The organism is Hoeflea sp. BAL378, assembly GCF_000759435.1.
GTDB lineage: Bacteria > Pseudomonadota > Alphaproteobacteria > Rhizobiales > Rhizobiaceae > Hoeflea.
The window spans coordinates 1-104,661 of record NZ_JRJG01000138.1 but is presented as its reverse complement, the minus strand read 5'-3'; the positions used below and the strand labels follow the sequence as shown (position 1 = coordinate 104,661).

The following is a 104,661-nucleotide window of genomic DNA, read 5'->3' as shown; positions in this document are numbered from 1 at the left end:
CCGACCAGACCTTCGTCTTCGTCGGCGGCGCCGGCGGCACGCTCGATCTTCAGGGCGGCGGCGTCGACGGCTTCACGCTCGACGCCGGGCAGAACCTCGACGGCTTCAACGGCGGCAACGCCATCTCGCTGACCATCGCCAAACCCGCCAACATCGAAGGCGCATTCAACATTGCCGGCGTGACCTCGAACGATGTCACGACCGTCAACACCGCCGGCGGGGCCACCTCGGTGATCACCACCGCCGCGGGCGGCAACCACACGATCGCCAATGTCGCCATCTCGACCGGCGCCACCGGCGTGCTGATCAACGCCGCCACGGCCGCGGTGACGCTGCGCAATGTCGGCGTCACCGGCATCGGCGGGGCCGGCACCGGCCTGTCGATCCTGGGCGCGCAGGCCGGCATCACGCTCACCAATGTCGACATTTCCGGCACCGCCACCGGCATCGACAACCGGCTGGGCCTCGCCGCCGGCGACGTTACCGTCGACGCGGCGAGCTCGATCACCAACACCACCACGATCGCCGTCAATCTCCTCCAGAACGCCTCCGACTTCAGTTTCGCCGGGCCGATTTCGGAAACCGACGCGGCGGGCGCGGGCATCGTCGTCGACCAAATGAGCGGCGCGGCGGCGTTTTCGGGCGCGGTCGCGCTCAACACCGGCGCATCCGGCGGCGTCGCGGTCACCGCCAGCACCGGCAGCGTCGCCTTCACCGGCGGTTTGAACATCGACACCACCACCGGCACGGGTTTCTCGGCCTCCGGCGGCGGCACGGTCATGGTGGCGGCCACGGCGGGCGACGAGAGCGTCACCTCGACTTCGGGCCAGGCGGTCAACCTCAACGGCGTGGCGATTGGCGCCGGCGGGATCAGCTTCGACAGCCTGTCCTCGGCCGGCAGCGGCTCGACCGGCGTCACGCTTGCGGGCGTCAGCGGCGGCGCCTTCTCGGTCTCAGGCGCCACCACGGTCTCGGGCGCGGCCGACAATGCCATCCAGCTCACCGGCACCGGCGCCGCCATCAGCTTCGGCGCGACCGCCATCACGCTGGGCGCGAGCCCCGGCGCGGCGGGCATCGATTTTTCCGGCGTCGGCGGCGGCGCTGTGAGCTTCGGCGCCACCAGCATCGCCAATGTCGGCGCCGGGGCGGGCCAGAAGGGCATCGATTTCAGCGGCGCGACGCTGGGCGGGACCGTCAGCTTCCAGTCCGTGGCGATATCGGGCCCGAACACGTCGACCACCTCGGTCGGCGTCGACCTCACCGGCGTCACGGGCAACCGGACCGTCAATCTCGGCAGCCAGGCCGCGCCTGGTTCGGGACCGTCGAGTTCGATCACCGATCTGCACCGCGGCGTGGTGATCAATGCCACGGCCGCCGTCCAGTTCACCTTCGGCGACGGCGAAAGCGGCAGCGACCGGGGCTCGTCGATCAACGTCAATGCGCAGGCCGGGGCCTTCACGGTCGATGCCGGCGGCGGCACGCTGGGCGGCTCGAGCTTCGATTTCAACGATGTCGCCTTCGGCGCGGGCGATGCGGCGAATTTCCCCACCGGCGCCCCGCCGGTCTTCGTCTCGCTCACAGGCGGGCTGGTGGCGGCGGGCACCAACAATCTGAGCCAGAGCCTCGCCACCATCAGTGTCGCCGACGCCGAGGCGCTGGCCGACACCGACCAGACCTTCGTCTTCGTCGGCGGCGCCGGCGGCACGCTCGACCTTCAGGGGGGCGGCGTCGACGGCTTCACGCTCGATGCCGGGCAGAACCTCGACGGCTTCAACGGCGGCAACGTGATCTCGCTTGGCGTGCTGAAGCCCGCCAATGTCGAGGGCCTGTTCAACATTGCCGGCGTGACCTCGAACGATGTCACGGCCGTCAACACCGCCGGCGGGGCAACCTCGGTGATCACCACCGCCGCGGGCGGCAACCACACGATCGCCAATGTCGCCATCTCCACCGGCGCCACCGGCGTGCTGATCAACGCCGCTACGGCCGCGGTGACGCTGAGCAATGTCGGCATCTCCGGCGTCGGCGGGGCCGGCACCGGCGTGTCGATCCTGGGCGCACAGGCGGCGATCGCGCTCAACAACGTCGACATTTCCGACACCGCCACCGGCATCGACAACCGGCTGGGCCTTGCCGCCGGCGACGTCACGGTGGACGCCGCGAGCTCCATCTCCGCGACCACGGCATTCGCCGTCAATCTCCTCCAGAACGCTTCCGATTTCAGCTTCGCCGGATCGATCTCGGAAACCGACGGGACCGGCGCGGGCATCGTCATCGACCAGCTCGGCGGCGCGGCGACATTCTCGGGACTTGTGACCCTCAACACCGGCGCATCCGGCGGCGTCGCGTTCACCGCCAGCACCGGCAGCGTCGCCTTCACCGGCGGCCTGAACATCGACACCACCACCGGCACGGGCTTCGCTGCCTCCGGCGGCGGCACGGTCACGCTGGCAGCGACGGCGGGCGACGAGAGCGTCACCTCGACGGCCGGCCAGGCGGTCAACCTCAACGGCCTGGCGGTCGACCTCGCCTTCGACCAGCTCACCACCACCAACACCGACATGACCTCGGTGCTGCTGCAGAATCTCGGCGGCTCGTTCGCCGTCAATGGCGGCACGCTGGCGACCACCGTCAGCACCAGCCTGAACAGCTTCAACGTCATCCAGAACGACGGCGCCGCCACCCGGTCGCTTCGTCTTACGGTCGACAATCTGACCATCACCCACGACGCCACCGGCAGCACCATTGCGCAATCCGAACACGGCATCGTCGTGACCACCGGCGGCGACGACAGCGCCGTCGTGTCGATCTCCAACTCGACCTTCCAGACGGAAGACAGCGGCGTGCGGGTGATCGCCAACAACGGTCTGGCGACGGTCACCAATTTCGCCAACAACAGGCTTCTCGGCAGCACGGCCACCTTCGATCCGGCCTCGTTCGGCAATGGCGTCATGTTCCAGGGCGTCACCTTCGATGCCGACCTCGCCGCCGCCGGCATCCAGGCCGTCAACGGCGGCGCCTTCACCGCCGGCGCGCCGGGGCAGACGGTCATCCACGGCCTGTTCTTCGACAGCGCCGCCGGCGCCAACAGCGGTCGCATCGATTTCGGCAGTTACGCCGCCAATGCGGTGAATTTCGGCCTGTCGCTCGGCAGCGGCAATCCCGGCCTGACGGTCGGCATCGCCGATGGGGCCATCACCGCCGGCACCGTGCGCCTGGGCACGGGCGGAGGCGTGGTCAATGGCGAGATCACGCTGTCGAGCCTCACGCTGAGCGCCGGCCTGATCGCCAACCAGTACGCCGGATCCTTCGCCGTCACCGGCGCGACGACCATCACCGCGCCGGAAACGACGCAGGTTGCGGGGGCCTTTTTTGTCCGGACGACCGCCACAGCCCTGTCGGTCGCCAACTCCGCCGGAACCTTCACATTCGGCGACCTGACCATCGCCTCGGCGCCCGCCGCCAACAGGACGACCGGCGGCTCCACGGTCGGCGTCTCGCTCAACGCCAACAGCGGCGCCTTCACCGTCGGCGGCACGACGACGATCTCCAACACGGTCGAGGATTCGATCCGCATCACTTCCACCAGCGGGGCGATCTCCTTCGGCGCGACGGTGATCAACAACCCGAACGCAGCACCCCTCGTGGCGGGCACCTATATCGGCGCCATTCCCGCGAGCAGCGGCATCGACCTGTCCGGCACGATCACCGGCGCCGTGTCCTTCGCCGATCTCGACATCGCCCTCTCCAATGCCAATGCCACCGGCATCGACCTGTCCGGCGCCATCCTCAACGCCAATGTCACGGCCGGCGATGTCGATGTCACCAGCGCGAGTTCCACCGGCACGATCGGCGTCAACCTGGCCGGGACCACCGGAACCGGCACGGTGCAACTGGGCAACACCAACACCAATGGCGGCGAGAACGCCACCCTCGGCACGGCCGCCAACATGCTTGCCGTCGGCGTGCAGGTGAATGGCTCGACCGAGCTGTCCTTCATCCTCGGTGACGGCAACGGCACCAGCGGCGACCTGGTCGCCTCCGACATCCACGCCACCACCGCCATCAGCGGCGTGCTGCCGACGCTGGGCGCCTACAATTTCCGCGACATCGATTTCAACGCCAGCGGCGTCGCCAACATTTCCGGGGGCGCGTCCTACTTCGTCTTCGACGAGGAGGGGACGGCGGGCGCAGGCACCTTCGCCGATCCCGGCACCGCCGCGCAGGCCGCGGCCGCCAATGTCAATGTGCTGGTGGCGATCGACAATGCGGGCGTGGCCGGCTCGGTCATCGACCTCAGCGGAACGGTCAACACGCTCAGCATCGACGACAACCAGGCGCTGATCGGCCTCGTCAACGGCCAGTCGATCGACGTCAATCCGCTGGTCTCCGGCCTCACCTCCGGCGCGCCGGGAAGTTTCTCGTTCACCAATATCAACAACGGCACCGTCATCACCGGAGCCGGCGTCGCCGGCGCAGGGCTCGCGACCATCACCACCACCGGCGCCAGCCACACGGTCTCGCTGGCGGGCAAAGCCTCGATCCAGAGCGTCATTATCGCCAATGGCGGCGCCGGCGATGGCCTCAACGCCAGCTTCGGCGCGGGCGTCAACGTCATCGTCCGCTCCAGCAGCATCGGCGGCGGCGCCGGCGGCGACGCCATCGACTTCGCCACCACCGCGGGCGCCTCGACCTTCGATTTCTCCGACCTGACGCTCACGCGCGGCCTGCGCCTGAACGGCGCCGGCGGCGGCAGCCTCACCGGCACCGCGACGGGCACGAACACGATCGCCAATGCCGCGGGCATGGGGCTCGACCTTGCGTCGGTGGCGATCGGCGCGGGCGGCCTCACCATCGCCAATCTGAGCTCCAGCGGCGATGACGCCGGCATGAGGCTCGCTTCCGTCTCCGGCGCCGGCGGCATCCTGGTCCAGAGCGCGACGTTCAACCGGTCGGGCGCGACCACGACCGACGTGGTCTCGATCGCCGATCTGGGCATGGCCGGCGCGCTCACCATCTCCAACCTCGACATCAACTCCACCAACACCGCGGCCTTCGCCGGCCTCCGCGCCACCGGCACCACCACGTCGACGATCAATATCGGCACCGGCGCCAATGGCGTGAGCATCGACGACGCCCATTACGGCCTCCTGTTCGACGGGGCGCACGGCGCGGTCAACATCGGCACCGCCGGCGCCGGCCTCCAGCTCAATGTCCGCGGCATGGGCATAGGCTTCCTCGGCGACAGCACCGGCACGGTCGCGGTCGGCCACGCCGGCGCCACCTCTTCGATCCTGGTCAATGCCGGCGCGGCACTCGGGCGCGGCATCGAGTATTTCCGTTCCGACGCGACCGTCACCGCCACCAATATCGACATCAACGGCACCGGCGCGAATGCCGGTTCGGCCGGGGTGTATGTCGAGGACAATGACGGGCTCGGCTCGGTCACGCTCACCGGCACAAACACGATCGACAGCACCGGCGGCGAGGGCGTCTTCATCCAGAACGCGGCTGTCACGATCTCCGACCTGACGCTGGGCGCCGCGGCGACCGGCCTGGCCGACGACATCACCGGCGCGGGCATCCGCATCCTCAACACCGACGGCCTGTCGCGCACGGTGGCGTTGTCCAACATCGTCATGGGGTCGGGCGGCAATGGCGACACCGCCGACGTGGCCGGGATCGGCCTCGATATCGATTCCTCGGGCGCCGGCGTGCTCACGGTCACCATGATCGGCGCCAATTTCGTCCGCTCCACCGGCCAGGCGCTCGATGTCGACGAGACCGGCGCGGTGGCCGCCGACAGACTGCTGCTGAGCATCGACACCACCACCTTCGAACGTGGCTCCGCCGGCCAGACAGTCGAGATCACCGGCCAGAATGCCTCGGCCACCACCAGTTCCATCGGCATCCGCTCGTTCGTCGACAACACGGTGATCGGCAACAACATTGCCGGCGGGGTCACCTTCTCGTCGGTCGATGCGGACGGCAATGGCGCGGGCGCGCAACTGACAGCTGGCGCGTTGGTCATCGGCCAGGGCGCCGGCGCGCGCGTGAGCGGCAAGGGCCTGTCCCTGATCAACACGACCGGCAATCTCGGCTTCGCCACGCTCACCATCTTCAACACCGGCAACACCGGCCTCGAGGTCAACACCAAGGGCGCCGCCACCACCTTCCACCTGGACAATACGGGCGGCACGGTCGACACCACCGGCGGGACCGCGCTGTTCCTCGATCCGCTGACGATGAACCTGGCATTCGCCACGGTCACCGCCGCCGGCGGCACCAACGGTGTCTTCGTCGAGGCGGGCAATGCATCCGGCGGTGCGGGTGGCAACGCGCTGACGATCTCCACCTTCAGCGTCAACGGCTCGAGCGGCGCCGCCATCCGCATCATCGATTCGACCGGCACGTTCAGTTTCGGCGGGACCACCATCGACAACAGCGCCACGGCCGGCGGCGGCGTCGACCTGGATTTCTCCACCCCCAGCACGCTGACCCTCGATTTCACGCATGACCTCGCCATCGCCACAAGCTCCGGCACAGGTCTCGACGTCCAGGGCCTCGGCGGCTCGACGGTGACGCTCCAGGCCCTGGCTGCCGCCACCACGTCGATCACCACGACCACTGGCCGGCTGATCAATGTGGAAAACCTGCGGGCCGGCGCCGCCGGCATCAATTTCGACACGCTCACCGCATCCGGCCTGGTGTCCGGCCATGCCATTTCCCTTGACCTCGATGCGGGGGCCCTTTCGGGCGGCGCCGTGTCGGTCCTCGGCGGCGCCGGGGCGAACGCGATCCTTCTCGGCGGCACGGCCGGAACGATCGCCTTCGACAGCGCGACCATTGCCAATGTGGCAACCGGCGCAGCAATTGCCAGCCAGTTTGCCGGCGCCGTCACCTTCACGACGGTCAATATTTCCGCCAGCCAGAGCGGCATCTACACGGTTGGCAACGGAGCGGTGAACGTCAACGGCGGCACGGTCAACGTGTCGGGTGGCCGGGGCGTCTGGATCAATGGCGGCAACGGCGCGATCAGCATTGCCGCCAACATCACCAAGAGCGGTGTCGGCGAGGCCGTCTATGTGGCGTCGCGGACGGGCTCAACGGTCACCTTCTCCGGCGAAATCGCCTATACCGGGCTGGGCGCAACGGGCATCAATATCGAAAGCAACAGCGGCGGGACGACCACCTTCTCCGGCGCCGTCACGCTCAACACCGGCGGCGATACCGGTGTCCGGCTGCTCAACAACACCGGCGCCACCGTCAATTTCACCGGCAATCTCGACATTGACACCACGTCAGGCGCCGGCTTCACGGCGTCGGGCGGCGCGACGATCTCGGTCACCGGCGCCAACACCTCGATCAACACCACGACCGGCCAGATCCTGGGCTGGGCCGGCGTCAATATCGGCGCCGGCAATGTCGCCTTCGACACGCTCGCGGCCTCCGGGTCGGTGACCGGCGACGCGATCCGCCTCGACACCGTGGGCGGCGCAGGGGTCTTTTCGGCGACGGCCACCAGCATCAGCCGGGCCACCGGCAGCGGCATCTACATGTCGGGGTCCTCGGCGGCCGTCACGCTCGGCACGGTTGACGTCGGGGCCATCGGCGTCGCCGACAATGCGGCCTACGGCATAAGGCTCGACGGCAACTCGGCGTCCTTCACCGTCACCGGCAATGTCAACATCTTCAACCCGACGGCGGCCGGCGTCAGCATTGCCAACGCGACCTCGAGCTTCGCGGCCTCCTTCCAGGGCCAGACCGAGGTCCGCAACGGGGCGGCCGCCGGCGCCACGGTGGGCGACGGCTTCGTCTTCACCGGCAACCATGCCAGCTCGTCGATCACGCTCGCCAACCTGGTCTACAATGACGATCAGCGCGGGGCGGGCGCCGCCGGCGGGCAGGCGCTGGTCAGCAATGGCGGCACGCTGGCGATCACCACCGGCAGCCTGTTCACCAACAACGCCCTTGGCAACGACACCTATGCGGTCGACATCTCCGGCACGACGGCGGGTGCGGGCGGCATCAATTTCGGCAGCACCACCCTCGACCATGACGACGCGGGCGAGAGCGGCGGCGGCATCCGGCTCGTGACCAACACCGGCGCCTTCACCTTCGCCTCGGTCAGCCGCATAACCGCCAACAATGGCGCGGGCATCCTCGCCAGCAACGCCGGCACGCTCACCATCGGCACCACGACCGCGGGCAATATCGAGACCAACAATCGCGCCGTGTTCGACATCTCGCAGACCACGCTCAACCTCAACGCGACGATGACGCGGTCGACCGCCAGCACCGGAAGCGGCATGGTGTTCAACGGCGTCGGCGGCACGGTGAACCTGACCGGCGCCCTGTCGATCACCAGTTCCGCGGCGGCCGGCCTGTCGATCAGCAACAGCGTCGCCGGCGCCGCCTTCACCTTCTCCGGCGCCACCAAGGTGATCAGCACCGGCGCGCAGGCAGCCGTGCAGCTTTCCAGCAACAGCGGCTCGACGGTCAGTTTCACCAATGATGGGCTCGAGATCGACACCACCTCCGGCGCCGGGTTCACCGCCTCCGGCGGCGGCACCATCAACATCTCGAGCGCCGGCAACAGGATCAACACCACCACGGGCCAGATCCTCGGCTGGAACGGCGTCACGGTCGGCGCCGGAGGCGTCAACTTCACCACGCTGGCCTCGTCGGGTACGGTGGCGGCCGACGCCATCAGCCTGGTCAATGTCAACGGCGCCACGTTCAGTGGCGGCGCCGTGTCGGTCAACGGCACCTCGGGCGGCACGAGCGACGGCATCGAGATCTCCGGCGGATCGTCGGCGATCTTCAACTTCGGCCTGGCGACCATCGATGGGGCTGGCGGCTCGGGCATAAGGCTGGAATCCGTCACCGGCACGACGACCTTCACCTCAGTCGACATCGACGGCGGCGTCACCGGCCTGTTCATCGGCAGTTCGGGCATTGTGAACGTCAATGGCGGCGCTATCGGCGGGACCACGACCCAGACAGGCAACGGCATTCTGCTGAACGGCGGAAGCGGGACGATCTCGATCGCCGCCAATGTCGCCAATGCCAACGGCCTGCAGGCGGTGAGCGTCATCAATCGCAGCGGCGGATCCGCCACCCTGACCGGAACGGTCACAGCGACCGGGACGAGCGGCGGCATCGCGATCGGCAACAACACCGGCGGCACTGTCGATTTCCAGGGTAACCTGTCCCTGACCGGTTCGACGACGGATATCAGTGTCAGCAACACGAGCGGCGGCGCCTACACGTTCTCGGGCGCCACCAAGACCGTGAACACGTCGACGGGGACTGCCGCGGCCGTTCAGGTGGTCAACAGCGCGGGCGCCACCATCAACTTTACCGGTGGCGGGCTCGACATAGATACCTCGACCGGCGTCGGCTTCACCGCCGACAGCGGCACCATCAACGTCACGGGCGCCGGCAACACCATCAACACCGCCACCGGCAGGATTCTGGGCTGGACCGGCGTCACGGTCGGCTCGGGCGGCGTCAGCTTCCAGACGCTGGCATCTTCGGGGATCACGGTCGGCAATGCCATCGATCTCGACAATGTCGATGGTGCGGGCAATGTTTTCTCGGGCGGCAACGTGACGGTGGCGGGCAGCGCCGGTGCGGGCATCCAGATCTCCAACGGGTCCGCCGCCACCTTCACCTTCGCCAGCGCGGCGATCTCCGGCACGGCCCAATCCGGCATCTCGCTGACCGGCCAGAACGGCGCCGTGACCTTCGATCTCGTCACCATCAGCGGCGCGGGCGATGCGGGCATTCACATCGCGCCCGGCAGCAATACGGTTGCCATCAATGGCGCCGCCAGCACCATCGGCACGGCCACCGGGCCGGCTGTCCGGGTCAATGGCGGCAACGGGTCCATCACGATCGCCGCGGCCATCACCAACGCCACGGGGCTGGCGGTCGACGTGCAGAACCGCACCGGCGGCACCATCACGTTCTCGGACACGGTGTCGATGTCCGGGGGCAGCGGCATCAGCCTTGCCGCAAACTCGGGCGGAACGGTGACGTTCTCGGGCGGCGTCACCGCCACCGGCGGCACCAGCGGCATCGCCATCAGCGGCAACACCGGCGGCGCCATCCAGTTCACCGGCACGACGTCGCTGACCAACGTCACCGGCACCGCGATTTCGATCGCCGGCAATGCCGGCTCCGTCAATTTCAACGGCTCAACGACGATCACCAATCCCGGCGCGGTCGGCCTCGACATTTCAGGCGTCATTGGCGGCGCCATCTCGATCTCCGACCTCGACATCGCCCTGCAGGCCGCCTCCACCGGCGTGGACCTGTCCTCGGCGACGATCAACAGCACGGTGACGGTGACCGATTTCGACCTGACCAGCACGGTGGCGGCAGGCACCACCGGCATCAACCTGGTCGGCGCCGCCGGGGCCGCGGCGGTGCGCTTCGGCCAGCCCAGCTCCAATGTCAACGGCGCGACGATCGCCGGGGTGAACACCGGCGTGCTGATGTCCTCGGGCACCAGCCTCACCTTCACCTTCGGCGATGGCGATGGAACGCCGGCAAGCTCCTCGATCTCTGCGGTCACGCCGATCAACGACAACGGCACCGGCCTGCCGGCGGGCGGCACCTACGACTTCGACGATGTCAATTTTACCGGCAACACCTCCAATCTCGCCAGTTCGATCAGCGTCTATTATGTCGACCAGACCCAGAACGTCGCCAACAACGGCAGCAGCGTCGCCCAGGCCGGCTCGATGGCCAATGCCGCGCTGTCGAGCGCCCAGGTCATCATGCTGGTCGACACGACCCTCAACGGTTCGCAAAACACGATCGATCTCGCCGCCAGCTCGTTCGCGCTCGATTCCGGTCAGGTGCTGTTGTCCTTTGCCTCTGGCGATTCGGCGGTCGATGTCGCAGCCTTCGGCCTGACCGCATCCGGCACCCAGGGCAATTTCTCGTTCACCACGATCAGCGGCGGCTCGTCGGTGATTTCCGCGCCGGCGGGTATCGATTCGGTCCGGCCGCTCCTGTCCTCGAGCAATGCCGGCGGCACGGTGACGTTGACGGGCACCACGCTGGGCGGCATCGGCAATGTCATGCTCACCAACTCGGTGGGCAACGGCATCACCATGTCGAATGTCACCAATGTACGCGTGGCGGGCGCCACGGTGCAGAATGCCGGCGCCCACGGCATCGGCATCACCGGGCTGTTCGGCAGCTCCAACGTCTTCAGCGGCATCACGATCCAGAATTCCGCCAGCAACGGCATCACGCTCACCAATGCCACGGCGAGCGCGAATCCGGACACGCTGACGATCTCCAACAGCACGATCAACGATTTCGGTCTGGCCGGCATCTATGCCACGGCGTCGGGCACGGCCAATCTCAATCTCGTGCTCAACACATCCGTGGGCGTCAACACGATCTCCGACACGCCGGCGCTGTCGGGCACCCAGACCTATGGCGTCGCTCTGCTCGCCAATGGCGGCACCATCCACGGGTCGTTGACCGGCGCCACTGCGGTGGCGAGCGCGGTGACCGGCAACAACATAATCAGTGGCGTGGGCCTGGGCGTCGCGGCCAGCTCCACCGCGCTGGGCGGCACGATCGACCTGACGGTGGCGGGCAACCGTATCACGCCGAGCCAGGGCGGCAATTATTTCACGGCCCAGTTCGGCAATTCGGCCGCCATCGGCGTCCTCAACCGCCTCGCATCGACGCCCACCTTCACGGCCACGGCCGACATCACCGGCAATTACATTCGCTCGGGTCAGACGTCCCATGCCGTCATGGGGGTCCATGTCGAGGCGACCCAGGGCGGGGATTTCATCCTGAACATACAGAACAACAATATTCTTCTGTCCGAACCGACAAGCGGCAATCCCCGCGGCATATTCATCTGGGGTCAGGAGGGTGCGCTGCTCGATGGCACCATTCTCAACAATACCGTCGTCAACCAGGATACGACCGCCCTGGAAGCGGAGGCAATCTACATCCTGTTCCCGACGGCAAGCGGGGCGGCGTCGACCACCTGCTTCGACATCAGGAACAACTCCGTCGCAACCAGTGCTTCCGACGGCAATTACGGCCTGTTGGTTCTCAGCGCGTCCGGCAGCAACATGATGGGTATCGTCGGGATCGGAAACCCCAATCCGACGCCGGCCGACGTTGTGGCCTATCTCCAGGCCAACAACAGCTCCGCATCCGGAAGCCCATTGATTGCTGGCGCGTGGGATGCTGCGAACCCCCGCTACACCAGCGCCGTGGCGTGCAGGCTCGTCCCCTGATGGCGGGCGACATGACAGACGCTCCGCCGGGGAGGGCGGGCGAAACGCTGGCAAATAGGTGTAGTTATCCTAATTGTGCTTGAATAAGCATTTGTTTCTTTCGAGAAATGATGTATAAATTCGAAAAATAAAATCAAAATTAGACGTGAATTCGGCGTATTACTTGTATTATTGCGGTAAACTAGCGCGAGTGCTGCGACGTTGTCCGTTTGTATTTATGCATACACATGTCTGTTGAAGGGGAGAGGGGAATGGCAGAGCCGTATCTGGCCGAAGTAAGGATCTTCGGCTTCAATTTCCCGCCCAAGGGCTGGGCGCTGTGCAACGGTCAGATCCTGCCGATCCGCCAGAACCAGGGCCTGTTTTCCATTCTCGGGACCGTCTATGGCGGGGACGGCGTCACCACCTTCGCCTTGCCCGACCTGCGCGGACGCGCGCCGCTCCACATGGGCACGTCGAACATCGGCGGCAGCTTCAATCTGGGCCAGCGGGGCGGCGAGGAAACCCACACGCTCACCCCGTCGGAAATGGCCGCGCACACCCACGCGATGAATGCGTCGGCTGATGCCGCGACGGGGGCAAATCCCGCAAATTCGGTGTTTGCCGACAACGCGGCGCAGGTTCCCTATGCCGCGTTGGCGAACCCGGTGGCGATGGCGCCGCAGATGATCGCCGGCGCCGGAGGCCAGCAGGCGCATCCCAACCTCCAGCCCTTTCTCGCGTTGAATTTTTGCATCGCGCTGCAGGGCGTTTTCCCATCCCGCACCTAGGAGGCCGGCATGTCGGACCCTTATATTGGTGAAATCCGTATGTTCGCCGGGACATTCGCCCCGCTCAACTGGGCGTTCTGCAACGGCCAGTTGATGCCCATCGCCAACAACGATGCCCTGTATGCGCTGCTGGGCACGGTGTATGGCGGCGACGGCATCGTCACCTTCGCCCTGCCGGACCTCCGCGGGCGACTGCCGCTCCATGTCGGGCAGGGGCCGGGCCTTTCGCCGCGCCAGATCGGCCAGGTAGGGGGCTCCGAAGAGGAGACGCTGATCATCCCGCAACTGCCGAGCCACAATCACGGAGTGCTGGCGGAGAGCGGCGCAGGAGGCAAGTCTTCCCCCAAGGACGTGGCGCCCGCCACCGCCTCCTCCGCTCTCTACAGCCCGGTCGGATCGGTAACCGGACCGATGAGCGGTCAGGCGCTCGGCGCCGCCGGCGGCAGCCAGCCGCACGAGAACATGATGCCGTATCTGTGCGTGAATTTCATCATCTCGCTGTTCGGGATCTATCCGACACAGAGCTGATCACGGAACTGAAAATCTTCGTCCGACGCGCCAGGCGGCGCTCCCGGGCGGATCCTCCAGGAGGTCAAAATGTCGGAACCCTTCCTTGCCGAAATCCGCATCTTCGCCGGAAATTTCGCTCCCCACGGCTGGGCGCTGTGCGACGGGCAGATCATGCCGATCTCGCAGAACACGAGCCTGTTCTCCCTGATCGGAGTGATCTATGGCGGCGATGGCAGGGTCACCATGCAATTGCCCGATCTGCAGGGCAGGGCGCCGATGCATCCGGGGCAAGGGCCGGGACTGAGCCTTCACGATCTGGGCGAAAGCGCCGGCACGCCCTCCGTCACCCTGACAACGAGCCAGATCCCCATGCACACCCATGCGGTCACTGCCCAGCCCCAGGGCCGCACCACCATCGCCGCCGATGCGGCGCCGGCGGGCAACATTCCCGCCGCGCCCAGCCAGCAGGCCTATGGAACCGTCGTCAACACAAGTTTCGATCCCAGGGTGGTGCAGCCCGCCGGCGGCAACATGGCGCACAACAACATGCAGCCCTATCTGACGCTGGCCTTCATCATCGCGCTGCAGGGCATGTACCCATCGCGGGGCTGAGCGCCGGCGCGGCATCACACGGGGGAGCACAGGGATCATGAGGCAGGTGCACAGACGCAACCTCCGGCAGGCGCGGCGTTGCCCGGAACGGCCATGACCGTCGCCCGGCTTTCCGGCCCTTCCGACACGGAGGACCGGGCGGTCTCCCGGCCCGGCCTCCCGCACTATTCCCTTGCCGCGGCTGCGGGCCTCACCTTCCGCCCGGTGACTACGGAGGACATGGGCTTCCTGTTCCGCCTCTACGCCTCCACCCGCGCCGACGAACTGGCGCCGCTGCCCTGGAGCAGTGAGCAGAAGTCGGCGTTTCTCGCCATGCAGTTCGAGGCCCAGCACAGCCATTATCTCAAGCACTATCCGGACGCCCTGTGGCTGGTCATCGAACGGGATGGCGCGCCGCTGGGGCGGCTTTATCTCGAACACTGGACGAGCCAGCACCGCATCATCGACATCGCGCTGATGCCGGCGGCGCGCGGGCAGGGGCTGGGGTCAGCGCTGCTGCGCGACATCCTCGACGAGGCGGGCCGCCGCGCGCGGGCGGTCAGCATCCATGTCGAGAAGGAAAATCCGGCGATGCGGCTCTACAAGCGCCTGGGCTTCGAGACGGTCGAGGACAAGGGCGTCTACGACCTGCTCCAGTGGCATCCGCCGGCGGCGGCGACGCCCTGAGGGACGTCTCGCCAGCGCCCTTGCGGGGGATCAGGTGAACACCGCCTGGTACTGGATGCCCCCGTCGGCCCGCCCGACCGGCACGATGAACAGCTCGATCTCGCCCAGCGCATCATTGGAGATGGCATAGATGCCTTGCGGCAGGACGGCGCCGTCGCCGGACTGCCACAGCAGCGAGAACGCCCCGCCGGCCCGCTCGCCCTTGCCCGTGCGCTGCACCTCGATCAGCCGCAGCGACAGGGGCGGTTCCACTGAAGTCAGCGTGAAGGCCTGATCCCGAAGCGGCTCGAAATGCGCGGCGGTCAGCTCGGCGATCATGGTCACTGCTCCTGTTTGGGGACGCGGAAGATCCGCAAGGGTTTGAGAAAGCGAGCGGGGCCCTGCGCATCTGCGGCCTTCGGCTCGGGCGCGGCCTTCTGGCTGATCAGCGCGCCGCGGCGGATCTCGTGGAACGTCGCCTCGATCAGCCGGTCGAACCCGCCCTGATACATGCCCGACAGGAAGGCGATCGTGTTGGCCGCTTCGCCGCCGAACTGCCAGGTGCAATCGTCGAACCGGCATCCCGACATCGCCGGGATCTCGCCGCCGGAATAGATCATCGCGCATCTTGAAAACACGCAGTCCCGGAACGAGGATCCGTCCAGCGCGACGCTCTTGGCGAAGAAGCTCCGGTTCCTGAATTCGCCCCTGATCTCGTCGCTCATCGCTGTTAGCTGGCGGTCAGTTTTTCATAGGCGGTTGAAAAACCGGCCAGGCTGATAGGCACCGAGAAGCTCTGCCCGGAGACGGACTGGAAATTGAACGTGATCGTGGTGCCGGCCTTCAGCTCGGCCAGCAGCTCGTCGCTGATCGGCAGGTTCGAAAACGCCCCCTGCGGATTGCTGGTCTGGACCGGAACGGTGAACGCCTCCTTGTCGTCGACCGCCACTGCCACGCCCTTGAGAAAATCGACGCCGTGCGGCAAGGCCAGCGTCAGGGTGTGATTGGGGGAATCCTTTTGTGGGCGGATGACGACCGTCAGCAGCCTCTGGTTGGATTCCTGGACCACGACATTCTGCATCATCTGGCACACGAGCGGCGCCTCGGCGGTTTCGCCCGCGCCGCAATTGACCGCCCAGTTGCTTTTCGCCGCCTCGGCGGTGGCCGAGGGCCTGTCGGTGGTCTGCGCCAGGGCGCCTGGCGCCGGCAGGGCCAGGCCCGCAGCCAGGAGCGTTGCAAGAAACGCGGCGCGGCCACCGGTGACGATTTCTGCAAAGGTCAAAGTAAAACTCCATGGTCAATGATATTGCTAACGGTCTATGAAGGGATTTATCGCACCGCTGCCAGTATCTGGCAAGTCCATTGGTCCCGATGGCGCGGTGAAAAACCCGGCATGAGCCGCCCGTTGCAGGCGCGCGAAGACTGCGCTTGCCTGTGCTGGCCGGAGCTGCGGCCCCGCCTGTTTTCCGTGCGAAGCGGCCCAGGTCCGGACCTGGGCCCGATCCCGTCGACGCGGCAGCCCCGCGCGGGGAGGGCCGGCATCAGCCGCCGGTGCGCCGCAAGCTTCGGTTGAGCCTCAAAGGCTCCAGATCCGTCTGGCGTTGCCCGACAGCAGCTTCCGCTTCTCCTCGTCGCTTGCGCCTTCCAGAACCGCATGGGTGGCCGCCACCCAGGCTGACAGGCTGCCGCCCTGCGTGCAGACCGGCCAGTCGCTGCCCCAGACCACCCGGTCCCAGCCGAAGCAGGAAATCGTGTGCTCGATCCAGGGGCGCAGGGTCTCGGCGATCCAGCTCTCGGGATCGGCATAGGCGACGACGCCGGAAATCTTGGCGGTGACGTTGCCGCGTCTGGCGATCTCGCGCATGTGGCTCCGCCAGGGCTCCTGCGCGTCGCCCTTGATGTCGGGAACGCCGCAATGGTCGAGGATGAAATGCACATCCGGCGCCAGATCGACGAGCGCGATCGCCAGCGGCAACTGCCGCGCCAGCACGCACAGATCGAAGGTCAGGCAGGTGCCCGACAGGCGCTGGATGTTGTCGCGGAACAGCGGCCTCTCGGACAGATCGTCGGGCATGACGTGGAGCAGGCGGCGAAACCCCTTGACCAGCGGATTGTCCCGCTGCCGCTCGAGATAGGCGGGAAAACCCGGGTCCTCGGGGCGGCAGGCGGCGATCGCCCCGACAATCAGGCTGCCCGGCAGGCGGGCCAGGCCGCCGACATAGACGGTCTCGTCCTCGATCAGCTCCGTCGCGACATCGACTTCCATGTGCAGGGTCTGGGAGATCCCGGCCCGGCGGGCTTCGAGCGCATAGCTCTGATAGGTCCATTGCCGGTCAAGCGCGGGCACGCGGGCAAGCCAGGGATAGGCGAGCACGGACGGCTCGACGACATGCAGATGGGTGTCGATGATCATGGCTTCCTCCTTGACGACGGCTCCTCACAATCCGGCGGGAGGGATACTCCCACAGGAAATTAGATTGTTCAAATAAGAACTTATGTCAGGCCTCGCGTGCCGGCGCCCGCCGGTTCCGCCGGCCGCCGCGCGGTCCGCGCCCGCATCGCCCACGGCGCCATGGTGTTCCCTCGGCGCCGGGCTGAGGGCGAACATCACCAATCCGGTTGTTTTTTGCTATGGTTATGATCGCCTGCGTTTTGTAAGACCGTGCGCATCGGCGACACGATCCACACCCGCGCCGCCATCGCCGCCAAGGAGGAGGATCCGAAGCGGGGCACAGGGGCCGGGGGATCGAGCGCACCGAGGGGATCCACCGGAAAGGTGAGGTGGTGCTTGCCGCCCGCCGCATCTAGAGTGTCGAACGCAAACCCGCCTGAGCGGAGCTATGGGAGAGAGAAAATGGCAGACTGGGTCAAAGACAAGACCGTCCTCGTAACCGCCGCGGGCCAGGGCATCGGCCGGGCAACGGCGCTCGCCTTCGCCGCCCACGGCGCCCGGGTGATCGCCACCGACATCAACGAGAAGACCCTGTCCGAACTGGCGGGCGAGACCGGCATCGCCACCCGCAGGCTCGATGTCCTGGATGGCGCCGATGTCACTGCGGCGGTCGACGCCGTCGGCGATGTCGACGTGCTGTTCAACGGTGCGGGCTTTGTCCATGCGGGTTCCATCCTCGACATGAAGGACGAGGAGTTCGACTTCGCCATGGATCTCAATGTCCGCTCGATGGTCCGCACCATCCGCGCCGTGCTGCCCTCGATGCTCAGGCGCGGCGGCGGGGCGATCATCAACATGTCCTCGGTCGCAAGCTCGATCAAGGGCGTGCCCAACCGCTTCGCCTACGCCACCTCCAAGGCGGCCGTGATCGGCCTCACCAAATCGGTGGCCGCCGATTACATCGCCCAGGGAATCCGCTGCAACGCCATCTGCCCCGGCACTGTCGAGAGCCCGTCGCTGCAGGACCGGATGCGCGCCATGGGCGATTACGAAACCGCCCGCGCCGCCTTTATCGCGCGCCAGCCGATGGGCCGCATCGGCCTGCCCGAGGAAATCGCCGATCTGGCGGTGCATCTCGCCAACGCCACCTTCACCACCGGCCAGGCCTACGCCATCGACGGCGGCTGGTCGATCTGAGCGGCGCCGGTCGGGCGGCCTCCCGAGCGCCGCCGGACCGGGTTTCTCAATCGACAGGAAACGGCTATCAATCGGTCCACGTAATTTTTGCGCCCAGCCGTGACGGACGCGGCTGGAGCGACCACCAGGACACAAGGAAGAGACCCATGAAACTGCTTCGCATCGGCGCTCCCGGCCAGGAAAAACCCGCCATTCTCGATGCCGCCGGCAAGGCCCGCGACCTGTCCTCGGTGGTGAGCGACATCGCCGGCGATACGCTGACGCCTGAAGGCCTGGCCCGGATCGCCGCCATCGACCCCGAGAGCCTGCCGGAGCTCGACGGCGGCCGCATCGGCGCCTGCGTCGGCAAGATCGGCAAGTTCATCTGCATCGGCCTCAATTATTCCGACCATGCCGCCGAGACCGGCGCGCAAGTCCCCAAGGAGCCTGTGATCTTCATGAAGGCCACCAGCGCCATATGCGGCCCCAACGACACGGTGCTGATCCCGCGCAACTCGGTCAAGACCGACTGGGAGGTCGAGCTCGGCGTCGTCATCGGCAAGGGCGGCGTCTATATCGACGAGGCCGACGCCATGGACCATGTCGCGGGCTACTGCGTCATCAACGATGTCTCCGAGCGCGAATTCCAGAACGAGCGCGCCGGCACCTGGGACAAGGGCAAGGGCTGCGACACGTTCGGCCCGATCGGCCCCTGGCTCGTCACCCGCGACGAAGTGGCAGACCCGCAGAACCTCCATCTCTGGCTCGAGGTCGACGGCCACCGCTTCCAGGACGGTTCCACCAAGACCATGGTCTTTGGCGTCCGGCATCTGGTGAGCTATGTGAGCCAGTTCATGAGCCTGCAGCCCGGAGACGTGATCTCGACCGGCACGCCTCCCGGCGTCGGCATGGGCCAGAAGCCGCAAACCTACCTCAAGGGCGGCGAGACCATCGAGCTCGGCATCGAGGGCCTGGGCCAGCAGCGCCAGACCATCGGCAAGGCCTGAGGCGTCCCCGCCCGCGGACACCGACGCCCGCCAGCGGACTCCGGCCTCCGGGCTCGCTTCCTGCCTGGCGGGAATGCCGGGCGAAAGGCGGGCCAGCGCACCGTGCTTCCCGAGGGTTTCCGGCGACATGAGCCTGTCGCCGGGCCTTGCAGTCTTCCCGTGCCTCCGTTATCGGTCGTGGTCACAGGTGGGGCAGGGCCATGCGCCGGCTCGAACACGTGCCGCCACAGTATCTGGGTTCAGGGAGACAGTGAATGAATACGAGCGATATGCGCCTGGCCGTTGCCGGTTGCGGTGGCTGGGGCAAGAATATTGTCAAGAACATCGCAGCGCTCGGTGTCCTGCGCGCCATCAGTGACGCCCATCCCGCAACCGCCGCCCAGTTCAGCGCCGAGTATGGCGTCCCCGCCCTGTCGCTCGACGAGATCGCCGCCAGCTCCGAGATCGATGCGGTCTGCATCGCCGTGCCGGCGGAACTGCACCTGCCGGTGGCGGCCCAGATGCTTGAAGCGGGCAAGCACGTCTTCGTCGAAAAGCCCCTGGCGCTTTCGGTGGCCGACGGCGAGAAACTGGCGGCGATCGCCAGCAAGGCCGGCCGCGTGCTGATGGTTGGCCACCTGCTGCAGTACCATCCGGTGTTCAAGGCGCTGCTCGCGCTCGTCAAGGCCGGGGACATCGGCACGCCACGCTACGTCTATTCCAACCGCATGAGTCTCGGAAAGATCCGCCAGGAGGAGAATGTGCTGTGGAGCTTCGCGCCCCACGACATTTCCATGGTTCTGGCGCTGGCGGGCGAGGCGCCCAACCGGGTTCTGGCGACGGGCACGGCTGCCCATGTCACCCCGCATCTCGTCGATTTCGCCACCACCCATCTGGGCTTTCCCAGCGGGCTCGAAGCCCACATCCTGGTGTCCTGGCTCAACCCGTTCAAGGAACAGCGCCTCGTCGTCGTCGGCGACAAGGGCATGGCGGTGTTCGACGATGTCCGTCCCTGGGCCGAGAAGCTCGAGATCTTCGACAGCAAGGTCGACTGGGTCGACGGCCGCCCGGTCGCCTCCAAGGGCGCGTCCCGCTTCGTTGATGTCCCCCAGGCCGAGCCGCTGCGCGAGGAATGCCGCCATTTCATCGAGGCAGCCGCCGCCAACCGGCCCGCGCTCACCGACGCCGCCGAGGGACTTCGGGTGCTCAGCGTGCTCGAACAGGCCGAGACCCAGCTCCGCGCCAAGCTCGGCACGACACCCAAGCCCGATTACTTCGTGCACGAGACGGCCATTGTCGATGACGGCGTCACCATCGGCGCCAATTCCAAGATCTGGCATTTCAGCCATGTCCTTTCCGGCAGCGTCATCGGCGGCGACACCATTGTCGGCCAGAATGTCGTCATCGGCCCGTCGGTGACCGTCGGCACCAATTGCAAGATCCAGAACAATGTCAGCCTCTACAACGGCGTCGAGCTTGAGGATGACGTGTTCTGCGGCCCGTCCTGCGTGTTCACCAACGTCAAGACGCCGCGCGCCCATGTCAGCCGCAAGCACGAGTTCCTCAAGACGTTGGTCAAGCGCGGCGCCACCATCGGCGCCAACGCCACCATCATCTGCGGCAACACGCTGGGCGAATACTGCATGATCGGCTCCGGCTCGACGGTCACCAAGGACGTGCCGCCGCATGCGCTCTGGCTGGGCTCGCCCGCCAAGCCCTTCGGCTGGGTTTCGCGCCGCGGCGCCCGGCTGGGCGACGATCTGGTCTGTCCCGAATCCGGCGAGCGCTACGAGCATGACCCCGCCACCGGTGGCTTGAAGCTGATTTCATGACCGAAATCTCGCTCATCATCCCGGCCTACAACGAATCCGCGATCATCCAGAACACCGTTCGCGAACTTGATGCCTTCATGAATCGCGACATGCCCGGCCGCAGCTTCGAGATCATCGTCGTCGATGACGGCTCCACCGATGGCATGGGCGCCAAGCTCGATGCGCTCGACATGCTCAACCTCAGGGTCGAGCGGCACCCGCGCAACCGCGGCCGCGGCGCCGGCGTGCGCACCGGTTTCGCAGCGGCCCGGGGCGAGTATGTGGTGACGCTCGATTCGGACCTGTCCTATTCGCCCGACCACATTCCGCGCATGCTGGCGCCGCTCGAGCAGGGCACGGCCGACATCGTGCTGGCCTCGGCCTATCATCCCGATGGCGTGGTCAGGAACGTGCCCTGGATGCGCGCCAAGCTCTCCTACTACGGCAACAAGGTCTTGAGCGCCGGCGTGCGCGGCCAGTTGCACACGCTCACCTGCATCGTCCGGGCCTACCGCCGCGAGGTGGTCAAGCGGCTCGAACTGGTCAGCGACGGCAAGGACCTTCACATCGAGATCATCCAGAAGGCCAATCTGTTCGGCTACCGTCTCACAGAGATCCCGGCCACGCTCGACTGGCGCGACAAGTCCCGCGCCAAGCGGGTGGGCAAGGGCAGTTCCTTCCCGCTGTTCGCGCTGTCGGGAACCATCGCCTCGCATCTCGTCTACAATTACGTCCTGCGTCCCGGCGCCATGCTGTTCCTGCCGGTGGCGGCCCTGTCGCTGATCATCCTCATAGGCTCCGCCACGCTTCTGGGCAGTTGGATCCTCCGCACCATCGAACTGATGGACCAGGGCTTCTTCGTGGCCGTCTATGCCGGCCTGCGCGGCGCCCTTCTGAACGGCAGCCTGACCATGGCCCTGACCGCCGGCAGCGCGGTCGTGCTGCTGGTGTTCTTCGCCTTCTATTTCCAGTCGCTGCAAAGCAAGAAGCAGTTTGAGGAACTCTATCTGCTGATGTCGCGGATGAATGACCGGATCAAGGATCTCGAACGGGACAAGTCCGACTGATGTGCGGCATCTGCGGCAGCCATGGCCCGGATGCATCGGCCGATGCCGTGGCCATCATGCTGCGCCACATGGAGCACCGCGGACCGGATGGCGAAGGCAACTGGCAGGAGCCGGGAATCGTGCTCGGTCACCGGCGGCTGGCGATCGTCGACCTGTCCGAGCGCGGTCGCCAGCCGATGATCTCGTCCGACGGTCGCATCGCCATCTCGGTTAATGGCGAAATCTACAATTATGCCGAACTGCGCCGCGAGCTGGAGCGGCACGGCCATGTGTTCGTTTCCGACTGCGACAGCGAAACCGTCATCCATGCCTGGCGGCAGTGGGGGGAGGACAGCTTCCGCCGCTTCAACGGCATGTTCGCCATCGCGCTCTGGGATGCCGAGAGCCAGGCGCTTCACCTTGTCCGCGACCGGATGGGGATCAAGCCGATCTATTACTGGCGGAACGGCGGCCGGACGCTGTTCGCCTCCGACATGCGCGCCATCGTCGCCGCCAGCGGCCGGCGCGAGTGGCCGATCTCGGCATCGGGGTTGTCGCACTATCTGACCTATGAGAACCGCTTCGGCGCCGAGACCATGCTCGAAGGCATAGCCATGGTCGAGCCGGGGCACCGGATCCGGATCGACGGCGATGGCGTCACGGACGTCTGTTTTGCCGATCCCAGCCTTCATGACACCGTGGAGATGTCCTTTCCCGAGTCTGTATCCGGCTTCAGGACGGCCTTCGGCGCCGCGGTCGACCGGCACCTGATGAGCGACGTGCCGCTGGCATCCTATCTGAGCGCAGGCATCGACAGCGGCATGGTCACCTTGGCCGCGGCCGACCGGCTGGCAGACGAGCACGGTCCGACCGCCTTCACCGGAACCTTCGACGCCGGCGACTGGTATGACGAAGCCTCGGGAGCTGCGATGGTCGCCCAGTCGCGCAACCTGCCGCATCGGCAGGTATCCATCAACGCGGAGGATTTCCGAACCCATTTTGACGATCTGGTGTTCGCGCTGGAAGAGCCGCGCATGGGCACCGGCGCGCTGCCCCAGTATCTGGTCGCCAGGGACGTGGCGAAGACCCACAAGGTGGTGCTGACCGGCCATGGCGGCGACGAGCTGTTCTCGGGCTACCCGGTGTTCAAATATGTCCTGCTGGCGCAGACCCTGCGGCGCGACCCGGCCGCCTTTTTCAAGGCGCTCCGGTCGCTGCGGCTTTCGGAACTGCCGCATATCGTCTATTTCACGCTGGCCGGGATGAGTGGCCGGGAGCGGCCATTCCTGCCGCGCCTGTTCTCGCAGGCCCTCAGCCAGCGCCTGCTGCGCAAGTCCGTGAGTTCCGCGCTGGCGGCTTCCCCTTCCGCGGCCGCCGAGCCGGGGTCGGGCACCGCGTTCGACCGGCTGATGCGGCAATATCTGCGCGATTACCTGCCCGGGCTGCTGGTTGTCGAGGACAAGGTGTCGATGGCGCATTCGCTGGAATCGCGCACGCCGTTTCTCGACAACGAACTGGTGGCCTATGCCCTGTCGCTGCCGGTCGCGGTCAAGCTCGACGGCGGCGTGCTGAAGGCCGTGCCGCGGGCGGCGGCGCGGGGCGTGTTGCCCGAGGCGCTGTTCGCCCTGCCCAAGCGCGGCTTTCCGAACCCGCTTGGCGCCTGGCTGCGCGGGCCGCTGTCGGGCTGGCTGCGCGCGCGCCTCTGCGGCAAGGACAGCGCGCTCGCCTCGCTGGTCGAAACCCGGGCGCTGTCGGCCCATGTCGAGCGCTATCTCGGCTCCTGGCGAAGGCGCATCCGTCCGCTCGACGAGATCGCCACGCACCGGATCTGGATGCTGCTGTGCCTGGAGAGCTGGATGCGGCAATATGAGGAACGCCTGGGCGTGAAACTGGTCCCGCCCGGCACGGGAGCGGCCAATGCTCAGGCTTCTTGATGCAAGATTTGCGGGCAATGCCTATGCGATAGAGATCGACGCCGCGCTGCCGCGCATCCTGGCGCTGGCCGACCGCGATCCGCTCAGCCTGACGCGCGGTTTCGGCGACCGGCGGTTCTGGGCCTGGAAACTCGCCGATTTCGCCAACGGCACGCTTCAGGGACCCGTGAACGGCCTGAGCAGGCTGCTCGAGATCGGCGCCTTCGGGCCGCGGGTCGATCCGGAACGGATCCGGACCCTGATAGGGTCCATGCTCGAGGCCACGCCGCGGCTGATGCGCCTTGACGGCAGCTTCGAGGAAGCGCTTCCCTACGAGCAGTCCTACTGCGTGACCGCGCTGGTTCTCTACGACCACCTCTGTGCCGTCGAGCGTCTGGCAGGCCCCGACGATGCCTGGGCCAGGGAGCAATCAGCGGCGCTTGCGCCCGCGGCCGCGTTCCTGGTTCGCCGCGATGAAACCCATGGCTTCATTTCCAACCATCTGGCCACCGCCGCCGCCGCGCTGCTGCGCTGGGACCGGTTACACGGCGATGCAGCCGCGCGGGCCAAGGCTGAAGAGCTGATCTCCCGCATTCTCGACCGGAAGTCTCCCGAAGGCTGGTTCGAGGAATATGGCGGCGCCGATCCGGGCTACCAGACCCTGTGCATGACCCATCTCGCAGACGCGGCCGAAATCCTGGAGTCGCCACCTCTGTGGGAGGCGCTCGATCGCGGCGCCCGCTTCCTTTGCCATTTCGCCCATCCCGACGGCTCCTTCGGCGGCATCTATGGCAGCCGGGCGACGCGGATCTATTATCCCGCCGCGATGGAGCTGCTTGCGAGCCGCTTCGCCCAGGCCGGCGCGCTGGCCTGTTGGATGCGTCCGGCGATCGCCCGCCAGGCGCCGGTCACGCTGTCGGCCATCGACACGCCGAACTTGCCGCCGGTGTTCAACAATTACTGCCAGGCGCTGGCCGTGGCGCCGGGCGTCGATCCCTCCGTACCGCCGTCGCCGGCCGAGCCGGGGCGGCACTATTTACCGGAGGCTGGATTGCTGGCCGACATCGGCCCGACCCACCACAGCGTGATTTCAACCCGCAAGGCGGTGATCTGCCACTGGCGGGACGCGCATATGGTGCTGAACGACACCGGCCTCGTTCTCAAGAGCGCCAGCGGCAAGCACCTGACCAGCCAGGGTGATCCGGCGACGACCGCGGAACTCACCGGAGAGCGTCTCGTGCTCAGGGGAGGGCTCACCGAGCGTTCGATGCCGCTCCCCAATCCCTACAATGTCCTGATCCTGCGTCTGCTCTCCGTTTCGGTGATGCGCATTCCCGCCATCGGCGCCCTGGTGAAGAAGCTGATTGCCGGATTGCTCGTCAGGTCCGGGGGGCGTGCCGCCGGCCGCTTCTCGCGCACGATCGAACTCGGGCCGGCGCTCGCCGTGACGGACCGCTGGGAGCCGGCTCACCTCGAGCGCGTGTCCGTGGAGGAGCCGTTCTCCGTCATCCACATGGCGAGTTCGGGCTACTGGCAGCGCGGCGACACCGAAGGACCACAGCGATGATCCCGAGACTTCGTCCCGCCATCGGCCTTGCGGATATCGGCGCGGCGTTTCGGGCCCGAAGCTCGGTCGCCGACTTTGAGCGCGCCTTTGCCGCCACCATGGAGCAGGCGCACGCGATCGCCTTTCCCTATGGCCGCACCGCGCAGATGCTGCTGATGGAGGCGCTCGATCTCAAGGGCCGCGAGGTCATCCTGCCGGCCTATACCTGCGTGGTGGTGGCTCACGCCATCGTGCTGGCGGGCGCAAGGCCCGTCTTTGTCGACAGCGAGGCCGGCGGTTTCAACATGGATCTCGACAAGGCCGAGGCGGCGATCACCGCCGAGACCGGCGCGATCATCGCCACCTCGATCCACGGCTACCCCGTCGATCTCGACCGGCTGGATGCGCTTTGCGCCCGCCATCCGCAGGTCACCGTCATCCAGGACTGTGCCCATTCCTTCGCCGCCGAATGGAAGGGCCGCCCTTTGCAGAAGCACGGTCGCGCGGCGATTTTCGGCCTCAACATCTCCAAGCTGATGACCTCGATCTTCGGCGGCATGATTACCACCGACGACGCCGACCTGGCCGCGCGCCTGCGGCAGGTGCGCGACGTGCGGCTGGAAGCCGGCGGCCGCGGACTGTCCCGGGCGCTCTATCTTGCCGCCGCGACAACGGCGCTGGCGCCGCCGGTCTTCACCCTTGTCAAGCGCATCTCCGACCTCGGCCTGATCGACCGCTTCGTGCGCTATTACGACGAAACGCTGATCGACATGCCCGGCGATCACCTGGTGCAGATCGGCCGCGCCGAGGCGAGCGTCGGCGTGCGCCAATGCATGGCCTATCGCGGCATCATCGACCGGCGCCGGCGCATCGCCGCCGTCTATGACGAGGCCCTGGCAGAGGTGCTGCCGGACGCCCGCCCGCCTCTTGTCGAGGGCGCGACCTATTCCCATTATGTGCTGCGCGTGGCCGATCCGGACCGCATGGTGAAGGCCGCCGCGCGGCACGGGATTGAGCTTGGGCGGCTGATCGACTATTGCGTTCCGGACATGCCGGCCTACAAAACACTCACGGCTGGCCAGGGGCCCTTCGACCGGACCCGGCAGTTGAACGACCGCGTCCTCAACCTGCCGGTCTGGGTGGACGAGACGCAGGCCCGGCGGGTCGTCGAGGTGATCAAGGACATTGCATGACCAGTGAGACCAAGCCATCCGATGCTAGCACGGTCCGCAAAGGCCCGACCGTGGATCTTGCGCCCGTGGTTTACCGCCGCCTCAATCAAGCCGGTTTGCGGTAGCGGAATTTCGTCACCAGATTGATGTCGAGCGAGGGTAGGATGGGAAATGGATACATCGATAAAGTCTCGCGCTCGAAATAGCTGTCCAACCCCAGCAGGATTGAGTCGGCGAAATTGGGATGCTCCCAGCAGATGATCTTGTCATAATCGATCGTCGTGTTTTTAAGCACCCATCGGCGTGAGGTCAGGTACCTGCCGACACCCCAGGCCAAACCGCCTTCGTTGGGAATTGCGCCCACAAACAGGCCGCCGGGTTTCAAGACCCGGGCATATTCGGCAAGATGGTCATCCAGAGGGTTCAGGTGTTCCAGTGAGTAGAAGCTGATCAAGACGTCAAAGCTGTTGTCCGGCAGCGGCAGCTTGCGGGCCCGGCTGTCCAGATGCACCGCCTTGAACGGACAATCGACCCTGGTGGCCGTCATTGCCAAGAATTCTTGCGAAACGTCGACGGCAGTAAAGGCAGCAGGCATGCCGTTCCAGAAATGGCGATGGGGCATGCTGCCAGGGCCGATTTCGGCGACATGCATGCCATTCAGATCAACGTCGCGCAGAACGGCATAACCGGCATCATTGATCGTTTTGCCGACCCCGCCTTTTTGGGTGGATTCGTACAGGTCAAAAAACCGCGATTCATACTCGATCCATGAGGGGTCCGACGTATCGATGACCGACCCGTGACGATCACGGTCTCCGAATAGGGACCTTCTCAGGAATTTCGGTAAGGTGCGTGCATAGCAATGAGGCATGTCTATCCGATTTCTATTCCGAACACGATCCGTTCCGCCATGCACGGACCAGGTCTTGTAAGCGGATAATACGGCCACCGGACTTGAAAAAATTCTTCATGACATTCTCGTCCGGCGCCCGGTTGTAGCTAGGTTCTTTGGGCTCCACTGTAAACACATTCCTGGAGTTGGCATCTGCCAGTCCATCCAGGGCACGAATGAGCGATTCGGGATAAGCATGCATGACTTCGTAGTGCGTTTGGACCATGCTGTGCGTCTGGTCTGGGCCGAGCTTGTACTGGTGCAGTATTTCGCCCTCATCTATGCGGCGATCGATGCTGTGCAGTGTCACGCCTTGCTGCTCCCGCTTCATAAAGACGTAGATATAGGGGAAGAGACCCTTGTTGTTCGGCAACAGCGACGGATGTTGATTTATCATGCCCAGCCGGGCGGTCTTTATCACGGAGTCGGGGACGATCTCCGGAACCATGATGGTAACCGTGTCCGGGCCTTCAGTCTGTAAGTACGACACGAGATCAGGATCCTTGACGGAGCCAAAACGGAAAAAAGAAATCCGGTGAAGATCTGCCAGATCAGCGAAACTCTGCGGCCTTCCGTACAGTTTCGAGGCCAGGCGCGATACCATTGCGAACACGGCCAACTTCAGAAAGTTCCACGGCCCGAACCGGGACAGGTACCACCGATAGGCGGGCATATCTGACTTGCCGATCGACGGAGAATAGGACGTCGTCACCAGACCTACGACGGTGAAGCCGGCTTCCTTCAGCCTTGGGATCGTTCTGGTCCAGCATGGCAATGCCCAGATGGCGTCGTCAGCACAAAGAATGATCAATCTCATCCCGACACCACCCACGGAACGACGACCGGCATGAGCATTTTCGCCACCGGGACCGGCAAGAATGAAAACGCCTTGCGCGGCCACATGTAAGAGGAGTTCAGATCCACAATGCTGGGGTTCTTCAGCGTCGAATACTTGTAGACCGGCATATCCACCGCACCCCATTTCAACTTGAAGCGGAGCAAAGCGTCGTCCGACAGCGGGGTCGAGCCAAAGTCAAAATAATCATAACCGGCGGAAAAGGCATGTTTTATGGCGGCATCGACCAGAATGGTGCCAATACTGACATTGTCGACCTGGGCTCTGGCGCCCCAATTGTAATGCAGGACATTGCCGTCGCGCAGGAGGAACATTCCACCGACAATCCTGCTATCCTGTTTCGCAACGAGCAACTGACCGAAATCCTGAGAAAACAGCCTGCGATACAAATCAAAGGGCTGGAAAAGCATCTTATGTTCGCGAACGTATTGACGTGCCAGGACCTGATAGAAGCCGCGGAGGTCATCTTCCGTTTCTGCGAACATCATCTCAATACGGTTGCGCTCGGCCTTGTTGTATTCCGTATTCAGGTTCTTAACGTGATGCCGCTTGTATTTCTCTTTGTGTTGCGTGCAGCCCCGCAAACTGAGCACCGGGTTGTGGGCTATATGAATTCCTCCCCCCAATCCCGCATCACCCAACACGCTGATCGAAAAATTCACGCCGCTTTCCTGGGAAATGCTCCTCAGAGCCTCCCATTGGCCGGCCGACCAGCGGTCGCGCAACTGTTCAGCTGTCTCATAAAACCCCATCGGCAAGTTGAACGCCATCTTCCGTGCCAAGGGATTGACCGACCGGAAAAAGCCACTGTCCTCGATTCCTTCATGGGCGTAGGCCGTCAAACCATAGACATCGCTTAGGATATCGAGGAACTCTTGTTTTCTGACGAGGTCGAACCTCATGCGTTAGTCCCTTCGGCCATCGCCAGCGCAATCTCCGCTGGGACCGGAGATGCTTGCCTCAGCACGTGCCTTCACCTAAAACCCCGTCAGCGATGGAGCCTTTCAGATGCATCGAGCCGAGGGCAATCTGGGTGGGGCATATCTTGAATCTCCTTGTTCATCAATTCACCGCTCCTGCAATCCACCAAACCGAACTCGTTTTTATAGACCGGTTACGGCTTATCCGCTAACACTCGGAAAGGCGCCTACCACGTAGCATTTTCTCGCTCTCTGCATGTCATGATCCTGGTGACATGAGCGCTGAGTTTTCAGGGTAAACTGCGAGCAGAGGGCCGCGGTGTTTCGGTGGTACTCAAATTTGGCAATTAAGAAATACATGGTGCTTAATGTAATCACATTTGCGCTGGTTGTCGCATTGATTATCTTTTACGTAATACCAGAATGGCCAGAAGAAATAGTAATCAGTCATGGTCTGTTTTCCGTACTGGTCACATTTCCACTGGCATGGATTGGAATTGTTGTCGCCGGGTGGCGTGTTTCGATTCTTTCTGGAAGCGGCGTAACATTGCGAAACGGAGTGGCCGTTCAGTCTGTTGCGCAGTTGGTTACTCTTCTGATACCAAGCCGCCTCTCGGAGGTCGCAAAGCCGGTGGGGCTCAACCTTGTCAGCGCCCTTCCCTTCAGTCGAGGGTTCACGGTCCTTGCGATCGAGCGTATTTTTGACGCAGTTTTTCTTGCCGGGCTCGCCTTTGCCGCGGTCGCGATTTTGACAGGGCAGCAACGGGAAACCGTGCAGTCAAGTGGTCTGGTCCTCGCGGGGATCGCTGTGACCGGGTTGCTCGTCATCGGCGTGGTTCTTGCCCGCCCTGCTATTCTTGAAAGACTTTCCGACAGGATGCCGGCGGAGTGGTTGCGGGTCCAGTTGGAGCACGTTGCCGGAGCCGTCTCTCGCCTGGCAAGCCTCCGAACCACTTCCGTTGCGATCGGGCTCTCCGCCATCTCTTGGTTGGCCGCTTACCTGATATTTGTGGTGTTTTTTTTCGTTCTTGGAACCGGCGGGCTGACACTCGGCCAGGTCCTGGTCGTCTTCGTCGCCAGCACTCTTGGCCTAATTATCTCTGTGGCGCCGGGCGGGTTGGGCACTTTCGAAGGTGCAATAGCCCTGTCCTTGGCGGCCTTCGGCCTTCCCATGGCAACGGCCATCGCAATGGCCCTTCTGCTGCGCCTGTGTCTTGTCATTCCCGTCATCGCCATCGCCAGCTGGTTTCTGATATCTGGCGACCTGAGTCTTTCGCGCATCCTGGCGCGTCTGCGGGACTGGAGGGGGCGGAATGACCGGGGCGAGTGAGATCGATCCGCGCCGGCGGTGGACGCTCGACTGCGGCGCACGCTACTGGCCAGACGGGCATGCGGCGATCGCCGCGCTGCCGGTTCCCGTCGCCGACACAGACCCCGGCGCGGAACCGGCGCTGCGCCATGTCGCCTTGCCGGACTGGGCGGACGACCTCGGCGTCGACGGGCGGCTCCTCGTCTTCGCCTGCGCCCTGTCTCCCGCCGACGGCCGGCCCGAGTGGCAAGGCTGCGACTGGATCGCCACTGCCTTTCATATGCTGGCGGGCTCGCCCGAGCGCGCCCATGAGAGTGCAAGTGGCCCCGTGCTCTCCTATTCGTTCCGGCTGCCGCGCGCGCTCGACCCGCTCCACCAGCGCGCCTGGGTCAACCGGATCTTCCTGTTCCTCAGGCGCTGGGCGGCGCACGAGGCGGGCCTGCCCGAGGAGGCCCTCTTCGGTCCATTGCCGCAGGCGCAGATCCGGCTCACCCACGACGTCGACGCCCTCAAGCTGACGCCGGAAATCCGGCTCAAGCAGACCGTCTTCCAGATGGCCAACGCGGCGCGGGCGATGGCGCGGGGCGATGGCCGCCTGACCCGCATCCGGCTTTCTGATGCCCGCCGCTATGCCTTTTCCGCGGGCGATTTCCAGACCTTCGCGCGGGTGCGCGCCATGGAGAGTGCAGCCGGACTGCGCAGCACGCTGCACTTTTACAGTGGCCTGCCCGGCCTGAGACGAGGCTCGCCGCACCGGATCCTGATCGATCCGGCCTATGACATCGGCTCAGAGCTGATGCGCGGCGAACTGCGTGCCTTTGCGGAGGGCGGATGGACCGTCGGATTGCATCAGTCTTTCGGCGCCTGGGACGATGCCGGCCCGATGCTGCCGGAGAAAGCCCGCCTCGAGCGCGCGCTGGGCGGTCCGGTTCGCCATTGCCGGCAGCACTGGTTGCACTTTTCCTGGGCCCGGACCTGGGCCGCGCAGGCGGCGGCGGGCCTCGAGTGTGATTCCACCCTCGGCTTCAATGACCGGCCCGGCTTCCGCGGATCCCATGCGCTCACGGTCAGGCCGTGGGACATGGCGGCCGGAAGGGCGCTTGCGATCGACACCGTCCCGATGCTGTTCATGGATTCCCATTTCTACGACTATGCCAGCGGCGGGCGCGCGGACCCCGAGACTGCGATGCGCCCCTGGCTCCAGGAAGTGCGCGCCGTCGGCGGTGAGGTCACGGTCAACTGGCATACGCACACGATCACGGACGTCTATGGCTGGGGATCGGGGTTTGAATCCCTGCTGGGGCTCTTGTCCTGACAGATTGTTCGTGCGGGGCGCTTGGGTCTTGCCGGCTCAAGAACGATGCTTGGAATGGGGATGAATCTTGCCGTCATCCCCGCTTTATGTCGGTCATCGGACGGGCAGGAGATCCCGGCGATCTCCACCTGAAGCCGTCAGCGCCGAGCCGGATTTCCCTGCTGCCTGAACAAGTTGCCAAGCCTCCCGGGCACCGTCAGGTCCGATTGGACCGAAGCTGCGTTTTTTTTCTTCGGCCGGAAAAACGCGGATTGTTTTCCGCATGCTTCCGCATGGGGTGAAACTGGTGGTCCCAAAGCGCGAGGACCCCATGGACACGACCCCCAATCTCTCATTGCCGTTGATCGCAGCCGCTCAGGCGCAAAAACACGTCACCCACAACGAGGCGCTTGCCGCGCTCGATGCCCTGGTTCAGCTCTCGGTCGCCGACCGGACCCGGACCCTTCCCCCGGCTGATCCGTCGGAGGGTGCCCGTCATATTGTCGGCGCGCTCGCGTCAGCGGAATGGGCGGGATGGGACGGCTCGATCGCGCTGCACTCGGCGGGCGCCTGGCTGCGTCTGGCGCCGCGCCCGGGCTGGCTTGCCTGGGTCGCCGAGGAAGCCATCCTGGTGCTGTGGGACGGCACCGGCTGGCAATCCCGCGATATTTTTGCAAGCCCGCTGATGCTCGGCGTCAACGCCGTTGCCGATACCTCAAACCGGCTGGCGGTCAAGGCCGACGGAATCCTGTTTTCCCACGATGATGTGACGCCGGGCAGCGGCAGTCTTCGTCTGGCCGCTAACAAGGCTTCGCCTGCCGACACCGCGAGCATGCTGTTCAAGACCGGCTGGTCCGGCCGCGCCGAGATCGGCCTTTGCGGCGGGGACGGGTTTTCGATCAAGGTCAGTGCTGACGGGACGGCATGGACGGAGGCGCTGCTGATCGACCCCGCCACCGGCGCCGTGTCATTGCCCGCGACGCCGGCGGCGATCAGGGTGCTGACGGCCGAGGACACATCTGCAACATTGATGCCCGACATGGTCTACACCGACCAGGCTTTCGCCATCACGTCGCGCAATGACTTTGGCGGCGCCGCCTGGGACGGAAGCCTGTTCACGGTGCCCGAGGATGGAACTTATGATTTCAGTGTGGCTCTTTCGGTGAATGGAATGCCGAGCGCAGCGTCGACCTATTTCCTCAGGAACGGTACGGCTTTGGTGGGGTTCAGTGAGATTTCCGGAGTCCCCAGCCAGAATACGATTGCGTCGCGCGCGGTCATGACCCTGGCCGCGGGCGATACGATCGCCGTGCGGATGCGGCACAACGCCGGTTCGGGACAATTGGGTCTCACAGGCGCGCTTTACAGCGTCATCCAGTTGTAAGCTGCCATAAAAGCTGCTTCGCACAGATCCACGCGGGCCGACCGAACGGGCGCCGAGTTCTATTTCAGATAGTCCTTGGCCGAAAAGATCCGGACATGATCGTTGGCGTAGACCGGTTCGATCGAGTGGGTCTGGACGAGATCGTCTGATTGGCCTTTGTGCATCACGAAATAATCGACCCCGAACGTCTCGTGCATCCGTCGCAGCGGCGCCCGGGATTCGGCATAAAACAGTTCCCTGGCTTGCGTGCACATCGCGCCGATCTGGAGCTTGGCCTCCTCGTCGCGCTGGGGCAGCAGTCCCGTCAGATCCATCCCCAGCGTCTGTCCGATCTCCTGGCCGCGGCGGAACACCCGAAAGTCCGACACATAGCCCCATCCCGTCATGTACCATTCCCGCGGCGTGCCGATGGAACTGCGTTCGGAAAAGTCCCTCCACCCATAGTTCAGACACGGATCCACCATGAACAGCGCGGTCTTGTCCGTGGATTGCTGGGCCCATTCCTGCGCCCGGTAGAACGAGCGCGCGAAATCCATGTCGCCCTGAAGGGTGCTGTTGTGCCTCAGCCAGGCGAAGGCGCCCGAAAGGAACACCAGGCTGAAAGCAAGAGCCACGACCAGGGACCTCAAGGGCAGGAGCCTGTGCGCCACCGGCACTTTGAGGCCAATGTAGCAGGCCGCGGCCACGAGAACCGCCCAGGCCGAGTTGAACAGCGGGTTCGAGCCTCCGGGGAAGCGCCACCAGACCAGTTGCGTGATCAGGAAAAACAGGCCCATGGCCAATACCGGCAGGGCAAGGTCTGACCTGGCTTTGCGCTGGGACAGGCTCTGGACAAGGAACAGCGCCGCGGCGGCAAAGGCGAGAAAATAGGATGGTTGCGTCCTCGGAAACAGTGCCGCCAGCACAAAGCCGATAAAGATCGAGAACCACAGCCATTCCTTCCCGCGCCATGTCTGGTAGATGGCGAGACAGATCAGAAACGGCGAAAGCTGGACCATGAAATCGCTGGCACGGATGAGGCAGAGCTTGATCAGGAAGGCCGAGCGCAGATCGATCGAGATGTAGATTCCCCAGGCGGTGAGCCCGGCAAGGACGATGAAACCGGAGAGAAATGCGGACTTGGCCCTGTGCGGCAAGCCGGATTTCAGACCGGCGATCAGGGCCATGGTCAAGACCGCGAAGAAGGGCACCAGACCCGTGTCCTGATCAAAAGATATCAGCCCGGTGACCGCCGGGTACCAGTGATACTGCTGGATGCGGGAATAGGCGATGAACACGTCGTCTGGAATGTTCGGGACGCCTGCGGCGCCGCCCATGTTCAACTGGAAGACCGCCCAATAGGCCGCAAACAGCGCAACGCAGACGCCGCTCGCCACCGACCTGACAGTGAGGTCAGTCCGGATGTTGGCGAGAACCGCCGCACCGATGAAAACGCAAGGCATCATCGCCTTTATCGGATGCACGGCGAAAGCGGCAATCAGTGCCAGGGTGACGAAGACCCATTTTCCGCGCAGATAGGCTGCGAGCGAGACGAACGCCAGAGCGTCGGCGTAGCCATAGAATTGTCCGTGGAAGAAGGGCGCCCCGAAGTTCGACAGATTGGGCTTGATGACATTGCCGGACACCAGAACCGTGACCAGCCATCCACCGACAAACAGCCGTTTCAGCCGGTCCTCCCGGCTTGGTTCACCAGCCACCGACGCGGCAAGGGAGTGCCACAGGACCGTTGCTCCGGCAATCACCGACAGGATTTCCAGCCAGATTCCGCCGGTCATCAGGTCTATGTTGGACAGGCCGGTGAGCTGCTTCAAGGGAATGTAAAGTTGTGTCAGGATGGAATTGTCGGTTGTCGAATAGCTCCCGCCGGGAAAGTCCCGCGCGAAATTGAGCGGCTCCAGGGCGTGCGCCAGATACTCGACGACGGAAAATCCGCGAAGGGCCACCACGTAAGGCAGGTTGAAGAAATAGGTGTGGCCGATCCCGGCCAGAAGAAAGACGGCAAGGAAATATCCGAGAGCGAGTGCCCGGCCTGTCTTCAGAATCAACGGACTTGCCTCGTCAGCGAGCGGGTCTGGCGTGGTCCCTGTTCCGGCCTTCGTCATTTCACTCATGTCGTTACCAGTATCGTTTCCGGATCATCGAGGGTGCGCCATTGTCAACGGCGGTGGACTGCGACTACGAGGGAACCACTTTGTGCGGGGGAGGCGGCCGAGGAAATACGCTATATCGGGTGTTCAGGCGGCGAGCAACACCGGCCGGCCGCGGGGAAGGCGGGTCGGTGGACTTGGCGGGGTTTCTGTCGTGCCGGAAGGTTTCTCGCCAGCGGCAGGATTTGCTCAGCGGCTCGATGATCCGAGAGGAAAACGTCACTCCCTGTCGGGGGCGGGCTTTCTCACTCAAATTGTATCGACCTTCTCCAGGAGCACCGGAAATGCTTCTTGAGATCATATAAAAGCGCCGTGCTCTGCGCTTGCTCTTGCATAAGGTAAAGGATATTGGAGGCTGTAATTTCAGTTGGCTTAAGAGACCGCAAGGAGAGTTCGCGTGGAAACGAGAACGACAGACACGATTACGGATATCCTCAAACGGATTGAAACCCGGGATTTCAAGGTCGGCGTCGTTGGCTTGGGGTATGTCGGAATTCCGTTGGTCCTCGTTGCCGTGCAGAAGGGTTTTTCGGTCCTCGGATTCGACATTGACGCCCAGCGGGTGGAGAACCTCAACGCCGGCCTGAGCTCGATCAAGCACATTTCCAATGACAGCATTCGCAAGGCGCGGGATTCGGGAAAATTCGAAGCCACAAATGATGTCTCGAGATTGGGTGAGGCCGACGCCATCCTCATCGCCGTGCCCACGCCGCTGAGCAAGTATCGCGAACCGGATCTTTCCTTTGTGGTCAAGACAACCGAGGCGATTGCCAAGACCCTGCGCAAGGGACAACTGATCGTGCTCGAATCCACCACCTATCCCGGCACAACCCAGGAGATCATGCGTCCGATCTTCGAGGCGACCGGCCTGAAGAGCGGCGAGGATTTCTATCTCGCCTTTTCGCCCGAGCGCGAAGACCCCGGCAATCCGGATTTCGGCACGGCCACGATCCCCAAAGTTGTGGGCGGCGATGGCGCGGATGCGCTGGCATTGGCCGATGCGCTGTACTCGCACCTCGTCGTCAAGACCGTGCCGGTGTCGTCCACCGCGACCGCCGAAGCGGTGAAGCTGACCGAAAACATTTTCCGGTCCGTCAACATCGCCTTGGTCAATGAGCTCAAGATCGTCTATGAAGCCATGGGCGTCGACATCTGGGAAGTCATCGAGGCAGCCAAGACCAAGCCGTTCGGATTCATGCCATTCTATCCCGGGCCGGGACTGGGCGGGCACTGCATTCCTATCGATCCCTTCTACCTGACCTGGAAGGCGCGGGAATTCGACATTTCCACGCGGTTCATCGAACTGGCCGGTCAGATCAACACCCGCATGCCCTATCTCGTTGTCGACAAGCTCGCCGCGGCGCTGGACAGCCGCCTGGGAGTTGGATTGACGCGTGCGCGTATCCTGCTGCTCGGGATCGCCTACAAGAAAAACGTCGACGACATGCGCGAAAGCCCGTCCCTGAAACTGATCGAACTGATCGAAGGGCGCGGCGCGACCGTGGACTACCACGATCCCTTTATCGATGTGATACCGGTCACACGCGAACATGCGCCGCTTGCGGGGCGTCGCTCCGTGGCACTGACGGCAAGCAACCTTGCAGATTATGACGGCGTGCTGATCGCGACCGACCATGACAATGTCGACTACGCTCTGGTTGCCGAGCACAGCAAGGTGCTGATCGACACCCGGAATGCGGTGGCCAAGGCGGGCATTGTTGCCGGAGACAATATCTTCAAGGCCTGACCATGGCTGTTCCCGACACATTTCAGAAATGGCCGCAGGTGCACTGAGGCTGGACCGAGGCAATCAAGGAAGCCCTCCCATGAAAATTGAATTCATCGATCTCAAGGCTCAGCGCGAATACATCGGCGATCGCATGGACACGGCCATTCTGGCGGCGGTGAACGAAGGCAAGTACATCCACGGCCCCCAGGTGCGCGAATTTGAAGGCAAGCTCGCGGAGTTCTGCGGCGCCAAACATGCGATCGGCTGCGCGAACGGCACCGATGCTCTCGAACTGTGCCTGATGGCCTTGGACCTGCGGCCGGGCGAGGCGGTGATCTGCCCCAGTTTCACCTTCGCCGCCACGGCCGAAGTGGTTGCAGGGCTGGGCGCGACGCCGGTTTTCGCCGAGATCGACGAGGCCACCTTCAACATCGATCCCAAGGGGCTCGAAGCTGCCCTCGAGACGGCCAAGCGGGAAGGGCTCAAGGTCAGGGCCTTGATCGCCGTCGACCTTTTCGGCCAGCCCTCCGATTACGAGCCTATCGAAGCCTTCTGCCGGGCCAACGGCATTGTCCTGATCGCCGATTCGGCCCAGGGATTCGGCAGCCGGTATCGCGGCCGCGTCGCCGGCTCCATCGGCGACATGGCGACCACCAGCTTCTTTCCGGCCAAGCCGCTGGGATGTTACGGCGATGGCGGCGCGATCCTGACGCCCAATGACGAGTACAACGAGGTGATCCGCTCCCTGCACGTTCACGGCAAGGGCACGGACAAGTATGACAATGTGCGCATCGGCGTGAACTCGCGACTCGATACGCTCCAGGCTGCGATCCTGCTCGAAAAGATCGCGATCTTCGCCGAGGAGATCGACAAGCGCCAGGTCGTCGCCGACCGGTACGCTGCCGGTCTCGCCGGCGTGGTCAGGACTCCGATGGTGCTGGACGGCTGCGTTTCCACCTGGGCGCAATATGTTGTCCGGGTGCCCGCGGACAAGCGCGATGCCATGATTGACGGCCTCAAGGCGCAATCGGTTCCCACAGCCATCTACTATCCCAAGCCCCTGCACGAGCAGACGGCTTACAAGAACTTCCCGGTGAGCGGAAACGGGCTGCCGATTTCCGAACGGGCAGCGCAGCAGGTGATTGCATTGCCGATGCATCCCTACCTCGATGAGGCAACGCAGGATTACATCATCGACGCGGTTCGCGCCGTGGCGACGGAGCTCGGCGTAGCCGTTTGACAGTTGAACGTCGGTCAAGGCTGCGGATGTTCTCAACCGGATACAGGCTCCGCAGAATAGCGGCGCCGACATTTGAGTTGGATTGACATGCACCACCCATATGGCTAGTCATCAGGTCCGAAATGGGCGGGCATGATTGTTAGTCATTGGAGCCTGTGTTTTGGTTTCCCCGAACCCATCAACAGCTTGCAGATCAAAATTGTGAAGGTCTTTGGATGACTTCCTACGCCAACAACTCTAAGCGTCCCTATCAGATATGCACCAATTGCATCATGGATACATCGGACTCCAAGATCAGCTTCGATTCGAACGGGGTGTGCGAGTATTGCAACAACTACCGCACCAACATTCTCCCCAACTGGCACACGGATGAGCGCGGCGCGCGGTTCATCGCCTCCGAAGTCGAGAAGATCAAGAAGGCCGGCGAAGGCAAGCCCCATGACTGCATCATCGGCATAAGCGGCGGCGTCGACAGCTCCTACCTGGTCCACTTGGCCAAAACCGTTTTCGGCCTGCGCCCGCTCCTCTTCCATGTCGATGCGGGATGGAATTCGCAGCAGGCCGTGCACAACATCGAATGCCTGGTGGACAAGCTGGGCCTCGACCTGCACACCGAGGTGGTCAATTGGCAGGAAATGCGCGATCTGCAACTGTCCTATTTCAAGGCTGGTGTGCCCCATCTCGACACGCCGCAGGACCATGCATTTTTCGCCGGACTGTATAACTTTGCGGCGAAGAACGGGGTGAAGCACATTCTCACCGGCGCCAATTATTCGACTGAGTGTGTGCGCGAGCCGCTCGAATGGCACTATCATGCCTCCGACCGGCGCAACATGCTGGACATTCACAGAAAATTTGGCACACGGCCGCTGAAGTCTTTTCCGACGACCGATATTTTCACCTACAAGATTTATTATTTCTTCTTCAAGGGCATGAGGGTGGTCAAGCCGCTCAACCACGTTCCCTACATCAAGGAAGACGCGATCGACCTGCTGGTCAATGAGTATGGCTGGCAGCGCTATGCGCACAAGCACTACGAGTCGCGCTTCACCCGGTTCTACGAGGGCTACTGGTTGCCCAAGAAGTTCGGCTACGACAAGCGCCGCGCGCATTATTCGAGCCTGATCCTGACCGGCCAGGTGACGCGGGAAGAGGCGCTGAAGGTTCTGGCGACCGATCCCTATACGCCCGAAGACGTGGCGCGGGACATGGAGTTCGTGGCCAACAAGCTCGGGATCACGGTCGAGGAGTTGCAGGGCTACATGAAGCTGCCCAACAAGACCTACCGCGATTACGCCAACGCCATGACCTTCATCGATCTGGGCACCAAGGTGTACAGGGCGCTTGGTCTGCAACGGTCCGTGATGCGATGATCGGCGTTGTCGACTATGGCCTCGGGAACGTTCAGGCCTTCTTGACCGCCTACCGGCGCATGAACATCCCGGCCTATGCCGCCAAGACCCCGGACGAGTTGTCCAAGGCGTCGAAGGTCATCCTTCCCGGTGTCGGCTCGTTCGACCACGCGATGGACCTCCTCAATCAGTCAGGATTGAAAGACCCGCTGCTTGCCCAGGCCAAATCCGGCGACGTGCCGATCCTGGGTGTGTGCGTCGGCATGCAGATCCTGGCGGACGGAAGCGACGAGGGGGTCGCGCCGGGGCTCGGCCTGGTTCCGGGACGGGTCAGGACCCTGGTGTCGCTGTCCAATTCATCGCAGCTGCCGATGCCGCACATGGGATGGAACGATGTCCAGCCCGTGGAGGACATGCCCCTGTTTGCCGGGTTGGAAGACGCACCGCGGTTTTACTTCCTACATTCCTATTTCTACGACTGCGCCCATGAGACGGATGTGGCGGCGCATGTGACCTATGGCCAGGCATTCACCTGCGCGGTGCGGCGCGACAATGTGTTCGGCGTGCAGTTTCATCCTGAAAAGAGCCATGATTTCGGCTCGCGCCTGCTGCGCAACTTTGCGGAACTTTGACAATGCTGAGGCCACGGATCATACCCAGTCTGCTCGTCCATGATGGCGGGCTGGTCAAGACGACAGGGTTCAAGGATCCGAAATATGTGGGCGATCCGCTCAACGCCGTGCGGATCTTCAATGAAAAGCAGTGCGATGAGCTCGCCGTCTTCGACATTGACGCGACCATCAGCGGCGCGGGGCCGGATTTCAAGCTGATCAGCGAACTGGCGTCCGAATGCCGGATGCCGCTGTGCTATGGCGGCGGCGTGCGCAACGTCGAGGACGCCAAGCGCATCATTTCGCTGGGCGTCGAGAAAGTGGCCCTGAGCGCCGCAGCGCTCGCCAATCCGGCGCTGATCACGGCCATCGCCAAGGAGCTCGGCAGGCAAAGCGTGGTCGTCGTCCTGGATGTGCGCAAGCGCATGCTGGCGCGCGATTACGAGGTCTACACCCACAACGCGACCCGCAAGACCGGCATGAGCATGAGCGACGCCCTGCAAACCATGCAGGCGGCCGGCGCCGGCGAGATCATCATCAATTCGATTGACGATGACGGATCGATGAAGGGCTACAATCTGGATCTGGCCCGCAAGGCGCGGGCGCAGCTCCACATTCCGATGACCATGCTGGGCGGTGCCGGCAAGCCCGCGGACTTCTCGGAGCTGTTTGCGGCCTGCGGAACCATGGGCGCCGCCGCCGGAAGCTACTTCGTGTTCAAGGGCGTCTATCGCGCCGTGCTGATCAGCTATCCCGATCAACGGCAGAAAGACGCGATCATAGCGGCCGGACAGCCGGGAGGCGCGTGAGCGCCTCACTCTTTGTCGTGTCCGCGGAATGGACCAATGGCATCAGATAAGTCGCCCCATGCCTTGATGGCTAAGCTGCGCCAGGCATTGTCGGGACAGTTCCTTGCAGGCGTGATGAAGCTGGCCGGCGCCGCCGCCCTGGCCCAGGCCATGCTGCTCGGCGCGCTGGTCATTGCCACGCAACTCTATTCGCCCGCGGATTTCGGCGTCCTGGCGGTGTTCAATGCCGTCGTGTCCACCGTGGCCGTCGCCGCCTGCCTGCGCTTCGACATTGCCGTGCCGCTGCCGCGGGACCAGAAGGATGCGGTCAATCTGCTCGGACTGGCCTTTCTGAGCGCGGCCATCATCGCCGTGGCGGTGAGCCTGCTCGTGGTGCTCGCGCCCGAGCGGTACGCCCTCCTTCTGTTCGACGCCAGTGTCTACACCCACCTGTGGCTTGCCGGGCCGGGGATCTTCTTCCTGGCCGGCATGAGCGCGATGCAGAACTGGTTCATCCGGCAGAAAGCCTATGGCATCGTCGCGCGCAACCGGATAGCCCAGGCGCTGGTTCACGCCAGCGTGCAGCTTGGCGGCGGTTGGTTGATGGCAGCGCCGGTCTTCCTGGTGCTGGCGCAGATGGCCAATTATGCCACCGCGGTGGTGGTTCTGGGCGGCGTCTTCCTGCTGCAAAGCCGGGGCCTGTTGCGCGAGATAGGTTTTGCCGGCATGCGCAGCGTCGCCAAGGAATACCGGCAGTTTCCGATCTATTCGACCTGGGAGGCCTTCTTCAATGCGGCCGGCATTTTCGTGCCGGTTATCCTGATCGGCGCGCTCGCCCCGCCCGCGGAAGTGGGCCATCTGCAGTTGGGCCTCTATGCCATGCAGGCGATGATCGGCCTTGTGGGCGCGGCCATTGCCCAGGTCTATTTTTCCAGAGCCGCCGAGGAGCACGGCGCCGGCCGCCTTGCCGAATTCACCGGAACGGTGCTGGTGAACCTGGCCAGAACCGGGCCGGGTCCGCTGCTTGCCATCGGCATCGCTGCGCCATTCGTCTTTCCCCTGGTCTTCGGCGAGGAATGGGCGAGGTCGGGCATTCTGGTCGCCTGGATGACGCCCTGGTTCATGCTGCAGTTTCTCGCCTCGCCGATTTCCCTGGCGCTGGCCGTGACCCGGCGGCAGAGAGCGGCGTTTCTGCTGCAACTGTTCGGCTTCGTCTTCCGCTCCGGCGCGGTCCTGTTCGCGGCCTACGCCCTGAACGGCTACATCACCGAGGCCTACGCACTCTCCGGTTTCGTGTTCTACGCGGCCTACCTGGCGGTGATTGTGGTTGCGTCGAGGATAGAGGTTTCCCGCGTGGTGCGGGACGCCAGAAGCATCGCGCTGATATGGGCATTCTGGGTCACTTTGGCCTGCATTGTTTCCGGCTTGGCCGTTGTCCTGTTTTAAGCAGCCTGGAAGATCCGGTTGCGACGCGCGGAAGAACGCCGTGGAAAACGCTGGCTTTTCGGAGACGATAAGTTCCGCAGCCATGCAGCGGTCGACGGAGCCGTGGGCGGTGACGGGGCGGGGGGGCCCCGTGTCTTGATCTGGCCGAGAAAACCAGTCCATCAGACGCAATCGGCCTTGCAACAGCGCTGGCGCCGGCTATCGACATGACCCGGGTCGACGCCCCTTTGCTTGATCCGCTTGGCGGGTCCGAAGGTCAGCTTTCCCGCAGAGCACGCCTCAGCGTATTGGCGAAGGGTTCCGTAAGGTAGGCCAGGAACGTGCGCTTGTCCGTGGTGATGAACACGTCGACCGATTGTCCCGGGCTGAGGAACGCCGAATCTGTGCCGGAGATGAAGGGCTCCGAAATATCAAGGCGCACGACATAATAGGCTTCGCCGGAGCGCTCGTCTTCGCGGCGATCGGCCGAGATGTAGGAGACCGTACCGGCGACCGGCTGCATGCCGCGCCCGCGCAACCGGGAGAAATCGAGCCGGGCCGGCTGCCCGATCCGGACCTGGTCGATGTCCTGCAGGCGGACTTGGGCCTCGACGATCAGCCCATCCTCGATGGGAACAATCCGCATCAGTTCCTGGCCGGGAGAGATGACGGCGCCGGGATTGTATTTGGCGAGATCCATGACTGTTCCCGACGCCGGAGCCCGGACAACAAGCCGCGTGTTCACGTCCTCGGCGCTGCGCAGTTGCTCGACGATCTCGGAGCGCTTGCGCCGCAATCCGCTGAGCGCGGCGGAGGCCTCCTCGACCCGCGTGCTGTCGGCCTGCGCGATCCGCTCCTCGATCTCGGCCAGCGACTGCCTGGCCTTGGCGATCGCGGCGCCGAGCTGGCCCTGCTTGCCCAACAGGTCCGATTCCAGCCGCTGCAGCGACAGCACCTGGCTTTTGCGCGTGAGCCCCTGCTCAAGCAGCGCCTCGATCGCCTTGCGCTCTTCGGCGATCAGCACGATCTGCTTTTCCGTCTCGTGCTTCTCGGTTTCGTGTCCGACGATCGCCTCGCGAATGGCCGCGATCTGCTGGCGCAGGATCGACTGCTTCACCCTGTGGGATTCGAGCCGGGCCTCGAACTCGATCCTCTGGTCGGCGATCAGCCGGGCGCTGTCGGTTGGCGAGGCGCCCTCCAACTGGTCCGGAAAGACGATGGTCTGCGCGGATTCGCGTTCCGCGGAAGCCCGGATTTCGCTCACCTCTATGGCGGCAAGCTGCAGACGCAAATGATTGACCATGGCGTGGGAGGCGGTGCCATCCAGAATGAGAAGCGGATCACCGGCGGAGACGTTTTCTCCTTCGGCGACCAGGATCTCCTTGACGATGCCGCCTTCGAAATGCTGCACAACCTTGTTGTGCCCGCTGACGGCGATCTTCGCAGGGGCGATCACGGCGCCTGACAGCGGCGCCATGGCGGCCCAGGCGCCGAAGCCCCCCAGACCAAAGATCATGACCGCCAGCCCGGCCACGACCGGTTTGCCGATCCCGGTCTTCACGCTATCGTGCCACGCCATTTTTCCCTCGCTTCATTCGAGAGCGCCATGAGTCCATTCGGACGCACAAAGGACGCTCTAACTCTTCGATTCTGCAACATCTTATCTGCATTCAGGCAGCTCTGCCTGAATGCAGGATGCTCTAGCCGAACCGGGCGGTGATCGTCATGGGAGCCTGAGCCGAAGCCGGCCTGGATCCCGGTTCATCCTTGACCACTTCCACCGGCCGGTCGTCGTTCGTGGCCGGCCTCATCTGCAGGATCTCGTTCCTGGGGCCGAACGCTTCGATGCGCCCATCGTTCAGCAGCATCACCGTGTGCAGGGCCGCAGCCACGCTGGTGCGTTGCGTGACAACCAGGCAGGTGATCCCGGCTTCGGAGGCCTGCTTGAGAGCGGCGAGAAGCGCCAGTTCGCCGTCATTGTCCAGCGACGCGTTGGGTTCATCGAGAACGACGACCTTGGGATTGCCGTAGAAGGCGCGCGCCAGCGCCACTCGCTGCCGCTGGCCGCCCGAGAGGGCATGGCCTTGTGGCGACAGTACCGTATCGTACCCGTGCGGCAGGCGCTGAATGAGCTCGTGGCAATTGGCCAGCCGCGCCGCGGCGATGACCTTGTCGGAGTCGGGCACCGGCTCCATGCGCGCGATGTTCTGGGCAATGGTGGCCGGCAGCAGCTCGACATCCTGAGGGACGTAGCCGATATGGGGACCGAGCGCATCGGCGCGCCAATTGCCAAGATCGTCGCCACCAATCCGCACCGTGCCCGAAGTCGGCGTCAGCGCGCCGACCAGGATCCGCGCCAGAGTTGACTTTCCGGCGCCGCTCGGCCCGAGAATGCCCACGACTTCGCCGGGCTGGATGGCAAAGGAAAGCCCCTTCAGGATCGGTTCCTCTCCGGGCGCGACCTGATACACGAGTTTTTCGGCGGTGATGGAACCCACCGGCTCCGGCAGCGGCATCACATCGCGCTCGCGCGCCGCGGCGGCGAGCAGCAGCTTTAAGCGCGCCCAGGCCTGACGCGCCGCGACCAGCGACCGCCAGCCGCCGATCACCTGGTTGACCGGCATCAGCGCGCGCGCGGAGATGATCGACGCCGCAAAGATGATCCCGGCGCTGACACTGCTGTCAGCGAGCACGAGATAGGCGCCGAAGCCCAGCACGGCCACCTGCAGAAACAGGCGGAGGAAATGCGACAGTCCGTTGAACAGGGCGTTGCGGCCGCCCGCCTTGTCGGCTGCGATCAGCGCGCGCGCATTGTCCTCCCCCCAGGAACTGACGCAATTGGGGAACATGCCCATGGCCCGCACCGTCTCGGCGTTGCGCATCTGCGCCTGCGCCTTTTGCAGGGCGGTAAGCGTGTGGTTGCCCGCTTCCGCATGCGGCGCTTTGGTGACGCGCTCGTTGACGATCGAGACCAGGACAATCACCACGGCGGCGCCGAGCGAGAGCCAGCCGAGCGACGGATGAATCAGGAACACGACCGCGAGATAGGCCGGCGCCACGGGAATGTCGAACAGGGCGCCCGCCAGCGGCGAGGAGAGAAAATTGCGGACCTGCGCGAGGTCCCGGAGGCCCTGGATGTCGCCGCCACTCACGCGCGCGCCCTTGAGAGAGGCGCTCATGACGGCCGCGCCCAGCGAGGTTTCGAGCCGTGTGCCGGTGCGGTTCATCACCATCTGGCGAACCACTTCGAGCAGGCTGGCAACAGCGAGCGCGCCAACGGCGGCGATGCTCAGGACGATCAGCGTCTCTTCGCTGCGGCTGGAAAGAACGCGATCATAGACCGACGTCATGTACAGAGGCACCGTCAGCATCAGCAGATTGAGCGCGAAGGAAAACAGGGCTGCGACAAGGAGACCACGCCGGCACGCTCGCAGATTCTGAAGAACCTCATCGTGTCGCACCATCACAACTCCCACACAAAAGACGAACTATAGACACAGTGCCGAATACTGCAAAGAAATATTCGTTTCCGCCCAAAATATCTCAGGTCGGAAATACATCCAGGCACGATCCTTCAGCATGTCTTTCAAGCAGAACAGACGCAGCCGACCAGGACGACGTTCTTGCAGCGTGTCAGACCGTGACGAAATCGAAATCCCGCGACACGTACACCCCATCGCTGCCGAAGGCCAATATATCCGGGCGGAAATCGCCGGTCACGTCGCCAAGCAACCGTGGGTACAGGTCGTTGCTGGACCAGCTGCCCGCGGAGGGGGAGGCGCCAAAGCTGGCGAGATCCTGCACAACATTTCCAAATGTTCCGTCAGCCTGTCCCATAGCGGTGTAGACGAAACTGCCGCCAAATCCGACGATGTCCGCACGCCCGTCCAGGTTCAAATCCCTGACAAGTCGCGGATAGGCATCGAAACTGGCCCAGCTTCCGCCCGCGGGGGAGAACCCGAAGGAATCCAAGGCAAATTGAACTGGCGCGAAGGTGCCGTCTGCCTGTCCCATCGCCGTGTAGACGCCGGCGCCGCCAAATCCGATCAGATCATCCCGTCCGTCTCCGTTGACATCGGCAACCGTGCGCGGAAACTGTTCGAAGCTGGACCATCCACCACCCGCATCGCTGCTGCCCAGCGAATTCAGGGCGAAGATTGGGTCATTGAAGCCGGGTGTGCCCGAGGTTCGCGCGAGCGCCACATAGACGCCGGCCGAACCGAAACCGACGATGTCGTCGCGGCCATCGCCGTTGATGTCGCCAAGGGTTCGCGGAAGATAGTTGTTGGATGTCCAGCCGCCGGAAGCCGGTCCAAATGAAGTCAGGTCGAGATAGGGATCAGCAAAGGACGTGCTGCCGGTGCTCAGCGAGATGTACACTCCGGCGCTGCCAAACCCGACAATGTCGGCTCTGCCGTCTCCGTTCACGTCGCCCATGGTGCGCGTGTAGTAATCGTTGTTCGACCATCCGCCGCCAGCATAGCCCTGCCCGAAAGACGCAATGCTCGCCACCGGATCGATGAACCCGCCATTGCTGCCGAGCGACACATAGACATTGCTTCCGCCGAACCCGACAATATCGGAGAGCCCATCGCCGTTCACATCGGCCACAGTGCGAAGATAGATATTGTTGCTCGACCATCCGCCGGCGTTCGGGCCGAACGAGTTCAGTTCCAAAGTTGGATTCTGGAACCGGGTATTCCCGGAGAGACCTTCCAGTTCCATGAGATAGGTGCCGGTGCCGCTATCGCCAAATCTGCGGGCGCCGAAAAAGTAGGTTCCGCTGTCCGTCACCCGCACAGTAAGTTGCGCTTCAAAGCCGATGCCGGCATCATCGTTAAGGGCGATCTCCGTACCGGCGGCGTTATACATGCGCACGAACGGATCCGAGAGCGTTCCATTGCCGGTGGGCGAGCCGCGCAGGTCGAGCACGTAGTTCTGGCCGCCGGTAAGGGTCGCCTGGTACCAGTCCAAGTCGCCCCTGAACTGGATTTCGCCGGTGCGCGAGGCATTCACCGCGATCGCCTGGGTGGTGTTGGTGCCGCCAATGACGTCGTCAACCACGGTAATGTCGGCGAACTGGAAGCGTTCGATCGAGTTCAGCGTATCGGTGCCCTGGCTGTTGCCGGTCACGGAGTAGCTGTTGGTTTCGGTGAACAGATACGAACTGCGGTTTCCGCTGAAGATAACGGTGTCGAAACCGCCATTGCCGGACAGGACGTTGTTGCCGACGTTGCCGGTAAATGTATCGCTGCCGCTGCCGCCGATGGCGTTCTCGATCAGCGAAGCGGTGTTGCCGCCAAACAACATCGCGTTGAAGATGTTGCCGCGCGCATAGCCGCCATTGGGCCCGCCGCCGAGATAGGCAAGCTGTGCGCTGGAAAACACGGAATGCCCGCCAGGGTTCAGGTCAATGATCAGGTTCGAACTGTAATTCGACAGGTCGTAGGTGTCGGTGCCGCCTCCATCCCAGATGGTGGCGAAGATCCGGTTGCCGCCCGGGTCGATGTTCAGGACCCCGTTGATGTAGGTCTCGCCGGTGGTTGGGCTCCAGCTGTAAGTCGTATTGCCGCTATTAACCGAATAATCGGCACCATACATGTGCTGCAATGCCAGGATGTCGAGCATCATGTAGGTCTGCGGATAGCCGAATGTCTCGTTGTAGACGAACTGGGCGTTCGATCCGATGTAGGACCGATAGGTCATCAGGCTGTATTCGTGCGAATCGTAATTGGCTGGCAGCGCACCGTAGCCTCCGCCCGTATGCCCGTGGGCAAGGCCCATCGAATGGCCAATCTCATGAAGAGTGGTCATCCAGGAGTAGTTGCCGGCCGTCGGCGTTCGGGCGTTGACGCCGAAGAAGCTGTCGCCGCCATAAATGTTGTTGTTGGGGTAGTACGCATAAGCGGTCGCGGCGTCGGAGGAGTTGGCATAGCGCATGGTCGAGGCGCCGGTGCCGGCGCCCGCATAGGTGATGTCGATATTGGTGAACGCCTCGATGGCGAACACGCCGGATGTCTGGGTGTAGATGGCCTGGTTGAGGGCAAAGTGCAGTGCGGACATCTGCTGCGCGCTGAATTGCGAGAAGCCTTCATTCTGCGCGCTCAAGCCGTTGCCGTTTGCATTAGAATTGTAGCCGCCCTGATAATCGGCGGCGCTGTCGGGATCGGAATAGCTGATGGAACCAGACCACCTGACGCCACTCAACAGCCCATCAATCAACTGATTGCCGGTCGCGGCCACAGCCACCGTGGTGCTTGACGTTCCGTTCTCATCAAACCCTGCCCCGAATTGCGATTGATACTGCGCGCAGCCCGCGCAGCCGCAGGCGCCAACGGCGCCGAACGCCACGCCAGCGTCGTAGCTTCCGGCGAGCGAAGCGTTGGAGACCACATCGTCGTAATACGAGCCGCTGAGCGTCGAGCCGGCCATCACGTCGATGTAGCGCACGCCCGAACCAAATTGCGGGCCTAGCAGGCTGGCGATCAAATCGCCGTCCCAGGGGGTCGGCGCGATGGCCGGGGACAGCGCCGTGCTGCTTGAGATCCACAAGCTGTCGTTCAGGCCGGCCGCGCGGGAGGCAATCTCGGCGCTCTGTGGATAGGGCGCTGCGTCGGTCTCCCCTTCAGGCACAGGGCTGCTGCGCGAAGCGGCGACGCTGCCGGCGCCTTCTCTTTCGTCAAGGGCTGTCTGGTCAGGCGCCTTTTCGGCCGGGCGGCGAGGCAAGTCCGCATCGTCAAGCCGGGAGATCGTCCCTTCCGGCGTGCGCAGTCCGTCAACGTCTTGCTTTTCCTCGGCGATATTGCCGCCAAGATATCCCCAAACAGTCGAGCTCATGACACTCCCCACCTTCCGTGAAAGAACATTTCCTCCGAACTTGTGGCAGTAAACGTCGGCAACAGAACAAAATCAAGCAAAAATGTGGCATAAGCCGCGCATTTGTTCGGCTGCAAGCGGCATCCTGCAGTAACCATGGATATGTGCAGTAATCCGCGGAAAGCGAATCGCGCGTAAGCACCAGAGCAAATAAACCGAAGAAGCAACTGTAATAAAAAGTCTATTTTTAATCCGGCAAGCGGGTACGCGCATGCCTCCGATATATATGGATTCACGGATGTTTGCTCAGGTAAAAGGGATCGCCCTCTTGAACACCACCTGCCTGAAGGCAGGTGACGGCATTGCCGGTCCGCATGCGCATGCCTGGAAAGTCTCAGGCGCGGCGATCTGGTCATCAACGGAGCTGATGCCAGCGCCAGTAACTCTCCACACCTTGTGGTGTACGCCTGCCACTGCGAGTTAAAACGGCTTTTCCTGCAACCGACAGGCTTTCAGCGGGCAGCCTTTTGCAATGCCCTGGTGGCCAACCGCGGCGATGGCGGAACATCCAATCCTGAACCTTGACGAAGCGCGCAGGAATGAACCTGTGGCGTTGAAGACATCGACGAATTCAGCTCACCAGTCTGTTCCGATACAAGGCAAACAGAAGGAGCCAGAAAAGACCTCCAAACGAAAGAAGGGAGGTGAAAAGAGGGCCATTCGTCAAAGAGAAGGCGCACGGGAAAACCAATGCGACCGTAACGCGCGGATCCCAATGCCTGGCGAACCGGTCGAGCATGAATATCCATGCCAGCAACACGCATCCTATCGCCAGGATGCCCAACGAACCCGCTGCGGCGGCACCGTCGCTCGAAAAGAGGTTCGCATTCACATTGTGGGTGGCATCGCCGTAGACAAACTCACCCAAGATGTGACCCAAACTAGGCCATTTCGGGTTCCAGGCCAGATCGCCTGGGGGAGTAATCAGCAGATTCACGCCTTTTACGTGGCTCCAGAGCGTATAACCAAAATCAGAAAAAAGATCGTTGTACTGAGACAAGGTCAGCGCAGGCACCGCGATCGTGCGGAACACGAGGAATGACAGGGCAAAATCCACCTTGGGGCTGCCTCGGTCGAGCAGGAGCAGCGTCCCAACCCCGAAGGTGAGAAGCATCAGATGGAAGACGGTGGTCCGAAACAGGGGAATACGGCTGCTGAGCAGCATGTATATGGCAATGATTGCCACAGGAAGGATGATGGCCACCTTCTGGGCATTGATCATGTACATCAGCACGCATCCGCAGCTTCCCAGGGCGATCAGCCAGAGGCTTTTGCGTTTAAGGCCCCACACGATGATATAGGGGCTTATCACCAGGATGAAGTATGTCTGGAGGTATCCCATCCAAATGTTGCCGGCGGCTCCCGCGGCCCGCTGTTCATAGATATCCGAGGCGCTCGCGAAGCCAAGGATATCCCAGTAAGTATAGATCAGAATTGAAAACGCGGCGAGGAATGACAAAACGAATATAATGCCCAGGCCCTTGCCGGGAGCACCGTGTTCGACCCCGTTGAACGAAACTGCCGTCATCACAGAGCACGTACACATGACAATGGTCATGGTGATCAATTGAATGCCGTACTCAGCGATCGAAGATTCAGACAAACAAACTGTAATGACTACAGCCGGGACGTATACGAGCGCATAAAGCGTAGAAAGGATTATTGCAGAAGGCCGGTTAAGCCAGACCGGGAGCGTTAACGCTGCCGCAAGAATAAGAATAGATCCAAACACTATCTGCCAGATGTCCGGCGCCACGTAGCGAAATCCGAAGTAAGCCCAACTCGAGAAGAGGTATCCTGAATGTGCCTTATGGATCAATAGCGCATAAATGAGGGTTGTTGCTAAGAGCAATGCTCTTGGCCAGTGGGGGCAGTTCGAATCACGATAACCTGCTTTTGAAAAATTACAACTTTCGCAGCATGTTAATGTAATATAGGGTGCGATTGCAAGGCGGATCGTTCACTGCCTTGTTGGATAATTGACCGCCTGGAGCTTGCGCCGTGAACACACGAGAATACGAGAATGGCAGTTCAGACATGAATATCGGAGAATTTGTTGGAATCTTGAAACGGATATGGGTATATTTGGCGGTGGTCCCTCTGTTGGTCACAGCGTTGTTTTTATATATATTTTACGATGATACCGTTTTCTACAATTCTGAACTTGGAGTTGAGCTGCTGGTCGAAGGTAGCGACATCACGTCATTCTTGAAGAACAACGTTGCTGCTTCGTGTGGAGTTTTGATTCTCGATAACAAGAAGCGGGTCTCTATCAGGGTCCGGACCACGGACAAGGAAAGCGCGACAAGTAGAATCGCTTGCGCGGTAAATAGTATCGAGAAGTGGGACCATGAGAGAAGGCCGTTGCTGGAGGTGGAGAGCGCGGAGGACGAGGAAAAGGCACACCAGAGGGAAATCCTCACCAGATCGATCGCGAAATTGGATAGGTCCAGAGACGTTCTGAATATGTCCGATGAAGAGCATGAGTTCACGATGAAGGTCATGAACACGTGGCTGAATTCGCTCAAGCCCGCGGTTCAGGCAGTCAGTGAAATCAAGGAAGAATACAGGCTGGAGTCGAGCGTTGACAATATCCGGGTTCATGAGGAACGTCCGAAATGGTGGAACATCCTCATATTGTCTTATATTGGAAGCGTGTTTCTTGTAATGGGCGTTGCAATGGCAAGCCATGAATTGAAGCGACAGACGGCATCCATCCGGGAAGACTACACAATCGGGGGCGTCATGAAATTGATTGCCATGCGATGGAACGCCTGACGGGCGCTCTGGGCAGGGCATTCGATTGCTGATGGAAATCCTGTTGTGGCGACTGGCCTGGATCCTGGTCCGGCCAGTGCTGCGATAAGGCTTGCGAGCCAGCGGGTGCAGCTTCGACTGCACTCCCGGCAAGCTGCGAAGGCGACGGGCTCGCCTTCGGCCTGCGCTACTCGGTCAGCCGTCGCGAGAGTTTATCGTAATCGAGAAACTCCAGCGCGACGCGAAGAGACCTGTTCTGCATGGTTTCAAGTCTGGCAGGATCAATGTCGGCAAGAATCGCGGGCAGTTCCTGTTGCGCCGAAATCAGCCACCCGTTCTCGCGATGATAGACCTGGTGTGCCGGCACATCATCCAGAATGATGGCGCAGCGGCAGCACAAGGCGTGCTGCATGGTTGCGGACTGCGTGCCGGGCTGGAGATAGATGTCGGCCGCGCACAGCAGATTGGTCAGGTCGTCGACCGACTGCCAACCCAGAAACGTCACACGGTCATCCGCATCGATCATCGCCAGCGCCTGGTCACGGATCTCGTCGTCCAGGGCTCCGGCGATGAACAGGCGCGCATCGGCGGCCTGCCACCCGCGGAACGCCTCCAGGCTCTCGATCAGCTTCTTCCGCTTGGTCTGCTTCCCGCTCTGCACCAGGGCGATGGTGCCGGGCGCCAATCCCAGGGTCTCCCGCGTCGCCCGGCGCCGGTCATTGTATTCGCCATCGGGCACCGGGCGGCCGCCCAGCGGGTAGAATTCCAGCCGGTCCCCGGGCACCTTGTAGAGATCCTGCACGAAATCCATGGTTTCGGTGGAGATGCACAGCAGTTTCTCTGCGCGGGGCAGGGCGGCTCTCAGGATCGGCGCGTAGAAGAGCCTGTGGAGCAGGTTCCGGGACAGCGGGGTGCGGGCACTGTTGTTCCAGTCCTCGTGGCTGTCGATGAAGAAGCGGACATTTGGATGTGCTGCCACATAACGGGAAACCGTCAGCAATTCTCCGCCGCAGGCGCCATGAAAGAGGATCACATCCGGCCCGAAGTCCTCCAGCAAGCGGTACACGCCGGGATGAAACCGAAGCTTTCTGCCAATCGGGTGGGGCAACCAGGACACATAAGGCAACCGGATGACCGGCGCGCCTTCTCCGCCCGGATACCGGCTCGGTTCGAGATAGACGGTCTGGCCGTCCGCCGCATGGGATTCGGTGGATGCAATCACCAGGACATCATGGCCCTGCTCGACATTGTGCCGGACGAGCTCATTCTCCTGATAGCTGCGGTCATCAATGTAGAAACAGGAGATGCACATGTGCAGGATCTTCATAGCAGGCCCCGGGAATTCAGGAACATTTCGGGATCGGTGAACAAGGCCGCATTTGCCTTCAGATCTGCATCATTCATATCCCACCACGCCGACGCGTTTAACGCGGCGGCGACCGCATTTGAAAACCTCTGAGAGACGACCCGGGCGGGATTTCCCGCCACCACCATGTAGGGCTCGACATCCCGCGTCACCACCGCTCCCATGCCGACGACTGCGCCGTTCCCGATCTTGACGCCTGATCTGATCTTCGCGCCAAAGCCAATCCATACATCGTGGCCAATCGTTGTTTTCGGACAGTACTCGAAGACGTGACGGGAAAATTTCGCCTTCACACTGTCCCGATGCGAGAGGAATACGGGGCTCGTCGACACATAGTGAAGGGGATGCCCGACCCCGCCAATGCAGACCTGATCCGAGATCGAACAGAAAGAGCCGATGTCTGCATTCACCGCCATGCAATCATAGCCGCAGAAGCTGTGCCTGCCCATGGTAACCGACGTGAGCTGGCTGCCCGCTTCAACCTTGGAAGTCGGATGAATGGCGCAATTCCGCAGAGCCGATAGTCGTGACTTCCTCTGAAGCTTGGCGGCAATGTAGGGGATGAGACGCATAATGTTCATGGCTGGCTGCCTTTCATACCGACTCGAATTCCATCACCTGCGGGCCCGAAATTATCAAGATCCCATTCCTATCGCGCTGGGTCTTCCTGTCGAGGGAATGAGGGATAGCGCCTGCCCCCCCCCCGCAAAAGCGACGGTGCGCCAGAAAGTGTTGGTTGGGAGAGGCGCTCTCCAACTTCATGCTCTTCGACCGATGATCTGCGCTATTTTCAGCGATGAATCCCCGTACCCATACAAATTGGAGGGCTCGAGCTCGTCACGCCCGCAACCCTCCGCAGCCTTGGCGATCCTGTCCGCGCTGGCGCCGGCAAGGGTGCTGGCCCTGGCGTCGACGAGTTCGGTCCATTCAGTCTCGTCGCGCAGGATGACGCAGGGCACGCCGTGGTAATAGGCCTCCTTCTGCACGCCGCCGCTGTCGGTGATGATCAGGCGGGCGCTGGATTCGAGCAGCAGCATGTCGAAATAGCCCACCGGGTCGATCTCGATGACATTGGCCGGTGCCGAAAGCCCCGCCGACTGCATCTTGGCGCGGGTGCGGGGATGGACCGGGAAGAGCACCTTGCCGGCAATCCGCCCGATCCCCTCGAGGATGGAGCTCAGCCGGGCCGTGTCGTCGGTGTTTTCCTTGCGGTGGAAGGTGAGCAGGGAATAGCTGCCTTGTTCCAGCCCCAGCTTTTCCATGATCCGCGACCGGTTCCTCGCAACTTCCGAAAACTGCTTGACCGCATCAAACATCACATCGCCGACATTGTGGATCCGCACCGCCTCGATGCCTTCGCCCTCAAGGATGCTGCAAGACGCGGCCGATGGGCAGAACAGCAGCTCGGAGACATGGTCGGTGAGGATGCGGTTGATCTCCTCGGGCATCGCCTTGTTGTAGGATCTCAGCCCCGCCTCGACATGGGCGATCGGCACGCCGAGCTTGGAGGCGGCGATGGCGCCGGCGAGCGTCGAATCGGTGTCGCCGTAGACAAGCAGCAGGTCCGGCTTCATGTCGAGGATGGCGGTCTCCAGCGCTTCGATCATGCGGCCGGTGTTTTGCCCGTGGCTGCCGCCGCCGATCCCCAGCGACAGCGACACCGGCGGCAGGCCGAGCTCCTCGAAGAAAACCGAGGACATGTTGGCGTCGTAGTGCTGGCCGGTATGCACCAGTTTTTCTGCAATCCCGGCTTCCGCCAGGGCGCGGCTGACGACCGCGGCCTTGACGAATTGAGGCCGCGCTCCGACAACCGTCATGACGTTGGGAAGACTGGCCATTCTGGAGGTTCCCCGCCTATTTGCGCCAGACGCGGCGGTTGACGTAGTCGGTGTAGCTCATGACGATGCGGACGATCTTGTCGGACACATTAGTCGGCTGATAGTCGAGCGGCACCCGCAGCGCCCGCTCGTCGCCGCGCGGCTGGGTGTCGAGGATGTCGAGCGCCTGCATCACCCGGGTGCGGTCGAGGCCGACCAGCATGACTGAGGCTTCCTCGAAGGCCTCGGGCCGCTCGTGCACCTCCCGCAGGTTGAGCGCCCGGAAGTTGAGGATGGCGCTTTCCTCGCTGATGGTGCCGCTGTCCGACAGCACGGCGCGGGCCTCGAGCTGAAGCTTGACGTAGTCGAGAAAGCCGAAAGGCTTTTCGAAGCGCACCAGCGGATGGGCGGCGATGCCCAGCGCGTCGAGCCGGTTGCGGGTGCGCGGGTGGGTCGAGACGATCACCGGCTCGCCCTTGCGCTCGGCCAGGCCGTTGACCACGTCGATCAGCGCCGTCAGCCGCTCGGGTGCATCGACATTCTCCTCGCGATGGGCGCTGACCACGTAATAGCGGCCCTGCTCGAGACTGAGCGAGGAGACGATGCCGGAGGCGAGGATCTCGGCGTGATAATGGGCGATGACCTCGGCCATCGGGCTACCGGTGACGATCACCTGGTCGGGCGGGAACCCCTCGCGCAGCAGATACTGGCGGGCGATCTGGCTGTAGGTCAGGTTGATGTCGGAGACATTGTCGACGATCTTGCGGTTGATCTCCTCGGGAACGCGCTGGTCGAAGCAGCGGTTGCCGGCTTCCATGTGGAACACCGGGATCTTGCGGCGCTTGGCCGAGATCGACGCCAGGCAGCTGTTGGTGTCTCCCAGGATCAGCACCGCGTCGGGGTTGTGGCGCTCGAGCGCCTTGTCGGCCGCGACGATCACATTGGCGATGGTTTCGGCGCTGGTGGCCCCGGCCGCCTCCAGAAACTCGTCCGGGCGCCGGATGCCGAGCTGGCTGAAGAAGATCTCGTTGAGCTCGTAGTCGTAGTTCTGGCCGGAATGGATCAGCACATGCTCGAAGTGCTGGTCGAACTTGGCGATGACCCTGGAGAGCCGGATGATCTCCGGGCGCGTTCCGACGATGGTCATGATCTTGAGCATAGGGGTCCCCGCGTGCATCTGTTTCTGTCTGGCTTCGATCGTCTCGTTGGACGGGCGCTGGCGATCCGGAAGGCCCGCCTCCGGCACCCGATACCCTGATCGGCAGGAGCGCCGGCTGCGGCAAGGGCATCAAGGTCACTCAAGCCCAGGATCTCGCGGCTCTTGTGATGCGCCGCGTGCCGTGGGCCCTGCCTTCCCGTGTCCGTCAGTCTTCCAGCTCGGCGGCCGGCTGGGTCAGCGACTGCTGGACATATTTCACTTTCATCAGGAGCTTGGTCAGTTCCGCCTGGTCGAGCTGGACCGTGTTGTGGGAGTTGTACTCCTCGACCTTGTTGAGCCGGGTCTCGCCCTCCTCGACAAAGATCGAATAGTTCAGGTCGCGGCTGTCGGCGGGAACGCGGTAATAGTCCCCCAGATCGTCGGCGATCGCGAATTCCTCGCGGCTCAGCAGCACCTCGAAGATCTTCTCGCCGTGGCGCGTGCCGATTTCCTGGACCGGATGATCGGGCCGCCCGAACAGGTCCTTGAGCGCCTTGGCGAGCACCGCCACGGTGCTGGCCGGCGCCTTCTGCACGAAGATGTCGCCGTTGCGGCCGTTGCTGAAGGCATAGATCACCAGCTCCACCGCGTCTTCCAGCGTCATCATGAACCGGGTCATGTCCGGATTGGTTATCGTGATCGGCTTGCCCGCCCGCATCTGCTCGATGAACAGCGGGATGACCGAGCCACGCGACGCCATCACATTTCCGTAGCGGGTGCCGCAGATGACGGTCTTGCTCGCATCGAGGTTGCGCGAGGCGGCCACCATGACCTTTTCCATCAGCGCCTTAGAAATGCCCATGGCGTTGATCGGATACACCGCCTTGTCGGTCGACAGGCAGACCACCCGCTTGAGTTCGTTGGCGATCGCGGCCTCGAGCACATTGTCCGTACCGATGACATTGGTCCGCACCGCTTCCATCGGATGGAACTCGCAGGAGGGAACCTGCTTGAGCGCGGCGGCGTGGAAACAATAATCCACCCCTCGCATCGCCCGGTGCACGCTGGCCGGATCGCGCACGTCGCCGAGATAGAATTTGAGCTTGGGATGCTGGAAATGCTTGCGCATGTCATCCTGCTTCTTCTCGTCCCGGCTCAGGATGCGGATCTCACGGATGTCCGTATCCAGGAACCTGGTCACGGTCGCACGCCCGAAGGACCCCGTTCCCCCTGTGATCAACAACACCTTGTCTGAAAACATCCGTGCATATCCTTGAATTAAACTGCTGCGCTTTGCTTGGGCGAAGTGATGCCCGGTCCGCGGAAAATCGTCAACCCAACAGAGCTGGGCTCCGGCTTCCCGCCAAGGCCTTATCCCTTCTACTGGGTGGCCAGTTCCGCGATCATGCTCGGCCAGGACGGCGGGGTGTAGTCGAACTCCGCCCGGAAGCGGGAGGAATCGAGGCTGCGGTCGATCTCAACCGCGGTGTCGGCGACCACCTCGATCTCGGGATGCAGATGCTGCCGGATCAGCAGCAGCAGCGCATGCTTGTCGATCGGGTCGGCGGAGACCTGGTACATTCCGTGCGCGTCGGTGTGGGTGAGCAGCACCCGCTCGATGATCCGCGCCATCTCGATGGTGGTGAAGCCCGAGAAGATCGCCTTCTGATAGCCCTTCACGGTGCCCTTCTGCGCCAGCGTCCATTCGAGCAGGCTCGACTTGCGGCTCAACTCATGGCCGATGATGGAGGTGCGCAGCGTGATGCAGCCGGGTTCATCCACCTCGCCCAGATATTTCGACCGGCCGTAAAGGTCCTCGGCGTCGGAGACATCGGTTTCCAGATAATTGCCCTTGGCGCCGGAAAACACGCAATCGGTGCTCATGTGCACCAGCCGCGCGCCCGCGAGACGGCACAGGACCGCGAGCCGGTGCGGCAGCAGCGCGTTGACTTCCAGGCTCAGGATCGACTGCTTGGCCGAGGGGCGCTGCTTGATGATGCCGATGCAGTTGACGACGGCGTCGGGCTGGAACTGCGCCATCACCTCGCTCACGCGGTCGATGTTGCGCACGTCGATTCCGAAGAAGGAATTGGCGTCCGTGAACAAGCCGAACCCGTCATAGGTCGACTTGTCCTGGCGCAGGGTGACGGCCACGTCGTGCCGCGGGGAAAGCTGTTTGAGGATCTGATGGCCCAACATGCCATCGCCGCCGAGTACAAGTATGCGCATGCCGCTATCCTTCGTTGCCGTGTTCGCCGTCAGTCAGCCCGCTGGCTGCCCGCGCGCTTTCGCTTTTCCTGGCGGAACCACTCCACCAGCTGGTCAAAAAGCGTGTCCATATTGTAGTATTTTTCCATGTAGGCCCGGCCGCGGCGGCCCATCTCGATCCTTGCGTCCAGGCTGGTATCGGCGAGTTTCTCGATCGCGGCGGCCAGTTCCCCGGGAGAACCGGCGTCGACGCCGATGCCGGCGCCGCTCTCGCTGACGATGCGTTTGACGTCGCCGCTCACCGAGGAGATGATCGGCTTGCCCGCGGCGAGATAGGATTGAAGCTTGGCCGGCACAGTGAGCGCGAAGGCCGGTTCGTTGCGGAGCGAGACCAGCAGGGCGTCGGCCTGGCGGTAGAAGGCCGGCATCTCGGTCGACGGAAACCGGCCGAGGCAATGAAATGTGTCCGCCAGGTCGCGCCGGGCGGCTTCCTGGCGCACCCAGTCGAGCTCGTGGCCGTCGCCGACGATGACGAACTGGATGTCCTTGCGGTCCTTGAGCAGGGACGCCGCGGCAAGAACCGTCTCGAAATCCTGAGACGAGCCGACATTGCCGGTGAACACCACCTTGAAGCCCTCCGGCAGGCTCGGAAGGTTCGCGGGATCGATCGGAGCCGTGTCCTTGCGCAGGTCTTCCCACTGCGGAAACCAGCGCACCTCGCGTCGCTCTCCCGCGACACGGCAGATCGGCTCGTCGAAACCCTGCGACGTGGCCAGAATGACGTCGCTGCCGGCATAGACCATCCGCGCCAACCAGCCCGCCACCTTGTTGGCGAAGGGCGATTTGACCATGCCCGACGCGGAGAGGCTTTCGGGCCAAACGTCCAGCACCCAGAGGAACATCGGAGCCCTGGCCTTCCACTTGGCGATGATGCCCGGAAAACCGACGGTGACAGGGGACACCTGGTAGACGAAAACCGCGTCATACCGTTCCCGCACACGAAACAAGGCCACAAGGCTGCCGGTAAGCGTGAAGCTGAAATAGTTGAGAACAAGCCGGAGCTTGTTTTTCCGGCCACGCGCAACCAGCGGCGCCCTGAGGATCCGAACGCCCTGGTGCATCTGGGTCCATGGGCCCCTAAGTCCATAGCCGGGAAAGACGCTTCCCGTCGGATAGTTGGGCAGGCCAGTCAGCACCGTGACCTCATGGCCACGCTCGACGAGGTTCGATGCGAGCTCGTTAAGCCTGAAATCTTCGGGCCAGAAATACTGGCTGACGATCAGGATTTTGAGTTTTTCTTCTGCGGAAAAGTCAGCGCCCATCTTCAGTCTCTCATGTCGGCTTTGAGCCAGGCCATGTATTCGCGAAGGCCATTTTCGAAGTTCACGGAAGGGGCGAACCCCAGCGATGCCCGGGCCGCCGAGAGATCGGCGAGCGAATCGCGCACGTCGCCCGGCCGCGGCGGACCATATTCGACCTTGGCCTTGATGCCGGACGCCTCTTCCATCATGCCGATCAGGGCATTGATGGTGATGCGGGTGCCGCTGCCCAGGTTGAAGGCGCCGGACACGCCATCGGCCAGGCCGGCCTGGTAATTGGCCTGCGCCACGTCCTGGACATTGACGAAATCGCGGGTCTGCTCGCCATCGCCGAACACGGTAACCGGTTCGCCGCGCAGCATGCGGTAGGCGAAGATCGGAATCACGTTGCCATAGGCGTCGAAGCGCTGGTTGACGCCGTAGACATTGAAGTAGCGCAGCGCCACCACGCCGATGTCGTAGAGCTTGGAATAGCTGAGCGAGAATTTCTCCTCGAACAGCTTCGACGCGCCATAGGGGCTGTCGGGATCGATCGGATGGTCTTCCGCAATCGGCAGCGTCTTGAGTTCGCCGAAGATGCCCGCCGAAGACGAGACGACGACGCGCTTGACGCCGGCCTTGCGAGCGGCTTCCATCAGCGTGACGGTGCCCATCACATTGATGTCGGCATCGAGCCTCGGATCATCGATCGAGCGCTTGTTGCCGACGGCGGCTGCCAGGTGAAACACCGCGTCGCAGCCTTCCACGGCGGTTTCCATGGCTGCCTGGTCGCGGATGTCGGCTTCCATGAAGCGGATGTCCGGATCGAAATCCAGGTTGCGGCGGTACCCGCTCAGCAGCGAATCGATCACCACGACTTCATGGCCTTCCGAGCGCAGCAGCTTGCACAGGTTCGATCCGATGAAGCCCGCGCCGCCGGTGACAAGTGTTTTCATGCGTGTGGTGTCCTTCTAGCGTTCGTCATGAGTGGCATGCTCCGGCACGGGTGGGTTCACGGGAATCGGGGTGAGGTCATTTGGCGACCCTGTCCCCGTTGCCGCTTCCCAGCGCCGTCGCGATGATGATTTTGAGATCGAGCAGCAGGGATTGCAGCGCCTTGTAGCGCGCATCCCACTGGGCGAGCTTCTCGGGGTCGCTCATATCGATGCCGTTGACCTGGGCCAGGCCGCTGATGCCCGGCTTGAGCGTCAGCACGCCCAGACGACGCCGCGCCTCGACAAGCTGGGTCTGCACCGGCAGGCAGGGCCGCGGACCGATGAGGCTGATCTCGTTGCGGAAGATATTGATGATCTGCGGCAGTTCGTCGAGTTTCAGTTTCCGCAGTATCTGGCCGAGACGGGTGACCGAACTGGCGCTGACCTCGTGGGTCCCAAGATGGGCGGTGCCGGCTTTCATCGTGCGGAACTTGTAGCAGGTGAAGGGATGTCCGTTCCGCCCGACCCGTTCCTGGGCGAAGATGCCCGGCCCCTTGGATTCGAGCCGCACCACAGCCCAGATCAGAAGCAGCAGCCACCAGAAGAAAACCGCGACCGCGAATGCGAAGGCCAGATCAACTGCGCGGGTCAGGAACCCATAGACTGGATTACCGGCTTGGCCATCGCTGATGATGATGGGGGTGGGCAATTCGGCGGAATGCTCCTCCGTCGCCAGGGTCTGCACGAAGCCGGCGATCCGGTTGACCGAGACGGTCGGCTTGAACGACGCCACGGCAAGAAACACGAGCCGGGCCAGCGGCGAGGGCAGTTTGCTCAAGAACGCCATCCGGTCGGTAAACTGCGGATCGTAGACGAAGGGCAAGTGGATGCTGACGATCCTGAGGCCCTCCAGTTCCGCCAATTCCGCGGCTGCATTTTCCGCATCCAGCTCACGAGATGACGTGTTCTTCACGTCCAGAGCAGGGGTGGAGGAGAAATTCACGAAGATCGCGATGCCGGCCTCGCGCGCGAGTTCGGCCGTTTCCAGCGCCCCTTTGACATTGACCTCGAGAGAGCTCTCGAGCGGTTGCTGTGCATCGTTGTTCAGCGCCGCCAGGTGAAGCAGGATCGCGGCGCCCCTGGCCTCCCGCACCATGTCGGCATAGCCGCAGCATCTGCAGCCGGGAAACAGAGCGCTGATCTTCGCCGTGTCGCGTCCGACCAGAAGCACGTCATTGCCGCTCTCGCGAAGGAGAGGGACAAGATTCCGGCCCACATAACCGGTCGCGCCTGTAATTACGATATTCACCACAGCGTTCCTATGGGGGTGGGAGGGTGCCCGGTGCGGCAGAGCCGGTTTCGTCGGCCGCCACACGCAGTCCAATAAACTGAAATTCGGAAGTATAGGGGACGTTTCGCTCTATTCATTTTTCCGGTTGCGGTGCCGTGCAAGAAAAAAATGCCCAAAGCAGCGATGATTTGCGAAGCGGGAAGTGCGCGCGGCGGTGGTCTCTTTGATCGTCGCGGACCATTATCCCATGGATTTGAAGACATCAACAGATTTCCCCGGTCGCGCTCAGGTTTTGGCAAAGCCCGCGGGAGCGGGGTCCGGCATATTGCGTTGGACAAGGGCGAAGGAACGCGGCATTCGTAGCCCACCCCGCGGGCGCACGATTCCGGAGCAGTCATGGACACCCTATTCTTTGTGCTTTCGAAAACACTTTGGATCTTGCTGAAGCCGGAGACCTATTTCGGGGTGCTGCTGCTTGCCGCCCTGGTGGCGGTCCTGCGCAACCGCCGGCGTCTCGCGATCGGGCTTCTGGCCGTGGGGCTGCTGTCCTTTGTCTCGCTCGCCGCCATCCCCTTGGGCGACCTGTTCCTGGCGCCCCTCGAGCATCGCTTCGCCACCCGTCCGGCGGTGGACAAGCCGGCCTATATCGTGGTTCTGGGCGGCGCCGAAGCCAACGAGCAGTCGGAAGCGACGGGCATGGTGAATGTCAACGACGCCGGGGAAAGGCTGCTCGCCGCCATCGAGCTGGCGGTTGCCTATCCGGAAGCGAAGCTGATCCTGTCGGGCGCGTCCGGCCGCCTCGCCGGAGCGGTTCCGAGTTCGGCCGCCCTCATGGCCGAGGCGCTGACCGCGGCCGGTATCGACGAGGGCCGGCTGCTGCTGGAACATCAGTCGCGCAACACCGCCGAGAACGGCAGGCTGAGCGCCGAGCTGGTCGGCGCGGGCGTCTCGGCGCCGGCGCTTCTGGTCACCAGCGCCTTCCACATGCCGCGCAGTCTCGGCGTCTTCTGCGCCGCCGGCTGGACCGACATCACGCCCTATCCGGTCGATCATCGCACCGGGAACTTTCGCAGCCGCATCGGCTGGCAATTCGCGGTCCACCTCGAGGACTTGAACGTGGGCGTGCGCGAGTGGATCGGCCTGGTTGCCTATCGTCTGACCGGCCGGACCAATGCGCTGGTTCCGGACCGGTGCGGCGCCTGAGCGAAGGGCGTCGGCGCACGAATCCGGAACGATTGAATTTCAGCGGCGCAGCGGGCCGATCAGTTGCCAATTGGGGGATGGTATGCCATTGAGCCATCTGCAAGAACAAGCTTCTGACGGCAGCATGAAAAGTGGGAAGTGACTAATAACATGATCGGCAGGTTGATCCACTGGCTCGCAGCGAGAGATCGGCGCACTAAGCAGACCATTCTCATCGGGTTTGACTTCGTTCTTTTTTCCTGTGCGGTGTGGTTTGGTTACGCCATCCGCTTCAATGCGATCTACAGCCCGGACAGCACACAGGTTCTGCTCATACTCGCGGCGCCGGCCATCGGCATCCCGGTCATGCACGCCTTTGGCCTCTACACCTCGATCACCCGCTATGTCGGCGAACACGCGCTGTGGACCATCTTCAAGGCGGTCGGGCTGACCGCCCTGCTCTGGACGGTGGTGGCCTTCAGCTTCAGGCTGGAAGGCTCCACCACGGTGCCCAAGACCGTTCTGGTGCTGTTCTGGCTGCTCTCGCTGCTGCTGGTCGCGGGCTTCCGCTACACCTCCAGGTGGTTGATTCTGGAGTTCACCCGGGAACCGACGCCGCAACGGCACATCCTGGTCTACGGCGCGGGCGACGCCGGTCGCCAGATCGCCGCGACGCTCAAGCAGAGCAGCTACCGGATCACCATCTTCCAGGTGGATGACGATCCCACCTTGTGGGGCGCCACCATCGGCGGCATCAAGATCAGAAGCACCAACGATGTCGGGCGGTTGGTCGAGCGGCACGGCATCACCGAGGCGATCGTGACGATGCGCCACGCCAATACCGCGCGGCGGGCCCAGGTCGTCGACCAGTTGACCGGGCTTGGCCTGCGGGTCCGGATCCTTCCGGCCTTTGTCGACATCGCCGACGGCAAGCACACGGTGGATCTGATCCGTGACGTCGAGATCGGCGACCTGCTGGGCCGCGACGCGGTGCCGCCCGAGCCCGGGCTGATGGCCGCCAACACGCGCGGCAAGGTTGTCCTGGTCACCGGGGCCGGGGGATCGATCGGCTCCGAGCTGTGCCGGCAGCTCAGCGCCGTAGGCGTCTCCAAGCTGGTCATGATGGATTCGAGCGAGTTCGCGCTCTACCAGATCGACCGCGAGCTCGCCAAGCAGACGGGCTTCGAGAAAACGGCGGTGCTCGGTTCGGTCACCGACGCCGCGCTGATGCGCCGGGTCATGGACGAGAACAAGGTCAACACGGTCTTTCATGCCGCCGCCTACAAGCATGTGCCGCTGGTCGAGGCCAATCCGTTCGAAGGCGTCAAGAACAACGCCTTCGGCACCTATGCCGTGGCCTCGGCCGCCTTCGACAGCAATGTCGACGTGTTTGTCCTGATCTCGACGGACAAGGCGGTCCGGCCCTCCAGCGTCATGGGCGCGTCCAAGCGCCTGGCCGAACTGATCGTGCAGGATTTCGCGGAGAAATCGAGACAGCGGAAGAACGGCAAGATCTTCTGCGCGGTCCGGTTCGGCAACGTCATCGGGTCCAGCGGCTCGGTGATCCCTCTCTTCAAGGAGCAGATCCGCAACGGCGGCCCGATCACGCTCACCCATGCCGACACCACGCGCTATTTCATGTCGATCGAGGAAGCGGCCCAACTGGTCATCCAGGCCGGAAGCCTGGCCCGCCGCAATGACGAGACGGGCAATTTCCCGGGGCGGATCTTCCTTCTCGACATGGGCCAGCCGGTCCGGATCAAGGATCTGGCCGTCAAGATGGTGCAGTTGTCGAACCTGACGCTGTGCGACGAAGCCAACCCGAACGGCGACATCGCCATCCGCGAAATCGGCTTGCGCGCGGGCGAGAAGATGCACGAGGAACTGTATTTCTCGGTCGAGGCGGCCTCGCCCACCTCCCACCAGAAGATTTCGGTGGCGGCCGAATCCGCGCCCGAAGGACTGGACATCGACCAGATGTACCAGGAACTCGAACGGCTGATCGCCGCCGAGGATCGCGACGCCCTGGTCGAGTTCCTGCGCCGCGTGGCCGGCATGGGCGCCCAGGCCGAGTAAAGCGCCGACACAAGCCTGGCCTGCAAGTTCCCCGGAGGGACACGATGGCGGGGCGGACGCCGGGAGGAGCCCAGGCAAGACCGGTCTCCCGTTCTCTGCGGGATGCCCGGGTCCCCGTCAACTGTAAATGCGGTCGTCCATCGGCGTGCGGGCGATGACGCCGGTCAGGCCGGCGAGCATGGCGGCCTCGGCGCGGTTCTGCTTGGCGTGCGGGTTCCAGACCACATGCACATCGATGGCCGGCGGCGCCTCGTAGGGCGGCAGCCGCCACAGCCGGCCGCGCTCCACGTCCTCGCGCACCACATGCAGCGGCAGCGGGCCGATGCCGAGGCCTGCGATGATCATCCGCCGCACTTCTTCCAGATTGGGCGAGGTGCCGACGATGCGCGCGTCGAGCTGCGCCTCGGCGCGCATTTCCGCCACCGGGCGCAGCGCATCATCCATCTGGTCGGTCACGAAACTCACCGAGGAGTGGCCGGAGAGATCGGCCATGGTCACGCCTTCGCGGCCGTAGAGCGGATGCGTCGGGCCGCAGAACAGGCCGAAATACTCGCGGAACAGGCGGCGGTATTCGAGCTGCGGACTGCGGTCCATCACCAGGCAGATGGCGAGCGAAGCCCGGCGCGCCGCCACCGCGGTCAGCGCGCTGCGGCTCGCCATCACCTCGATCGACAGCGTCGCGCGGGGATGATCGAGGTGGAACCTGTTGAGCGTCTCGTCGAACAGGGGGCTCACCACATGGCTCGCCATGACGATGCGGACATGGCCGCTGACCTCGTCCTCGACATCGCCGATGACCGTACCCAGGCGCAGGATGGCGCCGTGGATGTCGATTGCCTCGTCATACAGGAGCCGCCCCGCGGCGGTCAGTTCGAACCGTCCGGGCTTGCGGTTGATCAGCCGCTTGCCGAGCCGGTCCTCGAGCCGCTTGAGCGCGCTCGAGACGGTGGGCTGCTTGAGGCTCAGCCGTTCGGCGGCTTCGGTGACGGAGCGGGAATCGGCCAGCACGAGGAAGGTGCGCAGCAGATTCCAGTCGAGTTCGCGTGCCAGTCGTTCGGGCGGGGTGAGGCTGATCATCTCATTATTGATATCATCTATGATTGCAATATCAATTATCTATTTGATCAATAGGCTTTCCCGCCACATCATGGGACCAACAAGAAGACGCCGGGGAGCGTTGACACCATGAGCATCGAACAACGCGAAGCGCGGCAGCCGTGGATCCTGCTGACGCCGGCCCTCACGGCGGTGCTGTTGCTGCTGATCGTGCCGCTGATGTTCATCGTCGTCTATTCGTTCTGGCTCAAGAGCGCGGCCGGCGCCGACACGCCGGGCTTCTTCCTCGACAACTGGCAGGAGACGCTGACCGATCCGTTCTATCGCGACATCCTGCTCAACACCCTGAAGATCGCCGCCATCACCACCATCGTCTGCGGTCTGCTCGGTTACCCGGCCGCCTATTTCATCGCCCGCTCGAAGGGCAACAAGGCGGTGCTACTGGTGCTGCTGATGCTGCCCTTCTGGATCAGCTACATCATCCGCACGATGAGCTGGATCAACATCCTGGGCGTCTCCGGCGCCCTCAATGCGGCGATGCTGTGGCTGGGCGTCATCGATGAGCCGATCCAGATGCTCTACAACGAGACCACGGTGATCCTCGGCCTCACCCATTTCCTGCTGCCCTTCATGGTGCTCAACATCTTCGTGAGCCTCGACGGCATCGACACCAATCTCGAGGACGCCGCCTCGTCGCTGGGCGCGACCCGCTGGCAGGGCTTCCTGCAGGTGACGCTGCCGCTCTCGCTGCCGGGGCTCGCCGCCGGCGGGCTGCTCTGCTTCGTGCTGGCCGCGGGCACCTACATCACCCCGGTGATCCTCGGCGGGCCGCGCGACGCGATGTTCGCCAACCTCGTCTACGAGGCGATCATCCGCCAGCTCGACTGGCCGCTCGGCTCGGCGCTGTCGCTACTGCTGCTCGCCGTCCTGGGCGTGCTGGTGCTGATCTACAACCGCTATCTCGGCATGGCGCAACTGGCGAAGGGTCTTGGCTGATGGGCTGGCGTCTGATCCGCATCTACACGATCCTGGTCTATCTCTTCATGTTCCTGCCGATCGCGGTGGTGGTGCTGCTGTCGTTCAACGCCAACCAGTTCGGCAGCTTCCCGATGACGGGCCTGTCGACCCGCTGGTTCGAGACCTTGTGGAACAACGACGCCATCATGCGCGCCTTCCGCACCTCGATCGTGCTAGGGTTGATGACGGCGGCGATCTCCACGGTGCTCGGGGTGCTGGCGAGCCTGGCGCTTGTGCGCTACCGGATTCCCGGCCGCAACCTCATCACCACGCTGCTGATCGCGCCGATCCTGGTGCCCGAGGTGGTGCTCGCCGTGGCATTGCTCTTGTTTCTCAATTTCCTCAATTTCGGCAAGAGCTTCACCCTGCTTCTCGCCGGCCATGTGATCTTCACGCTGCCCTTCGTCATCCTCGTGGTGCAGGCGCGGCTGGTCAGCATCAAGCGCGATGTCGAGGAGGCGGCGCTCAGCCTCGGCGCCTCGCCGATGCAGACCTTCTTCGCCATCACGCTGCCGCTGCTGATGCCGGCGGTGGCCGCCGGTGGCCTGTTCGCCTTCACCATCAGCTTCGACGACATCACCGGAACCCTGTTCTGGAAGCCCGGCGGCATCGAGACCGTGCCGACTCAGATCTTCTCGATGCTGCGCAATTCGATCTCTCCGGAGATCAACGCGCTTGGCACGGTCATGATCGTGCTGACGGTCGGGCTGCCGCTGATCGGCGCGGCGATCGCCCGGACACTTGCAACAAGAAGCGGCGCCTAAGCCGCCCGACCCAACCTTAACCAGAGACGGAGAAGACACATGGACGACACAACACGCTATGAACGGCTGCGGGAGCGGTTCCAGAACGGTGACATCAGCCGCCGCAGTTTCTTTGGCCTTCTCGGCGCCGCGGGCGCGGCCTACGGCCTGCAGATGCCCTTCGCCCGCCAGGCCTTCGCGCAGGGCGATGTCAGCCAGGTCCGCTTCGACGGCTGGGGCGGCGTGGTCTCCGAGGCCTTCCGCAAGTTCGCCTTCGATCCCTACACCGAAAAGACCGGCATCACCGTCGTCGACGGCACCTTCCCGGGCGGCGACGAATATCTGGCGCTGGTGCGCGCCAGCCAGCCCGGCGAATACAACATCGCCCACCTGTCGGGCGTGTTCGACTACGCCCGCTACCACAGCTTCGATCTGAACAGCGAACTCAACCTCGACAACATCCCCAACATGGCCAATGTCATGCCGGCGCTGATGAACGCGTTCAAGTCGATCACCCCCGACAGCCTCAGCGCCGCGCCCTACAATTACGGCACCACCGGCCTCGCCTACAACCGCAAGCACATCAGCGACGAGGAGATGAAGGAGAAGGGCGCCAAGATCCTCATCGACGAGAAGTACAAGGGCAAGATCGGCGGCTGGAGCGACTGGCGCACCCGCATGTGGTACGCGGCGCTGCAGACCGGGCAGGACCCTAACGACATCAAGGACACCGACGCGGCCTGGGACGCCGTGCGCAAGCACCGCGACGTCGCGCTCAAATACTGGGCCTCGGGCGCCGAGCTGATGAGCCTGATGGCGGAGGAAGAGATCTACGTCACCGAAGGCTGGTCCGGCCGCATCCATGCCCTGCAGGAACAGGGCCACGACATCGGCTATTACGACCCGCCGAAGAGCTTCGGCTGGCAGGAATGCCTGTTCGTCATCAAGGGCAGCCCGATGGCGGCCTGCGAGGAGCTGATCAACTTCATGCTCGACAAGGAGACCTCGATCGCGGTGGCCGAGGGCCAGAGCTATCCGCCGGCGCTCGACCCGACCAAGGTCGATCTGGGCGAAAAGATCCCGAAGCTTCCCGCCTTCGATGCGACCGGCACGCTGTCGGGCCTGACCTTCGCCAATCCGGCCTACTGGAACGGCAACGAGGCCGAATGGTCGAAGGAATTCGGCCGCGTTCAGCGCGGCTACTGAGCCAGCATCCGGTCCCGCCGCCAGGGCGGGGCCGGCCTTTTTCGCAAACCGGAGGCATGAGCCTGTGAGCGCAGTCACCCTGAGCAAGATCGTCAAGCGCTTTGGCGACTACACCGCCGTGCACCAGATGTCGCTGGAGATCGCCGAGGGCAGTTTCGTGACCCTGCTCGGCCCTTCGGGCTGCGGCAAGACCACCACGCTGCGCATGATCGCGGGCCTGCTCGACCCCACCGAGGGCGACATCGCCATCAAGGGCAAGCGGGTCAACGACGTGCCGATCCACAAGCGCAATCTCGGCCTCGTGTTCCAGAACTACGCCCTGTTTCCGCACAAGACCGTGGCCGACAATGTCGCCTTCGGCCTGAACTACCGCGACGTGAGCAAGGATGAGGCCAAGCGCAAGGTGGCCGCGGCGCTGGAGCTGGTGCAACTGCCCGATCTCGGCGCGCGCTACCCCAAGGAACTCTCGGGCGGCCAGCAGCAGCGCATCGCGCTCGCCCGCGCCATCGTCATCGAACCCGACGTGCTGCTGCTCGACGAGCCGCTGTCTGCGCTCGACGCAAATCTGCGCGAGGACATGCGCGTCGAACTCAAGCGCATCCAGCAGAGCATCGGCGTCACCACGGTCTTCGTCACCCACGACCAGACCGAGGCCCTGGCCATGTCGGACCAGATCATCGTCATGTCGGAAGGCCGGGTCGAGCAGGTCGGCGCGCCCGAGGACGTCTACAACACGCCCGCCACCGAATTCGTCGCCAAGTTCCTGGGCGCCTCCAACCTGCTGACGGCGCAATGTGTCGACGCAGCCGGTGGCGGCATCGTGCTCGACCTGCCGGGTTTCCCCCGCATCGAAATTCCGAAGGAGCGCGCGCCCAGGGTGTCCGGCCCCGGCCCCGTCCGCCTCGTCATCCGCGCCGAGAAGCTGCACCTCAAGGCGCCTCAGACTCCGGCCGACGGCATGCTGAGCGTCGATGCGATCGTCGAGAATGTCGATTACCAGGGCCAGTCCGCGCGCTATTTCGTCCGCGCCGGCGATCACCGGATGCAGGCCGTCAACATGATCGAAGACCATCCCTTTGCCGCCGGCGCGCGCGTCGCGCTCAGGTTCCGCGCGAAAGACTGTGCCGCGTTGCCGGTGGAGAGCCGTCCGTGACCTCACGATTTTTCTGCTATGCGAGATCCGCGCCCGGCCGCAGTCCGGCGCCGCGGCTGTAAGCCGGCAGCGCCGGCAGTCCGCTGCGGTCTGGCGACGCCGGCAAGGCGCGCGCGGCGAGGCTGAAAGTCAAGGAAACAGAGGTATTCGAGCATGAACGACATCACCATCAGGCGGGCGGTTGCCGCGGATGCGGCGAAACTGAACCGGGCGCTGGCCCAATTGTCCGTCGACATGGGCGACCAGCACCGCGCCACCGACGCCGACATCGCCCGCTTCTGCTTCGGACCGGCGCCGGTCTTCCACGCAGTGCTGGCCGAAACCGCCGACGGGCGCATTGTCGGCGCGGCGGCCTATTCGCCCTTCTTCTCGACGGTCAAAGGCGCGGTCGGCCTCTATGTGTCCGATCTCTGGGTGGCGGAGGAAACCCGCGGCAAGCGGCTCGGACGGCTTCTTCTGGCTGAGGTCCGCAAGGCCGGGCGGGAGGCCTGGGACGCCGGCTTCATCCGGCTTGGCGTCTATCACGACAATCCCAAGGCCATGGCCTTCTATGAGCGGCTGGGCTTCGTCGCCGCCGTCGAGACCCAGTTCATGAACCTGGCTGGCCCGCCCTACGACGCTTTGGGAGACGAGACATGAAGGCGATCTTCGACGCGCGCCAGCGGGCGCATGACCCGAAACACTTCATGTCCAATGGTCGCCTCTCCGCCAATCCGGAACAGCCGCAGCGGATCGACGAGCTGAGCCGCGGCGCCCGCGCCGCCGGCTGCGACTTCAGCGCGCCCGTCGACCATGGGCTCGGCCCGATCGCGGAGATCCATTCCCCCGAATATCTTGCGTTCCTGGAGACCATCCACGCGCGCTGGCAGCGCGCCGACGGCGCGTCCGACGAGGTGATCCCCAATGTCCACCCCGACCGGCGGACGGCGAGCTATCCCGGTTCGGCGGCCGGCCAGGCGGGCTTCCACCAGACCGACACGTCCTGTCCGATCGCCGCCGGCACCTGGCAGTCGGCTTACTGGTCGGCCCAGACGGCCTTGAGCGCCGCGGAAGCGGTGCTCGACGGCGAGCGCACGGTCTATGCCCTTTGCCGCCCGCCGGGCCATCACGCGTTCGGCGATCTCGCCGGCGGCTTCTGCTTCTTCAACAATGCGGCGATTGCCGCGCAGGCGCTGCTGCGCGCCGGCCGCCGCCCGGCGATCCTCGATGTCGACGTCCATCACGGCAACGGCACCCAAGGCATTTTCTACCGCCGCCGCGATGTGCTCACCGTCTCGATCCATGCCGATCCGGCCTTTTTCTACCCGTTCTACTGGGGCCATGCCGCCGAGCGCGGCGAGGAGGACGGCATGGGCTACAATCTCAACCTGCCGCTGCCGCGTGGCACCGTGACGGAGGACTACCTGCCCACGCTCGATCTCGCGCTCGACAGGATCCGCGCCTTCGGCGCCGACGTGCTGGTGCTGGCGCTGGGGCTCGACGCCCACGAGAACGATCCGTTCCACGGCTTCAAGGTGACGACGCCGGGCTTCGCCCGGATCGCCGCGCGCATCGCGGGGCTGGACCTGCCTGCGGTCATCGTGCAGGAAGGCGGCTATCTTTCGGCCGATCTGGGCGACAATCTGACGAGTTTTCTCAAGGGGTATGAGGCAGGATGAGCACGCATTCCGACATTCTGGTGATAGGCGGCGGCATTGCCGGCATCAGCGCCGCCGCCCGGCTGGCGGCGGACGCCCGTGTGACCGTGCTCGAGGCCGAGCCGGTGATCGGCCATCATTCCTCCGGCCGCTCGGCGGCGATCTTCATCCGCAATTACGGCAACGCCACGCTGCGCGCGCTCAACGCCGCCTCGGCGCCGTTCCTGGCCGCGCCCGAAGGCGTGGCCGAGACCAGCCTCCTGTCTGCGCGCGGCGAATTGCTGCTCGCCACCGAGGACGACATGGCCAGGTTCGAGGCCTATCTCGATGGCAGCGACGGCCTGGAACGGCTCTCGCCGGCCCAGGCGGTCGGACTGGTGCCGATCCTGCGGCAGGAGGCGATCGTCGCGGCCGCGATCGAATGGGATGCGCAGGACATCGATGTCGACCGCATGCTGCAGGGCTTCGCCCGCAAGCTGCGCGGCCATGGCGGCCGGGTCGTCACCGGCGCCGCGGTGCAGTCGGTTTCCCGCCGCGACGGTCTCTGGTCGGTGGAGACCCCTGCGGGCAGCTTCACCGCGCCGGTGCTGGTCAACGCCGCCGGCGGCTGGGCCGACGCGGTGGCGAAGATGGCCGGCGCCCGACCCCTCGGCCTGCAGCCGCTGCGCCGCTCGGCCGCGCTGATCCCGGCGCCCGAGGGATACGACATCACAAGCTGGCCGCTCTTCGCCAATGCCGGCGACCAGTGGTACGCCAAGCCCGAGGCCGGCAAGCTGATGATCTCGCCCGCCGACGAGGATCCGGTCGACCCGCATGACGTCTGGGCCGACGACATGGTGGTCGCCGAGGGCCTGCACCGCTACGAGCAGGCGGTGACGACGCCGGTGACGCGGGTCGAGCATTCCTGGGCGGGCATGCGCACCTTCGCCCCCGACCGGAGCCCGGTGGTCGGCTTCGCGCCGGAGGCCGACGGCTTCTTCTGGCTCGCCGGGCAGGGCGGCTACGGCATGCAGACCGCGCCGGCCCTGTCGCAACTGACCGCGGATTTGTGCCTGGGACGGCTATCCTCCCTGCACCAAGGCGTAATAGAAGCGCTCAGCCCCGCTCGCGCGGCCCTGAATTTTCAACAAGGACAAAGCACATGACTGATATCAAACGCATCGAAACCGGACCGCGCATGAGCCAGGCCGTGGTCCATGGCGGTCTCGTCTATCTCGCCGGCCAGGTCGGCGCCCCCGGCGCCAGCGTCACCGACCAGACCCGGGAGATCCTCGCCAATATCGACCGGCTGCTCGCCTCCGTCGGCTCCGACAAGAGCAAGATCCTTCAGACCACGATCTGGATGGCGTCGATGGACGATTTCGCCGAGATGAACGCCGTCTGGGACGGCTGGGTGTCGCAGGGCAATGCGCCCGCGCGCGCCACCGGCGAAGCACGGCTCGCCACGCCCGACTACAAGGTCGAGATCATCGTCATCGCGGCTGTCTGAGCCGGAAACGGCGACCTCGACCCCGTCCGGCCGGCTCCGCGGGAGACGGCCGGACGATGGCTTTCGGGCGGTCCCCCGGCCGGATCGGGGCCGGAAAAGCCCTGCCGCTCGCTTCGCACTGCGCTAAATTTCCCACAAATGTTTGATTTCTCGCGCCGCAATTACTAGATAGTTCCCATCACTTAGCGCCGCGCCTTGCCGCGATGCCTCTTTGTGCAGCCGTGGCGCCATGCCTGTTTCGCCTGCACGAGCCAATAATCGGGGACGAAAACAAGATGTGTGGAATTGCCGGGGAAATCCGTGTCGACGGCGCATTTGCCGATACCGCCGCCGTCGCGAGAATGAGTGACGCCATGGCCCCGCGCGGGCCGGATGGGAGCGGCATCGTCGCCCATGGGCGCGTGGCCTTCGGCCACCGGCGGCTCAAGATCATCGACCTGTCGGAAAAGGCCGCCCAGCCGATGCTGGATTCCGCGCTGGGACTCACCATCGTCTTCAACGGCTGCATCTACAATTATCCCGAGCTGCGCGAAGAACTCATAGCCGCGGGCTACGACTTCTTCTCGCACGGCGACACCGAGGTGGTGCTCAAGGCCTACCACAAATGGGGCGAGGCCTGCGTCGAGCGCTTCCACGGCATGTTCGCCTTCGCCATCCACGAGCGCGAGACCGGCGACGTCGTGCTGGCGCGCGACCGCTTCGGCATCAAGCCGCTGTATTACGCGCAGGATTCGAGCCGCATCCGCTTCGCCTCCTTCCTTCCGGCGCTTTTGAAGGCCGGCGGCGTCGACACCGGGATCGACCGCGAGGCGCTGCACAATTACATGAGCTTCCACGCCGTGGTGCCGCCGCCGCGCACCATCCTCAAGGGCGTGCGCAAACTGGCGCCGGCCACCACACGGCGCATCGCCGCCGACGGAACCTCGACCGACCGGCTCTACTGGTCTCCGCCCTATCAGCGCCGCAGCCAGGACAGCGGCCTCACGCGCAACGACTGGCGCGACAAGGTGCATGATGCGCTGAGGCTTGCCGTGCGCCGCCGCATGGTGGCCGACGTTCCGGTCGGCGTGCTGCTGTCGGGCGGCGTCGATTCGAGCCTGATCGTCGGGCTTCTGGCCGAGGAAGGCCAGAAGGACCTGATGACCTTCTCCATCGGCTTCGAGGAGGCCAATGGCGAGAAGGGCGACGAGTTCGTCTATTCCGACCTGATCGCCAAGACCTTCAACACCGATCATCACAAGATCTTCGTGCCGTCGGCCGATCTCATCAGCCATCTGCCCGACACCATCGCCGCGATGTCGGAGCCGATGGTCTCCTACGACAATATCGGCTTCTTCCTCTTGAGCCGCGAAGTCTCCAAGCACATCAAGGTGGTGCAGTCTGGCCAGGGTGCCGACGAGGTGTTCGGCGGATATCACTGGTACCCGCCGCTCGCCAATTCCAACGATGTCGTCGGCGACTACGCCAAGGTGTTCTTCGACCGCAGCCACGAGACGCTGAAGCGCCAGCTCGGCGACCAGTGGATCGCCGACAGCGATGTCAGCCGCGCGCTCGTCAGCGAGCATCTGCTCCGCGACGGCGCCGCCACGCCGGTCGACCGGGCGCTGAGGCTCGATTCCGAAGTCATGCTGGTCGACGATCCGGTCAAGCGCGTCGACAACATGACCATGGCCTGGGGGCTCGAGGCGCGCGTGCCGTTCCTCGACCACGAGCTGGTGGAACTGGCCGCGACCATCCCGCCGGAATTCAAGTTGAACGACAACGGCAAGGGCGTGCTCAAGGACGCAGCAAGACTGGTCGTGCCGCACGAGGTGATCGACCGCAAGAAGGGCTATTTCCCCGTCCCGCAGCTCAAATACATCCAGGGCGAATATCTCGACATGGTCAAGGATTCGCTCGGCTCGCAGGCCGCCCGCGAGCGCGGCCTGTTCAAGCAGGACTATCTCGAAACCCTGTTCGCCGACCCGGCCAGCCACATCACGCCGCTGCGCGGATCGGAACTGTGGCAGGTGGCCCTTCTCGAAATGTGGCTCCAGACACACGGGGTGTGAGACCGTCATGGCGGACAAGGGCAAGGACGGCGGCAAGGGGGCGACGCGCGAGCGCCAGGGGCGCGACGCCTATCAGCACCGGCTGCTGCGCATGCGCGAGCAGGGGCTCAAGCCCCCGATCGCCCCGCACGGCGATGAAGCGTCGCGGATGACGCCGGAATTCGCGCTCGACTGCGGCTGGGGCCGGCTGGTCTTCGCCCAGACCTTCGACAATCCAGCCTCGATGATCTCAGCCCTGAGCGGCGAGCAGCCCGACCGGCGCGACATCGCCGTCTATGTGCGCGATCCGCATGTGCTGCTCGCCAACGCGCCGCAGGAGCTGTTTCTTGATCCGTCGCACACCTACCGGCTCGACCTGTCGCGCTACCGCGCCTCGCGCAAGTCGCCGAAAGGCTTCTTCATTCGGCGTCTGACCTCCCAGTCCGATGCCGACGCGATCAACCGCATCTATGCGGCGCGCTCGATGGTTCCGGTGCCGCCGGAGTTCTTCTGGTCGAAACGCGACGCCCGCTCGATCATCTATTTCGTCGCCGAGGACGAGCAGACAGGGGAGATCCTCGGCACCGTGACCGGCGTCGACCACATGCGCGCCTTCAACGATCCCGAGCACGGTTCGTCGCTGTGGTGCCTGGCCGTCGATCCGGTGGCGCGCCATCCCGGCATCGGCGAAGCGCTGGTGCGGCGGCTCGCCGAATATTTCACGCCGCGCCGCGCCGCTTTTCTCGATCTCTCCGTCTTGCATCACAACGAGCAGGCGATCGCGCTCTATGAAAAGCTCGGCTTCCAGCGGGTCTCGTTCTTCTCGGTCAAGCGCAAGAACCCGATCAACGAGGTGCTGTTCACCGGCCCCGAGACCGACGCCGCCTTCAATCCCTATGCGGCGATCATCGTCAAGGAGGCCCGGCGCAGGGGCATCCGCGTCGAGCCGGTCGACGCCGAGGCCGGCTATTTCCGCCTGACCCAGGGCGGCCGCACGGTGCTGTGCCGCGAGAGTCTGACCGAACTCACCTCCGCCGTGGCGCTGTCGATCTGCGACGACAAGGCGATCACCCGCCGGCTGGTCTCGGCCGCCGGTGTGCGGGTGCCGGCCCAGCTCGACGGCGACGCCAGCCCCGAGGAGATCGAGGCCTTCGTCCGGCGCTGCGGCCGCATCGTGGTCAAGCCCGCGCGCGGCGAGCAGGGCAGGGGCATCTCGGTCGGCGTGTCCGACCCCGAGGAGGTCAGGGCGGCCATCGCCGAGGCCAAGACGGTGTCCGAAACCGTGCTGCTCGAGGACTATATCGAGGGCGAGGACCTGCGGCTGGTGGTCATCAACTACCGCGTCGTCGCCGCCGCCATTCGCCGCCCGCCCTCGGTGGTGGGCGACGGGGAGCGCACCGTGCGGCACCTGATCGAGGCGCAGAGCCGGCGCCGGTCGGCGGCCACCGGCGGCGAATCGCGCATTCCGCTTGACGCGGAAACTGAGCGCACCGTGCGCGAGGCGGGCTACGGGCTCGACGACGTGCTGCCGGCGGAAAAGGAGATCTCGGTGCGCAAGACCGCCAACCTGCACACCGGCGGCACCATCCACGATGTTACCGACATCGTCGACAAGACGCTGGTCGACGCGGCGATCACCGCCGCCCGCGCCATCGACATTCCGGTCACCGGCATCGACCTGATGGTCAAGTCGCCGAGCCGGCCGGACTACGCCTTCATCGAGGCCAATGAACGGCCGGGGCTGGCCAATCACGAGCCGCAGCCGACGGCGGAACGCTTCATCGACCTGCTGTTTCCGCTGTCGATGCCGGCGGCCGCGCGTCAGACAATGCACAAGGAACGGGAGGGAGGCAGCTAGTGTCACGCCTGGCAATCGATCACGAATACATGCTTCACATGCTGGAGAAGCTGTTGAAGATCCCAAGCCCCACCGGCTACACCGATACCGTGGTGCGCTTCGTCACCCAGGAGATCGAGCGCCAGGGGCTGAAGGTCGAACTGACGCGGCGCGGCGCGATCCGCGCCATCCGCTCCGGCAAGCGCGAGGAAGGTGCGCGCGCCATCGTCTCCCACCTCGATACGCTGGGCGCGCAGGTCAAGCAGCTCAAGGACAATGGCCGCCTTGAGCTGGTGCCGATCGGCCATTGGTCGGCCCGCTTCGCCGAAGGCGCGCGGGCGACGGTGTTTGCTGAAACCGGGACCTATCGCGGCACCATCCTGCCGCTCAAGGCCTCGGGCCACACCTTCAACGACGAGGTCGATACCGCCCCCGTCGGCTGGCAGCATGTGGAGCTGCGCATCGACGCGCTGTCGCGCAACAAGGCCGATATCCAGCGGCTCGGCATCGAGATCGGTGACACCATCGCCATCGATCCGCAGCCCGAGTTCCTCGACAACGGCTTCATCGTCTCCCGCCACCTCGACGACAAGGCCGGCGTGGCGGTGATGCTGGCGGCGTTGAAAGCGCTGCAGGACGAGGGCGCCGAGACCCCCGTCGACCTGCATTTTCTGTTCACCATCGCCGAGGAAGTCGGCGTCGGCGCCTCCTCCGTGCTCAGCCACAATGTCGCCTCGATGGTTTCGGTTGACAACGGGACGACGGCGCCGGGACAGAATTCCGACGAGTTCGGCGTCACCATCGCCATGGCCGACCAGACCGGACCTTTCGACTTCCATCTCGCCCGCAAGCTGGTGAAACTGTGCAAGGACAACGAGATCCGCTACCAGAAGGACGTGTTTCGCTACTACCGCTCGGATTCGGCCAGCGCCATCGAGGCGGGCGCCGATGTGCGCACGGCGCTGATCACCTTCGGCGTCGACGCCTCGCACGGCTATGAGCGCATCCACACCCACGCGCTACGCTCGCTCGCCGAACTGATCACCGCCTATGCGGTGAGCCCGGTCGAGATAAAGCGCGACTTCAAGGAAACCTCGGACGTCAAGGGCTTCACCCGCCAGCCGGCCGGCGAGGCCGAGCAGGACCTGTCGCCGGTCGTTGCCGACGAGGAACTGGGCGAGTAGCCCGCCCTCTTGCCGTCAGGCGCCCGACAGCCGCACCAGCGCGTTGAGCATGAGCTGCGCGCCCTTCTCGATGTCGGCCCAGTCGCTCCATTCCTCCGGCGCATGGCTGATGCCGCCCCGGCTCGGGATGAAGATAAGTCCCGACGGGCAGAGCGACTGCATCGTCTGCGCGTCGTGACCGGCGCCTGACGGCATCACCGTCGCAGCGGTGCCGAGCCTTTCCGCTTCCTCGCTCAGGACCCCGCGAAGACCGGGATCGAGCGACACCGGCGACAGCCAGCTCTTGTCGGTCACGGTCCACTCGAGCCCGTGCGCCGTGGCGGCGGCCTCGATCCGGTCGAGGCACGCGGCGCGCAGCGCCTGCATCACCGGCTCCGACGTGTCGCGCAGATTGATCAGGAAGTCAGCCGCCCCCGGGATGGTGTGCGGGAAGTTCGGATGGAGCTCGACCTTGCCGATGGTCATCCGGCTCTGCGCCGAGCCGTGCTCTCCGAGGATGGCGGGGATGGCGCTTGCGAAACGCGCCAGGCCGGCAAAGGCGTCGGCGCGCATGTCCATCGGCGTCGTGCCCGAATGATTGGCCGTCCCCTCGTAGCGGACCTGCAGATTGCACACGCCGGCGATCGCCTCGACGATGCCGATGGGCACGGCCGATCTCTCCAGCACCGGCCCCTGCTCGATGTGCAGCTCCAGGAATGCCCGGATCGACCCCGGCGCCCAGGCGGCCTTGAGCGCGTCGCGGGCATCGAGGCCATGCGCCGCCATGGCGTCGACAAGCCGGACGCCGTCGCTGTCGGACGCCTGCTCGATCCACTCGGGCGCGACCTTGCCGGCGATCGCCTGCGAGCCGAGCATGCCGCCGAAGCGGCCTTCCTCCTCCGCCGTGGCGATGACCACGACCGGGGTCTTTGGTTCGATCCCGGCATCCTTCATGGCGCGCACGCATTCGAGCGCGACGCAGGCGCCGAGCGAGCCGTCGAAGCCGCCGCCCTCCGGCACCGTGTCGAGATGCGAGCCCGCCATCATGCAGGGAATGCCCTCCGGACCATGGCGTCCGAACAGATTGTTCACGCCGTCGCGGCTCACCTTGAGCCCGTCCTTGCCCATCTCGTTGGCAAACCAGTCGCGCACCGCCATGTCGTCCGCGGAGTAGCCGGTGCGGTTGTAGCCGCCGGTTACGGCGTTGAAACCGAAGGCGTTTACGCCGTCCAGCAGGCGCCGGAGGCGGGGAAGGTCGATGACGGGGTGGGTGCTGCTCATGATGCCTGCCTGTTCTTTGTCACGGGTCGCCAGAAAGGACAGTTCAGCATGCACAAAAATTTATCATAATAAATGCTTGCATTGGAATTAATTTTCCGGATTAATTGGTTCCCATCAGCAACGATGGAGATCGCCATGAAGAGACTTCTGGCTGCGGCGGCGACTGTTCTGTCGCTTGCATTCGCTTCCCCCACCCATGCCCAGACACCGCCGAATGTTCTCGTGGTCGGCCAGATCGCGGAACCCAAGTCGCTCGATCCGCATGCGGTGACCGCGGTCAACGACTTCCGCATCCTGATGAACGTCTATGACGGGCTGGTGCGCTACAAGAACGGCACGCTGGAGGTCGAGCCGGCGCTCGCCGAAAGCTGGACCATCTCCGACGACGGCACCGTCTACACGTTCAAGCTGCGCGAGGGCGTGAGCTTCCATGACGGCGCGCCGCTCAATGCGGAAGCGGTCAAGTTCAATTTCGAGCGGATGCTGAAGGAAGACCATCCCTTCCACGACACCGGCCCGTTCCCGCTGGCGTTCTTCTTCTCCACGGTCGACACCGTGACCGCAATCGACGACCTGACCGTCGAGTTCAAATTGAAGGAGCCCTACGCGCCGTTCCTGTCCAACCTCGCCTATCCCACCGGGCTGATCGTTTCGCCCAAGGCGGTCGAGGAACACGGCGCCGATTTCGGCCGCAATCCGTCCGGCACCGGCGCCTACAAATTCGCCGAATGGGAGGCCAACGCCAAGGTCGTGGTCACCCGCAACGAGGACTACTGGGACGGCGCGCCGGAGCTCGAGGCGGTGATCTACCGGCCGATCACCGACGCCAATACCCGCATCGCCGAAATGCTCTCGGGCGGGCTCGATATCATGGTCGAGGTGCCGCCGGACAGCCTGCAGCAGTTCCGCAGCGACGAAGCCTTCGAGGTCCAGGAACAGGCGGGCCCGCACGTCTGGTTCCTGATCCTCAATGCCAAGGAAGGCCCCTTCGCCACGAAGGAAATCCGCCAGGCCGCCAACTATGCCGTCAACAAGACCACGCTGGTCGACAACATCCTGCAGGGCACCGCGGAAGTGGCCGCCGGCCCGACCCCGCCGGCCTTCGCCTGGGCCTATGACGAAGACCTCGAGCCCTATCCCTACGATCCCGACAAGGCCCGCGAACTGTTGAAGGAGGCCGGCTACGACGGCGAGGAAATCACCTTCTACGTCACCGAAGGCGGCTCCGGCATGCTCGACCCCATCGCCATGGGCACGGCCATCCAGGCCGATCTCGAGGCCGTGGGCATGAAGGTCAAGATCGAGACCTACGAGTGGAACACCTATCTGGGGCTGGTCAATCCGGGGCTCGAGGGCAAGGCCGACATGGCCGAGATGGCCTGGATGACGAACGACCCGGACACGCTGCCGTTCCTGACGCTCAGGACCGAAGCCTGGCCGGACAAGGGCGGCTTCAATTCGGGCTACTACTCCAACCCGAAGGTCGACGAGCTGCTCGAAGCGGCCCGCCGCGCCACCGACCAGGACGAACGCGCGAAGCTCTACCGCGAGATGCAGTCGATCGTGCAGGAGGACGCGCCCTGGGTGTTCGTCGCCAACTGGAAGCAGAACGCGGTGATCAAGGCGTCCGTCGAGGACTTCAAGCTGCAGCCCTCGTTCTTCCTGATGCTCCAGAACGTGGCCAAGCCCGAGTAACCCGACACCTTCGCGGGCGGCGTCCTTCGGGGACTGCCGCCCGCGCTTCAATCCAACCCGCCCGGGAGACCGCCTGTGTCGGCCTATATCGCCAAACGCCTTCTGGCCGCGATTCCCGTCCTGTTCGGGTTGACCATCATCGTCTTCCTGATCATGGCGATGATCCCGGGCGATCCGGCCACCGCGATCCTCGGCTCCTATGCCACACCCGAGAATGTCGAGAAGCTCAACCGCGACCTCGGCCTCGACAAGCCGCTCCTGCAGCAATACCTGATCTGGATCGCCAACCTGTTCCAGGGCGATCTCGGCCGCTCCTACACGCTCAACCGCCCGGTGCTCGACGAAGTGCTCGAGCGCTTCTCCGCGACGCTGATCCTCGCCGGCACGGCGCTGGTGCTCTGCTCGATCCTCGGCCTGATCGCCGGCGTCATCTCGGCGGTGCGGCAGTTCTCCTGGGTGGACAAGACCATCACGCTGGTGGTGCTGATCGGCATCTCCATCCCCTCCTTCTGGCTCGGGCTGCTCTTGATCCTGGTCTTCGCGGTCAACCTGCGCTGGTTCCCGGCCTCGGGCATGTACGCCATCTATGGCGGCGGCGGGCCGCTCGACCTGCTGCATCATCTGTTCCTGCCGGCGCTCACCTTGGCCGTCGTCGCCACCGGCGTCATCGCGCGATTGACCCGCACCGCCATGCTCGAAGTGCTGCGTCAGGACTACATCCGCACCGCGCGCGCCAAGGGCGTGACCGAGAACCGCGTGATCTACCGCCACGCCTTCAAGGCGGCGCTGGTGACCGTCATTCCGGTGATCGGCATCCAGGCGGGCTTCGTGCTCGGCGGCGCGGTCTATATCGAGACGGTGTTCCAGTGGCCCGGCATCGGCTCGATGCTGGTCAAGGCGATCTCGACCCGCGACCTGCTGCTGGTGCAGGGCGGCGTGCTGGTGGTCGCCAGCGCCTATGTGCTGTTCAACCTCGCAGCCGACGTGCTGCAGACCGTGCTTGATCCGAGGCTGCGCTGATGGCCGAGGCAAGCACCGCGACCGCGCCGGCTGCGCGCCCCAGGAAAAGGTCCTCCGGGCGTCCGGACAATCTGGGCCTGCTGCTCAACAACAGGCTCGCGACCGCCGGGCTCGCGATCTTCGCGCTGATCGTGCTCACGGCGCTGCTGGCTCCGCTGCTGCCGCTGCCCGATCCCGACGTCACCGCCCCGGCCGACCGGCTGCTCCGGCCGCTGAGCGAAGGCCATCTGCTCGGCACCGACGCGCTCGGCCGCGACATTCTCTCGCGGCTTGTCTGGGGCAGCCGCGTGAGCCTCGCCGTCGGCATCTCGGCGACGCTGATCGCCGCCTTCTTCGGCTCGCTGATCGGGCTCGTCGCGGGCTATGCCGGCGGCCGGGTCGACACGCTTCTGATGCGTGGCATCGACATGGTCATGGCCTTTCCCTACATCCTGCTGGCGCTCGCCATCGTCGCGGTGCTGGGGCCGGGCCTGCTCAACGCGCTCTACGCCATCGCCGTGGTGAACATCCCCTTCTTCGCCCGCAACATCCGCGGCATCGCGCTCGGCCTGTCGCGCCGCGAATTCGTCGATGCGGCGCGGCTGTCGGGCAAGAGCCACGCGCAGATCCTGTTCATCGAGGTTCTGCCCAATGTGCTTCCGGTGATCATCATCACCATGTCGACGACGGTCGGCTGGATGATCCTCGAAACCGCGGGCCTGTCGTTCCTCGGGCTCGGCGCGCAGCCGCCGCAGGCGGACCTCGGCTCGATGCTGGGCGACGGCCGCAAGATCCTGTTCACCGCGCCGCATGTGTCGATCATCCCCGGGCTGATGATCTTCGCCCTGGTGATGAGCATCAACCTCATCGGCGACGGCGTGCGCGACGTGCTCGATCCGCGGCTCAAATCGGGGGCGCTGACCCGGCCGGTGGCGCGCACCGCGGTGATGCGCGACCACGCGCCGGGCAAGTTCCTGCCGTCGCCCGGCGCCGTGCTCGACGTGCGCGGGCTCAGGACCGAGTTTCATTTCGGCCGGGAGATCTTCCACGCGGTGGGCGGCGTCGACATGCGGCTGGGGCAGGGCGAGTGTCTCGGCATCGTCGGCGAATCCGGTTCCGGCAAGTCGGTGGCCGCCATGTCGATCATGGGCCTGGTGCCGACCCCGCCCGGCCGCATCACCCAGGGCGTGGCGCTGCTCGATGGCGAGGACCTGTTCTCGGTCTCCGACGAGCGCGTGCGCCAGTTGCGCGGCTCCGCCGTGAGCCACGTGTTCCAGGACCCGCTGTCGACGCTGCATCCGCTGTTCACCATTGGCGACCAGCTGATCGAGGCGATCCAGGCGCACCAGCCGCTGGGCAAGGCCCGGGCCACGGAGAAGGCGGCCGAGCTGTTGAAGCTGGTGCGCATCCCCAATCCGGCGGAGCGGCTCAAGGCCTATCCGCATGAACTGTCCGGCGGCATGCGCCAGCGCGTCTGCATCGCCATGGCGCTTGCCGGTGACGCCAGGATCATCATCGCCGACGAACCCACCACCGCGCTCGACGTCACGGTACAGGCGCAGGTTCTGTCGCTGCTCGATGCGCTGCGCCGGGAGAACAACACCGGCATCCTGTTCATCACCCATGATTTCGGCGTCGTCTCGGCGATCTGCGACCGCGTCGCGGTGATGTATGCCGGCCAATTCGTCGAGACCGGAACGACGGCCGAGATCCTGTCCTCTCCGGCCCATCCCTACACCGCCAAGCTGATCGACTGCGTGCCTGTGCTCGGGCAACCCGAGCGCCGGCTCGATGCCATCGAGGGGCGCCCGCCGGTGGTCAACGACCTGCCGGTGGGCTGCCGTTTTGCCCCGCGCTGTCCGCGGGCCCGGGAGGATTGCCGCACGGGGCCGATCCCGCTCACAAGGTTCGGCGCGGGCCGCGAGGTGCGCTGCATCCACCCGCTCACGCGGGAGGCTGCAGATGCCTGAGGCGCCGCTTCTTTCCATTGAACAGGCGGAGAAGGTGTTCGGCGGCGGCCGCACCCTGTTCGGCCGGATGCGGCCCGCCGTCCACGCCGTCCAGGATGTCTCCCTCGAGGTCAGGCGCGGCGAGACTCTCGGCGTCGTCGGCGAATCGGGCTGCGGCAAGTCCACGCTCGCGCGCCTGATCGTCGGCCTAGACGCGCCCACCGGCGGCCGCATCGTCTTCGACGGGCGCGACCTGGTGGCCGAGGCGGGCAAGGATCTGCGCCGGCTGTCGCGCGACGTGCAATATGTCTTCCAGGATCCGGTCGCCTCGCTCAACCCGCGCAAGACCATCCGCACCATCCTCGAGGCTCCGCTGATCCATCTGCTCGGGCTTGACCGGACGGCGCGCGAGAGCCGGTTGTCGGAGCTGATGGACGCGGTCAATCTGGCGCCCGAGTTCCTCGACCGCTATCCGCACGAATTCTCCGGCGGCCAGGCCCAGCGCATCGGCATCGCCCGCGCGCTCGCCGCCGATCCGAAGCTGATCGTGCTCGACGAGCCGGTTTCCGCACTCGATGTCTCGGTGCAGGCTCAGGTGCTCAACATTCTCGACGGACTGAAGACCAGGTTCGGCCTGACCTATGTCTTCATCAGCCACGATCTCTCGGTGGTCGAAAGCGTCAGCGACCGGGTGGCGGTGATGTATTTCGGCCGGATCGTCGAGATCGGTCCCGCGCGCGCCGTCTTCGGGTCGCCGCGCCATCCCTACACGCACCTGTTGCTGCAATCGGCGCCCGCGCCGGGGCGGCGTTCGCTGGTCTCCGAGGATGCCGAGACCGAACTGCCCGACCCCTACAATCCGCCGCCCGGATGCGCCTTTTATGCCCGTTGCCCTCGCGGCACCGATATGTGTAATGCTAGGCAACCGCCGCTCGATGAAGTGGCCGGCGAGACAGCTCACCGGGCGGCGTGTTTTCATCCACATGAGGGGCGATAGGCGGGAATGGCGGATGTGTCGGACAGGCCGGAAATTGCGCCCGTGGTGCCGGCGGCCGTGCGCAAGCGCAAGCGGCCCGACATCACCGCCGACGCGATCCGCGACCGCATCATGGAGTCGGGCCTGTCTCCCGGAGACCGGGTTCCGGCCGGCTGGCTCGACCCGGACGCGCTCAACGTGTCGCGCGGCACGCTGCGCGAGGCGCTGAAGCTGCTCGAATTCCAGGGGCTGGTGACCACCAAGACGGGCCCGGGCGGAGGCGCTTTCGTCGCGGCCATCGCGCCCGAAAACGCGCTGCGCATGCTCGACAACCTGTTCCTGTTCTCGCCGCCGACCATCGCCGACATCTATGCCATGCGCATGCTGATCGAGCCGGAGCTTGCCGCCGCGGCGGCGACGGCGACCCTGTCGAAGGAGGCCTTCGCGGCGTTGCAGGACACCATCCGCCTCTACGAGGCGGAGCCGGTGTCGGGCGAGGACGAGTACCGCCAGCGCCTGGCCGAGCTCGATTTCCACGCCGAGCTTGCCCGCAACTGCCCCAACCGCGTGCTGGGCTTCGTCGCCGTGTTCCTGCTGAGCCTGCTACGCGACATGACGGTCTGCCGCGAGATCTACCAGGGACCCAATCCGGGGCTTCGCGAGACCGGGCTCAACTATCAGGTCCGCCTGTTGCGCGCGATCAACTCGGGCGACGCCGGGCGGGCGCGCGAGATCATGGGCGAGCACATGCGCGAGGCGGCCAACTACATGCTGGAGCGCGCCGCCATGCGCGAGCGCCCGCGGCCGAAACCGTGAACGGGGGCGCGGCGGCCTGGCGCACGATCCACAGCGGCTGCTGCCACCGCGGCTGGGACAGGTCGATCCCGCCGGTCGCCCATGTCGCGCCGGGAGAGACGATCGAGCTTCACTGCCGCGACGCCGCCGACGGTCATTACACCCGGCGCAGCACGGCAGCCGACATCGCGCGGATGGATCCGGCGCGGGTGAACATCGTGACGGGCCCCGTCTTCGTCGACGGCGCCGAACCTGGCGACGCGCTCAAGGTGACGATTCGCGAGTTCAAGCCGTCGGGTTTCGGCTGGAGCGCGATCATTCCCGGCTTCGGGCTTCTGGCCGACCGGTTTCCGGATCCGCATCTGCATCTGTGGGAGTACGACAGGACGGCGAGAACGCCGGCGGTGTTCAACGACCGGGCGCGGGTGCCGCTCAAGCCTTTTGCAGGAACCATCGGCGTTGCCCCCGCCGAACCCGGGCTCCACGACATCATTCCGCCGCTCAGGACGGGCGGCAACATGGACATCCGCGATCTCGCCGCGGGCACGGAGCTCTGCCTGCCGGTCGAGGTGGCGGGCGCGCTGTTCTCGGTGGGCGACACCCATGCCGCCCAGGGTGACGGCGAGGTCTGCGGCACGGCGATCGAGAGCGCCATGGACATCGTCGTCACGCTCGACCTGATCAAGGGCGCTGCGCCGGCCTTCCCGCGCTTTTCCACGCCCGGCCCGGTGACGCGCCATCTCGACGGGGCCGGCTACGAGGTGACGACCGGCATCGGCCCCGACCTGATGGCGGCGGCGCGGGACGCGGTGTCCGGCATGATCGATCATCTGGCGCGCTGGCGCGGCCTCGCGCCGGAGGACGCCTACATGCTCTGCTCGGTCTGCGGCGACCTGCGCGTGAGCGAGGTGGTCGACGCCCCGAACTGGGTCGTGTCGTTCTATTTTCCGCGCATCGTGTTCGACTAGGGCCAGCCACCGGCCGCCGAGGCCGGTTTCGGCGAGGGGCGCAAAACGGCTTCGGCGCCGGCCTGTCCAATCACAAGCGGCGCCGAAGCGGGTCGAAGGTCAGGGCGTTGGAGCCGGTACGGCAGTGCCGGGTCCGGTTACTCGGCGACGACGGCGCGGAGCATCCACAGCGCCTTCTCATGGAAGGTCAGGCGCGCGGTCAGCATGTCTTCGGTGACCATGTCGTCATTGTCGCCGGCCTTGGCGGCGGCGGCGCGCATGTCGCGCACTGCCTGCTCGTGCTCGGCGATGAGATCGCTGACCATGTCACGGGCCGAGCCCTGGTCGACGTCGGCGCCGTTGGCGGGCGCGAAACTCTTGGTCATGTCGAAGTTGACCGGGGCCAGGTGACCCAGCGCGCGGATCCGCTCGGCGATGATGTCGGTCGCCGCGAACAGCGCATTGTAGTGCTCTTCGGTCAGGTCGTGGATCGACTTGAAGACGGGACCGACGACGTTCCAGTGATAGACATGGCTCTTGATCGTCAGCCGGTAGGTCGCGGCAAGGATGTTGGACAGGTCATTGGCCATGGCCTTGCGGTAGGCTGTCTTCAGGCCGGTGTGAATGTCGTCCTTGGTGGCCTCCGGAGAGAGACTTGCGATGGCTGCCTTGCTCATGATCTTGCCTTTCTGAATAGTTCAATGGATTGCGGGGTTCGGAAACGGAGAAAGGTCACTCCGACGCCAGGATCGTGCCGGAGGTCTTCGCTCCCTTCGGCTCGATAGCGGCCGATTGCGGCGGGGAAGACGTCATGCTGGCACTTGCTTCGCTGGAGACGGTGCTCCAGAGAACCCATGCGGACATGAAGGCAAGCATCAGGCTCGCCACCAGAATCACCAGGACCTGCCTGCCGAGACGGCCTTGACGCACCAGGGTAGGATCAATCGGATTGGTCATCTTTCAATCTCCTTTCCGTATTCGCCCGGCTCAGTCGCGGCCCGAACGGACCAGGACCCCGGCCAGCACGCCGATCGCCAGACCGGCGGCCATGGTCATGACCTTGTTGTTGGCGATCATGCCGGTGGCGGCCGAAGCCGCCATGGCCGAAGCAGCGCTGGCTGTCGCCACCCGCTGCCGCCGCAAGGCCCGCCTGCGCACCCAAGCCCGTATGCCGAGCGCCACTGCGGCCAGGAAAACCGAGACGGCCGCCGCCGAGAGCAGCCCGATCACCGGACCGTGGGTCTGGGCGATGTAGGCCGCGAAGGCCGCAAGCAGGAACATGCTTGTCAGCAAAGCCATCAACGCGATGAACAGCGCCGCCATTGCTTCCCGCTTGACCTGCCGCGCCTTCGCACCGGCGAAGGCCGACAGGATCACCGTCATGTTGGACAGGTATCCCATTATCTGCGGAACAGGATTGCCGCCAGGAAGCCCGCGGCGACCGCGATGCCGAGCGACTGCAACGGCTTCTCGCGGACGGTTTCGGCCATCTGCCGCTCGGCGCGTGACATCTTGCCCGACATTTCCGAGACGAGACGTTCGCCGCTGCGCAGGACTTCATCGACCCGGGCCTCAGCGGCCTCGCGGGCCACTCCGGCCTTCAGGGCGCCGGCGCCGGCCAGGGCCTCGCCAAGAGCCGCCAGTTCTTCGCGGATCCGCGCCGTACGCTCGGCGATATCGTCCATTACCGGTGAATCCGATCCGCTGGACCGCGTGCTCTTGTTCGATGTAGCCATGACTGATCTCCTTTGATTTCACTGCGACAACGGATGGGGCCGCAATTGGTTCCGGAGCCTCGGCGAGATTCCTGAAAAAAGCAGAACAGCCGCCGGATCGCTCCGGCGGCTGTGTTTCATCCGGTAGGGAACCTGATTAGCGGGCCGGAGCGCGCATGATCATGGTGTCACGATCGGTTTCCCAGGTTTCCTTGTTGTATTCCGGCTGGGCTTCGAGCTGTTCCTGGGTGAACGGGGTGAACACCGTCACGTCACCTTCGGCATCAGCCAGGATCTCGAGGTTTTCCGGCGAAACGGCAACTTCCTTTTCACCCATTCCGAGGAAACCGCCGACATCGATGACAAAGCCTTCGATCTTGTTGTCGGCGCCCAGGAGCACGTCGCCGACATCGCCGATGTCCTCGTCGTTGGCGCCGTAGACGCTGCGGCCGATCAGGTCGTCGGCGCTGATGTCGCCCATGGTGACGGCCTTCATGCTGGCGCGGTCAATGACCTGAGCCTGCTCCTCGGCGGGAGCCACGGCGCTCTGGCCGTTGTCGACGCGTTCCGTGGTGGACTGCTCGGTGGTCGGCTCCGTGCCGGCTGCGGCGGTGGTGTCGGTGCCAGCCGCGGTGTTGGTGTCCGTGCCGGTCGCCGTCGTGGCGTCGGTGCCGGTTGCCATGTTGGTGTCGGTGCCGGTCGCAGTGGTGTTGTTCATGCCTTCCGGCTTGGACTGCGCTTCGGTGTAGATGTTGGTCCGGTCAAAGGCGGGAGCAGCTTCAAGCTGTTCGCGGCTCATGTTGGCGACGATCCAGCGCTGGCCATCGCGGTCGGCCCATTCGACCGAGTTGTACTCGATCTCGACATCCTTTTCGCCGATGCCGAGAAAGCCGCCGACGCCGACGATGACGGAAGAAACTTCGCCTTCGGGGCTGACGACCAGATCATTGATCTCGCCGATCGAGGCAGCGTCCTGGGCGGAAGATTCGTAAACGGCGGCGCCGATCAGGTCGCTGGCAAGCACTGCGCCATGCATGGCGGCATCTGCGCCGGGCGTGGCGGTCGCGGTGGATTCGGTGGTGGTGGTTGCAGCGGCGTTTGTGTCCGTCGTCGCGGTGGTGCTCTGTGCGAAAGCCGACGTGGTCACAAGCGCGGTCAAGGCCGTGCTGGCCAAAAGCATCTTAAACATGGTAAATTCCTCTTTGCATCGAAAGGTGTGCGCCGGGCCGGTGCGTGTGTGAGAGCGCGGTGCTGGCTCGGCGGCGGTTACGGGTTGGAAACGATCCGACCCGGCTCTTGGTTCCGAGCGGGGCGTTTTTTTTTGGATCAGGCGTTCGCCGCGACAGGGCTTCTGCCGCCCGAAGCCGGTCTCGACGGGTGCAGAAGCGCCGAATTGCGCAGCACCGCGTGCGCGATGAGAAGGAACGGCACCGCCAGCAGTCCGCCCACCGGACCCCAGAGCCAGATCCAGAAGGCCAGCGACAGGAACACCAGAAACGGGCTCAGCGTCACGGAGCGGCCGATGACCTGCGGCGTGACGAACTGCGCCTCGAACATGTTGAGGGTCAGGTAGGCCGCCATGGGCATGAAGATCGCCGGCGGCGCGTCCCAGGTCGCAAGCCCGACGCCCAAGAGGATCCCGGCCATCACCGCGGGGCCGATATAGACCACATAGTTGAGAATGAAGGCCAGCATGCCCCAGAGATAGGGCTGCGGCACGCCGAGAAGCCACATCGCCGCCGTGGTGCTGAGCCCCAGGCCGGCATTGATGACGGTGATGGACAGAAGATAGCGCGACACGAACCACTCGGCGTCGCGGAACATCCGGGCGGTGCGAAGCCGCGAGTGGCGGCTGAAGCACAGCGACAGGATGCTCACGCGCAAGGTATGACGGGTGGCGAGAAAGAAATAGAGACTGGCCAGGAACAGGATGATCTGTGCCACCAGCGCGGGCGCAAGCGTGGCGATGTCTTCCACCGCCGAGCCATCCTCGATCTCGACCGTCATCTGCGCCTCTCCGCCGGAGATCGAGCGGATCTGCTCCTGGACGCCGCCCAGTGTCTCGAACACAGTCTGCCAGTCGAGCATATGGCGCTGCAGTTCCCGCCAGATCTCCGGCAGCCGGTCCATCCAGATCGACAGCGGCATCGAGAACAGGGCGATGGCGGAGGCGATCAAGCCCAGGAACAGCACCACCACGATGGCCGCCGACAGCGAGACCGGGATATAGCGCTCGAGCGCGCTGGCCACGGGAGAGGCCATCAGGCCGGTGATGATGGCGAGTGAAATCGGCGCAAGCAGCGGTTGGGCCTGGTCGAGGCCGGCGAAGGCGGCTACCAGGCCAATGATGATGATGGCCACCCGTGAGATGGATTGCAGGCTTGCGTCCATGCCCGATTTCGCGGCGATCCGGACCACCGGCGGCTCCAGGCGATACATATGCTTCATCCGGCTACACCCCCACTCAATTGAGGATAATGCCGGACAGGAGGGTTTGGTTCCTTCCCGTTGCCGTCTGGTTCCCGGCGGCGCCCCCGGATTCGGGTGGCTATCTTTTGGCGGTCTTCAGGATTTTCGGGCGCGAGGTGACCCGATCGTAGGGGACGGTGATGGTGACATCGATGCCGCAGTCGCTCTTCACCGAGGTGATCGATCCACCGAGTTCACCCCTTATGGTGGCGTCGAGCAGCTTGGTTCCGAACCCCTTCTTGCCGCCGAGCACCTCGGCATCCTGTGCGTCGAGCGGCTCCGGGCTGCGTTCGGACCAGGTCAGCACCAGCTCCGCCTTCTTGCCCGGCTGCGACCGGATGGACCAGGCGATGTCGAGCACCCCGCCGGGGGATCTCGCGGATCCGTATTTGAGCGCATTGGTGGCGAGCTCGTGAAACGCCAGCCCGAACGCCTGGGTCGCCGTCTCGTTGAGCTCGACCGTCGGGCCCGTGAACTTGTCCTCGATCGGATCGTCGCCGAAAAGCTGCTTGAGCTCCTGCACCAGCAGCGTTTCGAGGTCCGCGCCCTGCCAGGCGGTGCGGGCGAGCAGGTCCTGCGACGCGGCCATCGCCTGCAGCCGCGCCGAGAAGGACTTCGAGAATTCCGGCAGGCTCTCGGAGGCCCGCGCCGTCTGCCGCGAGATGGCCAGAACGCGGGCGATCATGTTCTTGATGCGGTGCTTCATCTCCTGGAGCAGGAATTCGCGCTCGGTCAGCGCGCGCTCGGTCTCCTCCCGCAGGGCCTCGCCAACCTCGATGGTGCGCTGCTGCGAATGGGAGGAGGCGGCCAGCGCCGCGGCCAGCAGCACGGCGGCAATCATCAGCATGAAGGTCCGGGTCTGATCCGACGGAGGGCTGTAGAGATCGGAGGGATGGACCTCCAGTCGCCAGGTGCGTCCGGCCACTTCAAGCGACGTCTTTATTTCCTCCACCACGCCATAATGGGTTCCCGGTTTGCCCGGCGATTCGTAGATCAGGCTGCTGTCGGACGGTTCCCCGTCCCAGGCCGAGATGTGGACGGGCAGGGCGGGCAGACGGTTCAGCGCGGAATCGAACAGGTCGCCGATCCGGAAAGGGGCATAGACGAATCCGAGAATCCGGCCCGAATTCCGGGCAAAAAACGGGGTGTACATGACGAAGCCCGCCTGGCGGTCGGTGGCGGTTTCCTGGATCAGCCGCACCGAACCCGAGGCGCGCAGGCGATTTTCGGCAAGCGACGACAGGATCGCCGCCCGGCGGACCGGTTCCGAATACATGTCGTAGCCGAGCGATTTCAGGCTGCGCGCGCTCTGCGGTTCCATCAGCACGATGGCGGTGCGGGTTTCCTCGGTGGTTTCGGGCCAGGGGGCGCGGGCGATGCCGTAGTTCCTCTCCAGCTCGCGCGAGATCGCCTCGTCCGATTGCGGTCCGGTCCGCACATAGCGCGCAAAACCGATGCCTTGCACGCCGGTGAACTGCTCGCTTTTCTGGAGGTGCCCGACAAAGACCTTGAATTCTTCCGCGCTCGGCACTTCGCCGGTGGCTTCGAAAAAAGCCTCGGCCGAATTGATCAGCAGCATGTGGGTGTCGAGCCGGTCGCTCAGGCGCTGGACGGCGTCCTCGGCAATGGCCGCGAAGCTCATCCGGTTGGCATGGTCGATGGTGTACCAGGAAGCCGCGGCCGTCAGCAGACCGACAAACGTAACCACGACGAAAACCAGCACAGGCTGGACACGATAAAGCAAAATGGCAACCTTCTTCAACGGCTCCAGCTCACAGTCCGCTGAGGCGCGCGATTCGCCCTGGCAAGCTCGTCTGATCCAAGAAGTGTGCGTCGACCATACAACCCAATCTCCGAACTGGAAATAGGATTTCCAGCGAATAAAATCATGCGCACGTTTAGGAGGAAACGAGGGGCCGTCTATAAAGCAGGTTAACTTGGATCAATTTGACGCAATCTGATTGATCGGCTCCGGAAGCCCGGGCCGGGTGGAAAACTCCATTAGAAAACGCTTATCGAAGTCGGCGAAACTTATCGATCTGCTGAGTTGTGGAAATGAAACCGCACCCTTGTCGATGCGCAGCAGGTTTTCCTTGCACAGCCGGCTGATCGACCGGTTGACGTGGACCGTCGACAGGCCCATGCAATCGCCGATCTGCTCCTGTGTGAGTTCCAGTTGGAACCCCTTGGCGGTGGCCAGGTCGACCTGCTCGAGGCGGGTCCACAGTTCCAGGAAGAAATGCAGGATCCGTTGCGCCGCGGTGCGTGCGCCGAGCGAAACCTTGTGTTCGGAGAGAATGTTGGCGTGCCGCACGGTCATCCACTCGAGGCCCGAGGCGAGCACCGGAAAACGCCGGTGGATTTCGAGGATGCGCACCGGCTCGATCAGCGCCAGCGACGACTTGGTCAGCGCGGCGGCCGAATAGATCGCGGAATTGTTGAAATTGACGTGCAGCCCGATGAAATCGCCCGGCAGCGACACGCCGATGATCAGCCGGCGGCCGGCGGCAGTGATCTTGTAGCGCATGACCCAACCGCTGCGGACCAGAAAGGTCAGGCGCAGCGGATCGCCGTCATGGATGAATTCATCGCCCTTGTCGACCTCGGCCTGGTTGACCTGCATGGTCTCGAGGAACTTGACCTCGTCATAGGTGAGAAGGATGGACCGGCCGAGCCTGCGCACCAGCGGACTGGCGTCGTCGGGAATAGCGCTCTGGTTTTTCGGGGACATTGACAAGCTTTCGTGACCAAGGGGCCCGGCAAGCCATTTGCCGGGCCCCTCAGATTACGCGATTAATGCTTGTCGAGCCAGTTGTCGATTTCCTTTTCGGCTTCATCGCGCGACTTGCCGTAGCGAGCCTGGATCTTGCCGGCCAGTTCCGTGCGGTTGCCTTCCACCTGGTCAAGGTCGTCGTCGGTGAGCTTGCCCCACTGCGTCTGCGCCTTGCCCTTGTATTCCTTCCACTTGCCTTCGATAATATCCCAGTTCATCTCAATTCTCCTTGTGAGCGTGTGTGGTAGCCGGGTTCGGTTCTTTCCAATCGGCTTATGATATCAACGCGGTAACCGGATAATGGTTCCGCTGCGTGGGTCAATTGGCACGCGTTGCCGCGTTATTACCGCATCAGTCCTCCAGGACGTGATGGCGTGAATCGACCTTCCTCACGACTTCCTCGATTTCGGCGCGATGCTTGATGAGCAGCGTATGCGCCTGATCGAACGTGTCGCGCGGCAGGGACTTCATGTTGTCGGCGAGCGTCTCCAGCGCATCGTCATAGGACGACACGATCCGCCGCTCGCCATCGGCCACGGCCGGCAGCACGTCCCCGTCAATGTCGGTGAAAAAGGCCCGGGTGCGCACCACGCCCTCGTGAACCGCCGACATGAACGATCCGTCTTCCGACGGGTGCTTGCCATGGGCCATCAGGAACTTGGCAAGTTCCGCGGCCTGGCGGGCGGTCGTCTGCCGGGTGGTCTTCAGCACCTCGTGAATTTCAGGCTCCGCCTTTTCGAGCATCACGTCATAGCCGTGGACCGCGTCGATCAGGGCGATATGCGTATCGCCGATGGAATTCAGCACCTCGGCGGTCTTGTCGTGGATATCTTCAATAGTCATGATCAGCCTCATCTGATGAGTGTGTTGGGGTAAGGGGGCACGCGTCCGGGCGCGATCGCCGGGATTCTGTCAAAGGGTTCAAACCGCCAGCCGATCAATTCAGCCGATTGGTTTCCTCGGTCGGTTCCGACTGGGCGAGCGTCTGGAGATTGATCTCGGGATCGATCAGCTCGAGCGCGACTTCGATCTCGCCCTCGGTGGTGACGTCCCAGACGATCTCGGCGTCCTCATAGAGCAGGGCGGGATCGATCTCGACGCATTTGCCGAGCGCATGGCTCTTGGCGGTGATCATGCGGACGGCCGGCGACAGCTCGAGTTCGCATTGCTGCATGGTTTCATAGGCGACCGCAGGAGCGGGCTGTTCCGTGCAGCTCTGATAGTCGTCGCTGCAGGCGATCAGGATCATAAAGGCTGCGATGTGTTCCATGACGCTTCTCCTTTTGGAGAGTTAACGTCCAAGGGTCAGGGAAGTTCCGCCGAAGCAGAATCACCAAATCTTACGAAGAGTGAAAGGAACAGGGGAGGCGCGACGAGCCGGACAATCAAACCTCAGCGCTTCGGATGAAGCTCATACTGGGTGCTGGGGATGGTGAGCTGATAGACCATCCGGTCCTGGTTGGTGTCGTGCTCCACGCTGGCCGAAAGCGCCTGCGGCACGATGCGCCCGAGCACGGTGCCGGAAAATCCGGCCTTCGTGCCCTCGCGCGGTGTTCCCGCGTCGGGCGGCCGGGCGAAGGTCTCGGTCCAGCGGACGACGAGCTCGGGCTCGCCATTGCCGTTCACGCGCTGCCGCGAGGCGAGCTCGATCGAGCCGCCTGCCGGACCCAGGGCGCCCTTGGCCAGGGAATCGATGGTCAGCTCATGCAGGGCAAGCCCGAGATGCAGCGCCGCATTGGGAAACAGATAGGCGTCTTCGCCCGCCATGCCGAAACGCGGCGACCGCTTGCCCACAAGCGGCTCCAGTTGCGATCGCGTCAGCGCGAACAGTTCGGCGCCGCGCCAGTCCGACGCGGTCACCAGATCCTGCGACTGGGCCATGGACTGGATCCGGTTGCGGAAGGCAAACAGAAACGTTTCGAGATCGTCGGCGTAGCGCGCGGTCTGCGACGCGATCGACTGGATGATCGCCAACAGGTTCTTCGACCGGTGGCTGAGTTCACGCAACAGGGTCTTGAGCACCGTCTCGCGGTACTTGACGTCGTCGATGTCGAGGATGGTGGTCAGGACCCCGATCACCTTGCCGTCCTCGTCGATGTCGGGGTCTATATGCAGCAGGAACCAGTGCCGGTCCTGGTCGCTGTCGCGCTGGATCTCGAGCTTGTCGGCTTCGCCGCTCTCCAGCACTTCGCGCTTGGCGATGGAAATCACCGAAGCCTGCGCTTCGCCGAACAGCGCGCTGTCGGTCTTGCCCTTGACCTCGTCTTCGCCGGGCCAGGATTCGGGCAGGTTGGCGGTGAACAGGATCCTGAGGTCCCGATCCTGATACATCATGGAGACGCCAGCACTCTGCAAACCCGCCAGCGCGAATCTCAAGCGATCAGTTTTTTTGATCGAATCTAGATTCATTCCATACTCATCTGTCTGTTCGGTGCGCCGGTCCTGTGGCAAGCGGGCGCTGGATGTGGCCCAGCGCCCGGATTAACTGTCTGTGCGGCTGGTCTAGGGTCAGTCAGACTTTCCGGACGAAATTGATGATGACCGAGATGACCAGAAGCGCCAGGAACAGGAAGAACAGGATCTGCGCGATGCCGGCCGAAGCACCGGCAATCCCGCCGAATCCGAGGACACCCGCGATGATGGCGACGACGAGGAACACAAGAGCGTAGTACAGCATCGAAATTCTCCTTTGTCATTCGATGGGCTGTCAACGCCAGAAGTCTCAGTTGGTTCCGGTCCTCGGCTCGCTTTCCTGGGCGTCTTCGGCGGCGGAATTGAAGAACAGCGCCTGGCTGATGAGCGCCTTGACCATGTCGGGGTTGAACGGCTTGGTCACCAGAAACGCCGGCTCCGGCTTCTCGCCGGTCAGCAGGCGTTCGGGAAACGCCGTGATGAAGATGACCGGAAGCGTGTCGTCCTTGAGAATATCGTTGACGGCATCGATCCCGGAGCTTCCGTCGGCGAGCTGGATGTCGGCGAGGATCATCTTCGGCTGGGTCCGCTTGTACAGATCAAGCGCTTCGGTGCGCGTCCGGGCGATGCCTGTGACGCGATGGCCGAGCGTCTCCACCATGTCCTCGATATCCATGGCGATCAGCGGCTCGTCCTCGATGATCATGATGTCGGTGGCGACCTGCTGGGAAATTTCCATCGAAGCTGTATCGAGCAGCCTGGAAAGTCCCGCCTCGTCCACATCCAGGATCTCGGCGCATTGTTCGGTGCTGAAGCCTTCGACCGCCACCAGCAGAAATGCCTTGCGGGCCTGCGGCGTCACGGATTCGAGATTGGCGCGGGCTCTTTTTTCCCAGCCGAACGGAGTCTCGTTGCGGGGGATTGGAACCGAAAGGCTGTCAAAGAGTTGGGAATACAGCTTGTAGAGCGCAACGCGGTCATCGCCGGAGTTGGGAAACACCGAGAGGTCTGCAATGAGGGCTTCAAGTGTTGCGGCGACGAAGGCGTCGCCCGAAGTCTGCGATCCGGTGACCGCGCGCGAGAAACGGCGAAGATAGGGAAGATGCGGCGCGATGCGCATGGATAATGTCGTCATTACGTACCCCTTGATAGTCCACAGAAAGTGGCAACAGAAAACTGAATGCACTGGCGGAAAAAAAGTTCCGCAGCCATGGAACTTTTTTTTCCAAGGCGCATTATCATGTCATGTGTTGATTCAATACGGGCTTGCAAGGGGTATGATGACCAAAGATCAGAAAGGAGCAGCTAAGATGGGCAAACGCTCCTCAAATCACGACGCGAGTGATGCAATCGCTTCGCAGCTGAAACGGTACTACGAATCCGTGGAACAGGAACCGATTCCCGGCCAACTTCTCGATCTGCTGGAAAAACTCGATGAAGCGGAACGGGCGGGCGGTACGGGCGGCGCGCACTGAGATGAGCGCTCCCCACACCAAGATCGCCGAAGGGGCGACCCCGTTCTCCTTCAAGCGCGAGATGCTCGCCGCCCTGCCGGGCCTGCGGGCCTTCGCCGTGTCGCTGTCCCGCCGCCACGACCGGGCCGACGACCTCGTTCAGGAGACCGTGATGAAGGCCTGGGGCAAGCAGGAGAGTTTCCAACCGGGAACGAACATGCGCGCCTGGCTGTTCACCATCCTGCGCAACGAATTCTACAGCCAGATGCGCCGGAAGGGTAGGGAACTGCCCGATCCCGACGGCGTCTTCGCGGGCAACCTCGCCACGCATCCGGAGCAGTACGGCAAGCTCGACATGGCCGATTTCAAGGCCGCCCTCGACACCCTGCCGGACGACCAGCGCGAGGCGATCGTTCTGATCGGCGCCTCCGGCTTCGCCTATGAGGAGGCCGCGGAAATCGCCGGCGTCGCTGTCGGGACCATCAAGAGCCGGGTCAACCGCGCACGCATCAGGCTGCGCGAGATCCTCGATGTGGACGGCGAAAGCGACTACGGGCCGGACAATACCTCGGCCCTTCTCGTCAACAAGTCGTTCCCGAGCATCTAGGCAGGCCTGACCTCATCGACACTGGCGGCGTCTCTGGAACCGGGATCGCCCGATCACCAGCGGCCCGGGTCCCCTCCCGGGCCGTTTTTTCGTGCCCCGGGCTTCAGGCCGGATCCGGCCCGGTCATGGCCATCGGCACTACCCAGCGGTCATATTCCGCCCCGTCGATCCCGGCCTCGATCGCGGCGGCCCGCAGGGTCGATCCCTGCTGATGCGCGCGCTTGGCGATCTTCGCGGCCTGGTCGTAGCCCACATGCGGCGCGAGTGCGGTGACCAGCATCAGCGACTGCTCCATCAGCGAGGCGATGCGCGCCCGGTCGGGCTCGATTCCCTCCACGCAATTGTCGGCGAACGAGCGGGCGGCGTCGCCGAGCAGCCGGATCGACTGCAGCACATTGTGGATGATCACCGGCTTGAACACGTTGAGCTCGAAATTGCCCTGGCTGCCGGCGAAGGTGACCGTCACATGGTTGCCGATCACCTGCGCGCAGACCATCGTCATCGCCTCGCACTGGGTCGGGTTCACCTTGCCCGGCATGATCGACGAGCCCGGCTCGTTCTCGGGCAGCCGCAGCTCCCCCAGGCCCGACCGCGGCCCGGAGCCCAGGAACCTGATGTCCTGGGCGATCTTGAACAGGCTTGTCGCCAGCGTGTTGAGCGCGCCCGACAGTTCCACCATGGCGTCATGCGCGGCGATGGCCTCGAACTTGTTGGCGGCACTGGTGAACGGCAGGCCCGTCAGCCGCGCCACATGGGCGGCGAAGCTCGCGGCGAAACCCGCGGGTGCGTTGAGCCCGGTGCCGACGGCGGTCGCCCCCTGGGCGAGCGGATAGAGCCGCGGCAGGCAGGCTTCGATACGGGCGATACCGGCCTCGACCTGCGCCGCGTAGCCAGAGAACTCCTGCCCGAGCGTGATCGGCGTCGCGTCCTGGAGATGGGTGCGCCCGAGCTTGACGATGTCCTCCCACGCCTTGCTCTTGGCGTCGAGCATGGCGTGGAGATGCGTGAGCGCCGGCATCAGCCGGCTGGCGAGCTCCCGCGCCGCGGCGATGTGCATGGCGGAGGGAAAGCTGTCGTTGGAGGATTGCGAGCGGTTGACGTGGTCGTTGGGGTGCACCGGCGATTTCGAGCCCGCCACGCCGCCGAGCGCGAGGATTGCGCGGTTGGCGATCACCTCGTTGACGTTCATGTTGGTCTGCGTCCCCGATCCGGTCTGCCAGACCTTGAGCGGGAAATGATCGTCGAGCGCTCCGCTCGCCACTTCGGCGGCAGCCGAAGCGATGGCCTCGCCGATCCCGGGCTCGATCAGCCCCGCCTCCATGTTGGCCAGCACCGCCGCCTGCTTGACCAGCCCCAGCGCATGGATCAGCGGCTGCGGCATGGTCTCGGCGCCGATGCGGAAATTGTGCAGGCTGCGTTCGGTCTGGGCGCCCCACAAGCGATCGGCGGGAACCTCGATGGGCCCGAAGCTGTCGGTTTCAGTGCGTGTCCCGGTCATGTGTCTGCCTTTCTGTCCTCGATCGGCGCAGGGCGCCGTCCGTCCTTACGGTAAGCCGACCGCCGTCGCCGTCAACCTTTGCGTCCGTCCTGGCAAGCGCCCGGCGGGGATGGAACCGCACCGGGGACGAGACGTTGACTGCATGACGGCAATCAACAACCGCCCGAGAAGGAGGAGCGAACATGTATGTCTCTTTCACCGATCTGAGAAATGCGGGCCTGGTCAACGGCGACACCGGACTGGGCGACCTGACCGATCTCTACATCGACGAGCGCACCTGGCTGACCGACTACATCGTCATCGACACCGGCGGCTGGTTCTCGTCCCACGCAGTCCTGGTCGCCCCCGACCGCATCACGTCGGTCGAGCCGGAGAACCGGGCGCTGACGACCGGCCTGACCCGCGAGGACCTCGAGGGCGCGCCCGCCGCCAGCACCGAGAAGACGGTCGGCGACGTCGTCGGCGCCGAGTGGATGGTCGCGGCAGGCCAGCCCTTCTATGCCGCCGCCGGCTACATGGCCGTGCTGCCGCCGGCGATCCCGCGCCGCCCGGCCGCCGGGGCCGCGGGAGAAGCGGAAGCCGTCGCCGATGGCGAGGAGGTGCATCTGCGCAGCGCCCGCGAGATCCTGGGCTACGGCATCGAGGCCGCGGACGGCAAGATCGGATCGGTCTCCGACCTGATCCTTGACCCAAAAGACTTCCGCGTCGCCCTGATCGCGGTCGACACCGGCAACTGGCTGCCCGGCCGGGTGGTGGTGCTCGATCCGAAATGGGCCCGCTCGGTCTCCTGGACCGATCGCACAGTCAGCTTCGACAAGACCAGGCAGGAGATCGAGGACGCGCCGGCGCTGGCCGAATTGAGCGGGCTCGAGCGCAGCTATGAGGCCGAGCTCTACCGCTACTACGGCTATCCGATGATGTAACCGATGCGGCGACCGGGCTAGACCGGCCAGGCCGCGCAAGCAATGGAGTCAACACCATGAGACTGACCGTCAATCGCCCGCAAGCCCCGTTCCGCCCGCGTGTCCTGTTCGGCGCCGCGTGCCTCGCCGCCGGACTGGCGCTCGCGCCCGGCCTGGCGCAAGCGCAGGACAGTGACCAGGCGCAGGAGAGTGAGGCGCAGCCGGCCGATTGCGTGCCGCAGGCGCCGATGGACGGCGACGGAGCCCAGCCCCAACCCGGCGCGTCGCCCGACACCAATCTCACCGAACAGCTCAAGGAATGCGATGGCGTGCTCAGGCCGCCGCCGGTGGGCGACAGCGAATTCACCGAGCCGGCGCCGCCGGTCGGCGAGACGCCGGTGATCGAGCCCGAGGATCTGCCGCCGCAGAACTCCAACTGAGGACGCGGGTCCCAGTCGCGCATCGGTTACCGGGTTGGGCCTTTCCGGCCATAAAAAATCCGCGGGCAGCAGGCTGCCCGCGGATTGAAGTTTCAGGGTTGGGCGCGGTCTTGGATCATCAAGGTCGCGCGATTGCCGTGCCCTTGGCGCGGAGGCCTCAGAATTCCGTCCACTCGTCGGACTTGACGGCGAGATTGCCTTGCGCCGCCATCCGTTTTCCCGGAGCCGCCGCATTTGCCATGGCGGTCGCGGTCTGGCGCAGCGCCGCGGCCTTGTGGCCTGGGCCGCCGTTAAGGCGGAACTGGGCGATCATTTCGCCCAGGCGTCCGGCCTCGGCCGACAGCGTGTAGCTGGCCGCCGTGCTTTCCTCGACCATCGCCGCGTTCTGCTGGGTGACCTGGTCCATCTGGTTGACGGCGGTGTTGACCTCGGAGAGGCCGACCGACTGTTCGGCCGCCGCGCTGGCGATGGCCTTCATGTGGTCGTTGACCGTGACGATATAGGTCTCGATCGTCTTGAGCGCGTCGCCGGTTTCGTTGACCAGCCTGACGCCGCCTTCCACCTCGACCGAGGAATTGCGGATCAGGTCCTTGATTTCCTTGGCGGCCTTGGCGGACCGCTGCGCCAGTTCGCGCACTTCCTGGGCCACCACGGCGAAGCCTCTCCCGGCTTCCCCGGCGCGCGCCGCTTCGACGCCGGCATTGAGCGCCAGCAGGTTGGTCTGGAAGGCGATCTCGTCGATCACACCGATGATGCTGGAGATCTGGTTGGACGACTGCTCGATCTTGCCCATCGCCTCCACGGCGTTCGACACGATCGTGCCCGACTGCACCGCGCTCTGGTTGGCCTGGATAGCGGCCGACCTTGCCTCCTCGACGCGCTGGGTCGAGCTGGTGACATTGGCGGTGATCTGGTCAAGCGCCGCCGCGGTTTCCTCGAGGGAGGCCGCCTGCTGTTCGGTGCGCTTGGAGAGATCCTGCGCCGACTGGCTGATTTCGCGCGAGCCGCTGTCGATCTGGATCGACGCCTCCGCGACCGCGCGCAGAGTTTCGCCGAGCTGGGTGACGGCCATGTTGAAATCGGTCCGAAGCCCTTCGAAATCGGCGGCGAACGGCTCGGTCAACTGGTAGGTGAGATCGCCGTCGGCCAGGTGCTTGAGCCCTTCGCCGAGACCGGAGGTCGCCTCCCGCATTTCCTGCGCGCGGACCCGTTCCATCTCGCTGTTGCGATTGCGCGCCTGTTCCGAAAGGCCTCTCTGGGCCTCCGCATCGTTCTCCAGGCGGATCTTCTCGAGACCGGCTTCCTTGAACACCTGGACGGCGCGCGCCATGGCGCCGACTTCGTCGGACCGGTCCTGGTCCGGCACGATCGCCGCCAGGTCGCCATTGGCCAGCCGGCCCATGGTGTCGGTCATCCTGCGGATCGTGCCCGAGAAGGAGCGGGCATAGACCAGGAAGCCCAGCAGCGATAGGAGCGAGACGATGATCGCGCCCACGACCGACGTCCAGGTCGCGGTCGTGCCCGCCGCGACGATTGGAGTGACGTTGGAGGCAATCTCGATGACGCCGATCTTTTCGCCGGAGAAATTCTCCAGCACCTTTCCGGACACGGCGTAATTGCGCTCGCCGGCAGACGCCATGATGATGGGCAGATTGCCGTCAAACGCCGTCTGGATCTGGTCGGCGGACAGCATGGCGGTGTCGCCGAATGTGGAGGCCTGCGTCTCGAACTTGCCTTCGCTGAGAATGTGGATGGCGATCTTCGAATCGGTCTTTTCGCCGATGCGCGCGAAATAGTCTTCCGACAGGGCGCTGCCGACATCGACGACGCCGGCGATCTGGCCGTCTTTCATCGTGGCGACGGAGGCGAAGGTGTTGACCGAGGTGCGCCCCGGCTCGATGCCTGCGTGCAGCTTGCCGTCGGTCAACGCGGCCACGACCATCTTGCGGCGGCCCTTGATGTCGTCGCCGAACTTGTCAGGCGCATGAACGCGGGCCACGGCAAAGCCGTTCTTGGTGAAGGTAATGAGGCCAAGTCCGCTCTGTTCGGTCACCCTGGCCAGGCTGCCGGCGTATTTCGCCACCAGCTCGTCCCGCGCTTCGTTGAGAATGAGATCGGCGATGTCCGGCTCCCCGGCGATGGACAGCGCAAGCCCGGAGGCGGCCCGCTTCTGCGCGTCCATGTCCGCCTCGAGCACCGCCAGGTCTGCGTTGAATTCTTTCAGGACTGCCTGCTGGTTCATCAGCGATTGGCTGTACCACGCCAGCCCGCCGATCGTGGCGCTGGCAAACAGCACCGCGCCGAAACCGTAACCGGTCATCTTGACCCACATGGGTCGCTTGATATTCATTGTACTCATAAATTTATCCCCACAATCAATCAGGCCCCGTGCCGTCAATGGCAGGGACTATTCACGCCAGTGCGCTAAAAATCTGTTTATGCTGGCGTATCAATAATCGCCGCGCGCGGGGGGGCGAACTCGCACATCAAAAACCTCGCGCGGCGAGGCGGCGAACCGTCCTCCGGGCGTCGCCGGAGTTCGAGCAGGGCGCGGCCTGCCGCAGGCTGGAACCCCTGCACGGGCCGCTCCGCCCGATGATCTCTCGATCCTTCTCCTTTCGATCCGGCGAAGCCGGCCGCCGTCGAGCCGTCCGCCCCCCCCCC

At 64.2% G+C, this 104,661-nt stretch carries 84 protein-coding genes and 1 pseudogene; 46 read left to right on the top strand and 39 right to left on the bottom strand.

Features of this window, described 5'->3' with window-relative positions:
* The 5 genes from LL06_RS27755 to LL06_RS22760 all read left to right on the top strand — a co-directional run.
* On the top strand, positions 1-12,284 hold a 12,284-nt coding region (locus LL06_RS27755; protein WP_035532331.1), incomplete at its 5' end, for an S-layer family protein.
* A gap of 251 nt (positions 12,285-12,535) precedes the next feature.
* On the top strand, positions 12,536-13,054 hold the full coding sequence (locus LL06_RS22775; RefSeq protein ID WP_035532327.1) for a tail fiber protein: 519 nt from the start codon (positions 12,536-12,538) through the stop codon (positions 13,052-13,054).
* 9 nt (positions 13,055-13,063) lie between these two features.
* Complete coding sequence (locus LL06_RS22770) at positions 13,064-13,582, top strand: tail fiber protein (RefSeq protein ID WP_035532324.1); 519 nt, start codon at positions 13,064-13,066, stop codon at positions 13,580-13,582.
* 69 nt (positions 13,583-13,651) lie between these two features.
* A complete protein-coding gene (locus tag LL06_RS22765) occupies positions 13,652-14,176 on the top strand; it encodes a tail fiber protein (RefSeq protein ID WP_035532321.1) in 525 nt (174 codons plus the stop codon).
* Between the two features lie 93 nt (positions 14,177-14,269).
* The gene (locus LL06_RS22760; protein ID WP_035532318.1) at positions 14,270-14,842 is read left to right on the top strand and encodes a GNAT family N-acetyltransferase; all 573 of its coding nucleotides are present in this window, start codon (positions 14,270-14,272) and stop codon (positions 14,840-14,842) included.
* 30 nt (positions 14,843-14,872) lie between these two features.
* Here the strand turns inward: LL06_RS22760 and LL06_RS22755 are convergent, their stop codons facing one another.
* From LL06_RS22755 to LL06_RS22740, 4 genes are all read right to left on the bottom strand, one after another.
* Complete coding sequence (locus LL06_RS22755; protein WP_052161844.1) at positions 14,873-15,160, bottom strand: hypothetical protein; 288 nt, start codon at positions 15,158-15,160, stop codon at positions 14,873-14,875.
* A 2-nt stretch (positions 15,161-15,162) separates the two neighbouring features.
* Positions 15,163-15,546: a hypothetical protein gene (locus LL06_RS22750; protein WP_035532312.1), complete on the bottom strand. Its 384-nt coding sequence runs from the start codon at positions 15,544-15,546 to the stop codon at positions 15,163-15,165.
* Positions 15,547-15,551: 5 nt separating this feature from the next.
* Positions 15,552-16,103 (bottom strand): invasion associated locus B family protein, encoded by a 552-nt coding sequence (locus tag LL06_RS22745; RefSeq protein ID WP_035532310.1) that lies wholly within the window; start codon positions 16,101-16,103, stop codon positions 15,552-15,554.
* Positions 16,104-16,397: 294 nt separating this feature from the next.
* Complete coding sequence (locus LL06_RS22740) at positions 16,398-17,234, bottom strand: amidohydrolase (RefSeq protein WP_035532307.1); 837 nt, start codon at positions 17,232-17,234, stop codon at positions 16,398-16,400.
* Between the two features lie 141 nt (positions 17,235-17,375).
* On the opposite strand from LL06_RS22740, the pseudogene LL06_RS28360 reads away from it, so the two are divergent.
* From LL06_RS28360 to LL06_RS26595, 8 genes and pseudogenes are all read left to right on the top strand, one after another.
* Positions 17,376-17,629, top strand: a pseudogene (locus LL06_RS28360) (dehydratase); the annotation flags it as partial.
* Between the two features lie 46 nt (positions 17,630-17,675).
* Positions 17,676-18,410 (top strand): SDR family oxidoreductase, encoded by a 735-nt coding sequence (locus LL06_RS22735; RefSeq protein WP_035532304.1) that lies wholly within the window; start codon positions 17,676-17,678, stop codon positions 18,408-18,410.
* 146 nt (positions 18,411-18,556) lie between these two features.
* Positions 18,557-19,396, top strand: a complete 840-nt coding sequence (locus LL06_RS22730) for a fumarylacetoacetate hydrolase family protein (protein ID WP_035532303.1) — start codon at positions 18,557-18,559, stop codon at positions 19,394-19,396.
* A gap of 254 nt (positions 19,397-19,650) precedes the next feature.
* Positions 19,651-21,207 (top strand): Gfo/Idh/MocA family oxidoreductase, encoded by a 1,557-nt coding sequence (locus LL06_RS22725; protein WP_035532300.1) that lies wholly within the window; start codon positions 19,651-19,653, stop codon positions 21,205-21,207.
* Entirely contained in the window at positions 21,204-22,253 is a 1,050-nt protein-coding gene (locus LL06_RS26600; protein WP_052161843.1) for a glycosyltransferase family 2 protein, read from the top strand. The genes LL06_RS22725 and LL06_RS26600 overlap by 4 nt, the downstream gene beginning before the upstream one ends.
* Positions 22,253-24,166 (top strand): asparagine synthase (glutamine-hydrolyzing), encoded by a 1,914-nt coding sequence (gene asnB, locus LL06_RS22715; protein ID WP_035532297.1) that lies wholly within the window; start codon positions 22,253-22,255, stop codon positions 24,164-24,166. Before LL06_RS26600 ends, asnB begins: the two co-directional genes overlap by 1 nt.
* Positions 24,150-25,712, top strand: a complete 1,563-nt coding sequence (locus LL06_RS27750; RefSeq protein WP_035532296.1) for a hypothetical protein — start codon at positions 24,150-24,152, stop codon at positions 25,710-25,712. The genes asnB and LL06_RS27750 overlap by 17 nt, the downstream gene beginning before the upstream one ends.
* A complete protein-coding gene (locus LL06_RS26595) occupies positions 25,709-26,884 on the top strand; it encodes a DegT/DnrJ/EryC1/StrS family aminotransferase (RefSeq protein WP_052161842.1) in 1,176 nt (391 codons plus the stop codon). Before LL06_RS27750 ends, LL06_RS26595 begins: the two co-directional genes overlap by 4 nt.
* An 85-nt stretch (positions 26,885-26,969) precedes the next feature.
* On the opposite strand, the gene LL06_RS27085 is transcribed toward LL06_RS26595, so the two are convergent.
* Genes LL06_RS27085 through LL06_RS22690 form a run of 3 tightly spaced genes read right to left on the bottom strand, consistent with a single transcriptional unit; the run spans position 26,970 to position 29,513 of the window.
* Positions 26,970-27,734, bottom strand: a complete 765-nt coding sequence (locus LL06_RS27085) for a class I SAM-dependent methyltransferase (protein WP_081964148.1) — start codon at positions 27,732-27,734, stop codon at positions 26,970-26,972.
* Positions 27,735-27,747: 13 nt separating this feature from the next.
* Complete coding sequence (locus LL06_RS22695) at positions 27,748-28,572, bottom strand: formyltransferase family protein (RefSeq protein WP_161785012.1); 825 nt, start codon at positions 28,570-28,572, stop codon at positions 27,748-27,750.
* Positions 28,569-29,513: a GNAT family N-acetyltransferase gene (locus LL06_RS22690; protein WP_035532289.1), complete on the bottom strand. Its 945-nt coding sequence runs from the start codon at positions 29,511-29,513 to the stop codon at positions 28,569-28,571. Before LL06_RS22690 ends, LL06_RS22695 begins: the two co-directional genes overlap by 4 nt.
* A 358-nt stretch (positions 29,514-29,871) precedes the next feature.
* Between LL06_RS22690 and LL06_RS22685 the strand changes: the two genes are divergently transcribed.
* The 3 genes from LL06_RS22685 (at position 29,872) to LL06_RS26590 (ending at position 33,518) form a co-directional block, all read left to right on the top strand.
* Positions 29,872-30,861, top strand: a complete 990-nt coding sequence (locus LL06_RS22685; protein WP_152599733.1) for a lysylphosphatidylglycerol synthase transmembrane domain-containing protein — start codon at positions 29,872-29,874, stop codon at positions 30,859-30,861.
* Positions 30,845-32,155: a hypothetical protein gene (locus LL06_RS22680; protein ID WP_035532284.1), complete on the top strand. Its 1,311-nt coding sequence runs from the start codon at positions 30,845-30,847 to the stop codon at positions 32,153-32,155. The genes LL06_RS22685 and LL06_RS22680 overlap by 17 nt, the downstream gene beginning before the upstream one ends.
* 310 nt (positions 32,156-32,465) lie before the next feature.
* A complete protein-coding gene (locus LL06_RS26590; RefSeq protein WP_161785011.1) occupies positions 32,466-33,518 on the top strand; it encodes a DUF2793 domain-containing protein in 1,053 nt (350 codons plus the stop codon).
* Positions 33,519-33,577: 59 nt separating this feature from the next.
* Here LL06_RS26590 and LL06_RS22670 read toward each other — a convergent pair whose 3' ends face one another.
* Complete coding sequence (locus tag LL06_RS22670) at positions 33,578-35,563, bottom strand: hypothetical protein (protein WP_035532282.1); 1,986 nt, start codon at positions 35,561-35,563, stop codon at positions 33,578-33,580.
* 499 nt (positions 35,564-36,062) lie between these two features.
* Between LL06_RS22670 and LL06_RS22665 the strand changes: the two genes are divergently transcribed.
* The 6 genes from LL06_RS22665 to LL06_RS22640 all read left to right on the top strand — a co-directional run bounded on the left by LL06_RS22665 (position 36,063) and on the right by LL06_RS22640 (position 42,831).
* A complete protein-coding gene (locus LL06_RS22665) occupies positions 36,063-37,412 on the top strand; it encodes a nucleotide sugar dehydrogenase (RefSeq protein ID WP_081964145.1) in 1,350 nt (449 codons plus the stop codon).
* Positions 37,413-37,491: 79 nt separating this feature from the next.
* On the top strand, positions 37,492-38,634 hold the full coding sequence (locus LL06_RS22660) for a DegT/DnrJ/EryC1/StrS family aminotransferase (protein ID WP_035532279.1): 1,143 nt from the start codon (positions 37,492-37,494) through the stop codon (positions 38,632-38,634).
* 215 nt (positions 38,635-38,849) lie between these two features.
* Complete coding sequence (locus tag LL06_RS22655) at positions 38,850-40,007, top strand: N-acetyl sugar amidotransferase (protein ID WP_035532276.1); 1,158 nt, start codon at positions 38,850-38,852, stop codon at positions 40,005-40,007.
* Complete coding sequence (gene hisH / locus LL06_RS22650) at positions 40,004-40,618, top strand: imidazole glycerol phosphate synthase subunit HisH (RefSeq protein ID WP_035532273.1); 615 nt, start codon at positions 40,004-40,006, stop codon at positions 40,616-40,618. Before LL06_RS22655 ends, hisH begins: the two co-directional genes overlap by 4 nt.
* Before the next feature lie 2 nt (positions 40,619-40,620).
* On the top strand, positions 40,621-41,406 hold the full coding sequence (locus LL06_RS22645; RefSeq protein ID WP_035532271.1) for an AglZ/HisF2 family acetamidino modification protein: 786 nt from the start codon (positions 40,621-40,623) through the stop codon (positions 41,404-41,406).
* Positions 41,407-41,442: 36 nt separating this feature from the next.
* Positions 41,443-42,831, top strand: a complete 1,389-nt coding sequence (locus LL06_RS22640) for an oligosaccharide flippase family protein (protein WP_081964144.1) — start codon at positions 41,443-41,445, stop codon at positions 42,829-42,831.
* A gap of 256 nt (positions 42,832-43,087) precedes the next feature.
* On the opposite strand, the gene LL06_RS22635 is transcribed toward LL06_RS22640, so the two are convergent.
* From LL06_RS22635 to LL06_RS22620, 4 genes are all read right to left on the bottom strand, one after another.
* Positions 43,088-44,389, bottom strand: coding sequence for an HlyD family type I secretion periplasmic adaptor subunit (locus LL06_RS22635; protein ID WP_035532267.1), 1,302 nt, complete (start codon positions 44,387-44,389; stop codon positions 43,088-43,090).
* A 121-nt stretch (positions 44,390-44,510) separates the two neighbouring features.
* On the bottom strand, positions 44,511-46,274 hold the full coding sequence (locus tag LL06_RS22630) for a type I secretion system permease/ATPase (protein ID WP_052161839.1): 1,764 nt from the start codon (positions 46,272-46,274) through the stop codon (positions 44,511-44,513).
* A gap of 169 nt (positions 46,275-46,443) precedes the next feature.
* Positions 46,444-49,647 (bottom strand): FG-GAP-like repeat-containing protein, encoded by a 3,204-nt coding sequence (locus LL06_RS26585; RefSeq protein ID WP_052161838.1) that lies wholly within the window; start codon positions 49,645-49,647, stop codon positions 46,444-46,446.
* 610 nt (positions 49,648-50,257) lie between these two features.
* Positions 50,258-51,442: a hypothetical protein gene (locus LL06_RS22620; RefSeq protein ID WP_152599732.1), complete on the bottom strand. Its 1,185-nt coding sequence runs from the start codon at positions 51,440-51,442 to the stop codon at positions 50,258-50,260.
* 245 nt (positions 51,443-51,687) lie between these two features.
* Here LL06_RS22620 and LL06_RS22615 point away from each other — a divergent pair, with 245 nt between their 5' ends.
* Positions 51,688-52,464: a hypothetical protein gene (locus LL06_RS22615; protein WP_152599731.1), complete on the top strand. Its 777-nt coding sequence runs from the start codon at positions 51,688-51,690 to the stop codon at positions 52,462-52,464.
* A 166-nt stretch (positions 52,465-52,630) separates the two neighbouring features.
* On the opposite strand, the gene LL06_RS22610 is transcribed toward LL06_RS22615, so the two are convergent.
* The 9 genes from LL06_RS22610 to LL06_RS27075 all read right to left on the bottom strand — a co-directional run bounded on the left by LL06_RS22610 (position 52,631) and on the right by LL06_RS27075 (position 62,517).
* Positions 52,631-53,770, bottom strand: a complete 1,140-nt coding sequence (locus LL06_RS22610) for a glycosyltransferase family 4 protein (RefSeq protein WP_035532260.1) — start codon at positions 53,768-53,770, stop codon at positions 52,631-52,633.
* Positions 53,767-54,390 (bottom strand): CatB-related O-acetyltransferase, encoded by a 624-nt coding sequence (locus LL06_RS28450; protein ID WP_081964143.1) that lies wholly within the window; start codon positions 54,388-54,390, stop codon positions 53,767-53,769. Before LL06_RS28450 ends, LL06_RS22610 begins: the two co-directional genes overlap by 4 nt.
* A 177-nt stretch (positions 54,391-54,567) precedes the next feature.
* The gene (gene wecB / locus LL06_RS22600; RefSeq protein WP_201772376.1) at positions 54,568-55,647 is read right to left on the bottom strand and encodes a UDP-N-acetylglucosamine 2-epimerase (non-hydrolyzing); all 1,080 of its coding nucleotides are present in this window, start codon (positions 55,645-55,647) and stop codon (positions 54,568-54,570) included.
* A gap of 16 nt (positions 55,648-55,663) precedes the next feature.
* On the bottom strand, positions 55,664-56,785 hold the full coding sequence (gene wecB, locus LL06_RS22595; RefSeq protein ID WP_035532257.1) for a UDP-N-acetylglucosamine 2-epimerase (non-hydrolyzing): 1,122 nt from the start codon (positions 56,783-56,785) through the stop codon (positions 55,664-55,666).
* A 205-nt stretch (positions 56,786-56,990) separates the two neighbouring features.
* The gene (locus tag LL06_RS22590; RefSeq protein ID WP_035532254.1) at positions 56,991-58,025 is read right to left on the bottom strand and encodes a polysaccharide biosynthesis protein; all 1,035 of its coding nucleotides are present in this window, start codon (positions 58,023-58,025) and stop codon (positions 56,991-56,993) included.
* A 119-nt stretch (positions 58,026-58,144) separates the two neighbouring features.
* Positions 58,145-58,993: an SDR family oxidoreductase gene (locus tag LL06_RS22585; protein ID WP_035532251.1), complete on the bottom strand. Its 849-nt coding sequence runs from the start codon at positions 58,991-58,993 to the stop codon at positions 58,145-58,147.
* A gap of 29 nt (positions 58,994-59,022) precedes the next feature.
* On the bottom strand, positions 59,023-60,294 hold the full coding sequence (locus LL06_RS22580) for a glycosyltransferase family 4 protein (protein ID WP_035532248.1): 1,272 nt from the start codon (positions 60,292-60,294) through the stop codon (positions 59,023-59,025).
* A gap of 2 nt (positions 60,295-60,296) precedes the next feature.
* Positions 60,297-61,226, bottom strand: a complete 930-nt coding sequence (locus tag LL06_RS22575; protein WP_035532246.1) for an NAD-dependent epimerase/dehydratase family protein — start codon at positions 61,224-61,226, stop codon at positions 60,297-60,299.
* Between the two features lie 76 nt (positions 61,227-61,302).
* Entirely contained in the window at positions 61,303-62,517 is a 1,215-nt protein-coding gene (locus tag LL06_RS27075) for a sugar transferase (RefSeq protein WP_152599730.1), read from the bottom strand.
* 375 nt (positions 62,518-62,892) lie between these two features.
* Between LL06_RS27075 and LL06_RS22565 the strand changes: the two genes are divergently transcribed.
* Positions 62,893-63,699 (top strand): YdcF family protein, encoded by an 807-nt coding sequence (locus LL06_RS22565; RefSeq protein WP_035532244.1) that lies wholly within the window; start codon positions 62,893-62,895, stop codon positions 63,697-63,699.
* Positions 63,700-63,849: 150 nt separating this feature from the next.
* Positions 63,850-65,754, top strand: coding sequence for a nucleoside-diphosphate sugar epimerase/dehydratase (locus LL06_RS22560; protein ID WP_052161837.1), 1,905 nt, complete (start codon positions 63,850-63,852; stop codon positions 65,752-65,754).
* A gap of 117 nt (positions 65,755-65,871) precedes the next feature.
* On the opposite strand, the gene LL06_RS22555 is transcribed toward LL06_RS22560, so the two are convergent.
* Positions 65,872-66,831, bottom strand: a complete 960-nt coding sequence (locus LL06_RS22555; RefSeq protein ID WP_035532240.1) for a LysR family transcriptional regulator — start codon at positions 66,829-66,831, stop codon at positions 65,872-65,874.
* A gap of 108 nt (positions 66,832-66,939) precedes the next feature.
* Between LL06_RS22555 and LL06_RS22550 the strand changes: the two genes are divergently transcribed.
* The 11 genes from LL06_RS22550 (at position 66,940) to LL06_RS22500 (ending at position 79,106) form a co-directional block, all read left to right on the top strand.
* Positions 66,940-67,806 (top strand): ABC transporter permease, encoded by an 867-nt coding sequence (locus LL06_RS22550; protein WP_035532239.1) that lies wholly within the window; start codon positions 66,940-66,942, stop codon positions 67,804-67,806.
* Positions 67,806-68,591 (top strand): ABC transporter permease, encoded by a 786-nt coding sequence (locus LL06_RS22545; RefSeq protein WP_035532236.1) that lies wholly within the window; start codon positions 67,806-67,808, stop codon positions 68,589-68,591. Before LL06_RS22550 ends, LL06_RS22545 begins: the two co-directional genes overlap by 1 nt.
* A 39-nt stretch (positions 68,592-68,630) precedes the next feature.
* The gene (locus LL06_RS22540) at positions 68,631-69,776 is read left to right on the top strand and encodes an extracellular solute-binding protein (RefSeq protein ID WP_035532233.1); all 1,146 of its coding nucleotides are present in this window, start codon (positions 68,631-68,633) and stop codon (positions 69,774-69,776) included.
* Between the two features lie 64 nt (positions 69,777-69,840).
* Entirely contained in the window at positions 69,841-70,929 is a 1,089-nt protein-coding gene (locus LL06_RS22535) for an ABC transporter ATP-binding protein (RefSeq protein WP_035532230.1), read from the top strand.
* Between the two features lie 153 nt (positions 70,930-71,082).
* A complete protein-coding gene (locus LL06_RS22530) occupies positions 71,083-71,568 on the top strand; it encodes a GNAT family N-acetyltransferase (protein ID WP_052161836.1) in 486 nt (161 codons plus the stop codon).
* The gene (locus LL06_RS22525) at positions 71,565-72,587 is read left to right on the top strand and encodes a histone deacetylase family protein (RefSeq protein ID WP_035532228.1); all 1,023 of its coding nucleotides are present in this window, start codon (positions 71,565-71,567) and stop codon (positions 72,585-72,587) included. The genes LL06_RS22530 and LL06_RS22525 overlap by 4 nt, the downstream gene beginning before the upstream one ends.
* A complete protein-coding gene (locus LL06_RS22520; RefSeq protein ID WP_035532226.1) occupies positions 72,584-73,711 on the top strand; it encodes an FAD-binding oxidoreductase in 1,128 nt (375 codons plus the stop codon). Before LL06_RS22525 ends, LL06_RS22520 begins: the two co-directional genes overlap by 4 nt.
* On the top strand, positions 73,708-74,055 hold the full coding sequence (locus LL06_RS22515; RefSeq protein WP_035532223.1) for a RidA family protein: 348 nt from the start codon (positions 73,708-73,710) through the stop codon (positions 74,053-74,055). The genes LL06_RS22520 and LL06_RS22515 overlap by 4 nt, the downstream gene beginning before the upstream one ends.
* Before the next feature lie 275 nt (positions 74,056-74,330).
* The gene (locus LL06_RS22510) at positions 74,331-76,106 is read left to right on the top strand and encodes an N-acetylglutaminylglutamine amidotransferase (protein ID WP_035532220.1); all 1,776 of its coding nucleotides are present in this window, start codon (positions 74,331-74,333) and stop codon (positions 76,104-76,106) included.
* A gap of 7 nt (positions 76,107-76,113) precedes the next feature.
* Positions 76,114-77,943, top strand: a complete 1,830-nt coding sequence (gene ngg, locus LL06_RS22505; protein ID WP_173426133.1) for an N-acetylglutaminylglutamine synthetase — start codon at positions 76,114-76,116, stop codon at positions 77,941-77,943.
* Entirely contained in the window at positions 77,943-79,106 is a 1,164-nt protein-coding gene (locus tag LL06_RS22500) for an osmoprotectant NAGGN system M42 family peptidase (protein ID WP_035532216.1), read from the top strand. Before ngg ends, LL06_RS22500 begins: the two co-directional genes overlap by 1 nt.
* Positions 79,107-79,121: 15 nt before the next feature.
* On the opposite strand, the gene LL06_RS22495 is transcribed toward LL06_RS22500, so the two are convergent.
* Positions 79,122-80,366, bottom strand: a complete 1,245-nt coding sequence (locus LL06_RS22495) for a Zn-dependent hydrolase (protein ID WP_035532353.1) — start codon at positions 80,364-80,366, stop codon at positions 79,122-79,124.
* A gap of 135 nt (positions 80,367-80,501) precedes the next feature.
* On the opposite strand from LL06_RS22495, the gene LL06_RS22490 reads away from it, so the two are divergent.
* The 6 genes from LL06_RS22490 (at position 80,502) to LL06_RS22465 (ending at position 87,748) form a co-directional block, all read left to right on the top strand.
* Positions 80,502-82,061: an ABC transporter substrate-binding protein gene (locus LL06_RS22490; RefSeq protein ID WP_052161845.1), complete on the top strand. Its 1,560-nt coding sequence runs from the start codon at positions 80,502-80,504 to the stop codon at positions 82,059-82,061.
* Between the two features lie 75 nt (positions 82,062-82,136).
* A complete protein-coding gene (locus LL06_RS22485; RefSeq protein WP_035532209.1) occupies positions 82,137-83,081 on the top strand; it encodes an ABC transporter permease in 945 nt (314 codons plus the stop codon).
* Positions 83,081-85,030 carry a dipeptide/oligopeptide/nickel ABC transporter permease/ATP-binding protein gene (locus LL06_RS22480; protein ID WP_052161835.1) on the top strand — a complete coding sequence of 650 codons (1,950 nt, stop codon included), beginning with the start codon at positions 83,081-83,083 and terminating at the stop codon, positions 85,028-85,030. Before LL06_RS22485 ends, LL06_RS22480 begins: the two co-directional genes overlap by 1 nt.
* Complete coding sequence (locus LL06_RS22475; RefSeq protein WP_035532207.1) at positions 85,023-86,006, top strand: oligopeptide/dipeptide ABC transporter ATP-binding protein; 984 nt, start codon at positions 85,023-85,025, stop codon at positions 86,004-86,006. The genes LL06_RS22480 and LL06_RS22475 overlap by 8 nt, the downstream gene beginning before the upstream one ends.
* A 6-nt stretch (positions 86,007-86,012) precedes the next feature.
* A complete protein-coding gene (locus tag LL06_RS22470) occupies positions 86,013-86,801 on the top strand; it encodes an FCD domain-containing protein (protein WP_052161834.1) in 789 nt (262 codons plus the stop codon).
* A gap of 26 nt (positions 86,802-86,827) precedes the next feature.
* Positions 86,828-87,748, top strand: a complete 921-nt coding sequence (locus tag LL06_RS22465; protein WP_244447209.1) for an acetamidase/formamidase family protein — start codon at positions 86,828-86,830, stop codon at positions 87,746-87,748.
* 137 nt (positions 87,749-87,885) lie between these two features.
* On the opposite strand, the gene LL06_RS22460 is transcribed toward LL06_RS22465, so the two are convergent.
* The 14 genes from LL06_RS22460 to LL06_RS22395 all read right to left on the bottom strand — a co-directional run bounded on the left by LL06_RS22460 (position 87,886) and on the right by LL06_RS22395 (position 98,231).
* A complete protein-coding gene (locus tag LL06_RS22460) occupies positions 87,886-88,404 on the bottom strand; it encodes a DNA starvation/stationary phase protection protein (protein ID WP_035532200.1) in 519 nt (172 codons plus the stop codon).
* 55 nt (positions 88,405-88,459) lie between these two features.
* Positions 88,460-88,684: a hypothetical protein gene (locus LL06_RS22455; protein WP_035532197.1), complete on the bottom strand. Its 225-nt coding sequence runs from the start codon at positions 88,682-88,684 to the stop codon at positions 88,460-88,462.
* Positions 88,685-88,714: 30 nt separating this feature from the next.
* The gene (locus LL06_RS22450) at positions 88,715-89,110 is read right to left on the bottom strand and encodes a hypothetical protein (RefSeq protein ID WP_152599729.1); all 396 of its coding nucleotides are present in this window, start codon (positions 89,108-89,110) and stop codon (positions 88,715-88,717) included.
* A 17-nt stretch (positions 89,111-89,127) separates the two neighbouring features.
* Entirely contained in the window at positions 89,128-89,463 is a 336-nt protein-coding gene (locus LL06_RS22445) for a DUF883 C-terminal domain-containing protein (protein ID WP_081964141.1), read from the bottom strand.
* Between the two features lie 136 nt (positions 89,464-89,599).
* The gene (locus tag LL06_RS22440) at positions 89,600-90,631 is read right to left on the bottom strand and encodes a PRC-barrel domain-containing protein (protein WP_035532189.1); all 1,032 of its coding nucleotides are present in this window, start codon (positions 90,629-90,631) and stop codon (positions 89,600-89,602) included.
* Positions 90,632-90,768: 137 nt separating this feature from the next.
* The gene (locus LL06_RS22435; protein ID WP_201772375.1) at positions 90,769-91,890 is read right to left on the bottom strand and encodes an AI-2E family transporter; all 1,122 of its coding nucleotides are present in this window, start codon (positions 91,888-91,890) and stop codon (positions 90,769-90,771) included.
* Between the two features lie 100 nt (positions 91,891-91,990).
* Entirely contained in the window at positions 91,991-93,619 is a 1,629-nt protein-coding gene (locus tag LL06_RS22430) for a CHASE domain-containing protein (protein WP_152599728.1), read from the bottom strand.
* 234 nt (positions 93,620-93,853) lie between these two features.
* Positions 93,854-94,642, bottom strand: coding sequence for a Crp/Fnr family transcriptional regulator (locus LL06_RS22425; protein WP_035532187.1), 789 nt, complete (start codon positions 94,640-94,642; stop codon positions 93,854-93,856).
* Between the two features lie 62 nt (positions 94,643-94,704).
* On the bottom strand, positions 94,705-94,902 hold the full coding sequence (locus LL06_RS22420; protein WP_035532185.1) for a CsbD family protein: 198 nt from the start codon (positions 94,900-94,902) through the stop codon (positions 94,705-94,707).
* 133 nt (positions 94,903-95,035) lie between these two features.
* Positions 95,036-95,527 carry a DUF2383 domain-containing protein gene (locus LL06_RS22415; RefSeq protein WP_161785010.1) on the bottom strand — a complete coding sequence of 164 codons (492 nt, stop codon included), beginning with the start codon at positions 95,525-95,527 and terminating at the stop codon, positions 95,036-95,038.
* Between the two features lie 94 nt (positions 95,528-95,621).
* On the bottom strand, positions 95,622-95,954 hold the full coding sequence (locus LL06_RS22410) for a hypothetical protein (RefSeq protein ID WP_052161831.1): 333 nt from the start codon (positions 95,952-95,954) through the stop codon (positions 95,622-95,624).
* 122 nt (positions 95,955-96,076) lie between these two features.
* A complete protein-coding gene (locus LL06_RS22405; RefSeq protein WP_161785009.1) occupies positions 96,077-97,018 on the bottom strand; it encodes a PAS domain-containing sensor histidine kinase in 942 nt (313 codons plus the stop codon).
* A 178-nt stretch (positions 97,019-97,196) separates the two neighbouring features.
* The gene (locus LL06_RS27070) at positions 97,197-97,361 is read right to left on the bottom strand and encodes a DUF1328 domain-containing protein (RefSeq protein WP_035532179.1); all 165 of its coding nucleotides are present in this window, start codon (positions 97,359-97,361) and stop codon (positions 97,197-97,199) included.
* Positions 97,362-97,406: 45 nt separating this feature from the next.
* A complete protein-coding gene (locus LL06_RS22395) occupies positions 97,407-98,231 on the bottom strand; it encodes a response regulator (protein WP_035532177.1) in 825 nt (274 codons plus the stop codon).
* Between LL06_RS22395 and LL06_RS28350 the strand changes: the two genes are divergently transcribed.
* Together LL06_RS28350 and LL06_RS22390 are read left to right on the top strand one after the other, a co-directional pair.
* The gene (locus tag LL06_RS28350; RefSeq protein WP_152599727.1) at positions 98,215-98,571 is read left to right on the top strand and encodes a NepR family anti-sigma factor; all 357 of its coding nucleotides are present in this window, start codon (positions 98,215-98,217) and stop codon (positions 98,569-98,571) included. The two genes, LL06_RS22395 and LL06_RS28350, sit on opposite strands and share 17 nt — an antisense overlap.
* Position 98,572: 1 nt before the next feature.
* On the top strand, positions 98,573-99,157 hold the full coding sequence (locus LL06_RS22390; RefSeq protein ID WP_052161829.1) for a sigma-70 family RNA polymerase sigma factor: 585 nt from the start codon (positions 98,573-98,575) through the stop codon (positions 99,155-99,157).
* 103 nt (positions 99,158-99,260) lie between these two features.
* Here the strand turns inward: LL06_RS22390 and fumC are convergent, their stop codons facing one another.
* Complete coding sequence (fumC, locus tag LL06_RS22385; protein WP_035532174.1) at positions 99,261-100,655, bottom strand: class II fumarate hydratase; 1,395 nt, start codon at positions 100,653-100,655, stop codon at positions 99,261-99,263.
* Between the two features lie 182 nt (positions 100,656-100,837).
* Here fumC and LL06_RS26580 point away from each other — a divergent pair, with 182 nt between their 5' ends.
* The gene (locus LL06_RS26580) at positions 100,838-101,578 is read left to right on the top strand and encodes a PRC-barrel domain-containing protein (protein WP_052161828.1); all 741 of its coding nucleotides are present in this window, start codon (positions 100,838-100,840) and stop codon (positions 101,576-101,578) included.
* 56 nt (positions 101,579-101,634) lie between these two features.
* A complete protein-coding gene (locus tag LL06_RS22375) occupies positions 101,635-101,997 on the top strand; it encodes a hypothetical protein (protein ID WP_052161827.1) in 363 nt (120 codons plus the stop codon).
* Positions 101,998-102,154: 157 nt separating this feature from the next.
* Here the strand turns inward: LL06_RS22375 and LL06_RS22370 are convergent, their stop codons facing one another.
* Positions 102,155-104,356, bottom strand: a complete 2,202-nt coding sequence (locus tag LL06_RS22370) for a methyl-accepting chemotaxis protein (RefSeq protein WP_035532172.1) — start codon at positions 104,354-104,356, stop codon at positions 102,155-102,157.
* Between the last annotated feature and the right edge of the window lie 305 nt (positions 104,357-104,661).

What these genes read in the sequence shown, in the direction of transcription:
- LL06_RS22475 (WP_035532207.1), top strand. Translation starts at nt 85,023, where the DNA reads ATGCCTGAGGCGCCGCTTCTTTCCATTGAACAGGCGGAGAAGGTGTTC.
- LL06_RS22610 (WP_035532260.1), bottom strand. Translation starts at nt 53,770, where the DNA reads ATGAAGATCCTGCACATGTGCATCTCCTGTTTCTACATTGATGACCGC.
- LL06_RS22445 (WP_081964141.1), bottom strand. Translation starts at nt 89,463, where the DNA reads ATGGCTACATCGAACAAGAGCACGCGGTCCAGCGGATCGGATTCACCG.
- LL06_RS22425 (WP_035532187.1), bottom strand. Translation starts at nt 94,642, where the DNA reads ATGTCCCCGAAAAACCAGAGCGCTATTCCCGACGACGCCAGTCCGCTG.
- LL06_RS22695 (WP_161785012.1), bottom strand. Translation starts at nt 28,572, where the DNA reads ATGAGATTGATCATTCTTTGTGCTGACGACGCCATCTGGGCATTGCCA.
- LL06_RS22525 (WP_035532228.1), top strand. Translation starts at nt 71,565, where the DNA reads ATGAAGGCGATCTTCGACGCGCGCCAGCGGGCGCATGACCCGAAACAC.
- LL06_RS22635 (WP_035532267.1), bottom strand. Translation starts at nt 44,389, where the DNA reads ATGGCGTGGCACGATAGCGTGAAGACCGGGATCGGCAAACCGGTCGTG.
- hisH (WP_035532273.1), top strand. Translation starts at nt 40,004, where the DNA reads ATGATCGGCGTTGTCGACTATGGCCTCGGGAACGTTCAGGCCTTCTTG.
- LL06_RS22415 (WP_161785010.1), bottom strand. Translation starts at nt 95,527, where the DNA reads ATGACTATTGAAGATATCCACGACAAGACCGCCGAGGTGCTGAATTCC.
- asnB (WP_035532297.1), top strand. Translation starts at nt 22,253, where the DNA reads ATGTGCGGCATCTGCGGCAGCCATGGCCCGGATGCATCGGCCGATGCC.
- LL06_RS22765 (WP_035532321.1), top strand. Translation starts at nt 13,652, where the DNA reads ATGTCGGAACCCTTCCTTGCCGAAATCCGCATCTTCGCCGGAAATTTC.
- LL06_RS22540 (WP_035532233.1), top strand. Translation starts at nt 68,631, where the DNA reads ATGGACGACACAACACGCTATGAACGGCTGCGGGAGCGGTTCCAGAAC.
- LL06_RS22520 (WP_035532226.1), top strand. Translation starts at nt 72,584, where the DNA reads ATGAGCACGCATTCCGACATTCTGGTGATAGGCGGCGGCATTGCCGGC.
- LL06_RS22770 (WP_035532324.1), top strand. Translation starts at nt 13,064, where the DNA reads ATGTCGGACCCTTATATTGGTGAAATCCGTATGTTCGCCGGGACATTC.
- LL06_RS22680 (WP_035532284.1), top strand. Translation starts at nt 30,845, where the DNA reads ATGACCGGGGCGAGTGAGATCGATCCGCGCCGGCGGTGGACGCTCGAC.
- LL06_RS22690 (WP_035532289.1), bottom strand. Translation starts at nt 29,513, where the DNA reads ATGAGGTTCGACCTCGTCAGAAAACAAGAGTTCCTCGATATCCTAAGC.
- LL06_RS22450 (WP_152599729.1), bottom strand. Translation starts at nt 89,110, where the DNA reads ATGACGGTGATCCTGTCGGCCTTCGCCGGTGCGAAGGCGCGGCAGGTC.
- LL06_RS22390 (WP_052161829.1), top strand. Translation starts at nt 98,573, where the DNA reads ATGAGCGCTCCCCACACCAAGATCGCCGAAGGGGCGACCCCGTTCTCC.
- LL06_RS22725 (WP_035532300.1), top strand. Translation starts at nt 19,651, where the DNA reads ATGAATACGAGCGATATGCGCCTGGCCGTTGCCGGTTGCGGTGGCTGG.
- LL06_RS26585 (WP_052161838.1), bottom strand. Translation starts at nt 49,647, where the DNA reads ATGAGCTCGACTGTTTGGGGATATCTTGGCGGCAATATCGCCGAGGAA.
- LL06_RS22375 (WP_052161827.1), top strand. Translation starts at nt 101,635, where the DNA reads ATGAGACTGACCGTCAATCGCCCGCAAGCCCCGTTCCGCCCGCGTGTC.
- LL06_RS26580 (WP_052161828.1), top strand. Translation starts at nt 100,838, where the DNA reads ATGTATGTCTCTTTCACCGATCTGAGAAATGCGGGCCTGGTCAACGGC.
- LL06_RS22370 (WP_035532172.1), bottom strand. Translation starts at nt 104,356, where the DNA reads ATGAGTACAATGAATATCAAGCGACCCATGTGGGTCAAGATGACCGGT.
- LL06_RS26600 (WP_052161843.1), top strand. Translation starts at nt 21,204, where the DNA reads ATGACCGAAATCTCGCTCATCATCCCGGCCTACAACGAATCCGCGATC.
- LL06_RS22565 (WP_035532244.1), top strand. Translation starts at nt 62,893, where the DNA reads ATGGACACCCTATTCTTTGTGCTTTCGAAAACACTTTGGATCTTGCTG.
- LL06_RS22760 (WP_035532318.1), top strand. Translation starts at nt 14,270, where the DNA reads ATGACCGTCGCCCGGCTTTCCGGCCCTTCCGACACGGAGGACCGGGCG.
- LL06_RS22480 (WP_052161835.1), top strand. Translation starts at nt 83,081, where the DNA reads ATGGCCGAGGCAAGCACCGCGACCGCGCCGGCTGCGCGCCCCAGGAAA.
- wecB (WP_035532257.1), bottom strand. Translation starts at nt 56,785, where the DNA reads ATGCTCAAGATCATGACCATCGTCGGAACGCGCCCGGAGATCATCCGG.
- LL06_RS22580 (WP_035532248.1), bottom strand. Translation starts at nt 60,294, where the DNA reads ATGGGCGCTGACTTTTCCGCAGAAGAAAAACTCAAAATCCTGATCGTC.
- LL06_RS22575 (WP_035532246.1), bottom strand. Translation starts at nt 61,226, where the DNA reads ATGAAAACACTTGTCACCGGCGGCGCGGGCTTCATCGGATCGAACCTG.
- LL06_RS27750 (WP_035532296.1), top strand. Translation starts at nt 24,150, where the DNA reads ATGCTCAGGCTTCTTGATGCAAGATTTGCGGGCAATGCCTATGCGATA.
- LL06_RS22420 (WP_035532185.1), bottom strand. Translation starts at nt 94,902, where the DNA reads ATGAACTGGGATATTATCGAAGGCAAGTGGAAGGAATACAAGGGCAAG.
- LL06_RS22405 (WP_161785009.1), bottom strand. Translation starts at nt 97,018, where the DNA reads ATGATGTATCAGGATCGGGACCTCAGGATCCTGTTCACCGCCAACCTG.
- LL06_RS26595 (WP_052161842.1), top strand. Translation starts at nt 25,709, where the DNA reads ATGATCCCGAGACTTCGTCCCGCCATCGGCCTTGCGGATATCGGCGCG.
- LL06_RS22545 (WP_035532236.1), top strand. Translation starts at nt 67,806, where the DNA reads ATGGGCTGGCGTCTGATCCGCATCTACACGATCCTGGTCTATCTCTTC.
- LL06_RS22490 (WP_052161845.1), top strand. Translation starts at nt 80,502, where the DNA reads ATGAAGAGACTTCTGGCTGCGGCGGCGACTGTTCTGTCGCTTGCATTC.
- LL06_RS22435 (WP_201772375.1), bottom strand. Translation starts at nt 91,890, where the DNA reads ATGAAGCATATGTATCGCCTGGAGCCGCCGGTGGTCCGGATCGCCGCG.
- wecB (WP_201772376.1), bottom strand. Translation starts at nt 55,647, where the DNA reads ATGGCCAGTCTTCCCAACGTCATGACGGTTGTCGGAGCGCGGCCTCAA.
- LL06_RS22775 (WP_035532327.1), top strand. Translation starts at nt 12,536, where the DNA reads ATGGCAGAGCCGTATCTGGCCGAAGTAAGGATCTTCGGCTTCAATTTC.
- fumC (WP_035532174.1), bottom strand. Translation starts at nt 100,655, where the DNA reads ATGACCGGGACACGCACTGAAACCGACAGCTTCGGGCCCATCGAGGTT.
- LL06_RS28350 (WP_152599727.1), top strand. Translation starts at nt 98,215, where the DNA reads ATGGATAATGTCGTCATTACGTACCCCTTGATAGTCCACAGAAAGTGG.
- LL06_RS22555 (WP_035532240.1), bottom strand. Translation starts at nt 66,831, where the DNA reads ATGATCAGCCTCACCCCGCCCGAACGACTGGCACGCGAACTCGACTGG.
- LL06_RS22410 (WP_052161831.1), bottom strand. Translation starts at nt 95,954, where the DNA reads ATGGAACACATCGCAGCCTTTATGATCCTGATCGCCTGCAGCGACGAC.
- LL06_RS22515 (WP_035532223.1), top strand. Translation starts at nt 73,708, where the DNA reads ATGACTGATATCAAACGCATCGAAACCGGACCGCGCATGAGCCAGGCC.
- LL06_RS28450 (WP_081964143.1), bottom strand. Translation starts at nt 54,390, where the DNA reads ATGAACATTATGCGTCTCATCCCCTACATTGCCGCCAAGCTTCAGAGG.
- LL06_RS22530 (WP_052161836.1), top strand. Translation starts at nt 71,083, where the DNA reads ATGAACGACATCACCATCAGGCGGGCGGTTGCCGCGGATGCGGCGAAA.
- LL06_RS26590 (WP_161785011.1), top strand. Translation starts at nt 32,466, where the DNA reads ATGGACACGACCCCCAATCTCTCATTGCCGTTGATCGCAGCCGCTCAG.
- LL06_RS22645 (WP_035532271.1), top strand. Translation starts at nt 40,621, where the DNA reads ATGCTGAGGCCACGGATCATACCCAGTCTGCTCGTCCATGATGGCGGG.
- LL06_RS22560 (WP_052161837.1), top strand. Translation starts at nt 63,850, where the DNA reads ATGATCGGCAGGTTGATCCACTGGCTCGCAGCGAGAGATCGGCGCACT.
- LL06_RS22755 (WP_052161844.1), bottom strand. Translation starts at nt 15,160, where the DNA reads ATGATCGCCGAGCTGACCGCCGCGCATTTCGAGCCGCTTCGGGATCAG.
- ngg (WP_173426133.1), top strand. Translation starts at nt 76,114, where the DNA reads ATGGCGGACAAGGGCAAGGACGGCGGCAAGGGGGCGACGCGCGAGCGC.
- LL06_RS22395 (WP_035532177.1), bottom strand. Translation starts at nt 98,231, where the DNA reads ATGACGACATTATCCATGCGCATCGCGCCGCATCTTCCCTATCTTCGC.
- LL06_RS22660 (WP_035532279.1), top strand. Translation starts at nt 37,492, where the DNA reads ATGAAAATTGAATTCATCGATCTCAAGGCTCAGCGCGAATACATCGGC.
- LL06_RS22550 (WP_035532239.1), top strand. Translation starts at nt 66,940, where the DNA reads ATGAGCATCGAACAACGCGAAGCGCGGCAGCCGTGGATCCTGCTGACG.
- LL06_RS22590 (WP_035532254.1), bottom strand. Translation starts at nt 58,025, where the DNA reads ATGTTTTCAGACAAGGTGTTGTTGATCACAGGGGGAACGGGGTCCTTC.
- LL06_RS22750 (WP_035532312.1), bottom strand. Translation starts at nt 15,546, where the DNA reads ATGAGCGACGAGATCAGGGGCGAATTCAGGAACCGGAGCTTCTTCGCC.
- LL06_RS27085 (WP_081964148.1), bottom strand. Translation starts at nt 27,734, where the DNA reads ATGCCTCATTGCTATGCACGCACCTTACCGAAATTCCTGAGAAGGTCC.
- LL06_RS22730 (WP_035532303.1), top strand. Translation starts at nt 18,557, where the DNA reads ATGAAACTGCTTCGCATCGGCGCTCCCGGCCAGGAAAAACCCGCCATT.
- LL06_RS22640 (WP_081964144.1), top strand. Translation starts at nt 41,443, where the DNA reads ATGGCATCAGATAAGTCGCCCCATGCCTTGATGGCTAAGCTGCGCCAG.
- LL06_RS22655 (WP_035532276.1), top strand. Translation starts at nt 38,850, where the DNA reads ATGACTTCCTACGCCAACAACTCTAAGCGTCCCTATCAGATATGCACC.
- LL06_RS22455 (WP_035532197.1), bottom strand. Translation starts at nt 88,684, where the DNA reads ATGACCAATCCGATTGATCCTACCCTGGTGCGTCAAGGCCGTCTCGGC.
- LL06_RS22585 (WP_035532251.1), bottom strand. Translation starts at nt 58,993, where the DNA reads ATGCGCATACTTGTACTCGGCGGCGATGGCATGTTGGGCCATCAGATC.
- LL06_RS22510 (WP_035532220.1), top strand. Translation starts at nt 74,331, where the DNA reads ATGTGTGGAATTGCCGGGGAAATCCGTGTCGACGGCGCATTTGCCGAT.
- LL06_RS22630 (WP_052161839.1), bottom strand. Translation starts at nt 46,274, where the DNA reads ATGGTGCGACACGATGAGGTTCTTCAGAATCTGCGAGCGTGCCGGCGT.
- LL06_RS22495 (WP_035532353.1), bottom strand. Translation starts at nt 80,366, where the DNA reads ATGAGCAGCACCCACCCCGTCATCGACCTTCCCCGCCTCCGGCGCCTG.
- LL06_RS22440 (WP_035532189.1), bottom strand. Translation starts at nt 90,631, where the DNA reads ATGTTTAAGATGCTTTTGGCCAGCACGGCCTTGACCGCGCTTGTGACC.
- LL06_RS22470 (WP_052161834.1), top strand. Translation starts at nt 86,013, where the DNA reads ATGGCGGATGTGTCGGACAGGCCGGAAATTGCGCCCGTGGTGCCGGCG.
- LL06_RS22735 (WP_035532304.1), top strand. Translation starts at nt 17,676, where the DNA reads ATGGCAGACTGGGTCAAAGACAAGACCGTCCTCGTAACCGCCGCGGGC.
- LL06_RS27070 (WP_035532179.1), bottom strand. Translation starts at nt 97,361, where the DNA reads ATGCTGTACTACGCTCTTGTGTTCCTCGTCGTCGCCATCATCGCGGGT.
- LL06_RS22460 (WP_035532200.1), bottom strand. Translation starts at nt 88,404, where the DNA reads ATGAGCAAGGCAGCCATCGCAAGTCTCTCTCCGGAGGCCACCAAGGAC.
- LL06_RS22740 (WP_035532307.1), bottom strand. Translation starts at nt 17,234, where the DNA reads ATGATCATCGACACCCATCTGCATGTCGTCGAGCCGTCCGTGCTCGCC.